Here is a 115343-nt window from a genome sequence, read left to right on the forward strand (position 1 = left end):
CACCTCGCTCGCGTTCGTGGCGCCGTCGAGCAGCAACTGGTCGAGCAGATCGGTGACAGCGGTCAGATCCGTTGCGGTGGTGGGAGATCCGCCGACGTCGACCGTGTCGGCTCCCTGTGCGTCCGCCTCGCGGAACGCCCACACCGCCAGTGCCGTCGCCTCGTCCTTGTTCACCGCGTCGGTGTGGACGTACGACAGGTCGCCGGGGACCAGGAACGTGACCGTGCAGGTGGGGAGTTCCGCCTGCGCGGTGTGGTCTTCCGCGGTCGGGCGGCGGAGCTTCGCGCGGTAACCGGCCTGGTGGGCCCTGCGGGCGCGGCGCAGGGTGCGTTCGCCCATCAACGCCACCAGGTCGGTGTCCGTCACGGCGCCTGGCGACCACAGCTCGGCCGGTGCGGTCGTCTCCTGAGTGCGTTGGTACGCCAGGACGACGGCGATGCGGTGCCGGCAGACGCCCGCCGCGCCGCAGCTGCACTGTGCCGCGTCGAGCGCGATGCCCGGCGGCAGCGTCGTCGTGGTGCCGTCCGGGAACTTGCCCTGGACGGCACCGGCCGGATCGGTGTCGAGCGCCGGGACGATGCCCGCGTCGAGCTCCTTGACGGCGCGTTTCACCAGACCGCGGTTGGCCAGCGCCGCGAGGGCGTCCGGGGTCAGTGCCATCAGGTCTGGTCTGGTCACCTGAGCTTCTCCGCAACGAATTCCGCGAGCTGTCCTGGGGTCATCGCGCCGACGTGCGCGCCGACGTTCGCGAGGCGCTGGCCCAGCGCCCGGTCGTAGTCCGGGTTCGCCTCGTCGTCCAGCGCCGCCAGGCACAGCACGTGGGTGCCCTGCTCGCACAGGTCCTTCACCGTGCGGACCAGGTGCGCCGCGCTGCCGCCCTCGTAGAAGTCGCTGATGATCGCCACGATCGACCGGCGCGGGCTGTCCACGAGGCCGGCGCCGTAAGCCACGGCCTTGGCGATGTCCGTGCCGCCGCCGAGCTGCACCTTCATCAGCAGCTCGACCGGGTCCGTCACGTCCGAGGTCAGGTCGACCACGTTGGTGTCGAAGGCGACCAGGTGCGTCCTGAGCCCAGGCAACCCCCACAGACAGGCCGCCGTGACGGCCGAGTGGATCACCGAACTGGTCATCGAGCCGGACTGGTCCACCAGCAGGATCACCTGCCACTGCTCCAGGTGCCGTTTGGTGCGGGAGACGAACTTCGGGTGCTCGATCGCGAGCTTGCGCTCTTCCGGTTGGTAGCGCTGGAGGTTCGCCCTGATCGTGGAGCGGAAGTCGAAGTTGCGCGAGTTCTTGTGAATGCTCGGCCGCCGCGACCTCGTGCCGCTGAACGCCGTGCGCACCTCCGTCTTCAGCTTCTCCATCAACTGCTTCACGACCGCTTCGACGATCTTGCGCGCCAGCGCGAGCACGGCCGGGTTCATCAGGTGCTTGGTCCGCAGCACCGCGCGCAGCAGCGCCGGGTTCGGCTCGATCCGTTGCAGCACTTCGGGATCGGTGACGACGTCGGTGATCTCGTACCGCTCGACCGCGTCGCGTTCCAGCCGTTCGATCGTCTCGCGCGGGAAGAGGGTGTGCACCTCGTCCAGCCAGTCGACGGTCTGCAGCACGGAGTCCTCGCTGCCGCCCTTGCGCACGCCGCGTTCGGCCAGTTCGGGATCGCGGCCGTAGAGCCATTCCAGCGCGGTGTCCCGGCGGGCCGCGTCGCCCTGCAACCCTCCAGTGCGGCGCGACGCGGGTTCGCCGAGGATCAGCCGCCAGCGTTCCAGGTCCGTCATGCCAGCCCGCCCTTCAGCAGCAACGCGTCCACGCGCTTCTCGATCGCCATCGCCTCCGCCACGACCATCGGGTCGACGGTGAGACGGGTGACGCCCTTGGCGCTGCCCTCGACGCCACGATGGTGCAGGACGGTGGCCGCGATGGTTTCCCTTTCCCTGGGCGGGAAGTAGCTGAAGGCGAGTCGCAACGCGGGCAGCGCCACCAGGAACTCGTCCTCGGTCATCGCGCTGACCAGCTCGTCGAGCACCCCGACCAGGTCAGGGCTCGCCAGCACCTCTTCCCGCGCGACCGCGAACAACCCGGCGAGCCAGTCGCCGAGCGCCTCGATGTTGCGCACCTTGCGCACGTCCGGCTGGGAGCCGAGCGTCCAGGCGAGCCCGAGTGCGGCGCCGCGCAGATCCGGTGGTGCCTCGACGTCGTTGCTCACTCGGGTCGCGACGCCGGTGACGTCCGCGATGTCCAGTGACAGTGCGGACTTCGCGTGCAGCACCGCGTCCCTGGTTGCCGCCATGGCCTTGAGGCGGTGCGGATCGGCCGGCGCCGGACCGCCGTGCAGGCCCTCGACCAGCCACAGCACCCGTGCCGTGCCCACGTCGATCACCGAGCCCAGCAGCGGATCCTTTCTCGTGCCGAACAACCTGTCGTGCCGCCACAGCCCGAGCACACCGCTGAGCACGGACCCGAGCGCCGCGAGATCGCCCGTCGCCCGGACACCCTCGTTGAGGGTCTGCTGGACCTTCCCGGACAACGCCGAGATCCCGCAGAGCACCGCGTCGAACAGGATGGTGGCCAGGTGTTCCAGCTGGGCGTCCCGGGAGCGGCGTTCCAGCACCGCCCCCGCCGCCTCCTCCAGTGTGGCGCCGTTCTCGGCGGCCTCGATCAGCGCCGCCAGCCGTTCCTCTGCCGGTCGCAGCGTCCACTGCTCGTCCAGCTGCGGCGCGGCACCCTCGGACGGGCCGCTCGTGCGTTCGAAGCCAGGAATCCGCAGCACCCGCAGGCGATGCAGGATCCTGCTGCGCTCCAACGCCTCCGCGTCCGTGAGGTCGAGCGCGACCTTGCCCTCCTGATCGAGGCCGTGCGTCCGCAGCAGCTCCTGCACCGCGTTGACCAGCGGCGGTGCCGGCGTGTCCGGGTGCAGCCTGCCGACCTTGCTGCCCCGCAACGCCCCGATCATCTCGATCAACGCCGGGTGCGCGCCGGGCTGCAGCGTGCCGCGCCGGGTCCACGGCGGCGGCTGCGTCAGGTCCTCGGAGATCAACGCGCTGGTCAGGCCGTCGAGCACGTCCGTGCGCGCCAGGTTCTCGTGACCGCGCAACCGGGCCAGCGCCCCGGCCTGCGTGCGCGCCGCGATGAGGTCGGCCGTCGACACCGGCTGCTGCCGGCCGCGCAGCCGCGTCGCCACCGACTCGACCAGCCAGTCCGCCGCGCGCTGCGCCCCCGCCTCCCAGACCTGCTGGTAGTAACCGGGCGACGGCATGCCCGACTGGTAGCCGGTGAACGCGTCCAGCCGTGCGTGCGAATACGGCACGAGATAGCTCGCGCCTCTATCACGTTCGGGAACCTCGGGCCACTCCGCGGAGCCGTCGAGCTTCGCCTTGAGCGCGGCCGTGTGGAAGCCGCCGGTGATCACGACGACGGGCCTGTCGCCCGCGTCCTTCACCGCCGCCCGCACCCAGCGCGCCATGTACTCCTCGCGGGCCGAGTCGCCCTCGTCCGCGGTCGCCGTGCCGCGCAGCAGGTCGAAGTACTCGGCCATGCCCTTCGGCTCGGTCTCGCACTCGAAGAGGTGGTCCCAGAGCGCGTCGACGTTGTCGACCGCGAACTCCCGGCACAGTCGCTCGACGACCTCGGCGTAGCGCAGTTCCGCGTCCGCGTACCTGTTGCTGACGTCGCGGAACGCCTCGTGCCACGCGGGCAGGTCGATGAACCTGACCTCGGCGCCGCACCGGCGGGCCTCGGTGATCGCCACCCACTCCGGCGAGTAGTCGCAGAACGGCGACCACGACGCGTGCTGGTCGGAGTAGCTGAACAACGCGACGGGCAGCTCGTGGCCGAGCAGCAGCTCGTCGATGCGCTCGTTGAAGTCGGCGGGACCTTCGACGAGCACGTACGCGGGCTGGTGCTCGGAGATGGTGGCGGCGACCAGCCGGGCACAGGCGGGACTGTGGTGCCGGACGCCGACGAACACGGCCCCCATCAGCCGGGCAGCAGGTGCCGGGCGCGGTGCAGCTCCTGCCACTGCTCGCCCTTGCGCCGTGCCGCGTGCTGCTCCAGGTACCGCCGCAGCCGCGCCAGGTCCTCCGCGTTGTCCTTCGCCGCCGTGCCCGCCAGGCACTCCACGACGTCCGCGGCCGACCCGACCTCGCCGCGCAGGAACCAGCCTCGCAGCCCCACCGCGTGCGCCACCGACACCGCCTCGGCCGTGCTCATCACGGTGGTGAGCCGGTCGCCGCCCTCGCGCAGGTCGCGGAACGTGCGAACCAGGACCTCCAGCACGTCACGCCTCGGCGCGAGCTCGACGCCGGACTTCTCCAGCAGCTTCGCCGCCTCCTGCTCGACCAGGGCGAGCTCGGTGTCGAAGTCGGCGATCGGGAACACCGTCTCGAAGTTGAACCGCCGCTTGAGCGCGGCGCTCATCTCGTTCACGCCCCTGTCCCGCGTGTTCGCCGTGGCGATCACGTTGAACCCGTCCTGCGCGAACACCATGCCGTCCGGGCCGTTCAGCTCGCCGATCGCCATCACGCGGTCGGACAGCATCGACAGCATGCAGTCCTGGACCTCCAGCGGGCAGCGGGTGATCTCCTCGAACCGCACGATCTTGCCCTCGGCCATGCCCCGCAGCATCGGTGCCGGCACGAGCGAGCGCGGCGACGGCCCCTCCGCGACGAGCAGCGCGTAGTTCCACGAGTACTTGATCTGGTCCTCGGTCGTGGCCGCGCCGCCCTGGATCGTCAGCGTCGACTCGCCGCACACCGCCGCCGCGATCAGCTCGGACAGCAACGACTTCGCCGTCCCCGGCTCACCGACCAGCATCAGACCGCGGCTCGTCGCCAGCGTGACCAGCGCTCTGTCCACAAGGGACGGATCGCCGACGAACTTCCTGCTGATGCCCCGCTTCTCGTCGCCCACCACGAACCGGCGCGCGGCTTCGAGGCTCAGCGCCCAGCCCGGTGGCCTCGGCGCGGTGTCGGTGTCGCGCAGCCGGGCGAGCTCGTCGGCGTAGCGGACCTCGGCGGGAGGACGCTGCATCGTCTGGGTGCTGGTCATGACTGCAAGGACTCCAGTTCGGAGAGGAGCTCGGAGACGGTAATCGGGTCGATCTCGTAGGTGGCGGGCGCGTCGGCCGGAGCGGACCACGCGCCGTGACCGTTGCGTGAGAACCACATGTCGCTGAAACCGACCTCGGGGAAGACGTCCATGGCGCCCACCGCGATGCCGGGTTCGAGCCTGGCGACGAGCGCGCCGCCGTCGGGGAACGGCCGGGTGATCCAGCACTCGACACCCGCGTCCTGCGGGGTGCCGCGCACCCAGCCCTTCTTGGTCAGGCCGAGGATCTTGCCGATCGGGTACGGGGTGTCGCAGTACTTCTTCGCACGGGGGAGAAGGTCGCCGGCCGCGGTGAGCAGGTGGATCGGTCGGCCGAGCTGCGGGAACGGCTGGAGGATCTCGTAGTCGGCGAAGACCTCGCCCCACGCCGCCGACGCCTCCCGCAGGCCGACCGCGTGCGCCACGCGGACCGTGGTGCTCTCGGCCAACGTGAACTCGTCGTCGTGCTCGTCGGCCAGCGTGCGGTCCTCGGCCAGGCGGAACGAGGTGCCCTCGTCGGTGATCCAGACCAGGCGGCGGACCAGGTGCCACAGCAGCGGATGCGCGGCGAGGACCGTCAGGAACTCCTCGGCGCTCCACCCGCGCTGGTCGACCATCGCGCGTTCGAGCCGCTGGATCTGGTCGGACGCGATGGTGCGGACGTCCTTCTTCAGCGCCATGAAGCGCTTGTGCTCCAGCGGAGCGAGGTCCTGGTCGTCCTTCGCGCCGGGCTTCGGCAGATCCTTGCGGCGTTTGCCGTCCGGGTCGAGCACGAACGGCTTGAGCTGCTCGTCGAAGCCCACGGTGAACTTCCGGGAGCCGTAGTCGATCACCAGGGTCGCGGCGTCGTCCAGGCCCAGGCGCGGAACCAGCCGGTCCGACAGCTGGTCGCGGGACAGACCGAGCTCGGCCGCGATCTGGGCGACCTTCTCCTGGGCCCTGGTCTTGAGGCCCTTGAACGACACCTTCTCCGCGATGCTGTTCAGGTGCGACAGCGCCACCTCGGTGCCGATGTCGGCGAGCACGTCAAGCCCGCTGACCGCCCTGGCGTGCTGGCTCTCGCCGGGCCAGTTGCGGATCAGCGGCGACAGCCTGCGCACGGTCTCGTCGTCGCCGAACCAGCCGAGCGCGTTCAGCGCCCAACTCTCCTTCGAGGGCGCGCCCGCCTGTTCCCACGCCTGGAAGACGGCCCATGCGAACTCCGCCAGCGAGCCGGGATCGAGTGCCTCACGGGCGATCGGCAGCCCCGCGTAGAGCTCGCCCGGCTTGGACAGCGCGGCCGTCATCAACAGATGACCGGCGACCTCGGCGGACAGGGCGTGCCTGCGGTCCGCCAGCAGCACCTGCGGCAGCAGCCTGGGGTCCGCCCACTCGCCGATCGCCGGCAGCTTCGCGGGCAGCACGTCGACCGGGTCGACCGCGAGCACGACGTCGATCGCGGCCTCCGCGCCGCACTCCTTGGCGATGGCCGCCACGTCGACACCAAGATTGTTCAGGTGCCGCAACGCCGCCTCGGCATTGCGACGAGGGACCCCCGCCTTGCCGGCCGCCGCCGGGAGGAGGAGACGGACGGCCTGCTCGCGGTGCCGGGCGAGCCAGTCGAGGCCCCAGCGCCGGGCCGCCTTGGTGCGGGCGAACCAGTCGGCCATCTGCGTGGCCACCTCGACGGTGGCGAACGGCAGCAGCACCATCCCGGTCCCCGCGGCCGCGGACTGGACGTGCCGGATGAGCGCCGGCGCGGCGTCGACACCGAACCGGGCGGCGATGTTCTTGCCCCACTCCTCGACGCCGTAGCTGTAGACCGGCTTCCAGTCCGCGAGCAGGTGCCGCACCTCGTCCTCGGGGGCGAGGAGGAACAGGTCGTTGTCGTAGTAGCCGATCAGGCCGGCGTTGTACTCCTTGAGCAGCGTGCGCCAGTCGTGGTGGGTCTGCACCCACTCCGAGCCGGACGCCAGCCACTGCTCGTGCTCGCCCGGCTCCCAGATCACCGCCGCCTCCGGCACCGGAAGATCCGCCAGCACCACGGGCTTCACCGGCTTCTTGCGACTGAGCCACGGCGGGGACGCGAGCAGTGCCGGCAACTGCTCCGCGGTCGCCTCCGGCATGATCGCCTCGGCGGACTCGGCGAGCAGCGTGGCGACCTCGTCGGGCACGGTCAGGTGCGGATTGCTCCGCAGGTGGATGTGCAGCAGCCGGCGCACGTGATCACTCGACGACGCGCGCTCGGCCAGCAGTCGCGCCGCCCGCACGGGGAACGCCCTCATCGCGGACACCACCGCTGGCCGCACGTACTTCCCGTCCAGCCGGTCGAGCAGGATCGTGAACGCCTCGTCCGTCGGTAACGCCGCCAGCACGGTCAACGCCTGCTTGCGGCCGCCCGTGCGCTGGTGGTAGCTGTCGGAGTCGAGCTCCTCCGCGAGCAGGGGCGCGACGGCCGGCCCCAGCACGTACACCGCGGTGTAGAGCAGGAACGCCGACGTCGTGACCGGCTCGCCGCCCTTCCTGAAGTCCTCGAGGCTGCGGGCGCTGCTCGGCAACATCCACCACCGGCTCCGCGTGTAGCCCTGCTTGCGGACCTGGGTGAACCAGTCCGCCCGCTCGGGCATCAGGAAGGAGCGGATCTCCTTCGCGGTCTTCGTCTTGCCGAACGTCTCCAGCACGCACTCGGCGGCCGCGCGGTCCTCGGGGCTCGCGACGGCGATCGCGTACCGGAGGGCGGTGAGCATCAGGCCTTCCGGTTCGCCGATCGACGTCTGGAAGCCGCCGCGGTCGTACTGCAGGCAGATGCCGGTCCATTTGGCGCGCTTGTCGTCCCACTCGTCGGAGAAGGTCAGGCCCGTGAGCTCGACGACCGCAGTGGTGGCGAAGGCCAGGCCGTGGTCGGCGATCCAGGCGTGCACGCCTGGCGCGCCCGGCTTGGTGATGGCCGCGATCGCCGCCGCGCCGACGGGGGTCGGCTGCCCGGCCAGGTGCTCGCGGGCCGCGCTCACCAGCTCCGGCTTCGATCCCTTGGCGGTCAGGGCGTTCTCGATCTTCTCCGCCTGCTCGGTGATCTGCTGCCGCGCCTGCTCCGCCTTGGCGGGGTCGACGGCGAAATCCAGAGCCGGGGCGAATCCGCGCTGCCGCACCGCGTCGCGCAGCCACGCCTTGGGGATCACCCAGGTGTCTTCGTCGATGGGGGCTGTGGGAGTGGCGGCGGGCTCGGTGGCGGGGAGCTGGGTGGAGGGTTTGGTGGCCGCTGGAGTTACGGCGGCGGGTGGAGAAGTCACTGGTTGCTGGGCGGCGGGTAACTGGGCCGCGTGCTGTTGGGCGGCAGGGTCGGTGGCCGCGTGCAGCCCGGCGGCGGGCTGCGGGGCGTCGGAGGTGGTGGTGGCGTGTTGCTGGGCGGCAGGGTCGGTGGGGCTCTGCTGCCGGGAGGCGGGCTCCTGGGCCGTTTGCCGCTGGGCGGCGGGCTCCTGGGCCGGGTGCTGCGGGGCGGTGCCCTGCTGCGGTGCGAGTCGGGCGGCGGGCTCGGTGGCCGTGGGCTGCTGTGGCTCGGCAGCGGTGGTGGCTTCTGGTCTGTAGCCCTTCTTCTCCTTCTCCGCCACCAGTTTCGCGACGTGCGCGTCGGCCGCCTCGGCGGAGGCCAGCTCCTTTGTCTGGGTCTGGCCGGTGGTGCCCAGCCGTCCGAAACGGACGGTCACCGTCGCGCCGTCCTGCCCGATCTCCCAGAACTTCGCGGAGCCGTTCGCGACGAGTTCCCACCTGCGCACTGCTGTACCTCCTGGGGCCACACAAGGGAGTTGTTGTGCACGGACGTTACTCAGGGGGTCTGACAATTCTTTACGGTGAGCTTAAAGAGCTGTTCAGACCCCCCGATTCACGGTGTCACGAGTGCAGTGACTCCAGTTCGGACAGGATTTCGGAGGCCGTGATGGCGTCGGCCTCCAAGGTTCCTGACCCGTTGCGCTGGGACGACCAGTAGCCGTGCCCGTCCGCGGAGAACCACAGTTCGGTGAACTTGATCTCGGGGAAGACGTCGATCGCGCCCACCGCGATGCCGGGGTCGAGCGACGCGACCAGGGAACCGCCGGACGGCAGTGGCCGGGTGATCCAGCACTCCACGCCGGCGTCCTGGGGCTCGCCGCGGATCCAGCCCTTCTTGGTGAGACTGAGGATCTTGCCGATCGGGAGGTCGACGTCGCAGTACTTCTTCAGCTGGGGCAGGAGGTTCTCGCCGGCCGGCACCAGGTGCAGGGGGCGGCCCAGCTGCGGGAACGGCTGGAGGATCTCGTAGTCGGCGAAGACCTCGCCCCACGCCTCCAGTTCGGCCTGGAGGTCCACGGGGTGCGCCACGCGGACGGTGGCGTCCTCGGGGAGCGTGAACTCGTCGTCGCTGGAGTCGGCGAGGGTGCGGTCCTCTGCCAGCCGGAAGGAGAGGCCGTCGGTGGTGATCCACACGAGCCGGCGGACGATGTGCCAGAGCAGCGGGTGGCCGGCGAGGACGGTGTGGAACTCCTCCGCGGTCCAGGTGCGCTGGTCGACCATCGCCCGTTCCAGCCGGTGGATCTGGTCGGACGCCACTGCGCGGACGTCCTTCTTCAGAGCCGCGAACCGCTTGTGCTCCAGCGGGGCCTGGTCCTGGTCGTCCTTCGCACCGGGCTTCGGGAGGTCCTTGCGGCGCTTGCCGTCCGGGTCGAGGACGTAGGGCTTGAGCTGTTCGTCGAAGCCGACCGTGAACCGGCGCGGGCCGTAGTCGATCACGAGGCTCGCGGCGTCGTCGAGACCCAGGCGCGGCACGAGACGGTCCGCCAGCTGGTCGCGGGACAGGCCCAGTTCGTCCGCGATCTGCGCGACCTTCTCCTGGGCCTTGGTCTTGAGGCCCTTGAACTTCACCTTCTCCGCGATGCTGTTCAGGTGCGACAGGGCGACCTCGGTGCCGATGTCGGCGAGCACGTCGAGACCCGTCACCGCCCTGGTGTGCTGGCTCTCGCCCGGCCACACCCGGATCAGCGGCGACAGCGCGCGGACCGTCGAGTCGTCGCCGAACCAGCCGAGCGCGGTCAGCGCCCAGCCCTCCTTCGACGGCGCGCCGACCTCCTGCCAGCGCTGGAAGACCGCCCACGCGAACGCCGCCAGCGAGCCGGAGTCGAGCGCCTCGCGGGCGATCGGCAGCCCGGCGTAGATGTCGCCAGGCTTGGACAGCGCGGCCGTCATCAGCAGATGACGTGCGGCCTCGGGGGACAGGGCCTGCTTGCGGTCCGCCAGCAGCACCTGGGGCAGCAGGCGGGTGTCCGCCCACTCGCCGATCACCGGCAGCTTGGCGGGCAGCACGTCGACCGGGTCGACGGACAGGAAGGCCCGCAGACCCTCGGCCGCCTCCGGGGTGGGAGCCAGCGCGACGACGTCGACCCCGAGGCCGTGCAGGTGGCGGATCGCGGTCTCGGCGTTGCGCCGCTCGGCACCGGGCTTGCCCAGTGCAGCGGGAATCAGGAAGCGCGCGGCCGTCTCGCGGTGCCGGGCGAGCCAGCCCATCGCGGTCTTGCGGACCTGCTTGAGCCGCACCAGCCAGTCCGCCATCAGCGCGGCGACCTCGGGCGTGGCGAACGGCAGCACGATCACCGCGGTGGACGAGTTCCTCTCCACGATGCGCAGCAGCGGAGGCAACGCGTCGAAGCCGAACTTCGCGGCCAGCCGCTTGCCCGCCGACTCGGCGCTCCACCCGAGATTGGGCTGCCAGTCCGCGAGCAGGTGCCGCACCTCGTCCTCGGGCGCACCGACGAGCAGGTCGGCCATGCGGTAACCGATGCGGCCGGCCTTGTACTCCGCCAGCCAGTGCTCCCAGGTCTTGTAGGCGTGGGTGTCCCAGTGACCGTCCTTCAGCCACTCCTCCCGCTCACCCGGCTGCCACGTGAGCGATGGGCCGGGCACCGGGAGATCCGGCACCACCACCGGCTTCACCGCGGGCTTGCGGTGCAGCCACGGCGGCGACGCCAGCAGCGACGGCAAGGCCTCGGCCGGTGCTTCCGGCACCCCCTCGGCGTCGACCTCGACGAAACCGTCAGGCGTGTCCAGGTGCGGATACGTCCGCAGGTGCACGCTGAGCAGACGGCGGAACTCCTCGTTGCGGGCGGAGCGTTCGCCGAGCAACCTGGCCGCCCGCGCCGGGTACGCCGTCATCATGGACAGCACGGTCGGGCGCACGTACTTCGTGTCGATCCGGTCGAGCAGTAGCGAGAACGCCTCGTCGGTGGGCAACGCGGCGAGCGTCTTCAACACCTGCTTGCGGGTGTCCGCGCGCTGGTACTGGTGGTCGAGCGCGTCGGCGAGCAACGGCGCGATCGCCGGACCCAGCACGTACAGCGCCGTGTGGAGGACGGTCGAGTTGCCGGCCACCGAGGAGGGCGTGTTCGCGAACTCCTCGAAAGTGGTGGCACTGCAGTGAAGGATCCACCAGCGGGTGCCGGTGTGCGGCGTCTGGCACGCCTCCTGGAACCAGTCGGGCCGTCCTGGCATCAGGAACGCCCGCACCAGCTTGGTGTTGGGCTCGTCGATCTCGTCCAGCCCGCTCAGCACGGCTTCCGCCGCGTCGCGCTCGGCGTCACCCGCGATCGCGAGCGCGTAGCGGATCGCCAGCAGCATCTTGCAGTCGACGCTGCCGATGGTGATGTGGGAGTACCCACCGCGGGACGCCAGCCGTTCGTGGCCGTAGGTGCGCTGCTGCGAAAGCCACTCGCGTGCGCACATGACCCTCATGTACTCGACGGTGGCCTCCGTCGCGAACACCAGGCCATGGTCGGCGATCCAGGCGTGCACGGACTGCTCGCCGCAGGCGACGACGGCCGCGATCGCCGCCGCCCCGGCGGGATTCGGCCGACCGGCGAGGTGCTCGCGCGCCGCCTGGACCAGAGCAGGGTCGGAGGCCGGCTCGGAGAGGATCCGCTCGATCGTGTCCGTCTGCTCGCCGACGCGCCGCCTGGCCTCCTCCGCCAGTTCGGTGTCGACGGAGAACTCCGGGGCGGGGTGGAAGCCCCGCTGCCGCACCACGTCGCGCAACCACGCCTTGGGCATCACCCAGGTGTCCTCGTCGAGGGCGGTGGGCTTCTCGGCGGGGGAGGTGGCCGCCGCGGGAGCGTCAGCGGGCTGTGCGGCGCCGGAGGTGGCGGCTGGCTCGTCGCCCTGCCGGGGCGCGGCCACCTCGGCGGAACCGACCGCGCGGTAGCCCTTCTTCTCCTTCTCCGCCACCAGCTTCGCGACGTGCGCCTGCGCCGCCTCCGCGGACGCCAGCTCCTTGGTCTGGGTCTGGCCGTGCGTGTCCAGTCGTCCGAACCGGACGGTGACCGCGGCACCGTCCCGACCGATCTCCCAGAACTTCGCCGCGCCGCCCGAGACGAGCTCCCACCTGCGCACTGACTGCTCCCCGCTTCCGATCCGAAGTGTGTTGGTGACCGTGCCGAGCCGGTCTGACGTTGGTCGACGACCAACCGTTCCCGCGTTCACGCGTGCAGTGATTCCAGTTCCGAGAGGAGCTCGGACGCGGTGACCGCGTCCACTTCGAACGTGGACGGACCACCGTCGCGGGGTGCGACCCAGTCGCCCTCTCCGCTGGTGGAGAACCAGAGTTCCGCGACCCTCATCTCGGGGAACAGGTCGATCGCGCCCACCGAGATGCCGGGATCCAGATTCGCCACCAGCGCGCCACCGGACGGCAGCGGGCGGAGCAGCCACGGCTCGTGGCCGTTGTCCTGGGGCTCGGCGCGCATCCAGCCCCGCTTGGTGAGGCCGAGGAACCTGCCCACCGGCACGTCCTTGCCCAGGTATTTGTGCAGCTGGGGGACCATGTCGCCCGGCGTGAAGGTGTGGACGGGGCGGCCGAGCTGCGGGAACGGCTGCAGGATCTCGTAGTCCGCGAACACCTCGCCCCAGGCCGGCAGCGTGTCCGCCAGGTCGACCGGATGAGCCACCCGGACGACGGCCTCCGCGGGCAGGGTCACCTCGTCGTCGGAGGCGTCCGCCAGGGTGCGGTCCTCGGCCAGGCGGAAGGTCAGGCCGCTGTCGGTGATCCACACCAACCGGCGGACCAGGTGCCACAGCAGCGGATGGCCGGCAAGGACCGTGTGGAACTCCTCCGCGGTCCAGGTGCGCTGGTCGACCATCGAGCGTTCCAGGCGGTGGATCTGGTCGGAAGCGATGGTGCGGACGTCCTTCTTCAACGTCGCGAAACGCTTGTGCTCCGCCGGTGCGAGCTCCTGGTCGTCGCGCGCTCCGGGCTTGGGAAGGTCTTTGCGGCGCTTGCCTTCCGCGTCCAGGACGTAGGGCTTGAGCTGCTCGTCGAAGCCCACGGTGAACCGGCGCGGGCCGTAGTCGATCACCAGCGTCGCCGCGTCGTCCAGGCCCAGCCTGGGCACCAGACGGTCGGACAGCTGGTCGCGGCTCAGGCCCAGTGCGGCGGCGATGTCCGACACCTTCTCCTGGGCCTTCGCCTTGAGGCCCTTGAACTTCACCCTCTCCGCGATGCTGTTCAGCTGGGTCAGCGCCACCTCGCTGCCGATCTGGGCGAGCACGTCGAGGCCCGCCACGGCGCGGGCGTGCTGGCTCTCACCCGGCCAGGAACGGATCAGCGGCGCCAGCCGGCGCACCGTCTCGTCGTCACCGAACCAGCCGAGGGCGGCCAGCACCCAGCCGTCCTTGGCCGGGGCGCCCACGTCCTGCCAGCGGCCGAAGACCGCCCAGGCGAACTCCGCCAGCGACGCTCGGTCACACGCCTCGACGGCCAGTGGCAGGCCGGGGTAGACGGCGTCCTGTTTGGACAGCGCGGCCGTCATCAGCAGGCTCTGCGCGGCCTCGGCGGACAACGCGCCGCTGCCGTCGGCCAGCAGCACCTGGGGCAGCAGTCGCTGGTCGGCCCAGTCGCCGATCCCCGGCAGCTTCACGGGAAGGACGTCGAGCGGGTCGATCTCGATCAGCGTGCGGATCGCCGCACCCGCCTCGGCGCTGTGCGACGTGGCGAGGGCGATGACGTCCACACCGGTTTCGAGGTGGAGGTACCGCAGGGCGATCTCAGCGTTGCGGCGGGCCGGTCCCGCCGCGCCGAGCCCGGCCGGAAGCAGCAGACGGGCAGCGGCCTCGCGATGGCGGGACAACCAGGAGACGGCGAACGCGCGGGCGGTCTTGAGGCGTGCCAGCCAGTCCGCCATCAGCCCAGCGACCTCGGCGGTGGCGTAGGGGAGCAGCACGACGCCGGACACGTGCGGATTGCTGGCCGCCAGGCGCAGCATCGCGGGGAGGGCGTCCATGCCGAACCGGGCCGCGATGCGCCTGCCCCAGCCCTCGCTGCCCCACGTGTCACCGGGAGTCCAGCCGGCGAGCAGCGGGAGGGCGAGCTCCTCCGGGCCGCTCTCGAACAGCCGGTGGTCGTGGTAGCGGCTGCTGTGGCCGGCGCGGATCGCCGCGGCGATCGCCTCCCAGTGCTCGCCGTGCCCCGTCCACCAGCCGGTGAGCTTCTCCCACTCCTCGCGCTCACCGGGCAGCCACGTGATGTGGGCGGCGGGCACCGGTAGATCCTTCAGCACCGCGGGTTTCGGTTGCGGGCGGCGGTGCGTCCACGGCGGTTCGGCCAGCACTCGCGGCAGCGCGTCTACCGGTGCGTCCGGAACGGGATCCGGCACGAGATCGGCGATGCCGGACGGCAGTGCGAGGCCGGGATGCGTCAGCAGGTGGGCGCGCAGCAGGTTGCGGACGTCCACGTCGGCGACCGCGCGGGGTGCCATCAGCCGCAGCGCCCGAGCAGGGAACGCCGCCATCGCGGACAGCAGCGCGGGTCGCACGTACCGCTCGTGCAAGCGGTTGAGCAGCATGAGGAACGCCTCGTCGGTCGGCAGCACCGACAGCACCTCGAGCGCGAGCTTGCGGCACTCCGCACCCCACTCGACCTTCGCCCGCAGCTCGGCGTCCAGCACCGGCGCGATGTCCGGGCCCAGCACGTGCAGCGCGGTGAACACGCTCATCGGCGACCAGATCAGGTGCCCGTGCTTCAGGCCGCCGAACTGCTCGGTCGTGGTCGCCGAGCAGTGGATCATCCAGGTCGGAGCGCCTGACTCGTTCGCCTCCTCGAACCAGTCCTGCCGCGTGGGCGCCAGGAAGGCACGCGCGGCCACGCCGAACCACGTGGTGCCGACCTTCTCCAGCTCCGCCACCGTCGCGGCGTAGGTCACGTCGTCCGCCACGGCCAGTGCGGTGCGGACGTCGATCAGCGCAAGACCATCCGCGTCGCGATCCGTGCTGTGGTGCGGCAGGTGCGTCTTCAACGTGCCGTAGCCGTCGATCACCGTCGCCATGTGCACGGCCGCCACGGCGGCGAACGGCAGCCCGAAGTCCTCGATCCACCAGTGCACCGGTGAGGTGCCGTACTCGTACTTGATCAGCGTCAGGAGCACCGCGACACCCAGCGGATCGGGCCGGCCCTCGTGGTGGTTGCGCAACGCCCGCACCAGATCCTGGTCGTGCTCCGATGCCGTCAGCGCCTCGTCGATCTTCTCGGCGTGCGCGGCGACGTGGTCGCGGAACCGCTGCGCCATCGCGGAGTCGACGGTGAACTCCGGCAACGGTCTGGCGTCGCGTCTGCGCATGGCCTGTGCCAGCCACTGCGCGGGCATCACCCACGTCTCCTCGTCGCGAGGAGGAGCCTCCACGACCGGTGCGGGCACAGCGTCACCGGCGCTGCGGTAGCCCTTCTTCTCCTTCTCCGCCACCAGCTTCGCGACGTGCGCGGTCGCGGCGGCCTCGGAGGTCAGCTCCTTGGCCTGGGACTGCCCGGCGGTGCCCAGCCGTCCGAACCGGACGGTCACCACGGCACCGGCCTGGCCGACCTCCCAGAACTTCGCCGAGCCGTCGGAGACGAGCTCCCACCTGCGCACCACAAGACCCCCTGAATCCGACCTGGAGCTGATGTCCACGGACCGTACTCAGGGGGTCTGACAGTTTTTGTTGATCAGATGAAATCGCTGGTCAGAGCTTCCACCAGACTGCGGTGTCCGGCGGCAGGAGCAGCAGCCCGTCGCGCACTCCGTAGTACGACGAAGCAAGCAGCACCGAACCGGGATCGGGCAGTTCCACGACCGCCCCGGACAGGTTCACCGCGCAGGCGACCCCGTCCCGTTGGAACTGCAGCACACCGTCCGGAGCGTCGACCCAGGTGAGGCCTGCACCCAGCGCCGGGTTCTCCCGGCGCACGCGCAAAGCGGTGCGGTAGAAGGACAACATCGAGTCCTGGTCGCCCGCCTGCGCCTCCACCGACAGCTTCGCCCAGTCCGCCGGCTGCGGCAGCCACGACCCGCCGGTGCCGAACCCGAGCGACGGCCCGGAAGACGCCCACGGCAGCGGCACGCGACACCCGTCACGCCCGCGTTCGGTGTGACCGGACCGCTCCCACATCGGGTCCTGCAGCACCTCGTCCGGCAGGTCCAGCACCTCGGGCAGCCCCAGCTCCTCGCCCTGGTACAGGTACACCGATCCCGGCAACGCCAGCATCAACGCCAACGCTGCGCGCGCACGCCGCACACCGGTCTCACCGCCGCCGTACCGCGTCACGTGCCGTTGCACGTCATGGTTCGACAGCACCCAGGTCGTAGGCGCCCCAACAGGTTCGACGGCGGCCAGCGACGAGTCGATGACCGACCGCAACGCCTCGCACGTCCATTCCGCGGTCAGGTAATGGAAGTTGAACGCCTGGTGCATCTCGTCGGCGCGCAGGTACATGGCCGTCCGTTCGGCAGAAGGCGTCCACGCCTCCGCCACGAGCACGCGCTCGCCCTCGTACGAGTCGATGACTTCACGCCACTCACGGTGGATCTCGTGCACGCCGTCCTGGTCGAAGAACGGCAACGGCTCCGTGCCCAGCAGCTTGAGCTGGTCCGCGTGGCCGATGTCGGGCAGCCCCGGCGCCTTGATCATCCCGTGCGCCACGTCCACCCGGAACCCGTCGACGCCCAGGTCCAGCCAGAACCGCAGCACGTCGCGGAACTCCGCGCGCACCTCGGGCAGTTCCCAGTTCAGGTCCGGCTGCTCCGGCGCGAACAGGTGCAGGTACCAGGACCCGTCGGCCACCCGCGTCCACGCCGGCCCGCCGAAGACGGACTCCCAGTCGTTCGGCGGCTGGTCCCCGGCGCCCTCGCGGAACAGGTAGCGCTCACGGCCACGTCCGGCCAGCGCCTCCTGGAACCACGCGTGCTGGTCGGAGCTGTGGTTCGGCACGATGTCGACGATCACCCGGATACCGAGCGTGTGCGCGTCGTCCACCAACGCGCGCACGTCGTCGAGTCCGCCGAACTGCGGGTCGACCGCGCGGTAATCCGCCACGTCGTAGCCGCCGTCGGCCATCGGCGACGCGTAGAACGGCGTGATCCAGACCGCGTCGACGCCCAGGTCGCGCAGGTAGGGCAGGCGTGAGCGGATGCCGGGCAGGTCACCGACGCCGTCGCCGTCCGAGTCGGCGAAGCTGCGCACGTAGACCTGGTAGATGACGGCGTGGCGCCACCAGTCCTGGGACATGTCCATGCCTTCCGATGGGGTGTGTCAGCGGTCCAGGAAAGACGTTGCAAAAGTTTTCCGCAAGTCGGCTTGAGGATTACTAAAGATGTTGGACATGATCTGCAAACTTTTGCAGCCTGGGATATTGCGTTGCAAGCCCGCCACGCCATCCGTCAGAGTGGATCCCGACAGACCGGAGAAAGGAGCCAGCCGTGATGCAGCAACACATGAACCATCAGCACGTCTGGTGCTCCTCGGCATGAGCTGACCTCATGTCTCCGGGGAGCCGTCCCGTCGCCATCGCGACGAGGCGGCTTTTTTGATGCCCGTTGGTCCAATTGGCACGGACGCCGCGCTCTGGACGCGGAGATCGAGGTTCGAGTCCTCGACGGGCAGCTGTGACCGAAGCCGAAGAAGTCGAGGCGCCAGGTTGTGGTCCTGGTCGAAGCCGGTGCGAGTCCGGTCGGTCACCCCACGCGCGGGATCCGGCGATCACCCAGGCCTCATAAGCCTGGGGTGCCTGGTTCGACACCAGGACGCGCGACCAGCAGGGCGAGGAAGGCGTCGTGCAGGACACCGTTGGTGGCCAGCACGACGTCCTCCTCGACCACCGTCACGCGGCCGCCCGCCTCCTCGACCAGCACCGGCAGGCAGGCCAGGTCGAACTCGTCCAGTCCGGCGCCCGCCGCGATCACCGCGTCCACCCGCCCGGTGATCAGGTCCAGCACCGACGTGGAACCGTCCACGACGACACACCGCTCCAGCACCGGTTTCCTCCTGCCGTGCAAGCACACGCGCGCGCCGTCGACAGTGTCGCGTGAGGACACACGAGCGATTTCCTCTTGCTTGCCGCGAAAGACCCGGCAGCCGATGCCCCGCCCGGCCGCCATCGTGATGTCCAGCGACGGCATCGCGGACACCGCGAGGGCACCTTCCAACGCCAGGTCCACCGAGTACGTCGGCCGTCCGGCCACGAAGTCGGCGGTGCCGCTGATCGGGTCGACCAGCCATCGCCGCCCTGAACTTCCCGGTCGCTCAGGACGTTCCTCGCCCACGACACCGTCTTCGGGCACCGCCTCCGCGAGCAACAGGCGCACCAGATCCTCGACTTCAAGATCAGTCGAGGTGACCTCGCTGCCGTCTTCCTTGAACCGCACGTCGAGGTCGCCCGCGGTGAACGCCCGTTCCGCCACCTCCGCTGCCTGGTAGGCGATTCGCAACGCCAGCCGCATGTCGTTCCACATGGTCGCGAAGCCTGACGCGGGTGCTGCGCGGGCGTAACTGATGTAGCGTCGTGCTACATGATCGAGTTCGTGCTCGGCGAGTCCGACCTGGTGGACGTGCGGTTCGCCGTGTCGCCGCTCAGCGAACTCACGCTCAGCCTGCGCGTGCTGAAAGACCCGGCCAAGTACCCGTTGCACGTGCCGTGGGTGCGCCGGATCCGTGACGTCGACACGGAGGTGCTGCTCGCCCTGTCCACCGGCCGCGGCTGGACGCCGGACTTCCTGAGCCCCCGCCCGCTGACGCCGTTCACCCGGATCGAGGACGAGTTCGCGGCGCTGCGCGAGATCCCCACCCGCACCCTGCGCCGCGACCTCCGCGCCGTGTTGGGTGACGTGCCGGCCGTCCTGCGCGACCGCGGCCGGATGCTGGACGCGCTGGAGAACTACTGGCACGCGGCCCTGGCCCGTCAGTGGGACCGGATGCGCGTGGTGCTCGAAGCCGACATCGCCCACCGGGGCCGTGAGATGGCCCAGCACGGCCTGGCGACGATGTTCGCGGGAATCTCCGACCGGATCACCTTCTCCAGTCCCGTGGTGCGGGTGCGGATCGCGGGCGCCGAACCGCGGCGGGTACAGGCCGGGGGACAGGGGCTCACCCTGATGCCCAGCGTGTTCGCGCGGCGCACGGCGGTGCCCGTCGACCCCGGTGCGCCGCCGCTGCTGATCTACGCCGCTCGTGGCGCCGGCACGGTGTGGGAGAAGGGGCTGGTCCGCGGGCCTCACGCGCTGGCCGGCGTCCTCGGTCAGGTGCGGGCGGATCTGCTGGCCGAGCTCGCGCAGCCGTGTTCGTCCACGGACATCGCACGACGCACGGGTGTCACGACCTCGGCGGTGAACCAGCACCTGCGAGCGTTGCGCGACGCCGGTCTGCTGGCCTCGCAACGGCACGGCCGCAGCGTCGTCTACGCCCGCACGGAACTCGGCGACGCTCTCGTTTCCCACTCAGTGGAACAGGGAAGCGACGCCGCGAGTCCGTCGTTGCCCAGGACATGAGCTTCGCTGAGGACTGGCAGACCTGGAAGACGGAGCGCGAGACCAACCTGGCCGACCCGTACGGGTGGCTGGCGCTGGTCTCGCTCGATTGGCTGGAGACGACCCCACGCACCTATGACGGCCTACCGGGCGAGTGGTGGCAGGACGACGACGCGGCCTGCTGGCGCAACGACGGCGAGACCAAGCGGTTCGAACTCGTCCAGAGCGGGGGCGGCGAGCGCGTCGCGGCGGGTGACGTCGAGATCGAGATCGCCCGGCGCGGCGGGTACCTGATCCGCGTGCACGACCCGAAAGCGCCGGTGCTGAACGACTTCAAGGGCGTACCGTCGTACGAACCGCAGGAGAAGTGGGTGCTGGAAGGCGAGTACGAGCCGTTCGACGCGCCCGTCCCCACGACCGTCGGCGCTGTCGTCGAGGGCCTCAGCCACGTCTACGAGGCACCGGGCCGTGTGCGGTTCAGCTTCAACGGCACCGAGCACACGCTGACGGCGTTCAACGGCCGTAACGGCGGACTGAGCATCCTGTTCACCGACGAGACCAGCGGCGTCACGACCTATGCGGCGAATCGGCAGATCGCCGCCACACCGCACGATGGCAGGGTCGTGCTCGACTTCAACCGCGCGACGAACCTGCCGTGCGCGTTCACCGACTTCGCCACCTGCCCGCTGCCGCCCGCGGGCAACCACCTGTCGTTCGGCGTCGAGGCGGGGGAGAAGACGCCGTACGAGCGGGGTTAGAAGAACTCGTCGAGCAACCGGTACCAGACGAGCATCTCCTGGCGGGGGGGTGAGGCCGTAGGCGCGGTCGAACGCGGCTACGGCCTCTTCGCCCGGTGCGCCAGCGCGATGTCGCGATGCCGGTCGGACACGCCCAGCCGTGCCACGTCGATCAGCACCGTCGAGCCGTCCGGGCGCAGCACCACGTTGGGCGGGCAGAAGTCCCCGTGTGCCACGACGAGGTCCTCGGCCGAGGGAGCCGTGGCGACCAGCCGGTGCAGCAACTCCTCCGGCGTGACGCCGAGGTTGTCGTCGTCGAAGTCATCCACCAGGCCCGCCTCGTCACCCGAGAGACCTTCGTGGTCAGCGGACCACACGGCGTCCGGGCCGACCGCGTGCAGGGCGTCGTCGGGGATCCTCACTCGCAGGCCGTGCCGTCCTTGTCGTTGTCCAGGCCGTAGATGTCCGTGCCGATGACCTGGATCGGGCCTCGCACGTACGCGGGGCCGTTTCCGGTGCCGCCTTCGCAGTCCACATCGGACGCGATCGGCACGCAGCCACTGTAGTTCTTGTCGCACGCGGGCTGCGGCGCGGGCTGAGGCTGTGGCTGGGGATTCGGCTGCGGATTGGGCTGCGGTTGCGGCTGGGGTTGCGGCTTCGGCTGCGCGACGGCCGCAGGAACGGTGGTCGTCGTAGTGGTCGTGGTGGTTGTTGTTGTGGTCGTCGTGGTGGTGCTGGTCGGCGGCGCAACGGTCGTGGTCGACGTCGTAGTGGGCGCTGCCGTCGTCGTGAGGCTGGACGCGTTGCTCTTGTTCGACGGATCACCACCGATGGCGGCTCCCACGATGCCGATCGCGAAGAAGAACGCGAGCAGACTGGCCGCGCTGATGGCCACCGGCGCCACCCACGACTTGCGCGCGGTCACGACCGGAACGACCGCACCACGGGGAATCTCACGCGGCATCCGCAGGAAGATCTGCAACAGCCCGTCGTCGCCGAGCTGGACGTACGCGGCGCATCCGGTCGCCCCGCCGCTGGACTCCACGTGCATCAGCACAGGCGCATACCGTTGTGACATCAGGAAAGTCAGCTCGCCCACACGGTATCCGTCGAGGCGCACCTCGATCCCGCGCTGACCCCGGTGCTTGCCGGTGGCGATCATGCACCACGTCAGGTTCACGGCGACGTGCCGCGTCACACCACCCGGAACGGCGTAGCGGGAGAGCACGTCCTGGTGGTGCTGCTCGCCGGTGACGGTCACCGTCACTTCGCCGGGGACCATCACCAGACCGGCGGCCGAGTTCTCGATCACTGTCGCAACTCCCTCGGGTGGGTTCGTACGGCCAGACCATCGAAGGCCCACTCCAGGTGTTACTGACCGTGCCGCAAAGTTGTGCCGAACGGGTGAAAATCGGCCGGATCCGTCACGGATGGTCGATCATCACCGATGTAAATCCTTTCCACGGCGCCCGGCTGAGACACGGGACTCCCGAGAGAGCGTTTCCACGCTACGTTGAGCCAAAGGGCGCAACACCTTCACCCATGGGAGGGCGAATGGCGCTGGACACGCCGTGGCGGGCGTAGCGCGAACTGCGCGACGGATTTCCGCGAGCACACGGCGGGACGGACTTCGTACGGTGTGCTCATGCTGCAGCCGGACCGCGAGACCAGGGCCGAGTGGACGAAGACCGTGACAGCCTTCGTCGAGGATTTCATCGAGGGACTGGAGGCCGCGCCCGCATCGTCGCCGGGCACGGCACTCCTTCCTCCTCCGCCGGCGGAAGCACCTGGCGAACTCGCTGACCTGCTCACCCGGTTCGGCGACGCGGCCGGCCAGGCGGTGGAGACCGCGGGCCCGCGCTACCTCGCCTACTTCCCGGCGGGCGGCCTCTACAGCTCGGTGCTCGCCGAGTTCCTGGCCCAGGCCACCAACCGCTACACCGGCGTCGCCTCCACCGCCCCCGCGCTGGTCGCACTGGAGCACAGCGTGATCCGCTGGCTGTGCATCGAGTTCGGCCTCCCGGAAGGCTCCGGCGGCATCTTCACCACCGGTGCGTCACTGGCCACTCTCTCGGCCGTGCACACGGCCCGACAAGACCGCCTCGGCGCCCACGACCCCAACGGCACCATCTACGTAACGCCACACACGCACCACTGCGTCGCGAAGGCCGCGCACATCACCGGCTTTCCACCCGAACGGATCCGCGTCGTTCCCACCGACACCGCGCTCCGAATGGACGTGGCACAGGCGAAAACCATGATCGCCGAAGACCGCGCGAACGGCCTGCGCCCGTTCCTGATCATCGGCACGGCGGGCGCGACCAGCACCGGCGTCGTCGACCCGCTCGACGACATCGCCGCGCTCGCCGAGCGGGAATCCCTGTGGTTCCACGTGGACGGCGCGTACGGCGGCGCGTTCCAGCTGACCGAACGCGGCCGCGCGATCCTCACCGGCATCGACCGCGCGGACTCGATCGCGTGGGACCCGCACAAGAGCCTCTTCCTCCCGTACGGCACGGGCGTCCTGCTCGTCCGCGACGAGGCCCGGCTCCGCGCCGCGCACGTGGCGGACGGCGACTACCTGCAGGACCTCGACCACGGCACCGGCCTGCCCGACTACGCCGATCTGGGCCCCGAGCTCACCCGCGAGTTCCGCGGCCTGCGCGTCTGGCTGCCGCTGCACCTGCACGGCGTCGCCGCGTTCCGCGAGGCGATCGACGAGAAGCACGACCTCGCCGACCATCTCCGCACCGAACTGAAGAAGATCGAGGGCATCGAGGTGCTCCCGTCCGACCTCACCGTCGTCGTGTTCCGCAGCGCCGACAGCGAGCAACTACTCAAGCGTCTCAACGAGTCCGGAAGGTTCTTCCTGTCCAGCACGAGGCTCGGCGGGAAGTTCACGCCGCGGATCTGCGTGCTCAGCCACCGCACGCACCGCGAGCACGTGGACGAGGTGATCGATCTGATCAGGCGCTGGACCGCTTGATCAGGGTGGTCGGCAGCAACAGCGACGGCGGCAGTCCGTCCTCGCCCGCGAGCTCCGCGAGCAGCCGCCACGTCATGGTGCGGCCCAGCTCCTCGACGTCCTGCCGGATCGTCGTCAGCGGCGGCGTCGCGGTCGCGGCGAACACCGAGTCGTCGAACCCGACCACCGCGACGTCCTCGGGAACGCGTTTGCCCTGCGCGTGCAGCACCTGCAGCGCGCCGAGGGCCATGATGTCCGCGGCGACGAACACCGCGTCGAGGTCGGGAGCCTTGCGCAGCAACACTTCCATGGCCCGTGCGCCGCTCTCCGGCGTGAAGTCGCCGTGCGCGACCAGGTCGCTGGAGAGCTTGGCCTCGCTCAGGGCGCGCTTGAACCCGCTGAGCCGGTCGGCGCCCACGGCCATGTCCTTCGGGCCGGCGACGGTGCCGATCCGCTTGCGTCCCAGCGACGCCAGGTGGCGCGCGGCTTCCAGGGCGCCGGTGAAGTTGTCGGCGTCCACGAACGGGACGGGGGTGCCGAGTGGACGGCCGCCGGAGACGACCGGCAGGCCGATCTCGGCCAGCATCGGCACCAGCGGGTCCTCGCCGTGCAGGCTGACCAGCAACGCGCCGTCGACGTGGCCGCTGCTCAGGTACGTCACGAGGTCGCTGGTGTCGGACGGCTGGCTCATCATCAGCAGCAACTGCATGTGGCGGCCGGCGAGTTCGGCGTGCACGCCGCGCAGCACACCCGCGAAGAACGGGTCGGACAGGACGCGGCCGGTCGGCTCCGAGACCACCAGGGCGATGGCGTTGGCCCGGTTGCCGGCGAGCGACCGCGCGGCCTGGTTGGGGGAGTAGCCCAACTCCGCGATGGCGGCGTGCACGGCCTCCCGGGCCTTGGCGCTGACGTACTGCTCGTCGTTGATCACGCGCGAGACGGTCGACTTGGACACTCCCGCGACCCGCGCGACCTCTTCGATCCGGGGGCCGGGACGTCGCTTCGCCGTCTCGGTCATGCGGTCATCCTAGGCTGCTTGGCCGGACCACGATCTGCTCAGGGCCATCTTCGTTCCCCCTCTTCACAGCGGCGTCGGCCCAGTTTTCAAGATCGCCCGCACAAATTCCGCACAGCACCCCCGAGTTCTGGCACCATGCCCCTCGAGGAGGGTCAGTGCGGTATCGGCTTCTTGGGCCGCTGCAGATCTGGCGTGGGGGCGTGGAACTGCGGCTGGGCGGGCCCCGGCAACGGGCACTGCTGGCAGCGTTGGCACTGCACGCCAACGAGACGGTCAGTTTTGAACATCTGAGCGAAGCGGTGTGGGAATCTCCACCCGCGGCTCCTGAATCGAACATCCGAACCTATGTCGCCGCCTTGCGCAAGCTCGTGCTGGACGACCTCGTCACCGTCCCCGGCGGATACCGGCTCAAGGTGCCGGACGGAGAGGTCGACGTCGCCGTCTTCGAGCGGTTGTGCGCGGCCGGCGACGAGGCGTTGAAGCAGGGTGATCACCGGGCGGCGGTCTCACCGTACGAGGAAGCGCTCGCGTTGTGGCGCGGCCCGGCGCTGGACGGCCTCACCGTGGGGCCACGGCTCGAAGCCGAGCTCACGCTGCTGCAGGAACGGCGGCTCACGGTCGCCGAGCAGCACGCGCGGCTGTCGATCGAACTGGGGCAGGGCGAGCGGCTGATCCCCGAACTGCGGCGGCTGACCAAGCAGTTCCCGCTCAGGGAACAGCTCTGGTTGCAGCTCATGCACGCGCTGCAGCGGGCCAACCGGCCTGCCGAGGCGTTGCAGGCGTTCGAGGACGTGCGGGTGCTGCTCGCCGCCGAACTGGGCGTCGATCCCGGCAACGAACTGCGGGAACTGCACGCGCGGCTGCTGCGCGGGGACGAGCCCCGGCCCGCCCTGAACACGTTACCGCGCGACGTCGCCGACTTCACCGGCCGAGCGTCCGAGATGGAGCGGCTGACCAGGGCCGTCACCGGAAAGTCGGCCGTCGTGATCTCCGCGATCGACGGCATGCCGGGCGTCGGCAAGACAACGCTCGCCGTGCACCTTGCGCACCGTCTGGAGTATCCGGGTGGTCAGCTGTTCATCGACCTGCACGCGCACACCGCGGGCCGTGCGCCCGTGGAACCGACAGACGCGCTCGACGTGCTGTTGCGCGCGCTCGGCCTGGACGAGATCCCGGTCGGTCTGGACGAACGGGCCGCGATGTGGCGGGGCGAGTTGTCGAAGCGCAGGTTGCTCGTCGTGCTCGACAACGCGGTGAGCGCCGAGCAGGTGCGCCCGCTGCTGCCGGGCGTGCCGGGCTCGTTGGTGCTGGTCACGTCGCGGGCACGGCTGGTCGAGCTGGAAGGCACGTCGACGCTCACGCTGGACGTGCTGTCCGAGGCTGAGGCGCTGCAGCTGTTCGCCACGATCGTCGGCGACGAACGCGGCACGGACCCGGCGGCCCGCGAGGTCGTCGAGCTGTGCGGCAGGCTGCCGCTGGCCGTGCGCCTGGCCGCCGGACGGCTCCGCAGCCGTCCGACCTGGAACGCCGCCCACCTCGCGACGCGGCTGCGCGAAGGACGATTATCCGAGCTGGACGCGGTCTTCGCGTTGTCGTTCGGCCAGCTCCCCACCGGTCACCAGCAGCTGTTCGGCCTGCTGGGCCTGCACCACGGCACGGACTTCGACGTCCACCAGGCCGCGGCGCTGGGCGAGCTCGACCTGCTGGAGTGCGACGGGATGCTCGAAGACCTCGTCGACGTCCACCTGCTGGAAGCGACCACGCCCGGCCGGTACCGGATGCACGACCTGCTCCGGCAGTACGCGCAGTCCAAGGTGCACGCCACCCGTGAGCCGCTCACCAGGCTGCTGGACCACTTCCTGGACACGGCGAACCAGGCGACGAGGCTGATGTCGCCCGCCGCGCGCAAGTACGAGGTCGACATCACCTACCGGCCGGAGTCGCGGCTCGTGCTGCGCGACTACGACCACGCGGTCGAGTGGCTGGAGACCGAACGCCAGACGCTCGTGGCCGCCGTGGCGTTGTCGCTCGACGGTGACTGGCGCACGCACACGTGGCAGCTCGCGCGCGCGTTGACGTTCTTCTGCATGGTGCGCGGCCACACGCGTGACTGGGCCACGATCAACGAACTGGCGTTGGAGGCGGCGAAGGACGAGCCGGTCGCCCTCGCGATCACGACCAAGAACTACGCGATGGTGTTCTGGCAGACCGCGCAGTACGCGAGGGCCATCCAGCACAACGAGCGCGCGATCGAGATGCTCCGCGAGCTGGGCGACCTGCAGGGCGTGGCGGGCACGCTGAACAACCAGTCGCTCGTCTACCGGTCCCTCGGCCGGCACGCCGAGGCCGCCGACCTGCTGGAACAGGCCATCACGGTGGCCCGTCAGCTCGGCGACCGGCACCTCGAGTCGCAGGCGATGAGCAACGTCAGCAACATCTACAGCGCGCTCGGCCGGTACGACGAGGCGCTGCAGGCGTGCACGTCCGCGCTCGCGTTGATGCGTGAGATGGGCAGCCGCCGCGACGAGGCCGACACCCAGAGCGCGCTGGGCATGATCCTGCACGCCATGGGCAGGCACTCCGAAGCGCTGGAGGCGTTGGAGTCGGCGCTGGCGGCCGTGCGCGCGATCGGTGACGTCACAACGGAAACCGTGGTGCTCAACTACCTCGGCGAAGTGCTGACGGCGGCCGGACGTCCCGCTGACGCCTTGGCGCCGTTGCACGAGGCGCTGGAACTGGCGGAACGGATCGACGACCGGCGTGAGGCCGCGAACGCGCACAAGCACCTCGCCCGCGCGGTCGCGGATCCCGCCGAGGCGGCCCGGCACCAGAAGGAGGCGGACGAGCGCTTCGCCGCGCTAGGCGCCGACTGAGCGGGGGCCCGGCCTCCCGCCGGGCAGCACCGCGCCGCGCGGCAGCCCGTCCCGCAGCAACGGCAACAGCCTGGGGTGCTTGCTCATGAGCACCGCGGCTGTGCCGTTGCGCTGCTGGATCCTGCGGCAGAAGTGGGGAGACAGCGCGACCCCGAGATAGGCCTCCGCGCGTGGCCCGTAGACGATGGCGTTGCCGAGCCCGCACCACGCGGCCGCGACCGCTCGGCCGTCCGCCCAGAGGTACCCCTCGACGTACACCCCGCCGTGGTGACGGCCCGCTTCGCTGAAGGCGTCGCTGAACGTCACCTGGGGCTGCAGGCGCGTCCGGTCGTCGGCGGACCACCAGCCGCCGACGTCGAGCACCAGCCCCTCGACGCTCGCGTGCGCCCACTGCGAGTCGTCGACGAGCGTGCGGAACGGCGCTTCCAGCTCCTGCAGCGCCGCCGTGAGCTCCTCCACCCGTTCATGGTGCGGTGCTCACGCCGATCGCGCTGTCCGAAGTGGACTCAGCCCTAGGACTGGGCGATCGTGATGGTGATGCTCACCTTCGCCGACCCCGCCACGCCGGTGATGACCCCGTCCCCGGCCTTCGGGCCCGCCTGCAGCCGGGCCCGGAACGTCAGCGTCTGGCCGGGGGCCAGCGGCTCCCCGCCCTCGCACGCCACGGTGCCCTTGCCGGCCGGGCACCCGACGAATCCCACCGACATCTTGCCCGCTCCGACCGTCTTGACCTTGTCGGGCATGGTCAAGGTCAACGTTGGCAACGTCGTGGGGGACGTGCCGTTGTTGGTGATGCTGATGTTCATCTCGTTCGGCGGGCCCTCGGTGGTCATGGCGATGGTGCCGGGTGCGGACGCCGACAGGTTGGCCGACGCGGGCGAGATCGTCTTCTCGTCCTCCGGCACCTCGGGTTCCTCGGCCTCGGTCGTCACGGTGCCCGGCGCCGAACCGGCGGCGGTGCCCTTCGTCGGCGTGCTGCCGGCGCTCTGCGTGGTGCCGGGCTGTGAGGTCTGCCCGGATTCCGCTGAGGCGCTCGTGCTGGTCGCCGGGGCGGCGCCGATCGTGGTGGAGGGGCTGTCGGAGGTGACGACGCCGCTGGCGGTGACCACGACGACCGCCGCGGCCGAGGCGGCGACGCCCAGCCACGTGGAGGCGCTCAGGGTCACCACGGCGCCCTTGGTCGCCGCGGCCGCGGCGGCGAGGTAGCCGGTGGTGCCCGTGCCGAGCACGATGGGGGCGACCAGCCCGCGCAACGCGCCGTTGACGTCGGACAGTTCTCGCGCGAGCTTGCGGCATTCCGCGCAGTTGTCCATGTGTTCGTCGAGGTGCACGGCGTCGCGGCCCTTGAGCCCGCCGCGTGTCCAGGCGCCGAGCTTCGTCACCGTGGCGCGGCACTTCTCCGCCGGCTCCTGGTTGACGTGCGCCTGCAGGAACGCCTTGCGCAGACCCTCGCGCGCACGGAACGCCATCGCGGACACGCCGTTCGCGGTCAAGCCGAGCAACGGCGCGATCTCGCCGGGCGACTGCCCCTCGATCGCCGTGTGCCACAGGACCGTCTGCCACCGCTCGGGCAGCGTCGCGAACGCCGTCGCCGCCATGGCCTGGTCGAGATCCTCGACCGCCTTGTCGCGGAACGGCACGCTGGTCGCCTTGGCGGCGCCGGGAACCTCTTCGATGTCACCGGCCAGTTCGATCCGCTTTTCCTTGCGGGTGCGGTCATACGCCGCGTGCCGCACGGCCGTCAGCAGGTACGGCCGGAACGAGGCTCCGGGACCGCCACCGCCGCGCAGTGCGGCCAGAACCTTCGCGAACGCTTCCGCCACAAGGTCATCGGCGTCCGAGGACGACGAGGACAGTTGCAGCGCAAGCATGTTCGCCGAGCGCACGTGACGTTCGTAGAGCTTGCCGTACTCCTCGACCCTGCCATCTCTGACGGCATCGATGAGATCGGCATCCGACGGCGGTCGTCCACGCTGCCCGATCAAAGAAAGCCGCCCTTAACGTGATGCCCTGTGCTGATACGCGGACCCTATCGAGATGTCTCAACACGAACAATCCACGCATACGAAACTGATGCAATAAAAGAGGTTCCGGAACTGGACGGTCCAGGCCAACAGAGGCCGGAAGGCCCTAGCGGTGGCAACTTCGCCGTGGCGGTTCACCGCTTTGTTCGCAAAACTAAGCGGTAGTGGATGTCCATTTCCCTGACCATTCGCAAAAGGAGCAGCTTTCGTTAGGGCGAATGCACGCACACTCATGCGGATGATCTCGAGTTGAGTAGCCGTACTCATGACAGCTCCGGTATCACCCAGGAATCTCGGATCATGACGTCCACCGCGCCCTCGCACACCCCGACGACCGGTGCCTTCTACGTGCAGGCGGTCCTCTCCTTCGGGCTCTCGCTGACCGCCGTCGGCATCGGAGTCGTGTTCCTGCCCGTCGACGGATGGGTCCGCGCGTTCCTGGGAATCGCGATGCTCTACACGGTCACCTCGGCGTTCACCCTGGCCAAGGTCCTCAGGGATCGGCAGGAGGACACCTACATCACCAGCCGGGTCGACAGAGCCCGGCTCGACAAGCTGCTGACCGATCACGACCCGTTTCAAGCTGGACGTGCCGTGAGAGACGAAGACCGGTTGCCGCCCCCGTCGCGGCAACCGGTCCTCCCGGAAGGTGGCCGTCCCCCGGATCCCGTACCGGCCACCTGAACTGGCACTCATTCTTTAGCCCGAACGGCGGTGGCAACAGCGACAACCCGCACAACCCACCGATACAGTCGGCGTAGGGGAGGGCTGTGTGGACGGGTCGTTCGGCGCGTTGCTGCGCCACCACCGGCTGGCGGCGGCGCTGACTCAGGAAGCGCTCGCCGAGCAGGCCGGAATCAGTGCTCAGGCCATCGGCGCGCTCGAACGCGGAGCCCGCCGGTACCCCCACCGCGAGACCGTCACGCGGCTGGCCAGAGCGTTGCGCCTGAGCTCCGAGCAGCAGTCGGGCCTGGTCACCGCCGCGTCGCGCCCGTCAGTGCCCCGTGCCGAACTCGAACCGTCCGGTCAGGTCGTGGCCGCGCAGTTGCCCGCGAGCGTGCAGGGGTTCACCGGACGCGAGGGCGTTCTGCTGACCATGGACGCGTTGCTCGCGCACGAGTCGAACGCCGTGGTCGTGTCCGCCATCGCGGGCATGGCCGGCATCGGCAAGACGACGCTCGCCGTCCACTGGGCTCATCGCGCCCGGTCGCGGTTCCCGGACGGGCAGCTGTTCCTGAACCTGCGCGGGCACGGCGGCGGCGCCCCGGTGACGCCGCTCGAAGCGCTGACCCACCTGCTGGCCGGCCTCGGTCTCGAACGCGCCAAGGTCCCCGCCGACGCCGAGACCGCCGCCGCCACCTACCGGACGTTGCTGGCGGATCGGCGCGTGCTGGTCGTGCTGGACGACGCGGTCGACGCCCGTCAGGTCCGGCCGCTGCTGCCGGGATCGCCGGGCTGTCTCGTCCTCGTGACCAGCCGGTACCGCCTGGACGGCCTGGTCGCGCGCGACGGCGCCCGGCGGATCCAGCTGGAGCAACTGGGCCCCGACGCGGCGCGGGACCTGCTCGCCCACGTGCTGGGGGAGCAGCGGATCGCGGCCGAGCCCGACGCCGTCACCGACCTCGTGGGGTTGTGCGCGGGGTTACCACTGGCGTTGCGCATCGCCGCCGCCCACCTGCTCAGCGGCCGGACGATCGGCGGGTACGTGACCGCGTTGCGCTCCGGCGACCGGCTCGCCTCGCTGGCGGCGCCCGGCGACCCCGACACCGCGGTCGGCGCGGCGTTCGACCTGTCGTACGAGGCGCTCGAACCCGCCGCGCGCAGGGTGTTCCGGCTGATGGGGCACATGCCGGGCCGGGACCTGACCGCGGACGCCATCGCGGCGCTGACCGCGCAGGACCCGGCGGAGACCGAGCGCTGCCTGCGCCTGCTCACCGCCGCGCACCTGGTCGACGAGCACAGGCCCGGCCGGTACACGTTCCACGACCTGCTGCGCCTGCACGCCGCCCAACTCGCCGACACCGAACGAGAAGCCGCCGCGGAACGCCTGTGGGGCCACTTCGCGCTGACGTTGCTCAAGGCCGGCGAACGGGTCGACCCGCGCACATATCGGCACGTGCTGGCCGAGGACTACCGCCACACCACGTTCATCGACGACATCATCGCGAACACGTGGATCGACGTGGAGACCGAGAACCTCGTCGCCACCACGCACGCCGCCGCGAAAGCGGGTCACACCCGGCTCGCGGTGCAGCTGCTGATCGCGCTGCACTCGCAGTTCGAACGCCACCGCATGGAGGTGGTGTGGCTCGACACCGGCACGGCGGTCCTGGAGGCCGCCCGGCGCAGCGGCGACCTCCTCGCCGAGGCGCACGCGTTGCGGATCATCGGCGACGCGCACTGGTGCGGGTGCGACTACGAGCAGTCGCTGACGTTCCTCGGCAAAGCCCTCACAGCTGCCGAAGAGCTGGGGCACAAGGAGTTCTACCGCGTCGTGCTCTGCGCGTTGGGCCGGACGTCGATCTCGATGGGACGGCCGCGCGACTGCGCCGACTACTACCAGCGGGCGCGTGAGCTCTGGCGGCAGGACGGACGGCCGGCCGCCGGCTCGCTGGTCCTCGGCGACGCGTACTGGGAGCTCGGCGAACTGGACCGGGCCTACGAGCTGCACACCGAGGCCGTCGAAGTCTCGCGGGACAAGGGAATCCGCTTCGGCGTGCTGCTCGGCGAGACGCACGCGGGCCGTTCCTGCCAGGCGCTCGGCCGGCTGGAGCGGGCGATCGAGCACTACGAGGCCGGTCTGGCGTTGTGCCGCGAGTTCGCCGAACCGGCCGAGGAGGCCGGCAACCTCGCGAACCTCTCCGGCGCCTACCGCGACCTGGAGAAGTACGACCTCGCCCTCGACACGGCACGGGAGGCGCTGGAGATCGCGACGCGCCTGGGCATGCGGCGCACCCAGATCAGCGCGTGGCACGTGCTCGGCAGCACCCACCTCCTGCTCGGCTACGACGACGCCGCGCGGACCGAACTGCGCACCGCGCTGGACCTGGCCGTCGCCACGTCCCATCAACGCGGCCGGTGCGACGCGCTGATCTCGTTGGCGGCACTGCACCTGCGACACGAGGAGCACGACGCCGCCCGCACGTTGGCACAGGAGGCACTGGAGATCAGCCGGGGCACCGGGCACCGGCTGATCGAGGGGGAGAGCCTGCGCCTGCTCGCCGAAGCAGACCTCGCTCAGGATCGGACGGACGCGCGGCGCCTCGCGGAGGAGGCGGCGGCGTTGCACGCGAGATCCGGCTATCGCCTTGGTGCGGAACGGGTCGCGGACGTCCTGCGCCGCATCACGTGAGCAGCTGGTCGCGGCGCCGGATCAGGTAGGCGACTTCGGCGGTGTTGCCGGCGAGGCCGATGGCCCTGTCGTAGGCGGCGCGCGAATCCTGGCCGCGACCCAGGCGGCGCAACAGGTCGGCGCGGGTGACGTGGAAGGCGTGGTAGCCCGCCAGCCTGTCCTCCAGGCGGTCGACGGCCGCCAGCGCCACCTCCGCGCCGTCGAGCTCGGCGACCGCGATGGCCCGGTTGAGGACGACGACCGGCGAGGGGTCGACGCGGACGAGCTGGTCGTAGAGGGCGAGGATCTGCGACCAGTCGGTGTCGCGCATGTCGCGGGCGGACGTGTGCACGGCGTTGATCGCGGCGAGGATCTGGTAGCGACCCGGCGCCGATCCGGTCGCCAGACGTTCTCGCACGAGTCCGTGGCCTTCGGCGATCATCGCGGTGTCCCAGGCGCCGCGGTCCTGTTCGGTGAGGGCGACCAGTTCGCCGCCGGGCGAGACGCGGGCGGACCGGCGTGCCTCGGTGAGGAGCATCAACGCGAGCAGCCCGGCCACCTCGCCGTCGTCCGGGAGCAGGGCGCGGATCAGGCGGGTGAGCCGGATCGCCTCGGAGGTCAGGTCGTGCCGCAGGGGATCGGTGCCGGGACCGGTGGCCAGGTAACCCTCGTTGAACACGAGGAACAGCACGGTGAGCACTCCGGACACGCGGGCAGGGAGATCTTCGGCGGACGGCACGCGGTACGGAACGCGGGCTGCCTTGATCTTGGCCTTCGCGCGGGTGATCCGCTGCCCCACGGCGCTTTCGGCCACCAGCAGGGCGCGGGCGATCTCGGGCACGGTCAGACCCCCGACCATGCGCAGCGTCAACGCCACGCGCGCTTCGGCCGCCAGCGCCGGGTGGCAGCAGGTGAAGACCAGCCGGAGCCGGTCGTCGTCGATGGCGCCGAGAGGCTCGTGCGGGGTGTCGTCGTGCATCATCCGAGCCTCCTCGTGCTTGTCGTCGCGCTTGCTCTCCCGGCGGATCCGGTCGATGGCCCTGCGGTTCGCGGTGGTGGTCAGCCACGCGCCGGGGTTGGGCGGCACACCGTCGGCGCGCCACCGTTCGACGGCGGTCGCGAACGCCTCGGCTGCCGCCTCCTCCGCGATGTCGAGGTCACCGAAGCGCCTGGTCAGGGCGGCGACCACCCGTGCCCACTCGTCGCGGTGGGCTCGGCTGACCGCCGCTTCGGCGTCGCTCACTGAAATGGCCGCACCTCGATCTTGCGATCGCAGACCCTCGACGCCTCGGTGGCGAGCTTGAGCGCCTCGTCCAGATCGGCGGCCTCCCACACCCAGACGCCGGCGAGGTACTCCTTCGACTCCACGAAGGGCCCGTCGCTGAACAGCGCCTCCGCGCCCCGGTTGTCGACGACCGTGGCCGTGTCGGTGTCCGCGAGCCCGCCCGCGAACACCCAGTGGCCGTCGGCGATCAGCCGCTCGTTGAACGCGCTGATGGCGGGCCCCCGGTCGGTGCTGCCGGGATTGCTCTTGTCGTCGATCACGGAAACCAGGTACCGCATCGGATGCTCCTCTCCTGTGGGGTGATTCAGTTCGGCCAGTACGAGGGGCGTCCGGCGGTCCGGTAGACCTGGACCGCGACGCCCTTCGAGTCCACTCGCGACTCGACCAGGCCGAGCGCGAGGTCGGGGCCGTTCTCCGGGAACAGCCGCAGGCCCTGTCCGACCACCACCGGGACCACGATCAGCGTCATCTCGTCGACCAGGTCGTTCGCCAGCAGCCACCTGATCAGCGTGCCACTGCCGTGCACCTGCAGTTCACCGCCGGGCTTGGCCTTCAGGTCCGCGACGGCGGCCGCGAGGTCACCGGACAGCACGGTGGTGCCCGACCACGCCGGATCGGCGAGCGTCGTCGACGCCACGTACTTGGGTCGCGCGTTCAACGCCCGCATGACGGGCTCCGAGCCCGGGACGTCCGCTTCCGTCAGGGACCCCCACGAGCCGGCGAACAGGTCGTAGGTGCGCCGGCCGAACAGGAACGCGTCGGCGCGCTCGTAGGTCTCGTTGATGAACGCCCTGGTCCCGTCGTCACCCTTGCCACGGGCCCAGCCACCGCGCTCGAACCCGTTGCCGCGGTCCTCCTCCGACGCGCCGCCGTTGCCCTGCACCACTCCGTCGAGCGTGATCTGGGACATGGTCGTCAGCTTCATGATCGTGGTTCCTTCGCTTCGGTGCCGCTCCCTCGCGGGCGGCCTCACCTCTGCTACGAACGCCCCGACCCCGATCCGACAACTTCTCCAGAATTTTTTCGAAGAGTCACTTCTCGACGTACGGCGGCGCCTCGCCCCAGCCCCACTTCGGCACGGGCGCCCCGTGGAAGGGCTTGGCGTCCGGCGCGGAGTTCTGCACCGCCAGCCGCGTGCCCCACTCCAGGTAGGACACGAACGCGGCGCGGAACTCGGGGTCGTCCGGCAGCTCCACCTCGTCCGCCGCGTCCATGATCAGGTTCAGCCACCGCCGGCGTTGCTCCTCGGTGATGGCTCGCCCGAGGTGCTTGGCCAGCATGACCTCGTAGCCGCCCCGCTCGGCGGTGTAGGCGGCGGGCCCGCCGAACACCTCGCCCAGCCACAGCGCCACATGACGGGCATGGCCCGGATCCATCCCGGCGAACACGGGCGCGAGCACCGCGTCGTCGGCGACGCGCCGGTAGAACGCCTCGGTCAGCTTCAGCAACGCCGCCGAACCACCGGCCCAGGTGTAGAGAGAAGGTGTTGACTGTTCGTTGATCACGACGCCCACTCCAGCACCAGGCGAAAAGCCCGGCAAGTACGCACCTTTTGGTGAGGAGCGCCCATGTACCACTGTCCGGTCGAGCTCGCCCTCGACGTCATCGGCGGCAAGTGGCGCGCGGTCGTCCTCGCCCACCTCAAGGAAGGCCCGCACCACTACGGCGAGCTGCGCCGCAAGGTGACCGGCATCAGCGAGAAGATGTTCGTGCAACGGCTCCGCGAGCTGCAGGACGCGGGCCTGGTGGCACGGGTCGAGCGGCCTCCGCACGTCGAGTACTCGCTCACCGAGGAGGGCCGGACCCTGGGACCCGCTCTGCAGGCGCTCTACGACTGGGGCGTGCTGCGTGCCGCCCGCACCGGTGTGATCATCGCGTCGTGACCTTCGACAACGGGGCGACGCTGGGTGCGGCCGCGGCGGACTTCCTCAGACGGCACCTGATCAGACCCGGCGTGCGCGACGGCGTCGCGTTGGAGCCCGGCCTGACCGACGCGGAGTTCGCTGAGGTGGAGGAGGGCCTCGGGTTCGAGTTCGCCGACGACCACCGCGCGCTGCTCGCCGAGGTGCTCCCGACCGGAGGTTCCTGGCCGGACTGGCGCTCCGAGACCCTCGGCACCCTGCGCGGGCAGTGCGACTGGCCGGTCGACGGTGTCCTGTTCGACGTGGAGGAGAACGAGTTCTGGCACGAGAGCTGGGGTGTACGGCCATCTGACGATGGCGAGGCCGTCGAGTGCGCGAAGGAGCATCTCGCGACCGTGCCGCGGATGATTCCCGTGTTCTCGCACCGTTGCCTGCCTGCTGGACGTGGCACGTTCGGCAACCCCGTGCTGTCCATGTACCAGACGGACATCATCTACTACGGGTTCGACCTCCTCGACTACGTCGCCGCGGAGTTCTACGTCCGCGACCCGCAACGGCCGTGGCGCACTCCCAAGCCCATCGCGTTCTGGGACGACCTGCTCTAGTCCCGCGCTGACCAGCGCGCTCATGCGCTGCCAACGAACTGCCCGTGCGCCGGTGGCAAGGCTGTGCCCGTCACACAGCCCTTGCCTCTTGGAGGACGGATGAGAATCGGGTTACGGAAGGCGTTGGCGCTCGCGATGACCGCGGCGGCGGCGCTGTTCCTGACGCCGGCCGCGGCGGTTGCGGTGGAGCAACAGCAACCGGCGGTGCAGGGCATCACTCCGGGCACGTACCAGAACCTGATCAACAACTACCACCGCAAGTGTCTCGCGGTGAACTCGGCGGACAACCGCAACGGCAAGCCGTTGATCCACTACGACTGCTACTCGTCGTTCACCGACCAGTACTGGCTCTTCGAGCCCATCGCGGCCGCGCCGGGGTACTACCGGCTCCGCAACCAGAACACCGGTCGTTGCGTCGCGGCGGCCAACCCCAACAACGGCGCGAAGGTCGTGCAGTACGACTGCGTCGACGGTTATTACGACCAGTGGTGGTTGCCCGAGCTCATGCCGGACAACGTCCACTACCGGCTGCGCAACTACAAGAGCGGGCGTTGCCTCGCCGTTCCGTCGAACCAGGGCCAGAACGGCGGAAACGCCGTGAGCTACAACTGCATCCTCGGCTACAACGATCAGTGGTGGCAGATCTGGCCGTGACGTGACTTCCTCCCCGTTTCCCCGGTATGCATGGAACATGGTGCTGGGGGCTCGGGGAGGGCACACCGGATGACTGTGCGGTTCCGCCTGCTCGGTGACGTCGAGGCGCGGGTTCACGGTAGTCCGATCGCGATCGGCTACGCGCAACTTCGTGCTGTGCTGGCAGTGCTTCTGGTCGAGGCGAACCAGGTGGTGTCGGTCGACCAGTTGGTGGACCGGGTCTGGAGCGATCGGCCCCTTCCCCGCAAACCGCGTGCGGCCGTGCAGCACAGCGTGACCATGTTGCGCGGCGCGTTGACGCCCGCAGGCGTGACGATCACCCGCAGGTCGACCGGCTACCAGCTCTCCGTGGACCCGGAAAGCGTTGACCTGCACCGGTTTCGTCGTCTCGTCGAGGACGGTCGTGCCGCCGGTGACGACGGCAGGGCCGCCGCCCTGCTCGAGGAGGCGCTGAAGTTGTGGGCAGGAGAGCCGTTCGCGGGTCTGGACACAGCCTGGCTCGACTCCCTGCGCGCCACGCTGATCCAGCACCGGCACGCGGTCCGTCTCGAGCTCGTCGACATCCAGCTCCGCCTCGGTCTGCACGCGGCACTGCTGCCCGACCTGTCGGCGTGGGCGGCCGGCAACCCGTTGGACGAACGCCTGGCCGGTCAGCTCATGCTGGCGCTGTACAACTGCGGTCGCCCCGCCGACGCACTCGAGCACTACCAGGAGGTGCGCAGGCGGCTGGCCGACGAGCTCGGCACCGATCCCAGCCCGCCGCTGCGGCAGTTGCACGAGCGGATCCTCGCCACCGACCCCGCGCTGACGGCGTTCGCCAGGCCGCACACCACCGTTGTGCCGCAACAGCTTCCGGCCCGGCCGCGCCTGTTCAGCGGCAGAAGCCGCGAACTGGCCGACCTCGACGCCGCGCTCGGCGAGGACGACGCCGTGGTGATCTCGGCGGTCGGCGGGCTCGGTGGCATGGGCAAGACCTGGCTGGCGGCGCAGTGGGCGCACCTGCACCTCGACCGGTTTCCCGACGGCCAGCTGTACGTCAACCTGCGCGGCTTCGACCCCGGCGGGCAGCCGATGTCCCCGGCGACCGCGATTCGCGGTTTCCTCGACGCCCTCGGCGTCGCCCCCTCCGCCGTGCCCGTCGACGTGGACGCGCAGGCGGGGCTGTACCGCAGCCTGGTCGCGGACCGGAAGATGCTGGTGTTCCTGGACAACGCGGCCGACAGCGCCCAGGTGGTACCGCTGCTGCCCGGCAGCCCGGCCTGCGTCGTGCTGGTCACCAGTCGCCGTCAGCTCAACGGTCTCGTCGCCGCGCACGGTGCGCGTGCGCTGAACCTGGACCGGCTCGGCGACGACGAGGCACGCCGGCTGCTGGCGAGGCACCTCGGCGAGGACCGGCTCGCCGACGAACCCGGTGTCACAGCGGAACTCCTGACCTGCTGCGGAGGCCTGCCACTGGCGATCAGCATCGTGGCCGCGCGTGCTCGCACGCACCCCGGCTTCCCGCTGTCCGTGCTGGCGGACGAACTGCGCGAGCAGAACGACCTGCTCGACGCACTGGACGCCGGCGAGGATCTCGTGAGCCTTCGCGCTGTGTTCTCCTGCTCCTACAACGCTCTGCCCGCCGAGGCGGCCACCGTGTTCGCCGCTCTCGGTCTCGCTCCCGGCACGGACATCGGCCTGTCCGCCGCCGCGAGCCTCACCGCGTTGCCCGTCGCCCGTGTCCGCACCGCTCTGCGTGAACTGGAGCAGGCGAACCTGGTCGGTCAGCACGCTCCCGGCCGCTACCGGATGCACGACCTCGTCCGGTTGTACGCGGGTGAACGCGCCCATCACGACCCCGCCGCGGTGCGACGAGTGGTCGACTTCTACGTGCACACCGCGTTCGCCGCCGAGCGAGTGCTGGACCCGCTGTGCGAACCGCTCGCGATCGGGGTGCCCGCACCGGGGTGCGTCCCGCTCGGGTTCGAGGACGAGACAGCGGCGACCGAGTGGCTGGCCACCGAGTTCGCCAACATCCTGGCCGTGCAGGAACTCGCCGCCGGGCAAGGCCTGCACGACCAGGTGTGGCACGTGGGCTGGACCTTGAACACGTTCTTCCGAAGACGGGGCGACTACCACGACGCCGTCGCCGTGTGGCGGGCCGGTGTGGCCGCCGCGGACCACACCGGCGACAGGATCGCCCAGGCCCAGACCAGAAGACTCCTCGGGGACGCCTGCAGCGGACTGGGACTCCAGTCCGAAGCCCTGCGGCACCTCGGCGACGCGCTGCGGATCAGTGAGCAGGCAGGCGACGTCCCCGGCCAGGCCCACGCCCATCACCTCACGGCCTCCATCTGGGAGGACCTGGGGGACGACCGCCGGGCGCTGGAGCACGCGACTCCGGCCCTGCGCCTGTTCCAGGACCTCGGCATGGCGGTCTGGGAGGCGTGGGGATACACCCAGGTGGGCTGGCACCAGGCCCGCCTGGGGCTCTACGAGCAGGCACGCGTCCACTGCGAGGCAGCCCTGGTCATGGCTCGCCGGCACCGCGAGCGTGAACTCGAAGCGACCACAGTGGACAGTCTCGGCTACATCGCCCACCAGACCGGCCACCACGCCGAGGCCCTCGACCTCTACGGACTGGCACTCGGCCTGCTCCGCGATCTCGGGTACGACCACCACGAGGTCGCGACCCTGGAACGCATCGGCCACACCCATCGCGCGTTAGGTCACCACGACAGGGCTGAAGCGGTGTGGCGGCAAGCTCTTGAGCTGTGCCAGGCGCAACATCGAGCCGAGGACGCCGGGCGAATCCGGCAACTGCTGACATCGGGCCCGCACGGTTGAAGAAGCGGCACGTCGTGCACATGCGCGTCACGCTGACCACGCCCGCGCGTTGCAGGTCCGCGATCACCCGCAGGAGGGTGTGCAACGTGGTCGCGCGGTCGGCCTCCGCGATCCCGGCGAGTGCGTCCGTCAGTTGATCGTCCCAACAGGACAGACATCGCGCCACCTCCTGGCCGGCGTCGGTCAGCGTCAACGACCGGCGGCGGCCGTCCGCGCCGGGTGAGCGCGTCACGAGTTCCTTGCGCTCCAACGCGGCCACGGCGTCGGACATGGTCGGTGTGGTGACGTCGAACTCGGCGGCGAGCGCGGCCACCTCGCGACGCGTCTGCGGGTCCGCGAGGGCACTGAGGACGCGTTCAGTATCGTCCCTCCGATGATCCGAGCATGGGTGCGACGCTGTGCCGTGGCCGCCTGCATCGCTGTTCCGCCGGTGCTGCTTCTCCTCGGCTGGGGCCCCTTGACCAGCGGACATCCGGCCCATCCCGTGTTGCTCGCCGTGGTGGAGGCGGCCGGGATCTCGATGGCCCTGTGGCGGCGCGGTCCGGCGTGGCTCGTTGCCGTGCTCGCCGTGCTGCTCATCGCTCCCACGGTGTACTTGCAGCCGTTCGGCGCGACGACGGTCGTCACGGCGGAGAACACCGCCACCACGGCCGTGCTGCGCCCTGACGGTCCTGTGCGCGCCGGGCTGGTCTTCCACCCCGGCGCGAGGGTCGACCACCGCGCGTACTTCCCGCTCCTGCGGCGCGTTGCGGCAGAAGGGTTTCTCGTCGTGGTGGTGAAGGAGCCGCTGGGAATCGCCCTGCTCGGCGGTGACACCGCGGAAGTGCGGCGGAGTCATCCCGACGTGCCGGTGTGGGCGGTCGGTGGCCACTCACTCGGTGGCGTCGCGGCCGCACGGGACGTACTCGCCGACGGATCAGTGCGCGGGCTGGTGTTGTGGGCGTCCTATCCGGTCGACGACCTCTCCACCCGCGACGGCCTCACCGCCTGGTCCATCTCGGGTGAACGCGATGGCTTCACCACACCGCAGGACGTCGCCGAGTCACGGAAGCTGTTGCCTGCGGGCACCCGCTTCGAGGTCGTCTCCGGTGCCGTCCACGCGTATTTCGGCGACTACGGCGACCAGCCAGGCGACGGTGTGCCGACCCGGTCCCGTGCCGAGGCACAGGACCGGATCGTGGAGCACACCGTCGCGGCGTTGAACGACGTGACCTAAATGCGGTCGCCCACCTGGTCGACGAACCCGGCCGCGTCCTGCGGCCTGTTCTTCGTGCCGAGGTACTCGTAGGTGTCCTTGTCGAACACCATCACCACCGGCTGGGCCGACGGCAGCGACCCCTCCGGCACTGGCCAGCTGATCCCGATCCCCGGCCGTCCGGACGAGACGTTCTGCACGACCGTCAGCCCCGGCACGCGGGTCGCCGCCTCGAACAACGCGGCGCGCTGCGGGCCCGGCAGGTACGAGTCGAAGACCAGGGACAGCACGTCCTTGCCGTACGAGTTGACCGGCCGGTCCTTGTCGTCGCCCTGCAGGACCTTCAGCATCTCGTCGGCCGTGGTGGGCAGGTCGTCCCGGTACGAGCGGTCCGGCGTGCACTCCTCGGTGCCGCCCGTCGGCTGGTCGTACTTGTCGAGCACCTTCCTGCGGCCGTCGACGCAGCCGGGCACGGGGATCGGCGGCGCGTTCCCGGAGAGGATCATCTGGCCGTCACGTGTGCCGTCGACGGAGAACCAGTCTTCCCGTTCGCCGGTGCGCACGTAGTAGAACTGGTCGGGCCGTGGCACCACATCGGGCTTCGAACGGGCCGCCGCGGCGGCGTGGTTCAGCAGTTGCACGGCGGACTCCACCGCCGGGGCCGCGGTGTCGTGGTGGGCCGGGTCCGGGGAGCCGGACGGCAGCACCAGCGCCACACCGGCGGCCGCTGCCGCCACGGAGAGCGTGGCGATGGCGATGACCCCGGCACGACCGCGCCTGGGCGGTTTCATGCCCGCCACGAACTGGGCGCGGGCGGCTGAGAGCTGGTCTGCGGACTTGAGCGGGGTCTCGTCCAGTTCCCGGACGAGCTGAAGGTCATCCATTGTTGAGCAGCTCCTCGACCTCGGTGTGGTTGTCGGTTCCCAACGCCTCCCGGACCTTGCGGCGGGCGCGGTTCAGCCGGGACCGCACCGTTCCCACCGGGATCGCCAGCGCCTCGGCGATCTCGAGATAGCTGAGCTGCTCCCACGCGACCAGCAGCAGCACGTCCCTGTCCTCGGCGGACAACGCCCCCAGCGCGCCGGTCAGCATCGACCGCATGGCCTGCGCGGTGACGTCCGCGGCCACCCGGTCGGCGTGGTCGTCCACGTCGGGAACGGCCGAGGGCATCCGGTACCGGCGCACCTCCTCCCGCCGGTGCTGGCCGACCAGGTTGGTGGCGATGCCGTACAACCACGGCCGGGCGTCCGGGCGGGAGGGGTCGTAGCGCCCCCGTTTCGAGAACGCCACGAGGAACGTCTCGGCGAGCAGGTCGTCCGCGGCCTGCTGACCGAGGCGCCGGGCGAGGTAGCGCTGGATGTGCGGTGCGTGCCGGTCGAAGATGACCGCGAACTTCTCCGTCACGCGCAGCGACGCCTCGATGAGCTCCGCGTCGGTTGCTGTCATGGTGGCCTTTCGGGCGAAGGGTCTTCGCCCTGTTATCGGCAGAACGCCCCGACCGGGTTCACGGCCGAGGCGTTCAGCAGATCAAACCACAGGTCACGGGGACTTCGGGGCGTCTCCCAGAAGCGTCAGGAACTCCGCTCGCGTGCTGTCGATGCGGGCACCCAGCTCCAGCACCGGCTTGCTCGTGCCCGACGACAACTCCGCGCGGGCCACGGTGCGCGCCTCCTCGAACTGCGTGCGCAGCAACGCCGTCAACTGCTGGTCGAAGGCGGCTCCCTCGGCGAACCCGACGGCGGTCAGTTCGGCGGCCGTGATCATGCCGGGCATGTCGTGGCCGTCGTGCTGGTCGCTCTCCTGCCTGCCGGTCCGCGCCAGCAACTCCCGGACCTGCGCCAGTTCGTCCCGGTAGCGGTCCTGCACCCGAGCGGCCACCGGGCGCAGCGCGGAGCCGGGCCGGTTCGCCGCCAATGCGAGTGCGGCGAGCGCGGACTCGTTCTGCGGGATCACCAGATCCACGAACGCAAGATCGGTGGCACTGAGGTCGGCCGGCGCGGCGGGCGGTGGGGTGCCACAGCCCGCCGCCAGCAGGAGCGCCGCGATGAGGAGGACCCGCACTAGGGGCGGCCGTCCGGTCCGCACTTGACGATCCGGTTGATGCAGTCGCGCACTCGCTGCGCCATCTCGGCTTCCGGCCAGACGTTGAAGAAGTCGCCGTGCATCGTGAATCCCGGACCGGACGACAGCTTGAACCGCGCGGGGTCGCCGCTCACCGGGTACCGCAGCACCTGGCGCAGCTTCGGCACGGGCACCGGGTGCGTGGCCGGGCAGTCGCCGGCGACGGGGTAGGACATGTGGCTCTTGTGGTCCGCGGAGTCGAGGTCCTTGCCGTTCCAGCACTGCGGGAAGTCCAAATAGGACTCGATCATGGTGCCGGCCGGGCAGTTCACGAAGTCCTTGGACGCGCCGACGTGCCCGGCGTGCAGACACGACCAGCGCGACATCGTGGTGTTGTCCGGCGCGGTGGCCTTGGCGTTGCCCGCGACGATGCGCAGTCCGTGCGGCAACGGCTGGATGCGCGCGGTCACGTCGTCGCGCACACCTTCACCGAGGTAGTAGAACGTCGTGCCGGTCGGCTCGACGGGCTGGCCGTCGACCAGCAGCGTCGGCACCCAGTACGACGAGAGGTCGACCTTCGGATTGCACGTGCTGGCGGCCTTGCCCAGGCTCGTGACGTCCGAACGGGCGTTGGTGGAGTCGTTGCCGAAGAAGCTGTGCATGTGCGACGCGCCGGGCAGGTTCGGCAGGACGATCGGGTCGTCCGGCAGCCGGTGCGTGAACGGGCACTCGGCGACGAACTCCGCGACGCGCACCGCGTTCGGCGGGATCGGTTCCTGCGGCTTCACCGGAGCGACCACGGCGGCCTTCGTCGTTTCGGCCGTCTGCGTGGGCGTGCCGGCCTGCGTCGTGGTGCCCGCGGCCTGAGGTGGTGTGGTCACGGTCGTGGCCGTGGAGGTCGGACTCGCCTTCGGCGGCGCGGGCGGGGTGAAGAACATCGCGTTCGCGGTGACCGCGGACGCCGCGACGCCCGCCACGGCGAGAGCGGCGATCCACACGCGCCGCCGCAGTCGTGAGGTGAGGACGTGGGGCATTGAAGGTCCTTTCGGGTGCAGGGGGCTTCTGACCAGGAGATGCCCCCCGCACCCGGCGATAACAGAAAAAGTTGCGGCGTTCTCAGGAGCTCCCGCGCCAACGCCTCGCCCCACCACTGCTCCACGGCGTCCGGGTGCCGTTCTCGTTCGCTGGTCAGCGTCGTGCAGACGTCGATGTTGCACACGGAGATCTCGAAGCCGGCGGACAGGAAGATCGAGAAGTCCCAGTGGATCAGGCCATCTCCAGGCGGCGGATCCGGATGTTGAGATAACGCTGCTCGGGCAGGCTCGTGGTGAGCCGGGCGGCCTGCCGGTAGCTGTCGAGCGCTCCCGCCGGGTCGCCGGCCAGTTCCAGCAAGTGGGCGCGTACGGCATGGGTGCGGTGGTGCCGCCGCATCGCCGGGTCGTCGAGCAGCGGGTCGACGAGAGCCAGGCCGTCCTCGGGGCCGAACGCCATCCCGACCGCGACCGCCTGGTTGAGCGTCACGATCGGGCTGGGCGCCACCCTGGTGAGCATGGCGTAGAGCAGGCTGATCTGCCGCCAGTCGGTGCTCTCCCAGGTGGCGGCCTCCGCGTGCACGGCGGCGACCGCGGCCTGGAGCTGGAATCTGCCGACGTGCCCGCGGGGCAGCACGCTCCAGGATGCGCACTCCTTCCGCGATGCGCACCTGGTCCCACCGCGAACGGTCCTGTTCGGCCAGCGGCACCAGGTCGCCGCCGGAGGTCCGGGCGGTCGCGCGGGCGTGGGTGAGCAGCATCAGGGCCAGGGCGCCCGCGACCTCGTCGTGGTCGGGGATCGCCGCGTGCAGATGCCGGGTGAGGCGGATGGCCTCCTCCGCCAGGGTCGAGTCCACCAGCGCGTCCCCGGTGGAACGGGTGTGCCCTTCGGTGAACATGAGGTGGCAGACGTCGAGCACCGCGGCGATCCGTGCGGGCACGTCCGCCTCGGCCGGCCGCCCGAACACCGCACCCGCCGCCCGCAACGTGGACCGCGCCCTGGTCAGGCGCTGCGTCATCGTGCGCTCCGGCACCAGGTAGGCGGCGGCGATCTGGGCCGTGCTCAGGCCGGCGACGGCGTGCAGGGTCAGGGCGACCTGCGAGGAACGGCTCAGGCTGGGGTGGCAGCACAGGAGGAACAGCTGCAACGTGTCGTCTCCGTGCTGCCCGTGGTCAGCCGACGGTGCGAGGTCGGCGTCGCCAGGCCGTGCGGCGGCCACGGCCTGTTCCCGCCCGGCCCGAGCGCTGTCGGCGCGCACCCGGTCGATCATCCGCCGGGAGGCGACCCGGATGAGCCAGCCGCGGGGATTGTCGGGCACACCGTCGCGTTCCCACTGCGATGCCGCCGCCTCGGCCGCCTCCTGCGCCGCGTCCTCGCAGTCACCCAGGTCGCCGTATCTGCGCAGCAGGGCGGCGAGGACGTGGGACGACTCGCGCCGCCACACGTCCTCCACCACCCGCGAGTCCATCAGTCGTCACCGCCGGGCCACATGGCCGGCCGCAGCTCGACGGTCTCGCCGGGGCCGGCGAAGCGCGCGGTGATCTCCTCCGCGCGGGCCTGGCTGTCCACGTCGATCAGGAAGAACCCGGCCAGGTGCTCCTTGGCCTCCGAGTAGGGGCCATCGGTGACCAGCGGCTTCCCGTCGTCCCACCGGTAGAGCCGGGACGACTCGGGCGCTCCCAGCGCCTCACCCGTGATCAGTTCGCCGCTCTCGTGCAACTCGCCGAGCATCTGCTCGAACTCGGAATTGATCCGATCCCGTTGCTCCCGCGGCATGTCCTGGTAGTCGGGCAGGTACTCCGGGGTCGGGTGTCCCCACGGCTGCGGGTTCGAGTGAATCATGATCACGTACTTCACCATCGGCTCCTGGTGCGATGTCGTGGACGCGTCCGGACGACCCATCCTCACCCGAGACGTCGGAGCCGCGCCCGCCAGGTCGACATGCCCTCACAGATCAGTTCGGCGCGGCCTCGTCGGCCGATCGTCGGCGGACTGTCGACCGACTGTCGACGGCCCCTGGCACCGTCCTCGGTGTTGTCCGAACCAGAGGAGGAACCATGCAGAAGATGTCGATTCGCAAGGCCGGGACGATCCGCCTGACCAGCCCGAGCTACTACTGCCCGTGCTCGGCCAGCTGATCCCGTGACATGGGCCGGGGCTGGCCTGCGGATGGCGCGTCCAGCCCCGGCCCTATCCACTTCTTCGTCAGAAAGGTGTGCCGCATGTCCGTTCGCCTGCACCGGCTCACGATGGTGGCGGAACGCGACGGTGTCATGGTCGGCCGCCCGGACACCGGTTCGTACGCGATGTTCCCGGAAGAGGGAGCGGAGACGCTGCGGCTGCTGGGGGCCGGGAAGCCGGTCGACGAGGTCGCCGCCTGGTACGAACGCGAGTGCGGCACGCCGCTCGACTTCGACGACTTCTTCGAGGTGCTCGACGAACTGGGCTTCCTGGTGGCCGAGGACGCGGAGGCACCGGTCGCGAAACCGGTGCGGTGGCAACGCGCGGGACGGTGGGCGTTCTCGTGGCCGGCCTGGTGCCTGTACGTCGCGCTGATGGTGGGCGCGGTCGTGGCGATGTTCCGCGTCCCGTCGCTGCGGCCGTCCTACGAGGTCTTCTTCTTCACCGACCACATTTCGCTGATCCCGATCGTGCTGACCTTCACGCAGATTCCGCTGGTGCTGCTGCACGAGTGGTTCCACGTGCTGGCGGGACGCCGGCTCGGGCTGCCGTCGACGCTGGGCATCGGGCGCCGCCTGTACTACCTGGTCGCGGAGACCCGGCTGGACGCCTTGCTGAGCGTGCCGCGCCGGCAGCGCTATCTGCCGTTCCTGGCGGGGATGCTGCTGGACGCGATTCTGGTGTCCGTGCTGACGTTGACGGCCGGTTGGCTGATGGGTGAGGCCGTGCCCGCGTGGCTGCCGGGGATGCTGCTCGCGATCTCGTTCAGCACGTTGCTGCGCCTGGTGTGGCAGTTCATGTTCTACCTGGAAACCGATCTGTACCACGTGATCGCGACGGCGTTGCGCTGCGCGGACCTCCAGAACGCCACCCGGTTCCTCATCCGCTCGCGGGTGCGGCGGTGGTTGCGGCGGCCCGCCCCCGTGCCGGACGCCGAGTGGACGGACCGGGACCTCGTGGTGGCCCGCTGGTACGCGCCGCTGCTGGTGCTCGGGTACGGGTTCTCGCTGGGCAGCCTCGCCTGGGCCGGAATCCCGACGGTGTGGCGGTTCTGGTCGACGGTGTTCGAACGGGTCACCGCGCCGGACACGCCGACCTCGGAAGTGATCGACACGTTGGTCTTCCTCAGCATGGCCGTCGCACAGCTGGGTCTGCTGATCTACGTCACCGTGCGGGACCGGCGCGCCCGGAACCGCACCAGAGTCGAGCAAGGAGCGCTCGCATGACTTCACCGCAGGCCTGGCACAGCTGGGCGGTCACCTCGGACACGCTGCCCCCGGCGCCCGCGCCGCACGTCGAGACGATGTGCCACCGCCGATCGCGGGGGCCGTACACCGGGGCGGGCGCGCTGCTGCGGCAGATCGTGCCGGAGCTGTTGGCGCACAACGCTGATCTGGTGCTCCCGCGCACCACGAACGTCGTGGCGATCGCACCGGAGCTCGCCGCCGTGCTGCCGTTGCCGGAGAAGACGCTCACCGAGGCGGCCGAACCGAGGGAACGCACCCGGTTCTACTCCGCCGGCCGCACCGAACGCCTGGTGCACGGCGTCGCGGAACTGCTGATGGACTGGGCGCGAGTGCTGCACCCGGAAGGCGTGGTCGTCGCGTTCACCGACGTCGCGCACGCCGACGACACCGACCGCGAACTGCTGCGGGTCCTCTTGCGCCGTTGCGATCCCCGGCAGCTGACCGTCGTCGTCGAGCTCGACGATCCCGGTGACGACACGGCGCTCGCCGACGCCTTGGCCAAGTACGCCCGAACCGGCGCCCGCCGCGCCCGCACACCCGTCCTGGGAGACGACCTGGCGCAGCTGTACATCGACTCGGACGGCGTCCTCGACGACGAGGCCGCCCTCCGCGCGTACGACGAGCTGGCGCCGGACGAGCGCGCCCGCCGGCACACCGAACGGGCGGAAGTGCTTGTGGCATGGGGAGAACCGAGCTTCGAGCTGGGTGCTCTCCCGTTCCACCTGGAGCGCGGGACGGACCCGGCCGTCGCGGGCGGCGAGGCACTGCTGAAGGCCACGACCCGCTGCCTGGAACTGGGGTACTACCACGCCTCGATGGACCTGGCGCTGCGCGGACGGGAGCTGGTCTCGGCCGAGAAGCAGCCCAACCTGTACTGGAACCTCACCACCAAGGTCGCGGCGTGCCTGTCCTATCTCGGACCGGGGGAGGAGGCCGCGCGGTATCTCGGGGAACTGCGGCACACCACCGACGCCGAGATGCACATGCGGTCCAGCTACATGACCGCGATGCTGCACACCCGCTACCTGCCGAAGGACACCCTGGACCACGACCTCGCGCTGGAGTGGTCCAACATCTCGATCGTCCTCGCCGACAACTACCCGAAGCCCGAACGGCGCACCTTCAACGGAGCGTTCATGCGCAACGGCAAGGCGTTGGTCGAACTGCACCGGGGTGACCTCAAGGCCGCGCTGGACCTGGTGAACGAGGCGATCGGGATGACCGACTCGCACCTCGGGCACGAGGAGCAGTTGCTGCACCGCTCGGTGCTCACGCACAACCGGGCCCAGGTGCTGGCGGCGATGGGCGAGCACGCCGCAGCGCTGCTCGACTACGACGACGTGATCGGGCGGGATCCGAACTACGGCGAGTACTACTTCGACCGGGCCACCGTCCGGCGTGCGGCGGGCCGTGCCGCGGAGGCGCTGGAGGACTACGCCGCGGCGATCCGGCTGAGCCCGCCGTTCCACGAGGCGCACTACAACCGCGCGGACCTGCTGCGCGAACTCGGTGACGACGAGGGCGCGTTGCGGGACCTGGACTACGCGCTGGAGCTCGAACCGGACCACGTCGACTCGCTCGTCAACCGGGCAGATCTCTTGCTGTCGAACGGGGACATGGCACGGGCGTCCGCCGACGTCGACCACGGCCTGACACTGGATCCGCACAACGCGCGGCTGCTCTCGGCGCGCGGCAGCCTGCTCGCCGACGTCGGCGAGCACGACGCGGCCTGGGCGGACTACAGCGCCGCACTGGCCGCGGACCCGGCGCTGGTGGCGGCGTGGGCGAACCGCGCGGTCCTGGCGTTCACGACGGGGCGGCCGCGCCAGGCGGTCGAGGACCTCACCGAGGCGATCCGCCTCGCCGACGACGGCATGCTCCGCGTGAACCGCGCGATCGCCTTGCAGGAACTGGGAAACCACCGCCAGGCCGTCCGGGACCTCGACGCGGCGCTGGCCGCAGGGGCCGACGATCCGGACGTGCTGTACTTCCGGGGCGTGAGCCGGCTGGCCGTCGGCGACGACGCCGGAGCCCGTGCGGACTGGGAGGCGCACCTCGCGGCGTACGGCGAGGAGACCTCGCCTCACGCGGTGCAGATCGCGGAGCGTGTGGCGTGACCACCACGGTCCCGGAAGGGCTTTCCGTGGCGCTGCACCAGCACGCCAAAGGAGTCGCCGTCGTCACCGCCGGGCTGGCCACGCCGGTGGGGTTCTGCGCCACGTCGCTCGCGCCCGTGTCCATCGACCCGCCCGTGCTGTCGTTCGCGATCAGCACGCGGTCGGCGTCGTGGGCGGTCATCGAGACCGCCGAGCACGTCTCGGTGAACCTGCTGGCGGACGACCAGGAGGACGTCGCCCGCGCGTTCAGCAGGCCGGGAGCGGACAAGTTCGGCCAGGAGACGCGCTGGTACCGCGACAGCGCGGGGCTGCCCGCGCTGCACGGGGTTCTCTCGCGCTGGCGGATCGCGCCGGTGGAACGGGTCCGGGTGGGCCGCAGCGCTCTCGTCGTCGGCCTGGTGGTGGACGTCGAACGCGGATCGCCCGGCCGGCTGCCACTGGTGCACTACGACGGCGGATATGGCCGTTTGGCGCGCGCCTGACCGATTTCGCGGTGATGGGCGGTGTTGTCCCATCACGACGGATGCGGCTGGTCTGCCTCGGACACGACGGTATCCCGGCCGCCGCGACCACCTCCTTGACTTGCGTGGGAGCGGACTCCGTCGCACTGCAGCCGCAGTTCCAGGTGCTGGGGCCGTTCGAGGTGCGCGTGCACGACGAGGTGCTCGACCTGGGTGGTCCGCGGATCCGGACGCTGCTCGCGTTGCTGACGGCGAACGCGGGCAGGGTGACGACCGTCGGCACGATGGTGGAAGCGTTGTGGGGACCGGAATCCCCGCCGGACGCGCACCGCACCGTGCGCAGCTACGTCTCGCGGTTGCGCCGCGCGCTCGCCGTCGACCGGCTGATCGTCACGCACCCGGCGGGATACGTGCTGCGGCTCGAACCGCACGTCGTCGACGCCCGCCGGTTCGAACGGCTCGTCGAGACCGGCCGGGACGCCCTGGCCGCGGGCAGGCCCGCGGACGCCGCCGAACAGCTGTCGCTCGCGTTGAGGTTGTGGCGGGGTGAGGCGTACGGCGAGTTCACCGTGACGCCGGTGTTGCGCGCCGAGGCCGCACGGCTGGAAGGCCTGCGCCTCGGCGCCGTCGAGGACCGCGTCGACGCCGACCTCGCGACCGGCGCGGGGGTGACGCTGGTCGAGGAGCTCACGGCGCTGACCGGCCAGCACCCCGGCCGGGAACGCCTGTGGGGGCAGCTGATGACCGCGTTGTACCGGGCGGGCAGGCAGGCCGAGGCGCTCGACGCGTACCTGCGGGCCCGCACCGCGCTCATCGAGCGGTTCGGTCTCGACCCCTCGCCACGGCTGTCCGAGATCCACCAGCAGGTGCTGGACAACGACGCGCGGCTGTTCGGCGTGCCCGCCCTCGCACCGAGCGAACCGGCCAGGGACGACCTTCCCGGCGACATCGCGGACTTCGCGGGCCGCGACGCCGAACTCGCCACGCTGGCGACCGCCCGCGCCGCCGGCAGACAGGCCGTGGTGATCCAGGCGATCGACGGCATGGCCGGTGTCGGCAAGACGACACTGGTCGTCCACGCGGCACACCGGTTCGCGGAGCACTACCGCGACCGGCTGTTCATCGACCTGCACGGCCACGCGTCCAGTCATCGCCCCGTAACCGCGATGGCGGCGCTGGACGCACTCCTGCGCGCACTGGGCGTGCCACCCGACCGGATTCCGCAGGACCCGGACGCGCGGGCGGCGTTGTGGCGAGCCGAACTGGCCACCCGTTCGGTGCTCGTCGTGCTGGACAACGCCGCCGACGCCGCACAGGTGCGCCCGCTGCTGCCCGGCACGTCCCGCAGCCTGACGCTGATCACGAGCCGTCGCCGCCTGGTCGACCTCGACGCCACCCAGGTCGTGTCGCTGGACGTGCTGCCGGAAGCGGACGCCGTCGCCCTGTTCGTCAGCGTCGCGGGTGGCCGCGCCGAAGGCTCGGTGCACGAGGTCGTCGCGTTGTGCGGTCACCTGCCGCTGGCGATCCGCATCGCCGCCGCACGGCTGCGCGCCCGTCCCGCGTGGACGGTGGCCTATCTGGCGAACCGGTTGCGCCAGGGGCACTCCCCGCTCACCGAGTTCGAGGCGGGGGACCGCAGCGTCGCCGCCGCGTTCGCCCTGTCCTACCAGCACCTCCACGAACCGCAGCGGCGCCTGTTCCGGCTGCTCGGCATCCACCCGGGACCGGACTTCGACGCCTATGCCGCCGCGGCGCTCGCGGCCGTCGACCTCCCAGAAGCCGAACGACTACTGGAAAGCCTCGTCGACGACCACCTGCTCCAGGAACCCGCGCCCGGCCGGTACCGCTTCCACGACCTGGTCCGTCAGCACGCCCACGCCGTCGCGGTGACGGACGAGCCAGAACCGTTGCGGCACAAAGCACTACGCCGAGTCGTCGACTACTACCTGCACACCGCGCACAACGGCAGCAGAGTGCTCGACCGGCAACACCCGCCCATCGCCGTGGAGAAGACCGACTGCGTCCCACACCCGATGCCCGACAGCGCGGCCGCCATGGCGTGGTTCGACGCCAACCACCTCTGCGTCCTGGCCGCACGAACCGCCGCCGAGGACGCGGGCTGGGACACGGTCGTGTGGCAACTCGCCTGGTCACTGGACAACTTCCACTACCGCCGCGGGCACCTGCACGACAACATCGCCTCCTGGCAGGTGGGACTCGCCGCCGCGGAACGACTGGGCGACCTCGCCGTGCAGGCCCGCGCCCACCGCCGACTCGGCCTGGTGTACGCGCCGCTGGGCAGGGACGAGGAGGCGTCGCTCCACTTGAGACGGTCGCTCGCACTGTCCGGCCAGGTCGGCGACACGGTCGGCCAAGCGGGCGCGCACGTCGTGCTGGCGCTGGCACTGACGTGGAAGAAGGACGACCACGGCGTGCTGGCCCACCTCACCGAGGCGAGGAACCTGTACCGGCGCAGCGGCAACACGCAGTGGGAGATCCGCGTCCTGAGCATGATGGGCGCCGCGTACACCCGGCTCGGCCATCACGTCCGGGCCCGCGCCTTCTGCGAGTCCGCGCTGGCGTTGTGCGTGCGGCACAACGACTCGTACGGCCAGGCCGACACGTTGGACAGCCTCGGCGCGATCACGGGAAACACCGGCGACCACCGCCAGGCCCTGCACCACTACGAGCGCGCGCTGGCGTTGTGGCGAGACCTCGACAACACCTATCGGCAGGCGGGAACCTTTGCCGCGCTGGGCGACACGCACCGCGAACTCGGCCAGGCCGATCAGGCGAAGCAGTGCTGGCAGGAGGCCATCGACCTCTACCGCGGGCAGAACCTGCACCACGCGGCGGACCGCATCGCCCAGCGTTCGGGATGAGGATCGTTGGTCGGCGTGGCCGGCCGCGGCAGAGCACGGTGAGGAAGTCGCGCCGTCATCGCACCGGCACCAGTGGGAGAACTCGTTTGATCTGGACTTCGCTCGCCGGTGGAATAGTCCGTCCAGGCCCGGCTACGTGTAACCCGCGCAGCTTTGGTCGCGTGTGGACTTACACTAGATGTAACGACTGAGGGGCGATGTTGACCGACGAGCAGTTCACCAAGGGCCACGTGATCACGCTGATGATCACGTCGTTGATCGGCGTGGGGTTCGGTGCCGGATGGTGGTTCTCCGGTACGGCCGCGGTTTCCGGCGGTGGGATTGTGCTGATGGCCCTGGGCTTGGTGATCGCCGTGGGCCTCGTGGGTTGGGTGTTTCGCTTCGGGCGGTCCGCGAGGCAGCTGCCTGCAGGCGGTGGGCGCGGTGCCAGCCCGTTCGGCAAGACGTACGGCATCGCGGTGCTGCTCATGGTGGTCGCGATCTTCGCTGGGTCGCGGCTGCTGACGGTTCTCGACCTGCCGCAGGCGGTACCGGTCTGGGTGCTGTTCGTCGTCGGTGCGCACTTCGCGCCGTTCGCGAAGCTCTTCGGCTCCAACCGGTTCCTGCTGCTGGCGGCGTTGCTCTGCGGTGTGAGCGTGCTCGCGGCAGGCCTCGGCGCGGCCGGGCTGGAGTGGGCCTGGCGACTGGTGCCCGGGTTCGGTGGAGCGGCGGTGCTGTGGGGCACGGTCGTGGCGGGCCTGCTCGACGGGCAGAAGCTCGCTGCGCAGACCTACCGATCCGTCGTCTGACGCGCCGAGAACACCTTTCGCCAGTGGTCGGTCGCCTTGACCAGGTCCTCACCGACGTGCCCGAGGAACTGGCGCTGTGAACGGACACTGGAACGATCAGCCGGCAGCGTTCATCAGGTCCAGCGCGCTGTGTTGCCGGGCGGCGTCACTGCGCTGGAACGGGCCCGCCCATGGCTGGTCGTACGAGTCGGCGCTGGAGCGGTCCCGCGCATGGGCGGTGTCTGCTTGGCGGCGTAGGTAGGTGGTGTACGGGTGGTCTGCCAGTGCTCGGTTCAGCGCGGAGAGGCCTCGGACGTAGATTCCCTTGAAGGACGGGACATCCCCACCACCGCCGTCGTCGAACAGGATGCCGCCGGGGTTGAGGAAGGTGCTGCTGGTCGAGGCGTCGGCGAGGATGCGTGCCTGGGCGAGCAGGCTCGTGTCTCCGGTGGCCCGGTACAGCTCGGTCAGCGCGGCCAGCGGAACGCCCTGGTTGTAACTCCACGGCGTCAGGTTGTTGTTGGCACAGGTGGCTGTGGTCAGTCCGTCGTTGACCAGGTTGGCGCTGTTGATCATCTTGCTGGTGAGGAACCAGGTCCAGCCGGTCCTGGCGCGCTGCAGGTAGGCGGTGTCGCCGGGGATCCTGTTGTGCAGTGCGGCATTGAGCTGGACGTACAGCGAGTTGGTGATCGCGTTCTTGTAGTTCCTGCTCGAGCTCCACCACACTCCGCCACCACAGACCGAGTCCCAGTACCGGAAGACGTGGTCCGCGCCGGTCCTGGCGGTGTTCAGGGATCGGCTGTCCCCGGTCAGGTCGTAGGCGGCCAGCCACGCCAGGCCCCACCAGGCGACGTCGTCGTTGTAGTCGTTGATGAAATTGCCCTGCCAGGCCTGGAGATTGAGGTCGTAGGTCCGGGCGATCGCGTGGCGGTAGCTGTTCATGCCGGTGACCCGGATGTTGTCGATGATCGCGGTGAGCGCGTTGGCGGAGTTCCACCAGCCGGTTGTGTCGAACAGGCCGTTGCCGAGGTTGTAGCGCTCCATCAACGCCGTCGCCGCGGCCGTACGACGTTCACCGGCGTTCCAGGTCGTGCGATACCAGCTGGTGCATGCGATCGTGGGCGAACCAGCCGGCCGTCCACAAGCTCGCAGCAGGCCGACCCCGAGGTCGGCCCAATCGTCCACGTTGAACATCATGGTGCGCCAGTCGCCGAAGCCAGCCGGGACCGAGGTGCTACCGAGCCTGGACCCGGAGCCCCAACTGACCCCGGCGTCGAAAGACCGGTCCAGCCACACCTCGTCGCCTTGCCCGGCAGCGGAGATCGCCGCCCAGCCCATCGCGTCCGTGTCGTCGAAGTGCAGGGAGATCCGACGTCCGCCGACGGGAACGGTCTGGGCCAGCCGGTCCGCAGGCGCGAGGGCGGGATCACGGATGTCGCAGTACTTGTTGCAAATGGCAGCAGCTGCATTCGGTGCTGCGTTTCCCGTTGACGGCGGTCCACCGGCTGGCGGCGATGTGCTGGTGCCGGGCCGGTAGGTGGAGCGTTGTGCACTGGGTGGCAGGGCGGAGTCGCGGTTGTCGCAGTAGTTGTCGCAGTCCACGGCAGATTGATTGATCTTCGGCGCCGCGGCCATCGGCGCGGACGGCACGGCAGCGATGACTGCCGACATCATCAGGGACGCGAGAAGAGCAGCTCTCAACATGAGACCTCCCGGTGCAGGGTGGGCGGCCGAATGAAGTATGTGAGAGCGCTCTCAAGCTCAGGCTAGGTTCGAACGATCCTGACGTCAACGCCTCTGATCGGTCAGTTTGATGCTCGAGCAACGGCGAACCGCCAGGCCTCGTGCCGGTGCGGGCAACGTGCTCGCTCGTTCGTCGGACAGGTCGTCTTCGCCCATCGTGTGGCAGATGGCCTCCTGGCGGCTGACCGGGTCAGCCGGGGCCTGCACGGGACCGGGACGACGGCGGTGGAGCAGGCCGTCATCTCCGCTCGATCGAGGGGCCTGCGTCTCCAATCCTGCGCCTCGTGGCCCAAGAACACAGAAGTGATCTGGCATCGTTGGGTGAGCCGGACGCGCCCGCGCACGGCTCACCCAACGGTCGCAGGAGGATCGGTTGGCGCCGCAGCCGACTTCGGACGAAGAGCTCACCCGTGCCGCTCAGGCCGGTGACGTCACCGCGCTGGGCGTCCTGCTGGCGCGGCACGAGGCCGGCATGAGGGCGGTGGCGCTGAGCGTCGCCGGGCACGGTCCGGATGCCGAGGACGCCGTCCAGGACGCGATGCTGGTCGCGCTCAGCCGCATCGGCGACGTTCGGGAACCGGCGGCTGTCGGTGCGTGGCTGCGGATGATCGTGCGCAACGGGTGCCGCACGAGGCTGCGGTCGGCTGGTCTCGCGCGTCCTGTGGCTGATCTGGAACTGGTCAGTGACGAGAGTCCGGAGCGGATCGTCGAGCGGCACGCCATGCGGGACTGGCTCTGGCACGCGATCGGGGACCTCGCGCCGGCGTTGCGCATGACCGTTCTGTTGCGGCACTTCAGCAGGGCGAGCACCTACGAGCAGATCGCGGCCGTCTGCGGTGTGCCCGTGGGCACGGTGCGCAGCCGTCTGAGTCAGGCTCGCACCAAACTCGGTGCGGCGCTGGCGGCCACCGCGGCCGGCGCGCACGACGACGTCGCGGCACTGGCCGTGGCCAGCCGTGCGGAGGGGGTGGAGGCCCTGGACGCGATGCACAGGGGAGAGTTCGGCAGGGTGATGTCCGAGCGGTGGGCGCCCGAGGCCATGTTGTTCGACGGCCGCGAGCCCGTGGGAGGACGTGACTTCCTGGTCCGCGGTGCGGCCGGTGATCTGGAGGCCGGAGTCCGCCAGCGCTTCGTCGACGCGGTCGTCGGCCGGGACATCACGATCTGGGAGATGGACATCCTCAACCCCGCCGACGACCCGCGGCACTGTCCTCCCGCCGTGACCTGGGTGTTGTCCCTGGAGGACGGCCGCGTGAGCCAGTTGCGGCTGTTCCACCCGGCCGTCTCGTCGTAGTGGCGGCTGTCACACCCGACGGATCGAACTTTCGCCCGCTCTCGTGGTCTTGCCGGTGTCGTTGACACCACCTGATCGGAGAGCACCGTGAATCCCCAAGCACGCGACCCGCTGGCCCCCGGCACCCACACGACCGAGATCGGCGGAGTGGTCCAGCGCTACCACGTGCACGGCGACGGCCCGGTCTGCCTGGCACACCCCGGCGGCCCGGGAGTGTTCTGGGAGTACCTGCGCACGCCCGCCCTGGAAAGCCACCTCACGATGGTCTACGTGGAGCCGCTCGGCACGGGTGGCTCTGGCCGCCTCGACTCGCACCCCCACGGCTACACCCGCGACCGGTACACCGAGGCCGTCATCGGGCTGCTCGACCACCTCGGACTGCCGGCGGCGTACCTGCTCGGACACTCCCACGGAGGGTTCGTCGCGCAACGCTGCGCCCTGCGGCACCCCGACCGCTTCGCGGGCATCATTCTGTACGAGAGTGCGCCGCTGACCGGCCCTGAGCACGTCGCCGAGGCGATGGCCAAGGTGGAGATCTTCGCCGGCAGGAACGCGGACAATCCCGAACTGCCCGCGGTGCTCGCCGCGTTACAGGCGACCGGTGGCATCTCCGACGACGAGGAGATGACCCAGGTCCTCCGTGGACTGCTGCCTGCCTACCTCGCCGACTACTGGGGCAGGGAACCGGAGTTCGCCCCGCTCCGGGCGGCCATCACCGGTTCACACCTCTCCGGCCTCGACGAGCACCTCGTTCCCGACGTCATCGACGACCGGCAGGCGCTGGGCTCCCTCGCGGTGCCGGCCCTGGTGATCGTCGGCCGGCACGACGTCGTGTGCGGTGTTCGCTGGGCGGAGGAGCTCGACGAGCTGATCCCGGACTCCCGGCTCGTCGTCCTGGAGAACAGCGGGCACCTCGGCAACGTCGAGGAACCCGACGCGTTCGCGGAGGCGGTCCTCGCCTTCGTCGGCGAGCGGTAGCTCCAGAACGTCCGTCCGGCGCGGCGAAATGATCCATGTTCCACTCTGCCGCGTGGACGGGCGAACGCGGCTGGGCGCGGTGCTGTGGGTGTTGGTGGCGCAGTACTTCGTGCTGCTGTTCGTGGTGGAGGCGCGCTGGGAGGTCCCGTACAGCTGGCTGCGCAACGCCATCAGCGACCTGGGCGCGGCCACCTGCTTCCAGTCGGACCAGGTCGACCGCTGGGTGTGTTCGCCGTGGCACGTCGTCTCCGGTGTGTCCTGGACGCTCGCGGGTCTGTGCCTGGCCGCGGGAGCTCTGCTGGTCCGGCCGCTGTTCCCGGACGTGCGGACGGCCCGCGCCGGCCTGCTGCTCCTCGTCGTCACCGGTCTGGCCCTGGCCGTCGTCGGCCTGAACCCCGAGGACACCAGCCGCGCGCTGCACATCGCCGGAGCGGTCGTCGCCATCCCGGTGGGCGAGGTCGCGATGCTGCTGACCGGCCTCGCACTGGCACGCACCGCCCGGTGGCGGCTCCTGGGCCGCATCGGCGCCGGTGGTGCGATCGTCGCGGCGGTGGCCTTGGCGCTGATGGCGGCCCAGGTCGGCGGTCCGGCGCTGTTCGGCCTGTGGGAACGCATCGCGGCGTTCCCGGTGCTGCTGTGGGCGGTCGTCTGCGGCGTGGCGTTGCCGGCCCGGCCTACCGTCTAGGACCAGTCCCAGCCCATGCCGAGCACGCCGGGCCGCACGTCCTTCGCCGTCACGTGCAGCACTCGCCCCGGCGTGAGCGCGAGTTCGTCGCCGTGCACCAGCGTCGCGTCCACGCCGGGCTGTGCGAGGGCGTAGCAGCGGACCGGGAGGCGCGGTTCGGTGAACTGCACACTCGCCACGTACGTGCCCACGGGATAGCGGAACGCGCGGCGGTAGTCGTGTGACTGCGCGCCGGTCTCGGCGATGGTGAAGCGGTACTCCAGCAGGTGCGTCTGGCCCGCGCGCAGGCTTTGGTCGAACAGCAGCTCCACGGCGATCACCGGTGCTCCAGGGTGCCGTCGCACGCGTCCCAGCCGGCAGTCGCGCACGGCCTCCACGCCCAACGCGTCCGGTGGCGTGCCGTCGTCCGCGCAGTACACGGCCAGGTAGCGGTCGGGCTGGCCGGCCACCGCGCGCAGCACCTGTCTGGTGTGGATCGTGCGGAGCGCGCCGTGCTCGTCCACTGTGGCCGCGTCGTCCTGTGACCACAGGCGCAGGTCACCATCGGACGGGCCGACCAGCGCCCGCACGATCTCCGCGAGCGACTGCGCGGGTTCCAGCATCCGTCCGTAGTCGCGGGTCTGCTGCTGCTTCGACACCCACCTGCCACGCGGGCGCGGCGGCCCGAGCAGGGCTTCGAGGGAATGCCGGGGCAGGCCGAGGATGGTCTCGATGGCCTGCACCGCGCGCAGCGAGTCGGCACGTTCAGGACGGCTGCGGCCCAGTCGCCAGTAGCTCAGCGTGGACAGGCTGACGTGGATGCCCCGGCGGTCGAGACGGTCGCGCAGGCGTTCCAGGGTGAGGCCGCTGCGCTCGACGGCGGCCCGCAACGCCGCGTGGAACGGACCGGCGCGCAGCAACACGTCGACCTCGTCGCCGACGTCGGGAGGAACAGCCACCGCACACCCCTCGACTGTGGAGAAAACAGTTTAGAAGGCCGATCACGCCCGATATGACCGACAAAGGTAGGTATCCCTCCACAGTTTTGGAGGGCGTTCCACAGTGGTGGGTCACCTGCCGGAGGTGACCTTGACCGCGTCGGACCACCGGTATGTCATCGGCGCGGCGGCCCCTGCAAGAGCCGCCGAATCCCTGCCCTGTGCCGATTTCCCCCTGGAGGGCACATGTCCCGTTCGTTGTCCGCGCGGCGATTCGCCGCGCTGTTCTCCGCACTCGCGGCCGGTGCCGCGGTGCTGGTCGCGCCGTCCGCGACGGCCGCCGCACCCGACCTCGCCACGACTGTCCGCGCCACCATGCTCCAGCAGCACGGCGACGCGGTGAAACGTCAGTGGGACACGCAGACGTTGCGTGAACCGCTGTTCGAGCCGACTCGCACGTCTGGTGCGTGGGTGTTCGGCAGCACCACCATCCCGATGGCTCACGGTCAGGAGCACGGGGCGCCGCACATGGCGCTGTTCCTGGCCCGCAGGGAACGGTCCGCGTGGCGGGTCGAGCTCGACGGCACCGCCGGGTTCGCCGCTCTGGCCGCGCAGGCGCCGTCCGGCGTGCTCAGCGACGGCGAGAAGCGGACGTTCGCGGCCAACCAGAGCAACCAAGCGCTCGCGCCCACCGGACTCGGCCTGCCGTGGCCGGTGAACGTGGCGTGGTGGATGGGCGGCGGTCCGCACGGCAACAGCGGCAACAGCAGGCCGTTCAGCTCCATCGACTTCAACGGCGGTGACGGCCGCGTCCTGTCCGCGGGCAACGGCCGTGTGTACAAGAGTTGCATCGTGGGCCGCAGCGCGCTGGTGAAGGTCGTGCACGACAACGGTTACAGCACCACCTACTACCACATGTACAACCTGACGACGCTCGCCGACGGCAGCGCCGTGCGCACCGGCACGTACCTCGGCAACATCGGCAACGAGCTGCCGTGCGGCGGTTCGAGCACCGGGGCGCACGTGCACTTCTCGTTGCTGCGCGGCAACACCCACGTGAGCGTCAACGGGATGACGATCGGCGGCTGGACCTTCTACGAGGGCTCCCAGGCGTACGACGGCTACGCGCAGCGCGGCAGCACGCGCGTGTCCGTCGGCGGCAGGGTCACGAACTACGGCGGTGGCGGTACGACACTGCCCACCGGCACGGTCGACGCGGGTCCGAACACCACGGTGAACCTGCGGTCCGGCCCCGGTCTGAGCTACTCGGTCGCGGGCTCGGTCGCGGACGGCGCGGTGGTGTCCATCGCGTGCACCAGCCGCGGCGAGGCCGTCGAGGGAGTCTGGGGCCGCACGGATCTGTGGAACCGGCTCGAGGACGGCAAGTGGATCAGCGACGGTTTCGTCGACACCGGCTCGAACGAACCGGTGGCCTCGGCCTGCTGACCTGGCGGGTGCCGGTCCTGCCCCGGGCGGGACCGGCACTCATCTCAACGCCGCCACCAGTTTCGTCGCCGTGACGCGTACCGCGGGGGTGTCGTAGCGGTCGCACTCGGCCAGCGCCCGCACCCGGTACTCGCGGGCCTGCGCCGAATCTCCCGCGGCGTCGGCGAGTTCGGCGAGCCGGGCGAGGATCTCGACCCGGTGGTCGGAGAGCCGCGCCTCGCTCAGCGCCGCCAGCAGTTGTTCCCGTGCCTCGCCGAACCGGCCCTCGTCCATCAGCACCAGGCCGCGATTGTGCTGCACACGAGCCGTTCCCGCGGTGTTGGAGTGCCTGCGGAACAACGACTCCGCCTCGTCGAGGAGGTCCATCGAGGCGATCACCTGGCCCGCGTCCGCCAGGGTGGTCGCCAGGCGGATCAGCAGCATCGACAGCAGTTCGTCGTCGCCGTCCGCCTTGCGGTGCTGGTCCACGCTGCGTTGCTGCACCTCGGCGGCTTCGGTGAGGTTGCCGGAGGTGTGCAGCATCAGGCCCAGCAGGGAGAGCGCGAGGTTCTCGCCGATCAGGTAGCCGGCTCGCTGGAACTCCTCGACGGACCGGCGGCCCAGCGACACCGCTTTCTCCAGTTCGCCGAGCCGCCGCCGGATCGCCGAGCCGTAGTAGCAGTTCCACGCTTCGGTGAGGGTGTCGCCGATCGGCTCCGCCGCGGCCTCCTCGTGCACGGCCAGGGCCTCGTGCGGTTGTCCGCACAACGCGTACAGCGCCCACGAGAGGTAGTTCAGCTGTTCGGCGGCGTCCTTGGCGTTGCCCAGTTGCCGGGCCGCGTGAGCGCCCGCGGCGAAGACCTCGCGCCACAGTTCGCCGACGCCGTGCATGTCCGAGTACCAGTGCATCGCCTGCGCCAGAGCGAGAACGCGGTCGTGCTCGCCTCCAGCCGCGGCCGAACGCAGTGCGCCGCGCCAGTTCTCCAGCTCCAGTTCGAGCCACCGGGCCGCGGAGTCCCTGTCATGCACCGGTCCCGCACGGCCGGCGGGCATGTCGTGGTCGAAGAACAGGGCCGCTCCGGTGGCGGTGTCGAGGAGCCAGTGCCGCAAACGTGTGCGCGCCTTCAGCACGGTGGCCGGGTCGTCGTCGAGTTCGAGCCGTTCGGCGGCGAAGACGTGCAGCAGGTCGTGACGCGTGTAGCGGCCGGGCGTCTCGCTGATGCCGAGCAGGCTCGCGTCGGCCAGTTCCTCCAGCGACTCCTCGGCGTCGTCGACCAGAACGGCGGCCAGGGCCACGCTCACCTCGGGACTGGTGACCAGAGCCAGCCTGCGGAACAGAGTGGCGGCGGCGGGACCGAGCTGGTGGTAGGAGATCTCGAACGCCGCCCGCACCTGCAGGTCGCCCGCCCGCAGCACGGACAGCCGCCGCCGTTCGTCCTCCAGTTGACCGGCCAGGTGTCCGATCGTCCACTGTGGTCTGCTCGTCAGCCGGTTCCCCGCGATGAGCAACGCGAGCGGCAGGCCTCCGCACAGTTCGGCGACCCGTTCGGCCGCCTCCGGTTCGGCGTCGAGCCGTTCCGGGCCGGTGACGGCGCGCAGCAGTTCGACGGAGCGGTTCAGCGGCAACAACTCCAGCGGGAGCCGGTGCCGGGCGTCCAGGCCGGTCATGGTTCGGCGGCTGGTCAGCAGCACCAGCGTGCCGGGGCTGGAGGCGAGCAACGGCCGCACCTGCGCCTCGTTCTCCGCGTTGTCGAGCACCAGCAACACGGCCCGGTCGCGCAGCTGCGACCGGTACAGCGACAGCTTGTCGTCCGGGTCCGCGGGAATCTGTCGTTCGTCCACTCCGAACGAGCGCAGCAGCCGGTGCGCGGCCTTGTCCGGGGTCAGCGGCTCGTCGGTGCCGCGCAGGTCGAGGAACACGCAGCCGTCGGCGAACCGCGCGCCCAGGCGATGTCCCGCGTCGACGGCGAGCGCGGTCTTGCCGGCTCCGGGCGCGCCGTGGACCACGGCGATCTGCAGCCGTGACGACGACGCGGCGTCCGCGGCGAACCCGTCCAGGAGTTCCTTCTCGCTCTCCCTGCCGGTGAGCTCGATCAGCACCGGCGGCAGCGAACAGGACGTCACAGCGAACGGCGCGTCCGGGCGTTCCTCGGCTCCGGCCACCCGGCCGGTGCGGGCGAGCGAGGCGAACTCCGCTGCCTCTTCACCGACCAGCCCGAGCCCGCCCACCAGCAGTTGCACGGTGCGGAACTGCGGACTGAGCGTGCGCCCGCGTTCCATGTCGCTGATCGCGCGCGTGCTCAGGCCCGTGCGTTCGGCGAGCTCTTCCTGCGTCAACGGAACACGCGATCGATAGAAGCGGAGAAAATCCCCGAACGCGGTCGTGCTCACTGCGCTACCCCCCGACGTCTTCAGCGCATGGTGCTGACAGGTAGACGCCTGACACCAGGGTAGCGCTGCTTCCGAACCACATTTCTGCCGGAACTTCTGCTGGTTGTTCAGCAAGGTGAACCTTCCCGGCCGAAATTAGCTTCGAGGTGTGTCCCTCGCGTACCCAGTGCGGCTCGGTGCTGCGCTCTGGCCGGCCGCCCTGGCGTGGCTGCTGTTCACCTGGTCCGATCACTACCCGATCGACCTCGACGTGTACCGGCTCGGCGGCCTCGCGTGGCTGGAGGGCCGCCCGCTCTACGTCGGCTTCACCGGCCCGCCGCTCGATCCCCAGCTGCCCTTCACGTACCCGCCCATCGCGGCGGTGCTGTTCAGCGGCCTGAGCCTCGTGCCGGGCGGATGGCACAACCTGCTGGTGGTCGCGGCCGGCTTCGTCGCGCTCACCGCGGTGTGCGTGGCGGTGGCGGGCAAGGTCCGTCCTGATCTCAAGTGGACGGTCGGCCCGCCGGCCGCGATCGGCGCGCTGGCGCTGGACCCGGTCTGGACGACCTACGGCTACGGCCAGATCAACCTGTTCCTGCTGGCGCTGGTCGTGGTCGACGTCCTGCTGGTGACCGGCAAGCGCCGGCGTGGCGTGCTGATCGGCGTCGCTGCGGCGATCAAGCTGACGCCCGCGATCTTCGTGCTGTACTTCATCGTCAAGCGCGACTGGCGGGCCGCCATCACGTCGATGGCCACGTTCGCCGGCCTGGTCGTCGCGGGATTCCTCATCGCACCAACGGATTCGTCGCAGTACTGGCTGCATTCGCTGCTGGACCCGGATCGCATCGGCGACATGTCGTTGTCCACGAACCAGTCGATCCGCGGTCTGCTGCGCGGATTCGGCCTCGCGCCCGGCGTGGAGACGCTGCTGTGGGTGGTGCTCGCCGCCGCTGTGGTGGCCACCGCGGTCTTCGTGGCCCGGCGGACCCGCGACGACCTCGTCGCACTGTTCGTCATCGCGGCCGCCGGACTGCTGGCCTCGCCGGTCTCCTGGCTGCACCACTGGGTGTGGTGCGTGCCGGTGCTGATGTTCCTCGTCCTGCGCGGCCACTGGTATGCCTTCGCCGCCGTGTTGCTGGTGTTCGTGACGCGGCTGCACGAGTTCGACACCTACGTGTGGCTGACCGTCATCGCGTTGGGGCTGCTGGCTTTCAGGCAGGCGACACGGACGTCAGCTCCACCGACGATCCCCGCGACAGTTGGCCACTCGGCCGGCTGACAGTGGTCGTGTGACCGCCCTCGGCCTGCGCGGGCGTGCCGTTCGATCGTCAGAGGTCGTCCGCGCTCACGTACAACGCCCGCACGGCGTCGGTGAGCTTCGCCGCGCTCAGGTCCGTCGTGACCAGGTCGCCGTTCATCGTGCCCCGGCTGGTCACCCCGAAGATCGTGCCCCGGCCCGTGATCGGGTCGAACCCGCGCAACCACGGCCCGCCACTGGACCCGCCCGCGAGGTCGCAGTCCGTCTCCCACGCCGACATGACCGAGTTGACCTTCAACGTCGCCGGCCGCACGCACGACAGCAGCGCCTCGCCGCGGTCGAGCGCCGACACCGGATAGCCCAGCGTCGTCTGGCCGACCGGCGATCCCACCTCGTCGAACGAGATGTCCTGCGCGCCGGCCACGTCCTGCACGTGCCGGCCGTCCACCGGGTCGAGCGCGATCACCGCGTCGTCGTCCAGGCCGCTCATGGGGCCGCTGTAGGTGTCCGACCAGGCGAAAGCACGCGCCACGAACACCCCGTGCGGACGCGAGCCGTGGTCGTAGCCGGGCACGAACACGACGTTCAGGATCTTGATCGGGTCGTCCCAGCGGTCCAGGCCGCCGTTGACGCAGTGCCCGGCCGTCAGCACGACGTCCCTGGTCGCGCTCGGCACCACCGTGGCCGTGCAGGAGTGGTCCTCGCCCGTCGAGGTGGACGTGAACAGCCGGCCGACGCCCGGCGCTGTCCCCTCGTACGGCTTCGAGATCTGCTCGGCAGGGGGGAGATCGCCGTCGCCGACGGCCTTCATCCGTTCCGGCGTCCAGTGAGCCAGTGCGGCGGCGCGGTCCGGTTCGGACACCTTCGTCACCACCTGGCCCGCCGCGGCCTGGGCCGGGGACGCCACCAGGGCCGCCGCGAGGATCACTCCGGACGTGCTCAGCGCTTTCCAGATCATGATCGGGTGACGTTCCACAACGGATCTGAGTTGCGTGGGCTGCGAGGATTCAGCCCGTGGAGGAAGAACCCTGGTCGAAGGCCACGCTCCGGCTGTGGGCGGGTGAGATGACCGTCGCGGAGATCGGCGCGCCTTGAAGATCGATGGTGCCGAGCAGATCGACGGGCTCTGGTGTGTCGACGCTGACGGTGACGACCTGCATCTGGGCGACCTGCTGAAGCTCGTCGAGGCGTTGCTCGCGGAGCACCGGGAAGCGCTGGTCCAGGTCGCGGCCGGGTGTGACGTGGACCTGTTCGTCTCGTGGTCGCCGAAGGACGGGCAGGACTCGGTCTGCCTCGGCCCGGACCTGATCAAGCTGCTCGGCGAACTCGGCGCCCACGTCGTGATGGACACGCACACCGGCTAGCGGAACCTCCCGAAGAACCTGATCTTCCAGCCCGTCTTCGTGGCTCGCGTCGCCCTTGCGATCACCTCGTGGCAAGAGACGTCAAGAGGGTGTGGAAACGGTGAGACGCGCCGCGATCGCGTTGCTCGCCGCGTCACTGCTCGCGCCTTCGGTGCTGCCGTGGTACTTCACGTGGGCGCTCGCGTTGGGAGCGACGTTCGCGTGGAAGGACCGCCGGATCGCCGTGCCGGCGGGTGTTTCGGTGTGGATGGTGCTGGTCACCCTGCCGGACGGCACGATCGTCGCGCGCTGGACTTACGACTCCATGAACCCCTGGGTGTGGTGGCCGTACCTGGCTGCCACTGTTGTGGCAGGGATGTGGGTCGGGCGGGCGCTGCTGCACCCGGTGCGCCAGCCTGCCCCGGTGGCTGGAGGAACCGGTGAGTGAGCAGCGTGTGCTGAGGTTCGCGCCGTTGGTGTTGTGCCTGTCGTTGGGCGTCTACGCCGCGACGGCGAACTGGGGGATGATCGACCTCAAGGTGTACTGGAGCCTCGCTCCGAACGTGCTCACCGACGAGCTCTACTCGATCACCATGCCGTTCACGGCGGACTTCCCGCTGCCGTTCACCTATCCGCCCTTCGCGGCGCTGGTGTTCCTTCCGCTGTCGGCGTTGCCGTGGCTCGCGGCGAAGATCGTCTGGCAGGTGCTGTCGCTGGTCTGCCTGTGGTGGCTGGTGCGCACGGCGCTGAAGCTGCTGGCGGACGAGGCCGAGCAGCCGTTCGACGGGACGTGGCGGCGCCGCGCTCTGTTGTGGACGGCCATCGCGCTGTGGTTCGAGCCGGTGCGCAAGACCCTCGACTTCGGACAGATCAACCTCGCCCTGATCGCCGGGACGTTCGCGGCGATGGTCGCGACCCGGCAGGCCGTCGCGGGACTCGGCGTCGGTGTCGCGGCCGGGATGAAGCTGACGCCGGCGATCTCCGGCCTGTACTTCCTGGTCACCCGCCGGTGGAAGGCCGCGCTGTGGTCGCTGGCCGGCTTCGCGATCACCGTCGCGCTGGGCTTCCTGGTGTCGGCCGGGGACTCGTGGCGCTACTGGTTCGAGCTGCTCGGCGCGGCCGACCGGGTCGGGCCGGTGGGCTCGGTGATCAACCAGTCGTTGCGCGGCGCGTTGTCGCGTTCACTCGGCTACGACGTCGAGATGTCCTGGCCGTGGCTGCTCGCGGTGGCGGTGTCCGTCGTGCTCACCGGCTTCGCGTTGCGGGCCGCGGTGAAGGCCGGGGACACGCTGGCGGCCGTGATCGTCGTGCAGCTCTTCGGGCTGCTGGTCTCGCCGATCTCCTGGAGCCACCACTGGTTGTGGGTGATCCCGCTGGTCCTCTGGCTCGTGCACGGGCGACGGAATCCGGTGCTCGCCGGAGTGTGGGTGGTCGCGGTCGCTTCGGACGTCATCACGATCCTGATCAACCTGCAGCCGTCCATCTGGGAGATCCCGAGACCCTGGCCGCTCGCGGCGCTCGGCTGGGTCTATCCGGCGCTCGCACTGCTCACCCTGGCGTTGACGCCGAAGCTGCTCGACCCGATCCCGAAGGCAGAACGTGTTGCGACCTGAGCCCCTCGCGAAGATGGAACGGCGGCTGCTCGCCGTCGCCCCGTTGCTGCTGGCGATCTCGATACTCGCGCGCACGTGGATCATCGTCACCGGTTTCGGCACCGAGTCGATCGACCTGTACGTGTACTGGTCGCTGGCCCCGCACGTGCTCGAAGGCGACCTCTACCAGATGGTGTCGCCACACTCGCCGCCCGACTTCCCGCTGCCGTTCACCTACCCGCCGTTCGGCGCGCTGGTGTTCCTGCCGATGACGTGGCTGTTCTGGGGCGCCGCGCAGTGGGGCTTCCGCCTGCTGACCGTGCTGTGCCTGTACTGGCTGGTGCGCGTGGCGCTGCGGCTCGTCGCGGGGGAGTCGTGGACGGCCGGCGCTCGGGTGTGGCGGCAGCGGGCGCTGCTGTGGACCGCCGTGCTGCTGTGGATGATGCCGGTCTTCCACACCTTCGAGTTCGGCCAGATCAACCTGCTGCTGGCCGCGGTCGTGCTGGCCGCGCTGGTGGCCCGCGACTCGCGCGTCGCGGGAGCGGCGATCGGCCTGACCGCCGGGGTGAAGCTCGTGCCCGCGATCTCCGGCCTGTACTTCCTCGCGACCCGCCGGTGGAAGGCCGCGGTGTGGTCGGTGGCGGCGTTCGCGGCGAGCGTCGGCCTCGGGTTCCTGGTGAACTTCGAGCAGGCCAGGCAGTACTGGTTCGTGCTGTTCGGCGATCCGGACCGGGTCGGGCCGATCGCGACCGCGCACAACCAGTCGTTGCGCGGCGCGTTGTCCCGCAGCCTCGGTCACGACGTCGGCGTGTCCTGGCCGTGGATCACCGCCGCCCTGGTGTCGATCGTGATCGCGTTGCTCGCGCTGAGGGCGTCGGTCCGGGCGAACGACGCGCTGATCGGCGTGCTTTCGGTGCAGTTCCTCGGGTTGCTGCTCTCGCCGATCTCCTGGGACCACCACTGGGTGTGGGTGGCGCCGCTGCTGATCTGGCTGGTGCACAAGAAGATCGCGCCGTGGGTGCGCAACACCCTGCTGGCGCTGTGGGTCCCGGTGATGTTCCTGGACGTGATCGCGTTCCAGCTGGACCGGCAGCCGACGATCTGGACGATCAGCCGGCCCGGCCGGCTGTCGCTGGCCGGCTGGGCCTACCCGGCGTTCGCGCTGGTGACGCTGGTCGTCATCGCGTGGTCGTGCAGGTCGCTGAAGTCCCACTCCGGCAACGGATCGGCGAACGTCCGCCACACCTCCGGCCCTGCCGCGAGCTCGGAGTCGGTGAGCAGCGCGGGATCCAGGCGCTGAGCGGGCTCCGTCACGTCGAGGTCCACCCCGATGAACACCAACTCCTGGCGTGCGCTGGGTGCGTCGAGCAGCTGACCGGGTTCGATGACGAGGTTGGGACCGGCCTGCGACCACACGGCCAGCACGTCCGGCCTGGACGCGATGTGGCAGAAACCCTTGCTGCGCAACACGCCTTCCCAGTCCGCCAGCGCCTCCACGAGCCGGGCGGGGTGGAACGGCCGTGACGCGCGGTAGGTGACGGACCTGATCCCGTACTCCTCGGTCTCCGGGGTGTGCCCGCCGGCCAGCTCCTGAGCCCAGCCCGGTGCCTGCGCGGCGGTGATCGGGTCGTACGAGCCGGTGCCGAGCACGTCGGCCAGTTCCACGACGCCGTTGCGCGTGTGCAGCAGGCGGGCGGACGGGTTGAGGCGTCGCAGCACGGCGTCGAGCGTCGCGAGCCGATCCGCGGTGACGAGGTCGGTCTTGTTCACCACCAGCACGTTCGCGAACTCCACCTGGTCCACCAGCAGGTCCGAGACCTCACCGGCGGCCAGTCCGCGCAGGAACCCCTCCGCGTCCACCAGCGTCACCATCGTGTCGAGCCGCGCGTGATCGGACAGGCTAGTGCCGTCCTCGAAGGTCCAGTCGAACGTCGCCGCCACCGGCATCGGCTCGGAGACGCCCGTCGACTCGACCAGGATCGTGTCGAACCGGCCCGAGCGCGCCAGCTCGCCGACGCTGTCGAGCAGGTCCTCCCGCAACGTGCAGCAGATGCAGCCGTTCGTGAGCTCGACGAGGCGTTCGACGGTGCGGTCGATCAGCGCCGCGTCGATGTTGACCTCGCTCATGTCGTTCACGATCACCGCCACCCGCCTGCCCTCGCGGTTGGTGAGCACGTGGTTGAGCAGCGTCGTCTTGCCGGAGCCCAGAAAACCGGACAGCACGGTCACGGGGGTGCGCATCAGAGTTCCAGCTCCTCGTGCCACTCGGCGAACGGGTCGGCGAAGTCGAGTTCGGTGATCAGTCCCAGTTCCTCGTCGGTGACCAGGGCGGACCGCAGCTTCGCGGCGATCTGAGCGGCGTCCGCGGAGGTGGTGATCACGACGAGCTCCTGATCGCGGTCGCCCTCCCACGGCCCCAGGTTGCCCACGCGCAACCCGCCGCCCGCGGACTCCAGCCACAGCGCCGCGTCGGGCTGGCTCGCCACCCACACCCGGCCGCGCACCCGCACCACGCCGTCGAGCAGCACGTCGATGCAGTTGTGCAGTCGCATCGGGTGGAACGGGCGCCGGTCGGTGAAGTGGACGACGGACACGCCGTGCGCCGGTTCCAGCGACGGCCGCCCGTACAGCAGCGACCCGAAACCGTCGTCGATCTCGCCGCGCCGTGCGTCGACGGGAATCGCGGCGAGCAAGGAGACGACGTCGAGTTCGGACAGCTGCTGACGCGGGGCGTCGGGGGAGAGCCGGTCGAGCACGGCGGTGAGCACCGGGTCGCCCGGACCGGTCAGCACCAGCGCGTCCGCGAACTCCGCCTGTCCGACCACGACCTGCGCGACCATCCGCTCGTCGCCCTCGGCCGCGCGCATGCCCCGGTCGGCGAGCGAGTCGGCGCCGGTCGCGTCGTCGAGCCAGGTGGCGGTGTCGACGACCGTCACGACGGCCTCGATCTCCACCTCGGTCCCACTCAGCGCGAAGCAGACGGCCTCCGGTTCGAGCATCGGGTCCAACTGCACGATCACGCGCCCGTCCAGCCCTTCGAGCAACGGAACGAGGTCCAGCCGCAACGTGCACGAGACGCACCCGTGCGCGAGCTCCAGGACGGTGAGCCGGCCGTCCGCCCACCGCCGCACCACCCCCTCGGCCAGGCTGCTCAGATCATGCCTGACCAGCGACGACTCCGGTGACGCCCGCCAGAGTTCGTCGGCCACGTCGTGGTGGGTGAACCCCGCTACCAATACGACTCGTGCTGCCATGGTCCGCAGCCTACATGACAACGATTATCGTTTCTGAAGGGACGGCGCGGGCGGGGCATGACATGATCGAACGATGCAGGTCGAGTTCTGGGCTGACGTCATTTGTCCGTGGTGCTACATCGGCAGGGCGCGCTTCGAGAAAGCGCTGGCCGGTTTCGAGCACCGTGCGGAGATCACCGTGGTGCACCGCGCGTTCGAGCTGGATCCCGCCAAGACCGGCGTCGAGTCCGTGCAGGACATGCTCGCCGCCAAGTTCGGCCCGCGTGCCGCCGAGATGGAGGAGTCCGTCGCCCAGCTCGCGCGCGACGAGGGCCTCGAGTACCGGCTCGACCGCGAGGTCGGCAACACGTTCGACGTGCACCGGCTGCTGCACCTGGCGGGGGAGAAGGGCATCGGGCACGAGGTCCTCGACGCCGTGCTGCGCGCCAACTTCGCGCAGGCGCGTTCGCTGTTCACGCCGGAGTCGCTGACCGAGATCGCCACCGAGGCCGGGCTCGACGCCGCCGACGTCAAGACCGTCCTCGAAGACCCCGCCGCCTATGCCGACGAGGTGCGCGCCGACGAGCAGCGCGCTCGTGACATCGGCGTCTCGGGCGTGCCGTTCGTGGTCGTCGGCGAACGTGTGGCCGTGTCCGGCGCCCAGCCCGTCGAGCTGTTCGGGCGCGCACTGACGCAGGCTTGGGAGGCGTGAGATGGACGAGGCACTGTTGAAGGTCGAGTCGGAGCAGCTCCCGAACGCCGTCGTGCTGCGCGCCGAGGGCGAGGTCGACTCGTACACCGCGGATCTGTTGCGCGCCAAGCTGACCGAGGCGTTCGGCGTGGGTCTCCCCGTCGTGCTGGACCTCAGCGACGTCGAGTTCTTCGCGTCCATCGGACTCTCCGCGCTCGTGGAGTTCCACCAGCGCGGCGAGGACAGCGGCATCCCGTTGCGCCTGGTGTCGCCGAGGGGAAGCGTGCTGCGGGCGCTCAAGGCCACCACCCTGAACGAGACGCTGGACCTGTACCTGGATCTGGACGCGGCCTTGCATGGCTGACCTGCCGTCCCGCCCGATGCCGGACGGTGTCGTGCTGGATCGCACCAAGATCGTGGTCGCGGTGGCGGCAGGTCTCGTCAGCGGCCTCGCCGTCACGGTCACCGGCCACGGCGAGTTCGGCCTGCTGGTCGGCTGGGACGTCGCAACGCTCGTGTACCTCGTGCGGGCGTGGATGGTCATCTGGCCGATGGACGCCGAGAAGACCGCCCAGCACGCCGTCCGCAACGACCCGACCCGCCGCGTCGCCGAGGTGGTGCTGCTCGTAGCCGCGTTGGCGAGCCTCGTGTCCGTGGGCTTCGTACTAGCCCGTGCGGCACACACGACCGGCGCGTCCGAACTGCTGCGCGTCGGCCTCGGCGTGCTGTCCGTGGTGCTGTCATGGGCTGTGGTGCACACGATCTTCACGTTGCGCTACGCCCGGCTCTACTACTACGGCGCGGACGGCGGCATCGACTTCAACCAGTCCGAACCGCCGGACTACGGCGACTTCGCGTACGTCGCGTTCAGCATCGGCATGACGTTCCAGGTGTCCGACACGAGCCTGTCCGGCCGCGAGATGCGCCGCACGGCCCTGAAGCACGCCTTGCTGTCGTACCTGTTCGGCACCGGTGTGCTGGCCACGACGATCAACCTGGTGGCGAGCATCAGCAGCCAGTGATCAGAACGCCCCATGTGACGTTCTTATGCTGTCGGTACTACTACCTTGGGGGTAGCGGTGCTCGAAGCACTCAAGATCAGAGATTTCCGGTTGCTGTGGACCGGGCGAGCGGTGAGCCTGCTGGGCTCGTGGCTGCTGGTGATCGCCATCCCGGCGCACGTTTACGCGCTCACCGGTTCGCTGCTCGCGACCGGCCTGACGCTCGTCGCCGAGTACCTGCCGCCGTTGCTGCTCGGCCCGATCGCGGGCGTGCTGACCGACCGCTGGGACCGCAGGCGGGTGATGATCGCCGCGGACCTGTTCCGCTCGCTGGCGGTCACGCTGATGTTGTTCGCCACGGCCGGGCACTCGCTCTGGCTGGTCTACGCCGCGCTGATCGCCGAGAGCACCGGCGCCGTGCTGTTCCGCCCGGCCGCGCAAGCGCACATCCCGGTCGTCGTCGGCACGGGCAGCGGGCTGAGCAGCGCGAACTCGCTCAACGCGTTCACCGACGGCACGGTCCGTCTCGTCGCGCCACCGCTCGGCGCCGCGATCATGACGCTCACGAGCTTCCAGGCGCTCATCTGGATCGACATCGCGAGCTACCTCGTCTCGGCGGCCGCGATCGCGCTGACGACCCGCCGCCGGGGTTCGGTGGGGAAGCGGGCTCCGGTCGATCTCGCCGACGGGTGGAAGGTGCTGCGGAGCTTGCCGATCGCGGTGGTGCTGCTGCCGTTGACGGCGATCTTCCTGGCGGCCAACGCCGCGCTGAGCGCGCTGCTCGTGCCGTTCGGGATCCAGGAACTCGGTGGCACCGAACAGATCGGGCTCGTCGTGTCCGCGCTCGGCGTCGGGTTCCTGCTCGGCGCGGTGGCGATCCGCAGGCTGGTCGACCGGGTTCAGCCCCGGTATCTGCTCGCGGCGACCCAGCTGGCGACCGCTGTGGCGTTCTTCGTGCTCTTCAGCTCGACCTCGTTGGTCGTCGCGTTGCCCGCCGCCGTCGCGATCGGCGTGTTCGGCTCGATGACCCTGGTGACCCCGCAGACGGCTTTGCAGCGGGTGGTGCCGAACGAGGCACTCGGGCGGATCAGCGCGGTCTTCCTGTCGGCGGAGGCGTTGGCGACGTTGATCGGCGCGCTGGCCGGACCTCTGCTCGCGCAAACGTTGTCGCTGCACGCTGCCGTGGTGGTCGCCTGCGCCGTCACCGCGGGCGGGGCGCTGGCGGGACTGGCGTTGTGGGACCGCTGCGGCAGAATGAACGGCGTGCCGGACAAGCTGACCGTCGACCTGCACCCGATCTTCCGCAGCGACCAGGACATCGCCCAGACCGTCCGCGCCGTGCTGTTCCGGGCGGCCGGGCAGAAGGTGCCGCTGGTCGAGATCATCACGGGCAAGGGGTCGGGCAAGCTCAAGGCCCGCGTGCTAGCGATGCTGAAGCAGCCGCACGTCAAGAAGCTCTACCGGCGGGTCGAGGTCGCGCCCGGCAACGACGGCATGGTGCTCGTGCACCTCAAGTAGCTCAGCGTTCGCTGGTCCGCCGCATGACGCGGGCGAGCAGCTCGGCCTCCTCGCTGCCTTCCTCGTCGTTGGACGTGAGGGCGAGCAGGAAGATGATGATCACGCTGACACCGGCGCCGCCGATGATCAGCGACGTGATCAGCTCCTGCGAGTTGCCGACGACGATCGACGCGCTGTGGTCGTGCGCCATGCTCATCGCGTACATGCCGGTGTAGTGCATGCCGGTGACGGCCACGCCCATCACCAGGGCGGCGCCGATGACGGCGGCGAAGCCACTGACCTTCCGCGTGAACCACAGCGCGACGGTCGAGGCGACCACGGCGATCACGATGGAGACCGCCACGAGGCCGATGTTGTAGGAGACGTCGGCGTTGATCACGATCGCGGCCATGCCGGTGTAGTGCATCGCGGCGACGCCGAGGCCGGTGACGAGCCCGCCGGCGGCGAGCGGCCAGAAGCGCGTGTCGCCGTCCACGCCGTAGCGCCGCACCAGGAACAGGCCGGCGGCCACCACCACGATGGCGACGACCATGCTCAGCAACGTGATCGGGATGTCGTAGGAGACGTTCGCGCCCATCCAGGTGCCGAGCATCGCGGTGAAGTGCATGCCCCAGATGCCGAGCCCGCCGATCGACACCGCGGCCACGGCGATCCACCAGTTCCGTGTCGTCCTGTTCGCGTTTCGCGCGCGTTCAGCGGACAGGAGACCGAGCACCGAGCCGAGGACCGCGACGACGTAGGCAGCGATCGGTGTGAGCGTCCCCATGTCCATGGCGGAGATGAAAACATTTCGAATCTATGCGACACAAGACCGCAGTGGACACTGGTACCAGGGAAAACGTTGTGCGATCAGGCGAACACACCGAGTGTGCGTTGTCCGTCCACAAAGGAATCACACGGGCAGTGACCGATCGGGTGCAGCGAGCATCCGCTGGGCGCGTGGAAAGTCCCGAAGTTGTACTGAGAGTAGGTCCAGTGCGGGTTCCAGCACCTGCGCCGGCACCCCGCGGGCGTTGAGCACCTCGCCGGTCCAGGAGAGGAAGTCGCGGAACAACGAGTCGTCGTCCACGTACAGCGCGGTCGCCAGGTACTCCACGATGTGCGCGAGATCCTCGGCCGTGTGCTGCCGCTGTTCGTCGGTGTAGGACCCCATGGCGGGCACTCGTTCCTCAAGGCCGCGGTACACCGACCGCACGAGGTCGCGGGCGCTGCGGGTCACCAGCGTGTACTCCTGGTCCGCGAGGTGCGGCAGGTCGTCGACGGGCTGGTGCGGCGCGGACGGCGGCCGAATCGTTTGGGACAGCAGCATGTCCGCGGCGGACCGGGCGTCGGCGGCCCACGCGTTCGCACCGAACCGCCGCGCGTACACGCCGTCCACACCGAACGCGGCGCCGCCCACCATCACCGGCACACCCGTCGCCTGGCACGCCGTCATCGTCGCGTGCGCCACCGGCAGCCGGGTCGCGATCGAACTGGACAGCGCCACCACGTCCGGACTCGTGCGGTGCAGGTACGTGATGAGGTGCGGCGCCGGAACCTGCGCGCCCAGGTAGTCGACGGCGAAACCGCGCAACGCCAACACTTCCGCCAGCAACCGCGCGGGCAACGCGTGCCACTCGCCGTCCACGCACGCCACCGTCACGCGCCCGTGGGTCGCTTCCCGGCGGGGCCTGGTGATCGACAACGCGGAGACCGCGCGGTCGTTGATCGCCGTGATCGCGTGCTCCTGCGCCACGCTGATCCGGTTCGCGGCCCACTCGCGGCCGACCCGGTGCTGCACCGCGCCGACCACGTCGAGCAGCACGACCTCGTGGCCGTGCTCGGCGGCCGCTTCGAGCACCACGTCGGTCGCGCGGTGCTCGTCGCCGTCGAGCGCGGCCTCCCACAGGGCGTCGACCGCCTTCACGAGGACCTCCTGCGGGGCGCGGTGATCGCGAGAACCGCCATGTCGTCGTGCGTGCCGCAGCCGACCCATTGCGCGGCGAGCATGTGCACGTGTTCGACCAGTGCCTCGGCAGGCATGCCGCCGCAGGCCGTGAGAGCGCGGCGCAGGCGGTCCTCGCCGAACTCCTCGTCGCCCAGCGGGCCGCCGTTGGCCTCGGTGATGCCGTCGGTGTAGAGCAGGCACGAGTCGCCGGGCGCCAGCAGGACCTCGTCGGTCGCCGTCACGATCCGCGGCAGGATGCCGACGAGCGTGCCCTTGGTCCTGGCCGCCTCGACCGTGCCGTTCGCCCGCACGATCAACGGCGGCAGGTGCCCGCCCGAGGTCAGCGTCACCCGCAGACCTTCGTCGACGGGCCGCACGGTGCCCACGACCGTCGTGATGAAGCGGGACTGGTCCGTCGTGAGCAGCGCCTGGTTGAGGGCGTGCAGCACCTTGTCGTGGTCGGTCACCACCTGCAGAAGCGCGTGCACGGCCGTGCGGACCTTGCCGGTCTGCGCCGCCGCGTCGAGTCCCTTGCCGCACACGTCGCCGAGCACGACGAACAGCTCGTCGTCCGGCAGTTCGTGCACGTCGTAGAAGTCGCCGCCGACGCGTTCGGTCTCGCCCGCCGCACGGTAGCGCCCGGCCAGCTCGACCTTCTCGTAGCGGCGCAGCACGGGCGGCAGCAGGTCACGCGTGAGCCGATCGGTGATCACGGCCTGCTGGGTGAACAGGCTCGCCGCCGAGATGGCCACGCCCGCCCGCGAGGCGAACAGCCGCGCGAACGTCTCCTCGTCGTCGGTGAAGTGCTTGTCCCGCCGGATGAGTATCAACGCGCCGGCCGGCACGCCGTGGCCCGGCAGGGGAGTGACGACGATCGACACCACGTCCTGCGCCAGCCAGCCCGGCGCCGCGGTCGGGTCGATCCAGCGCGACGGCACCGGCGGGAAACCGCGCAGCGCCTCGCTGAGCCCGACGACCTCCTCGACGTCGACGTGCTGCAGCTCGTACGTCGGCGACTCGCCGCGCAGGCAGCGCGTGACGGGGTGGCCGTGGTCGGACTGGGGGGCGATCACCAGCGCCTCGTCCGCGAGGTGCGCGGCGGCGAGTTCGGCGACGACGGTCATGCACCGCTCGGGGTTGAGCGACGTCATCAGGGCGCTGGACATCCGCGACAGCAGCGCGGCCCGTTCCCGTTCCAGCAGCAGGTCGGTCTCGTCGAGCAACCACCAGGTGACCGAGCCGTCCTCGTTGTCGACCCGGTGCGCGGCATAGCTGCGTTCTGCGACGTGCACGGACTCGCCGTGCCGCCACTGAGGCGGTACGACCTGTTCCGGGAAGAGAGACTTGGCTGCGTCGTTCATGCCGTGCACCGCACCGACGGCGTCAACGACCAGCGCGGGACACGGCGAACGCAACCAGCTCGAAACCGTGACCACGACCCGAGTGTCTCACCAGAAGCCGATCAGGAACAACGTTTGACACGCCCGCGAAGTGGGTACGGATCCTCAAAGGACGATCACAGCGCCACCTGTCCTGTGACGCCGACCACGGTGTTCCCGCCGACCCAGATCTCGCCGCCGGCCTGCGAGAGGTGGACTCGCCCGCGGCGCCCGAGCACGGTGCCCTGGGCCGCGACATAAGTCTGCGGTGCGATCCCCGCCGGAATCAACCACTGGGCGATCGAGGCGTTGAGGCTGCCCGTCACCGGATCCTCCTCGAACCGGCCGCCCTCGTCGACGAACGCCCGCACCTCGAACGCCACGTCGGCACCATCGGGGTGCGGTCCGACCACCCCGATGCCCGTGAACTCGCCGAACCGCTGGTGGTCGGGCCGCACCGCCAGCACGTCGGCCGCGGAACGCAGCAGCACCGCGACCCAGCCCGGCCCGTTGTCGGCCCACTGCGCGTCCACGATCTCCTCCGGCTCGATCGCCAGCGCCGCCGCCAGGTCGCCCACGTTCTCCACCGGTCCGCCGCGCAGGAGCGGGGGAGCGGCGAACGCCAGCCGGGCACCGTCGCGGCGCACCTCGACCAGCCCGGCGCCGCACTCCTGCACCAGCCGATCGGGGTCGCGCGGGGTGTTCCCGGCGGTCAGCCACGCGTGGGCGGATCCGAGCGTCGGATGGCCCGCGAACGGCAACTCGCGGCTCACCGTGAAGATCCGCACCCGGTAGTCGGCGGCGGGGTCGGTCGCAGGCAGCAGGAACGTGGTCTCGGCGAGGTTCGTCCAGTTCGCGAACGCCGCCATCTCCGCCGTGGACAGCCCCTCGGCGTCGTGCACGACCGCGAGCGCGTTGCCCTTCGTGAACTCGTCGGTGAACACGTCGACCTGACTGAACGTCCGCATGAGGTCAACCTACTGTCAATGGGGTCGTTCGACGTCTGACCGCTCGGCAAGGTGGCGGTGGCACACGTGGTGCGGTCCATTTATCGGCTCTTAACCTCAAATGCCTGTCCTGCCTGCAATGACGGAGGCGAACACATGCGATTGAGGAACGCTCTCGTGGCACTCGCGGCGGCCACCGGCCTGGCCGCGGCTTCCCTGTCGATCTCGCTCGCGGCGGTCCCGCCACCGCAGCCCGGCGCGCTCACCAAGTACGACGTCACCGGCACCTACGTCAGCGGTGTGTCCTCCGGCGGCTACCTGGCCAACCAGCTGCACGTCGCGTACTCCAGCGTGTTCCAGGGCGCGGGCATCTTCTCCGCCGGCGCCTACGACTGCGCGCAGAACAACGTGAACACCGCGCTTCTCGCGTGCATGGACACCTTCCAGCCGCGCAAAACGCCGGCCGAGCTGGAACAGCTGACCCGCACCCGTGCGGCGGCGGGCACGGTCGACTCTCCGGGGAATCTTTCCGGCGACCCGGTGTGGCTGTTCCACGGCAGCGCCGACGACACGGTCGACCGCGTGGTGAACGACGATCTGGCCACCTACTACCGCGACTTCGGCGCGCGGGTCGCCTACAACAACACCACCGCGGCCGGGCACGCGTGGGTCAGCCCGATCGGCCCGAACGCCTGCGGTGTCACGACGTCGCCGTACGTCAACAAGTGCGGGACGACCGACCCGGTCAAGGAGATGCTGGGCCACCTGTTCGGTCCGGTGAACGCGGCCGCCTCGACGTTGTCCGGCAAGCTCGTCCAGTTCGACCAGAACGCCTACGCGCCCGGCGGCAACGCGGCGTCGATCAGCATGGGACGCGAGGGTTTCGCTTACGTGCCAAGGGCGTGCGACACCGGACCCTGCAAGTTGATGGTGACGCTGCACGGTTGCTACCAGTACTACGGTCTGGTGGGCAACGCGTTGATGGACAAGGCCTATCTCAACGAGTACGCCGACACCAACAACATGATCGTGCTCTATCCGCAGGCCACCACGATGACCGGGAACCCGCGCGGCTGCTGGGACTGGTGGGGCTACCAGTCGGCGCAGTACGCGCTCAAGACCGGTCCGCAGATGGCCGCCGTGGTGAACATGGTCAAGGCGCTGAGCACCAGCGGACCACCGCCCACCACGACCACGACCACCACGACCACCACGCCGCCGACCTCGCAGTGCGTCACCGCGAGCAACTACGCCCACACCGTCGCCGGCCGCGCCTACGCCAATCTGGGCCAGACCTACGCGCTGGGCTCCAACCAGCCTCTCGGGCTGTGGAACACCTTCACCACCAGCACGATCCGGCAGTCCGCGCCGAACTACTGGGTGAAGTGCTGATCGGATGAACTCCGGGGTGGCGGCGCGCACCGCCACCCCGGTCCTGTCAGCAGTGGTCGAACGCGTACCCGGACTGGCCGGGCCCGACGAGGTAGCGGTCGCGCAACGTCGTGGTGGCAGGGGTGTCCGGGTCGTTGCACACGTCCGCGAACGTGCCGCGCAGGTCATCGGTGTACTCGATGTCCATCACGTGCTCGTTGTACACGTCGGAGTAGGACGAGCACTCTTCCCAGCGGTGGCATTCCTCGGAGACCGCGAAGTCGAAACCGACCTCGGAGCGTCCGCGGGCGGCCTGCTCGGCCGAGTTCTTCTGACCGATGGCGAGGCCGCGGTTGTGCGAGCGGTCGGCGAGCAGCTTCGCGTAGGCGAGGTTGTTGCTCACGCTCAGCTTGCCCTTGGACCGCAGGTAGGAGTCGAGGTTGTCCACCTCGACGGCCTTGAAGCCCTTGGTCGCGCACTGGTCGATGGTGCCGCCGATGATGCCGGCGAGCTCGGTGCGCTTGGCCGACGTCGACGTGTCGAGCAGGAACTCGTCCGGCCAGTTCGGGTCGATGATCGGCTTGCCCGACGAGTCCTTGAGGATCAGGTGACCGCGCTGGTTCAGCCAGACGTCGCGGTCCCCGGGTTGTGTCTGGAAACCGTTGACGTAACAGATGTTGTAGATGCCGGGCGCGGTCGTGGCCGTGCTGTCGCGGGTCACGAGGTTCACGCCCCGGGGTGGCGTGTACGCGGCACCGAGCTGGTAGTCGAGCACGGCGTTGACAGGGGGTAGCTCGACCGCGGCGGCCGCCTGGCCGGCCGAGGTCAGGGGGCCGGCCACGCAGGCAGCCAGCGCGACTGCGGCCAACGCGGTAACGGTGAGGGCGCGGGCAGGGGAGGTCATAGGCGCCAAACTCCTTGATCGCTCACAAGTGGTGATTGAGTGTGAGCGACTCTAGCGAGAACCGGCGTAACGGGCCAGTAAGCAATCTCAATCGGTCACAACTCTTGCTTGTTTGAGCGATTCGCGCTTAGTGTTCGCGACCACACAGCCGCATCCACGAAGCGAGGGAGTCGACATGGCGGACGGCAGAGGGCTCAGTCGCCGCACGGTGCTCATGATGGGTGCCGCGCTCGTCATGACGGCCGCGTGCGGAACGGGCTCCGGCGGGAACGGCAAGGTGAAGGTGTGGCACGGCTACACCGACAAGGAGGCCGCCGCGTTCGACAAGCTCGCGGCGCGCTGGAACACCACGCATCCCGAGCAGCAGGTGGAGCTGGTGTTCAACGGCGGCAACGACAACGCGCTGCAGAAGACGCTGGCGTCGTTCGCGTCCGGCAACCCGCCGGAGGTCGCCTACCAGTACGGCTCCTCGATCACCGGGCTCACCGGACGTCCGCAGACCCAGGACCTGACCGAGGACCTGCGGCGCGACGCCGGGTTCGGCTGGGACGACCTGTTCCCGGCCGGGCGGGAGGCCGCGACGGTGGACGGGAAGATCTACGGCGTCCCCGCGCTCGTCGACAACCTCTCGCTCGTCTACAACAAGAAGCTGTTCGACGAGGCCAAGATCGAGCACCCGACCGAGTCCTGGACGTGGGACGACTTCCGTTCCGCCGCGCAGAAGCTCACCTCCGACGGCAGGTTCGGCTGGGCGTACGTCAACGACGGCACCGAGGACACCGTCTGGCGGTTCCTCGCCCTGCTCTGGCAGGCGGGCGGCGACCTGCTCTCCCCGGACGGCAAGAAGGCCGCGTTCGCCTCCGACGCCGGCAAGCAGGCCATGCAGTTGTTGCGCGACATGGCCGTCACGGACAAGTCGGTGTACCTGGACGCGGGCGACCAGCAGTACCTCAACCTCTTCAACTCCGGCCGCATCGGCATGCTGTGGACCGGCCCGTGGGACCTCGGCTCCATCAACGAGGACGTGTCCTACGGCGTGCAGATCCTGCCCGGCAACCTCACCCACGCGACGATCGCCGGACCGGACACGTTCGTCGTGTTCGGTGAGAACGGCCGCAAGAACGCGCTGCCGTTCCTGAAGTGGTTGCTCTCGGCGGAGATCCACCTGGAGTTCGCGCTGGAGACCGGCCACCTGCCGATCCGGCAGTCCGAAGTGGACCTCGCGGGCTACGCCGAGTTCGAGGCGAAGTACCCCGGCACCAAGGTGTTCGTCGACAACCTCGCGAAGAACGTGACGAAGTCGCGGCCGAACATCCCGCAGTACCCGAAGATCTCGCAGGTCCTCGGCACCGCCGTGCAGTCGGTGCTGCTCGGCCAGGCCGAACCCCAGGCCGCGCTCGACCAGGCGCGGACCGAGGTCGACCAGGCGCTGGCGGGCTCATGACGCTCGACCGGCGCCGGCTCGCCGACCACACCGCCGGGTGGGGGTTCGCCGCGCCCGCGGTGATCCTGATCGGCGTGTTCGGCCTCGTGCCGGTGGTGTGGTCGATCGTGCTGTCCTTCCAGCACACCGATCTCACCTCGCCGGGGACGTTCGCGGGCGGCGACAACTACGCCAAGCTCGTCGCCGACCCGCTGTTCTGGGACGCGGCCCGGCGCACGCTCGTCTACGTCGTGCTGTTCGTGCCGATCACGCTCGCGCTCGCGTTGCCGATCGCGGTGATGCTCAACCAGAAGATCCGCGGCGTCGTGTTCTACCGGCTCGCCGTGTCCGTGCCGCTGGTGACCTCGACGGTCGCGACCGGCATCATGTTCAGCTGGCTGGCGAACCCGCAGTTCGGGCTGGTCAACGCCGCGCTCGACGCGGTGGGACTGCCGAAACAGGGGTTCTTCTCCGATCCCGGCCAGGCGCTGTTCGCCGTCGTGGCGATGACGGTGTGGGGCTGGCTCGGGTTCGCGGTCATCATCTACCTGGCGGCGCTGCAGAACGTGCCGAAGGACCTGCTCGAAGCGTCCTCGTTGGACGGCTGCGGGCGGGCCCGGTCGTTCTGGCACGTCGAACTGCCGCTGGTGGCGCCCGCCACGGGCTTTCTCCTGGTGTGGCTCACGATCAACGGCCTGCAGCTCTTCGACGCGGTCTACGTGACGACCAAGGGCGGACCGCTGCGCGCGACCACCGTGCTCGTCTACCACCTCTACAACGAGGCGTTCGTCAGCTTCGACGGCGGGTACGCGGCGGCGATCGGCTGCGCGGTGTTCCTGATCATCGGCGTGTTCACCCTGGCCCAGCTGCGGTTCAACCGCCGCACGTCGCACTACGAGGTTCGATGAGAAGGCCCAGCGCACTGCACCTGATCCTGTTCCCGCTCTCCGTCGTCATGGTGACGCCGCTGGTGTGGATGCTGCTGGTGTCGGTGTCCACCCAGGCGGAGTCGCGGCGCTTCCCGCCCGGCCTGCCGAGCGGGATCGAGTGGGAGAACTACCTCGCGGCGATGCGGGACGCGCCGCTGGGATCGTGGCTGGTCAACAGCTTCGTGGTGTCCGTCGTCTGCGTCGCCGGCAACCTGCTGCTCTGCTCGCTGGCGGGCTATGCGTTCGCACGCATCCCGTTCTTCGGCAACAGGGTCGCGTTCGTCCTCATGCTCGCGACGCTGATGGTGCCGTTCCAGATCGTCATGCTGCCGCTGCTGATCATGATGCGGTCGCTCGGACTGATCGACACCCTCGGTGCGCTGATCGCGCCGAACCTGGCGACCGCGTTCGGGGTGTTCCTGATGCGACAGTTCTTCACGACCCTGCCCAGGGAACTGGAGGAGGCCGCGCGGATCGACGGCGCGAGCAGGCTGCGGACGTTGCTCCAGGTACTGCTGCCGCTGATGCGACCCACCCTCGCGACCCTCGCCGTGCTCACGTTCCTGCAGACCTGGAACGACTTCCTGTGGCCGCTCATCGCGGTGCAGAGCCCGGAGGTCATGACCGTCCAACTGGGACTGCAGAGCTTCCAGGGCGCGCACACCACCAACTGGCCGAAGCTCATGGCCGGCACGGTGCTGAGCCAGCTGCCCGTCCTGCTCGTCTTCTTCTTCGCCCAGCGGTTCTTCGTGCGGTCGGTGGCCGCAGCGGGCATCAAGTGACTGAACAACCAAAGGAATCCGCCATGCACACCAGTTCCGCCGCGCAGCTGCACACCACCGCCGAGATCGCCTCCCAACCCGCCTGCTGGCGTCGCGCGATCGCGCTCGCCACCGACCCCGCCGTCGTCGCCGCCCTGCCCGCACCCGGTGAACGCGTCGCGGTGGTCGGCTGTGGCACGTCGTTCTTCATGGCCCAGGCCTACGCCCGGCTGCGGGAGGACGAGGGACTGGGCGAGACCGACGCGTTCGCCGCCTCGGAGTTCCCGTTCGGCCGCACCTACGACCGCGTCGTGGCGCTGTCCCGGTCCGGCACCACCACGGAGGTGATCGACGTGCTGCGGCGGCTTCGGGTGCCCACGACCGCCATCGTCGGTACCCCCGGCACCCCGGTCACCGAACTCGCCGACCAGGTGGTCGCGCTGGAGTTCGCCGATGAACGCTCCGTCGTCCAGACGCGGTTCGCGACGACCGCGCTCGTTCTGCTGCGCGCCCACCTCGGTGAACACCTGGAGCGCGCGGTCCTCGACGCCGAACAGGCTCTCGCCGACCCGCTCACCTCGGACCTGGTGGAGCGCAACCAGTTCACCTTCCTCGGTGGCGCGCCCTGGACCACGGGCCTTGCCGCCGAGGCCGCGCTGAAGATGCGCGAGGCGTCACTGAGCTGGGCCGAGTCCTACCCGGCCGCCGAGTACCGGCACGGCCCGATCGCGATCACCGACGAGGGCTCGCTGGTCTGGGTGTTCGGCACCGCGCCGGAAGGCCTCGAACTCGCCGTCGCCGGCGTCGGCGGCCGGTGGATCGCCCGCGACCGCGACCCGCTCGCCGAACTCGTCGCGGTGCACCGGCTCGCCGTGGAGGTGGCGCTGCTGCGGGGACTGCACCCCGACACCCCGCGCAACCTGACCCGGTCGGTGATCCTCGACGGCACGCCATGAGAGCGTTGACCGTCACGCTCAACGCGGCACTCGACGTCACCTACCGGGTCGGCGCGCTGCGGCCGGGCGCCACCCACCGCGTCACCGACGCCGCCGTCCGCGCGGGCGGCAAGGGCGTCAACGTGGCGCGAGTGCTGCACGCGCTCGGTGTGTCCGTGCTCGCCACGGGACTGGCGGGTGGTGGCGCGGGTGCGGCGCTGCGCGACGACCTGGTGCTTTCCGGTGTGCCGCAAGCCATGTTCCCGATCGAGGGAGAGACCCGGCGCACGGTCACCGTGGTCGCCGAGTCGGGGCAGGCCACGCTCTTCGCCGAGCCCGGCCCGTCGGTCACGTCCGGGGAGTGGTCGGAGTTCCTCGGCCACTACCGCGAGCTCGCCGCCGTCGCCGACGTCGTGGTGCTGTCCGGGTCGCTGCCGAAAGGACTGCCGCTCGACGCCTACGCGACGCTCGTGCGCACGACGTCCGTACCGGTGGTGCTGGACGCGGACGGGCCCGCGCTGGCGGCGGGAGCCTCCGCGGGGCCCGCCGTCATCACCCCGAACCGCGGCGAGCTCACCGCCGCGTCCGAAAAGGACGATCCGCTCGCACTCGGCGCGGTCGCCGCACTCGTGTCCGATGGCGCACAGGGGATGACCGCGTACACCACCGAAGGCGTGTGGACGGCGGCTCCGCCCGAGGTGATCACGGGCAACCCGACGGGCGCCGGTGACGCCGCCGTCGCCGCGCTGGTCGCCGCCTGGCAACTGCCGTGGCCGCGACGCCTCGCCGAAGCGGTCGCGTTGTCGGCCGCGGCCGTCCGCGCCCCGCTCGCCGGCGACTTCGACCGCGCCTTCTACGACCAGCACCGGGCGGACATCACGCCCAGAGAAGTTCACGAGGACTAGAAAATGCCGTTGGTCCAGCTTCGAGAGATGATCGGCGGGCCCGCACCGGTGCCCGCGTTCAACGTGATCCAGGTCGAGCACGCCGAGGCGATCGCCGCCGCGGCGCAGGAGACAGGTGCTTCCGTGGTGCTGCAGATCAGCGAGAACGCCGTGCGCTACCACGGATCTCTGCGCCCGATCGGTGCCGCCGCGCTGTCCGTCGCCGCTTCCGCGTCCACCCCGATCGCCGTGCACCTCGACCACGCGACGTCCGAGGACCTCGTGCACGAGGCCGTGCGGATCGGGTTCGGGTCGGTGATGTTCGACGCCTCCGCGTGCTCGCACGACGAGAACGTCGCCCGCACCGCCGAAGTCGTGCGCCGGTGCCACGAGGCCGGTGTCGGCGTCGAGGCGGAACTCGGCGAGATCGGCGGGAAGGACGGGGTGCACGCACCGGGCGTGCGCACCGACCCGGACGACGCCGCCGCGTACGTCGCGGCGACCGGGGTGGACTTCCTCGCCGTCGCGGTCGGCTCGTCGCACGCGATGCTGACCCGCGACGCCGAGCTCGACTTCGAGCTGATCGCGTTGCTGCGCGAGGCCGTGCCGGTCCCGCTGGTGCTGCACGGGTCGTCCGGTGTCGCCGACGAGAGCCTCGCCGCCGCCGTGCGCTCCGGGATGTGGAAGATCAACATCGCCACGCAGCTCAACAAGCACTTCACCGCGAGCGTGCGGACCGTGCTCGACGACCACCCGACGCTCGTCGACCCCCGGCGCTACCTCGGTGCCGGACGTGAGGCCATGTCCACCGAGGTCGCTCGGCTCATCCGGGTACTGGAAGGCTGATCAATGTTCACCATCGCGTTCGTGGGCGCGGGTTCCGTCGAGTTCACCCGCCAGCTCCTCCGCGACGTCCTGACGTTCCCGGAGCTCGCCGGCTGCACGATCTCGCTGCACGACATCGACCCGGAACGGCTGGAGGTCGCGGCGGCACTGGCCCGGCTGGCCGGCGGAGCGCACATCCGCACCTCGCTGTCGCGCCGCGAGGCGTTGGAGGGCGCGGACGTCGTCGTCAACATGGTCGCGATCGGCGGCCACGCGGCGACGTTGCGGGACTTCGACGTGCCGGAGTCGTTCGGTCTGCGGCAGACCATCGGCGACACGCTCGGCATCGGCGGGATCTTCCGCGGGCTGCGCACCTTCCCGTTCCTGGACGGGCTCGCCGCCGACATGCTCGCGGTGTGCCCGGACGCGTGGTTGCTGAACTACACCAACCCGATGGCGATGAACATCCAGTACCTCGCGACCGTCGCGCCGCGGCTGAAGGCGGTCGGCCTGTGTCACTCGGTGTACTGGACGGTCCACGACCTGAGCGCACTCGTCGGCGTTCCGCACGAGGAGGTCGACTTCCTGTCCGCGGGCGTGAACCACCAGGCATGGATCCTGCGGTGGGAGCACCAGGGTCGTGACCTCTACCCGGCGCTCGACGCCGCCATCGCGGCCGACCCGGAACTGGCCCGCCGGGTGCGCGTCGACCTGTACCGCAGGCTCGGCCGCTACCCGACGGAGACCAGCGAGCACTCCTCCGAGTACGTGCCGTGGTACCTGCGGCACCAGTCCGAAGTGGAGCGACTGCGCATCCCGGTTCGCGACTACGCGACGATCAGCGCCGAGAACGTTGCGACGTATGAGAAGACCCGGGACGCACTGGCCGCGGGGGAGCCGTTGCCTCCGCTGGCCGACGACGCGGTCGAGTACGCGCCGCAGGTGATCCACAGCCTGGTCACCGGCCGGCAGCGCACGATCCAGGTGAACGTCGCGAACCACGGCCTGATCTCCAACCTGCCGCAGGGCGCCGCGGTGGAGGTGCCCGCCACCCTCGACCGGCTCGGCGTGCATCCGCACCGCGTCGGCGACCTGCCCCGCCAGCTGGCCGCCGTGAACCGGAGCTTCCTCAACGTGGTCGACCTGACCGTGGCCGCGGCCGTTGAGGGCAACCCCGACCACGTCCGGCACGCCGCGTTGTGCGACCCGGCGACCGCCGCGGCCCTCACCGTCGACCAGATCAGCGATCTCGTCACCGCGATGACGGCCGCGCACGGAGACCTGCTGCCCGCTGCCCTGCGAGGCGCCTGATGCTGGACCTGCTGGTCGTGGGTGACGCGAACCCGGACGTGCTCGTCTTCGGTGCTCCGGGCACTCCGGCGTACGGCCAGGCGGAAACGCTGGTGGAACAAGGGGTTCTCGCGCTCGGAGGGTCGGCGGCCATCGTCGCGCACGGCGCCGCCCGGCTGGGACTGGCCGTCGGTCTCGCGGCGATGGTCGGCAGGGACGCGGCGGGCGACTTCGTGCTGGACGAGCTGAAGTCCGCGGGCGTCGACATCAGCGCGTGCGTCCGCCACCCGGACCTGCCGACGGCGTTGACCGTCTGCCTCAACCGGGCGGGCGGGGACCGCGCGATCCTGACGGCGCAGGGATGTCTGGCGGCGTTCGGGCCCGAGCACGTTCCCGAGGTCGTGGCCCGGCACGTGCACTCGGCGTCGTACTTCCTGCAACCCCGTCTCGCCGCCGGTCTGTCCGAGGTGTTCCGCGCGGCTCGCGGTTGCGGTGCCACCACCTCGCTCGACACGAACGACGACCCGTCGGGCGGCTGGGCGTTGCACCCGGACCTGTTGGCGCAGTGCACCTTCGTGCTGCCCAACCAGGCCGAGGCGGTCGCGCTGACCGGTGCTGCCGACCCGCTGCCGGTGCTCGCGGCCGCCGGACCCGTACCGGTCGTCAAGGCGGGCGCGGACGGTTGTGTCGCTTTGGAAGGGCCGGAACGGATCAGCGTGCGTCTACCTGCCGTGGAGCCGGTGGACACGGTCGGCGCCGGCGACTCGTTCGACGCGGGCTTCCTCGCGGGATGGCTGAACGAGCGGGATCTCCGCGCCGCCATGGCACTCGGCGCCGCCGCGGGCGCGTTGTCGACCCGCGGGGCCGGGGGAGTCGCTGCGCAACCCACCCTCGCCGAAGCAGCGGCACTCGCGCGGAACGCCGAGATAACGAGCACGCAAGGTGCGTGAATAAGCCGCAATATGTGCTAAATCGAGCACGATTCATGCGTTATAGTGATCGGATGCGTCAAGAGCAGCGTCTTGCTGCGATCCTGGGCAAGCTGGCGGACGCGGGCTCGGTGAGCGTGACCGGGCTCGCGGAGGACCTGGACACGTCCGTCGCCTCGATCCGCCGCGACCTCCAGTCGCTGGAAGAGCAGAAGCTGCTCAAACGCACCCACGGCGGCGCGGTCGCGGTCGAGGTCATCTACGAGCTGCCGCTGCGCTACCGGGTGGGCCGTCGCGAGGAGAAGCGCCAGATCGCCGAGGCGGCCGCGCGGTTCGTCACCGAGTCCGTCCACTCGGTCGGCCTCAACGGCGGCACGACGACCACCGAACTCGCACGCCTGCTCGCGGTCTCCAGGCCGTTGAAGGTCGTGACGAACGCGCTCAACATCGCCTCGGACCTGTGCCCGCGCCCGTCGATCGACCTCGTGGTCACCGGCGGCGGCGTGCGCCCGGAGAGCTACGAGCTGGTGGGCCCGCTCGCCGACCGAGCCCTCGCCGGCATCAGCCTGGACCTGGTCTTCCTCGGCGTCGACGGCATCGACGCCCGCACCGGCATCGCGACACACGACGAGGTCGAGGCGCAGACCGACAACTGCCTGCTGCGCACCGCGGACAAGGTGGTCGTGCTCGCGGACGGGTCGAAGGTCGGCAAGCGCGCGTTCTCCCGCATCGCCGCCATCTCCGACGTGCACGTGCTGATCACCGACTCCTCCGCGCCCGCGGAGGAGCTGGACCGGTTGCGGGCGGCGGGAGTCGAGGTCGTCGTCGCTTAGGAGCTCGAACCCGAGAAGTCCTGTGCTCCCAGCACGTTCAGCAACGCCAAAGCCTCGGCGTCGCGAGATCCGGGCGGCGCGCTGTAGAGCACCAGGTGCTGGTCGCTGTCCGTGAGCGCGAGCGAGTCGCAGTCGACGGTGATCTCCCCGACGAGCGGGTGCCGGAAGGTCTTCGTGAGCACCGTCTCCCCTTGCACGTCGTGCCGCTCCCACAGCCGCGCGAACTCCGGACTGCCCTCGCGCAGTTCGTCCACGAGCCCGGACACCACGGGATCGGTCGGATAGCGCGCGAGAGTCGTCCGGAGCTGCATGACGACGTGATGCCGGAACTCGGCGGCGTCCGAAACCCCGTACAGCCCTAGCGGCCCCAGGAACGCGCGGTGCGCGAGGTTGCGGTCCTGCGGCGCGAGTTCGCGGAAGTCCTCCATCAACGCGGCCATCAGGTCGTTGCACGCGAGCACCTCGAACGCCGCCGAGACGACGAACCCGGCCGTCTGCGGAAGCCGGTCCAGCAACGCGAGAATGCTGGGCCGGACATCACGCCGGTGCCTCCCGGTACGACTCGGCGCCGTGCCCGCGAGCACGTGGAGGTGGTCGGACTCGGCGTCCGTGAGCCGCAGCGCGCCCGCCAGCCCGGCGAGCACCTCGGCCGACGGACGCGGCGCCCGGCCCTGTTCGAGGCGGACGTAGTACTCGGTCGAGATGTGCGCGAGAACGGCCACTTCCTCGCGGCGCAGTCCGGACGTCCGGCGGCGCGGCCCCGCGGGCAGGCCGACGTCCTCCGGCCGGAGACGCTCTCGCCGGCTTCGCAGGAACGCACCGAGTTGCTGCTTGTCCATACTCCGAGTATCCGCGCCGGGTGGTGGCTCAGCCTGGTACAGCCTGTGCCTGTCTCCGCCTCCTGGCGGGGGCGACGCTGGTGTCATGAACAACAACGGACTTCTCACCGGCAAGGTCGTGCTCGTCACCGGCGCCAGCCGAGGCATCGGCGAGGCCGCGGCCAGGCTCTTCTCCCGGGAGGGCGCGGCCGTCGTGCTGGCCGCCCGCGGCACCGACGCCCTGACCCGCGTCGTCACCGAGATCCGCGCGGAAGGCGGCACCGCCGACGCGATCACGATGGACCTCGCCGACCGCGCGAGCATCCGTTCCGCCGTCGACGAGGTCGAGAAGCTGCACGGGCGACTCGACGGCGCCTTCAACAACGGCGCGGTCGTCCAGCAGCCCGGCCCGCTCGACGCGACCACCGACGACGAGATCGACGAGCAGTTCGCGGTGAACTTCCGCGGCCACTGGACCGCCATGACCGCCGAGGCCGCTCTCATGCGGCGCAACGGCGGAGGCGCGATCGTGAACACCTCCAGCATCGGCAGCCGCCGCGCGAACCCGGTGCTCCCCGCGTACGGCGCCATGAAGCGCGCACTCAACAGCCTCACCGAGAGCGCCGCCGTGACGTGGGGCAAGGAGGGCATCCGGGTCAACGGCATCACCCCCGGCGGCACCGCGACGGCGATGATCGACGAGTGGGAGGCGGCCACCCCCGGCGTCACCGCGCACATCACCGCGACGAGCCCCGTCGGTCGCATGGCCGAACCGCACGAGGTCGCCGAGGTGGCGGCCTGGCTGCTCAGTGACCGGGCGTCGATGGTCAACGGTGCGATCGTGCCGGTCGACGGCGGCGCGGGCGCCTGACCGCCACGAGATCGGGCGGCACCGGTTTCGCCGGTACCGCCCGATCTCGCTCTACCCGGTCGATCAGGTGCTGGTGTCGATGACGAACCACTGCTCGGCGTGCACGGCCGCGTGGCCGTCGGCCTCGGCGTACACGTCGATCGTCTCCTGCGTCCAGGTGCTGAAGGCCCTGGTCTCCACCGTCAGCTTCGGCCAGGCATGCCGGTCCGCGACCGCCTGGTCCTGCGTGCAGCGGATGCCTTCGGCGCCAACACCTTCGTTGACGTCCCAGCAGTTCCAGCCGTCGCCCACGTAGCCCGTGACGTCGAGCCGGTCGGTCGGGAACGAGATGAACAGGTCCAGGCCCTGCTCGCCGTGACCCGCGACGTTCCTGATGCCGACGTCGAACTTCTGCCGCGCGTTCGGCATGCCGCCCCTGGTGCTCCAGAAGCCACCCTCCGGGCCGGTCCAGCCGGACACCTTCGTGAGCTCGATCGTGGCGAAGTCAGGCTCCGCCGAAGCTGCCGGAGCAGCCATCAGTGACAGCGCCAAGGCAGCCGTCGTTCCCAGCACGTACTTCATGTGACCCCCAGGTCTTTGATCTAGTGCGCGACGACTGTATGTCGTGATCGGACTCCGGGGACAGGGCAGCAGCAGGAATGCCGGACCTCGAACGCCCCTCCTGGGACACCCGGCAACCGAAGCATCGACGTAGATCGATGGTTGCGTCAATCGATCCCGGTCGATACAGTCCGGCGTGTTGATTCGAAATCTGTCGATACAAGAGGTGTTCAGTGAACGAGTTGCCAGTCGTCGTGGTGGGTGCTGGACCTGCGGGTTTGTCCGCGGCGGCGCATCTGGTCGAGCGGGGTGAGCGGGTGCTCGTGCTGGAGGCAGGCGATCGGGCCGGTGCGGCGGTGTCGCAGTGGAACTACGTCCGGTTGTTCTCGCGGTGGAGCGAGCTCGTCGACCCGGCGGCCGAACGACTGCTGCGTCCGACCGGGTGGGTGCGCCCGGACGGGGACGCCTATCCGAGTGGCGGGGAGTGGGCGGAGCGGTACCTGCGGCCGCTGGCCGAGGTGCTGGGGGACCGGGTGCGGTTGGGTGCGCGGGTGGTGGGGGTGGCGCGGCGGGGGCGGGACCGGATCGTGGACGCCGGTCGTGAGGACGAGCCGCTGACCGTGCACGTGCGGACCGCGGACGGGGAGGAGCGGATCGCGGCGCGTGCGGTGATCGACGCTTCCGGTACGTGGGGCACGCCGAACCCGTTGGGCGGAGACGGACTTCCGGCGGTGGGGGAGCGGGTGGCTGCCGAGAAGATCACCTACCGTGTGCCGGACGTCGCGGCTGAACGTGCTCGGTACGCGGGCAGGCGGATCGCGGTCGCCGGCAGTGGTCACTCCGCTCTCACGGCGTTGGTGGTTTTGACGGAGCTTGCCGAGCAGGAGCCTGGCACGAAGATCGTGTGGTTGTTGCGGCGCGGCGCGGTGGGCACCGCGTTCGGTGGTGGCGAGGCAGATCAGCTTCCGGCGCGTGGTGCGTTGGGGCTGCGGGCGAGGAAGGCGGTCGAGGCCGGGCGCGTCGAGATGGCGACCGGGTTTCGCACGGCGGTGGTCGAGCGCGTGGCGGACGGTAGCCTCACGCTGGAGTCGTTCGACGGTCATCGGGTCGATGGCGTTGACGAAGTCGTTGTGCTGACGGGGTTCCGGCCGGACCTGTCGTGGTTGTCGGAGGTGCGGCTCGACCTGGACCCGGTGTTGCAGGCGCCGTCCAGGCTGGCGCCGTTGATCGATCCGAACGTCCACTCGTGCGGCACCGTCTATCCACATGGTGAAAACGAGCTGCGGCACCCTGAGCCGGGTGTTTATCTGGTGGGCATGAAGAGCTATGGCCGTGCGCCGACGTTCCTGTCGCTGACGGGCTATGAGCAGGCGCGGTCCGTCGTGGCCGCGATCGCCGGCGATCACGAGGCGGCCGGGCGTGTCGAGCTCGTGCTGCCCGAGACCGGGGTGTGTGGTGGGGCTGGGGTGTTCGACGCTCCCGAGGAGCAGAAGAACGACGGTGGGGGCTGCTGCGGCTCGCCGGAGCACGGGGAACTGACGATCGGACTCGCGCCCAGTGCACGCTGACACGACGGCGCGGCCCGGCATCGACGCCGGGCTGCGCCGCGTGCTGATCGTGTTGTGCACCACCGAGATCATCAGCTGGGGCGTGCTCTACTACGCCTTCCCGGTACTGCTGCCGACGATCAGCTCCAGCACGGGATGGTCGCTGGCGGCGATCACAGCGGGGTTCTCCGCGAGCCAGATCGTCGCGGGCCTGGTGGGAATCCCGGTGGGCAGACTGCTCGACCGGCACGGCCCGCGCGCCATCATGACCACCGGCTCGGTCGTCGCCGTGCTCGCGCTCGTGGCGCTGGCGACGGCGGACTCGCTGGCGTGGTTCACCGCGGCGTGGCTGCTGGCCGGCGTCGCCATGGCCGGGATCTTCTACGCACCCGCGTTCGCCGCGCTGACCCGCTGGTACGGGCCACGCCGGGTGTCCGCGCTGACCGCGCTGACGCTGGTCGCCGGGCTGGCCAGCACCGTGTTCGCGCCGCTGACCGCCGTGCTGAACGAACACGTGGACTGGCGCGGTACCTACCTCGTCCTCGCCGGATTCCTTGCCGTCACTACGATTCCGCTGCATCTGTGGGGTCTGCGGTTGCCGTGGCCGGCGGTCGAGCACGAGACCGCCCACGCTCCGTCGGCGGTGGCGCGCAGCAGGCCGTTCCTGGTGCTCGTGGTCGCGATGAGCCTGGCCGCGTTCAGCGTGTACGCCGTCGTGATCAACCTCGTTCCGCTGCTGACCGAACGGGGCATGACGACCTCGGCCGCCGCGATCGCCCTCGGTCTCGGCGGGATCGGCCAGGTGCTCGGCCGGCTCGGCTACGGCAGGCTGGTGGCGAGGACGTCGGTGCGCACTCGCACCTCGCTGATTCTCCTGGTGAGCGCGGTGGTGACCGCTCTGCTCGGTGTGGTGCCGGGTCCGGCGCTGCTGTTGATCGCGGGTTCGGTGCTCGCCGGTGTCACGCGCGGGATCTTCACGCTGGTGCAGGCGACCGCGATCACCGACCGATGGGGAGCAGTCCACTACGGACAGCTCAACGGTCTGCTCACCGCGCCGGTCATGCTCACTGCCGCGATCGCGCCGTGGGCGGGCAGCGCGCTGGCGGCCTGGCTGGGCGGTTATCCGGCGGTGTTCGTGGTACTGGGCGTGGTCGGGGTGCTGGCGGCCGTGCTGTCGACCGCCAGCGTGCCGCGCTAGTCGAGCAGTTCGGCGACTAGGCCTCGGACGCGGCGGTCGATGTCGTCGCGGATCGGCCGCACGGCGTCAATCCCCTGCCCGGCGGGGTCTTCGAGCTGCCAGTCCAGGTAGCGCTTGCCGGGGAACACCGGGCAGGTGTCACCGCAGCCCATCGTGATCACCACGTCGGCCGCCGGCTTCGAGCTCGCCGGGCGACACGGCACCCGTACCGCGCGGTGAGCTCTCAGTCGGTCGGCGGAGTCGCGGTCTCCAGCACCTTCTCCCTGACCAGGCCGGCGATGTGCGGCCAGTGGTCCACCAGGTAGAAGTGACCGCCCGGCAGCACGTGCAGCTCCGTCGTTCCGGCAGTGTGCAGCTGCCACGCGCGTGCTTCGTCGAGCGTCACCAACGAGTCGTCGTCGCCCAGGAACACGGATGTGGGCGCGGTGACGCCGGGTCCGTCGGCGTAGCGGTACGTTTCGGCGGCTCGGTAGTCCGCGCGCACCGCGGGGAGCACCATGCGGAGGATCTTCTTGTCGTGGAGCAACGCGGAGCTCGTTCCGTTCAGCTCCTGCATCGCGGCGATCAGGCCGTCGTCGTCTCGCTGGTGGACCCGTTCGTCACGCCAGCACGACGGCGCACGTCTGCCGGACACGAAGAGGTGTGCCGTGGGCACGCGTCGTGCCAGTTCGAACGCGAGCATCGCCCCCATGCTGTGTCCGAAGAGGACGATCTGGCGGTCTGTCAGCGGTGCCAGCACTTCGGCGATCAGGTCCGCCAGCGTGACGAGGTCGTCGACGCAGGGCTCGTGCCTGCGGTCCTGCCGCCCGGGGTACTGCACGGCCAGCACGTCGGCCATCGGGGACAACTCCTCGACGAACGGCAGGTAGAAGCTCGCCGAACCCCCGGCGTGGGGCAGGCACACGACCTGGGTCTCACGGTCCTGGCGCGGCCGGAAGCTCCGCAGCCAGGCGTCGTGGTCGAACCGGGTCATCGTCCGGCACCGGCGCCGCGGAGATCGCCGGCAGGCGAGGTGACGCGGCCGGCCGCCATGCGCCGTTTCAGGACGGTGATCAGCGGTGCCGCCATGAAGGTGGTGACCAGGGCCATCAGGACCATGATCGTGAACAGGGCCGGGGAGACCACGCCCAGCTGCACGCCGACGGTCAGGATCACCACCTCGGTCAGTCCGCGCGTGTTCATCAGAACGCCGATCAGCAGTGACTCCGTCCACCGGTCGCCGGTCAGACGTGCGGCGACCGTGGCCCCGCCCAGCTTGCCGGCGGTGGCGACCACGACGACCAGCAGTGCGGTCAGCCAGAGTGCGGCGGTGGTGAGCTGGTCGATCCGGGTGGACAGCCCTACCAGGCCGAAGAACATCGGCAGCAGCAACACGGAGATGATGCTCTCCAGCTTCGCCTCCACGTCGCGCTGCCACTCGGGGTCACGCGGCATCACGGCGCCGGCCAGAAAGCCTCCGAAGATCGCGTGGATGCCGATCTGGTCGGTCGTCCAGGCACTCAGGATCGCCACGGCGACCATCACCCAGATCGACGGATGGCCGAGCTTGCGCAACAGGGGGCGGACAACGGCGAGCATCACGACGACGTAGACGATCGACAGGACGAGCGTCCGCACCACGTCCTCGGAGCCGGCCGACTTGGCCACGGCGACCACGACCGCCAGCATGATCCACGCGTAGATGTCGTTGATCGCCGCGCACACCAGGCTGACCACGCCCACACGGGTGGACAGCAGATCGGATTCCCGCAGAAGCCGGGAGAGCACCGGGAACGCGGTGATCGCCATGGCCGCCGCGAAGAACAGGACGAACGCCAGCTCGTCGGTCCGCTGCCCGAACCGGGGGTACAGCCACACGGCCAGGGGCACCGCGAGGGCGATCGGGACGAGCAGCGACGCGTGACTGATCACCGTGACCTTGCGTCCCTGCCCGCGCAACGACTTCACGTCGATCTCCAGGCCGACCAGGAACATGAACATCACCAGGCCGGTCTGAGCCAGGACGTTCAGTCCCGTGATCACCTGAGGCGGGAACAGGTGGGCCATCAGCCCTGGCCACACCAGGCCCAGCACACTGGGGCCCAGCAGGATCCCGGCGACGATCTCCCCGAGCACCCTCGGCTGGCCGATCTTGCTCACCAGCCAGCCGACGACCCGCACGGCGACGGTGAGCACGGCCATGGCGAGCAGGATGCGGCCGCTGACCGTTGCGGCGTCCAGGTTTCCCACGTGTTCAACTCCTCATCGGCCAGATTCGAAGATCAGGTCACGCACCAGCTCACTCGCGCCCGCCGCGATGGTCCCCGCGATGGCGTCGCGGTGGAGACGGGCCGGCACGGAGTCGTCGAGGTATCCCCGTGCTCCGTGGTACTGCACGCAGACCTGCGCGGCCGTGACCGCCAGCTCAGTCGCGGTCAGCTTGAGCACGGCGGCGGCTTTGGTGTCGAGCCGTCCGGCGCAGTGCTCGTTCGCCAGGTGGTAGGCGTACGTCCGCACCAGTTCGAACTGGGCGTCCAGGTCGGCCAGGCGGTGCCGGACCGCCTGGTTGGCGCTCAACGCGGCGCCGCGCACCTGATGGGACCGGACGAACGACCGCAGCAGGTCGAGGCAGTGCCGGACGCCGCCGACCGCCAGGAGGCCCGCGACCAGCCGCTCGAAGTCCAGCGCCGGCATCAGGTACATCAGCGCCCGGTCGGGCTTGCCGATCACTCCGGCGGCGGGCACGTCGTCGAACGACACCCGGCACGCGTCCGCCGCACGCCAGCCGAGCGTCTCGTGCCGGTGCCGGGTGATACCGGGGGAGCGGCCGTCGACGACGAGCAGGCTCGCGCCGGACAACACCGGAGCGGTACCGCCGTCGCGGGTCCTGGCCAGCACGATGAGGTAGTCCGCGGCGGAACCGTTGGCCACGTACAGCTTCTCGCCGGTCAGCCGATAGGTGCCGCCGTCCGGTTTCGCCACTGTGGACAGTCGGGACAGGTCCGTGCCGGCGTTCTGCTCGGTGATGGCGAGCGCGGCGATCCTTCCGGGAGAGAGCCAGGTGGCCCGCTGCGACTCGGTGCCGTACATGTGCAGGTACGCGGGTGCCATGTAGGCGCTGACACCGATCGACGCACGGATGCCGGCGTAACCGGTGCCGCCCAGCTCGTCCAGGAAGACGGCGCTGCGCAGGAAGCCGGGACCGTTGTGCGGCAGGGAGAGCAGGCCGGACTCGGCCAGTGCGCGCCACCCGTCGGCCGACACGTGCCCCTGCTGCTCCCACTGGTCGGCACGGGGCAGCACGACCTCGTCCAGGACGGACCGGATCTCCTGGCGGAAGTCGTCGGTCATGACACCGGCCGCAGGGAGGACAGGAGTGCCTGGCGGTCCACTTTTCCGTGCGTGGACAGGGGAAGCGACTCGCGGATCTCGATCACGGCGGGAATCATGTACGGCGGCAACCGGTGCGCCAGGTGGTTCCGCACCGTCTCGCTCGTGCCGTCCGACACGACGAACGCCATGAGCACCCGTTCGCCGGTGCCGGTGACGTGCACGGTGACGAACGCCTGGCGGACGTCCGGGTGCCCGGCCAGGACGTGCCGGACCTCGCCGAGCTCGATCCGATGGCCGTTGATCTTGACCTGGTCGTCGTCGCGGCCCTGGAACACGAGTACGCCGTCGGTTTGGAAGTACACCAGGTCACCGGTGTGGTAGAGCCGTTCGGGAACGCCGTCGACCACGTAGTCCACGAAACGTCGCGCGGTCGCCTCCGGCATCCCGGCGTATCCCGGGGACAGGCCGGGGCCGGACAGGCACAGTTCGCCCGTCTCGCCGGGTTCGCACAGCCTGTCGTCGCGGACGACGTGCACCCGCGTGTTCTGGATCGGCCGTCCGATGGGCAGCGGCCTGTCCGCCGGCTGCGGCCCGGTCAACGGGTAGTAGGTGGCGAACGTGGTGCACTCGGTCGGGCCGTACACGCTGACGAGCCGTCCCGGGCCGTAGTGGGCCAGTGCTTTCTCGATGTGGGGCAGCGAATGTGCCTCACCGCCGGTCAGGATGGTGTCCACGCTGCTGAGAGCGTCGATGTCCTCGTCGACCATCGTGTTGAACAACGCCGTGGTCAGGAAGACCGTGCTGACCACGTGCCGCCGGACCACCCGGCCCAGTTCGGACAGCCGGACGAAACCGCCGGGGTAGAGCACGCAGGTGCCGCCGTTGAGCAGTGCGCCCCAGATCTCGAACGTGGCCGCGTCGAAGGTGACCGGGGCGAGCAACAGGGTGACGGTCCGCTCGTCGAGGCGGGCGTAGCGGGCGTCGTGGACCAGCCGGACGACCGACCTGTGCTGGATCGGCACTCCCTTGGGCCGCCCGGTCGATCCCGACGTGAAGTTGATGTACGCGATGTCCGCGGGAAGCACCGTGAGTGCCGGGTTCACGGCGCCGTCACCGTCCGATGAGGACGTTTCGACGACCTGGCACCGCGGTAGCCGCGCGGTGAGGACGTCCGGCTGGTCGGTGACCACCCGCGCGCAGCCGGCGATGTCGAACATCGTGTGCAGGCGCGCGTCCGGCCACGACGGGTCGAACGGCAGGTACACCGCGCCGCACTTGATGATCGCGAGCAGGGTGACGACGAGCTCGCAGGATCGCCGCACGCACACGCCGACCACCTCGCCGGGCTGAACTCCTCGGTGGAGAAGGTGCTCCGCCAGCCGGTTGGCGGAGGTGTTCAGCTGCGCGTAGGTCATCCGCCGCTCGCCGTGCACGAGCGCGGTCGCCGCACCGTTCTGCCTGACGCGGTGCTCGAACAGCTCCTTCACGCTGCTGTCCGACGGAAAGGGGACCGAAGTGTCCACATTGGCCAAAGCGTGTACCGCGCGCGCCCCGGGCCCGGCCGTGAGCCGCTTCATGCGCCTCCCTTGAGATCTGCTTCCTGCCTGCGGGTGCAACAGCGCCGAAGGACGAACCCGGGAAACGCGCCGCAGGCCGCGGGCACTACGCCTGTGGTGCGTCGACCTGCTGCCGGTTGCGGACGATGCTCTCCGCGATCTCCCGGATGCCGCTGTTGCCGAACAGGTCCTCAGGCGGGAGCGAGTCCTCGCCGAAGGTCTCCTCGGCCCTGGCGATCAGCTTCACGGCGGTCAGCGACGACCCTCCGGCCCGGAAGAAGTCGGAGTCGGCGTCCACGTTCAGCCCGAGGTCCTGACAGGCGGCCAGGACCCAGGCCTGAACGGTGTCGGTGCCGGTCTCGAATTCGGTGTCGTCGTTCGCCATCAGGCCGGCGCCCCTTCGCGGACGGGGAAGCGGTAACCGTTCACAGTGGACTCGACGAACTTGTTGTGGCCGAAGTGGTCCTGGCCGGAGGTCAGCACGTTGCCGAACCTGTCCAGGCTCGCCGCGCCGCCGAACTCGGCGAGCGAGTCCGAGTGCGGGTAGACCTGCACGGAGGTCGGCAGGTAGCGGCCGGCGAACCCGAGCCGCATCTGGTCGGTCTTGCCCGCGTGCGGATGCGAGGCGTGCATCAGCGTGGACCAGAAGATGATGAACTGACCCTGGCGCATCACCTGCGAGACGGCCTTGGCCTCGTCGGGAGACCAGTTGGGGTCCTTCTGCAGCTGCCGGTAGTCGTAGCCGAAGAACCCGCGCCGCACCCCGGACTTCTCCAAGTTGTTGACCAGATCGGGGTTGTAGTCCATGACCTTGGACTCGTCGTAGTTCATCGACCTGTGGGAGCCGGGGATGAACTGCAGGCATCCCATGTCCACCGACGCCTCGGTGAACGCCGTCCACACCGTGATGGTGCCGCCGAAGTCGGCGTCCTCCGGCCACACGATCTGGGGGTGCTTCGAGCCGGCCACGTTGGAGAAGTTGTCGGCCTGGTGCCAGTCCGTGCCCTCGTCACCGGGGTACTTGGGGAAGAACTCCGAGCGCCAGCACAGCGTGTCCGGGCCGAGGATGCTGGACACCCTGTCCACGATCTCCGGACGGGTGATGTGCTCGGCCAGGAAGTCGACGTCCAGGTGCCGGTCGTAGTTCGACAGGTTCGTCACGCCGGAGATGGTCTTGCCGCCGCCGTAGACGGCTTTTTTCGTGTTGATGAGTTTCGGTCGCAAGGCCTGCAGATTCGCGGCCATCTCCTCGGGCTCGTAGAGATCGAACGGCCCGATGTATCCGTTGGTGTGGAACTGCGTGAGTTCCGATTCGCTCAATGCGAACGCGTTGCCCTCGGATGTCATGATTACCCCTGCTTTTCGGAAATGTGCACGCCAAATTCGCACGGCGGGCGTGCCGTGCTGGGAGGTTGACAATTAAATGTAGAAAGCTCAACCGAGCCGACGGACAGGCTCGGCTTCGGTGACCTTGTCAATGTGAATCCGGTGCCGCGCGCTACGTTGTCAGCGCTTGCCGGCTCTCGCAGTCACACCGCTGTGACCTGGGAGTTTATGTGATCCATTTCGACTTAGCGACAACGTCCACCCCAATTTGGTCCCCAGTGCAATTCGCCCCTGGTGGCGCCCCCTGCGCGGTTGAAGCTGGAGCGACCGTAACCAAATCGCCGCTGGCATGTCAAGGTTTTGCCGGACTGGCGGTCTATTTGGTTCAGGCTTGCCCTCGGTGTGCTGTCAAGGTAATACTGACGGCGGTACTGGGGTCTATTCGTGTGGTTCATGCATGCACATGTGTGCGGAATGTGCGCATGGGTGTATGACCACCGGCGTACGTCCGTTAGGCGTACATCCACGGGTATACGTCCATGGGTGTATGCCACTGCGGGGGAGGGAGCCTTCGATGTTCGGGGGCGGGCTCGGCACGCCCGGAGAGTCGTCCGGGCAGCCACCCTTACGGGGTAGGACGCGGGAGCTGGAGTTCTTCGACCACCTGCTGGGGACTCTCGGCAGGAGTTCCGTTCGCGTGGTGGAACTGGCGGGTGAGCCCGGCATGGGCAAGACCCGTCTGCTGGCCGCGTGGCGGGAACGGGCGGAACGCGCCGGCGCGAGAGTGGCGCACGGTGAGGTCGTGGCCAAGCCGCTGATGACGGAGTTCGCGGTGTTCGTCGACGCCCTCGATGATCTGCTGGCCTCGTGCGGCGCGGATCTTTTGTCCGAAATGGACCCGCGTGCCGCATTGCGGCTGCCGGAGATCTTCCCGGCCCTGCACACGTCCGGTGCGGCCCGGGTACAGCCACAGGAACGGCATTACTGGGCCAGTCAGGGGATTCGCGCGCTGCTCGGCAAGCTGAGCGAGGACGAACCGCTCGTGCTGCTGCTGGACGACGTGCACAACGCGCACCAGAGCTCCATCGAGATGATCCTCAACCTGGTGCGCCGCCCGCCGGCCGCACCGGTGCTGCTCGTGCTGACCCATCGGCCGCGGCAGACGCCGGTGGACCTGCTCAGTGCGCTGGGCACGGCGGCCGAGACCGGCGTGGTGCGGCGGATCGAGCTCGGGCCGCTGGACGAGGCCGACGCGGTGCGGCTGCTCCCCGTCACCACGAGGCCGGGTCGTCGCAGGGTGCTGTACCGGCTCAGCGGTGGGCAACCCGGTCTGCTCAACGCGTTGGCCGCCGGGCCGCACGACGACACGGCGATCGTCGACGACGTGCCGTCGCCCCATCCGGTCGCGGCGGCGGTGGGCATGGACCTGCGGGCGCTCGGGCCGGCGGGACGGCTGTTCGCCCAGGCCGCCGCCGTCGTCGGCGACGCGTTCGACCCGGCGCTCGTGGCCGAGGTCGCGGAGCTCGAACACGACAGCGCGCTGGCGGGCCTGGACGAGCTGATCGCACAGGACCTGGTGCGCACCAGGAACAATCGGCTCTGCTTCCGCGACGGTGTGGTCCGTTCGATCTGCTACCACCACTCGGGTGGCGGATGGCGGATCGGCGCGCACGCCCGAGCGTACGAGGCGCTGTGGAAGCGCGGTGCACCGCTCGCCGACCAGGCACATCATCTGGAGAGAGCCGGAAACTCGGAGACCGGGCGGGACGCGGAGACGCTTCTGGCCGCGGCCAGAAGCACCGGTGACCGCATGCCCGGCACGGTGTCGCGCTGGCTGCGGCGGTTGCTGGAGCAGCATGATCTGGTGCGCGGGGAGGTGATCACCCGGCTCGCGAGGGCGACCGCGTTGTCCGGACGGCTCGCCGCCAGCCTTCCCGACCACCAGCTGGCGTGGAAGCACCACGCCGAGCTGGATCCGGCGACGCTCGCCGGCCTGGCGGAGTCGCACGTCAGGGTGTTGCGCCTGCTCGGCAGGTTCGACGATGCGACGGAACTGATGCGCACCGCGGCCAGGCAGGTCGATCTGCCCCTCGCTCTCGCCGAGATCGCGCTGGACAGCGGCGGTGACGTGGCCGGTCTGCTGGCACCGGTGGGAGCGCTGGCCGAAGGCGATCCTCGTGCGTCGGCTGTGCACAGCGCGATGCTGGCCACGCTCGGACGTGGCACGGAGGCGGTGGCGGTGGCCGACCGCACCGCCGAGGCGTTCGAGGAGCCTGGCGGGGACGTCGCTTCGACGTGCGAGGTTCTCGACTGGCTGGGCTGGGCCAACATCTGGTCCGGACGCAGTGCGGAGGCGCTGTGCCAGTTCACGCGCGGGCTGGTGCTCGCCGAGCGGTACCAGCAGACCCACGTTCTCGGCAGACTCCACCTCGGGCTGGCCACCGCGTACCTGCGGGACGGCGCGCTGGGGCTGGCGGTGGACCATGCCGCGGACGCGAGCGCGCTGGCGTCCGCGACCGGGTCGGCCGCGCTGGAGGTTCGGGCGAAGCGGCTGTGCGCCGAGATCGGGCATGTGATCACGAGCGGTGGCACGGCGTTGTCGGGTTCGCTGTGGGCGGTGCTGGCCGGGCTGAGTGCGACGGCGGGCAGGAGCGAGAACGCGCGGTTCTGGCACGCGCTGGAGGACGAGCTGTCCTCCAGGCGAGGCCCGGCCGATCAGCTGGGGCTGATGCTGCTGGCCACGGCGTGCCTGGAGTGGGCGACCGACCAGAACCGGGCGCGGCAGATGCTTCGGGTCGCCGTGGTCGTGTTGTCCGCACCTTCGCACCGGATGTTGCTCGCCGTGCTCCGGCTGGAGGGCGCGCCCGCGCGAGATGCCGGGGAAACCGAGGCCGAGGATCTCGAGAAAGTCGTCGTGGCGCGGCTGAGCCTGTTGAGCGTGCGGGAGAACCAGGTGGCGGAACTCGTGGCGCGCGGACGGACCAACCAGCAAATCGCTCGGGCGCTGACGTTGAGCCACAAGACGGTGGAGACCTATTTGCGCCGGATCTTCGACAAGCTGGAGGTCTCGTCCCGATCTGAGGTAGCGGCCATGACCGGCACAATGCGTCGAATCGCGTAGCTTCTCGTCCGGTTGATGAACGCCGGCGTTCATCAACCGGACGAGAACAACGGCACAGGTGCCGTTCTCCGGACGCGGAAACAATCTTCGACGCTCAGGCCTGCTCGGCCGGGTCGAGGACGACCCGTGTGCCGGCGCCGTCGAGCGCCCGGCTCACCGGCGACTCCGCTCTGCCGTCGGAGATCACCACCGTCCGCACGCCGCCCCGCAGGGCCTCACGTGCTCCGATCAGCTTCACCGACATGCCACCGGTCACGGCGGACGCGCTGGCCTCGGTGAGGGTGTGGGCGTTCATCAGCGACGAGGGGTCGGCCGGATCGCTGAGCAGACCCGGAGCGGCGGTGAGGAACACCAGCGTGTCCGCCTTGAGCTCGGCGGCCACGGCGGCGGCCACCCGGTCGGCGTTGACGTTGACCGGCCGGCCGTCCCCGGCGATCGCCGGCGGCGAGATGACCGGGGTGAACCCGTTGTCCAGCAACAGTTCCAGCAACGATCCGGCCACGGACGTGATCCGTCCACTGTGGTCGTCGCGAACCAGGACGCGCTTGCCGTCCACCACTGCCCTGATCGCGGCACGGCGTTCGGCCCGCAGGAGTCCGGCGTCCAGACCGGACAGTCCGATCGCGCGGACGCCACCGTCGCCCAACGCGCCCAGCACGGCCGGGCGGACCTGGCCGAGCAGCGCCAGTTGCAGCACCTCGAGGGTGGCCGCGTCGGTGTGGCGGGTGGTGACGCCGCTCGCGGACGTGAGATGACGTTGTGGCACGCCGAGCCGGTCCGCCAGGGAGTCGACGGTCGCCGAGCCGCCGTGCACGAGCACGACCCGGCGGCCACCGTGGACCAGGGCCGCCACGTCCGCGCAGATCCCGGTGGGGTCTATCCCGGCCGCGCCGCCGACCTTGACCACCAGCACGCCGTCCATGCCTCTCCTGCCTGTGTTCGGGGCCGTGGCCCTGGAGCCTGTTCCTGGGATCCGTGTTCGCGAACGAGATCCAGGAAACAGGCCCTAGACCGGGTGCAGCCCGATGAAGTCCAGGCCGGCTCGCTCCGGCCAGCCCATCCGGATGTTCAAGCACTGCACGGCGTTGCCCGCGCCGCCCTTGCCGAGGTTGTCCAGCGCCGCCACGGCCAGCACGCGGTCACCGTCCACGGCGAACCCGATGTCGCAGAAGTTGGTGCCCGCCAGGATCTTCGGTTCGGGCAGCCGGTAGAGCCCCCGGCGCTGCGCCACGATCCGCACGAACGGTTCGTCCTGATAGGCGGCCCGGTACGCACGGCGCAGGTCGTTCTCGGTGACACCGCGCGCCGTGGCGTGGCACAGGACCTGGGCCCCGCGCACGGCCTCGACACCGGTCGCGGTCATGCGCACCCGCAGGCCGGTCTCCTGGGCGACCTCGGCCTCGTGCCGGTGGCGGACCGGCGCGAAGACCCGCATCGCGCCGCTGCGCTCGGAATGCAGGTTCATGCCGGTCGCGGTCGCGCCGGAACCGCTGGAGCCGATCTTGGCGTCGATGGTGACGTCCGGGTCGATCAGGCCGGCCAGCGGTGCCAGTGCCAGGGTCGCGGCGTTGGCCATGCATCCCGGCACGCTGATCCGGGACGCCGTCCGCAGCGCGTCCCGGTGTCGTTCCGGCAGTCCGGGGGTGAACCCGGCCAGCAGTTCCGCGGCCGGGTGCGCGGAGTCGTAGTACGTCTCGTAGACCGCGGGGTCCCTGAGCCGGAAGTCCGCGGTGAGGTCGACGACCAGCGGTGCGGCCGAACCGATGCGCTGCACCAGTTCGGCGGCTTTGCCGTGCGACACGGCGACGAACAGCACGTCGTGGGAGCCGAGGTCGTCCGGGTGCGTGAACGTGAGAGAGGTGTGGCCACGCAGGTTGGGGTGCGCGCTGTCGGCCCGCTTGCCCTGCTGGCTCGTGGAGTACACCCGCGTGACCTCGACCTCGGGGTGACCGGTGAGCAGCCGGAGCAGCTCACCGCCGATGTACCCGGCCGCGCCGACGATTCCGGCGGAGATCGAGGCCACCTACTCGCCCCAGTCCTCGTCCATCTCGGGGGCCAGTGCCAGCACCAGCGGCTCGGCGGTGACCACCTCCAGCTCGCTCATGCAGTCAGGGCACTCCACGATCTCGTTCTGCGTCAGCGAGTTCGTGATCTCGATCGCGCCTTCACACTCGGGGCACGCCGTCGCGGTGGTCATGGCTTCTCCTCTGGTGTCCAGCCGAGCATGTGGTCCGGGCACAGTCCGAAGTAGTCCGGAGAGTCCCCTACAGCAGGTCCTTCGCCGCCGCGACGACGGCGTCCGGGCTCACCCCCGCCGCGGTCAGCAGTTCCAGCTCGTCGCCGACCAGGTCGAAGAACGAGATCGGGACGCCGATCCGCCGCACCCGGCACGGCACGGTCTCGGCGAGCACCTCGCAGACCGCGCTGCTCATCCCGCCTTCCAGCACGTGGTCCTCGACCGTGACGATGCCGCCGGTCTGCTCGGCCGCCGCGACGATCGCGGCCCGGTCGATGGGCTTGACGGTGTGCATGTCCAGCACCCGCGCGCGGATCCCCGCCGCGGCGAGCACGTCGTGCGCCTGCAGGGCCATCACGACCGGGTAGGGCCCGGTGGCGATGATCGTCACGTCGTCGCCGTCGCGCAGCCGGGCGGCCTCGCCGAGGACGAAGCCGGCGGACGACTCGTGCACCAGCGGAGTGGCGGCCCGGCCGAGCCGCAGGAACAGCGGACCGGGGAGGTCCGCGGTGGCCCGCACCGCCGCCTCGGTCTCCACCGAGTCGGCCGGCACGACGACGGTCATGTTGGGCATGGTGCGGGCGATGGCGATGTCCTCCAGCGCGTGGTGCGTGGGCCCGTAGTGCCCGGCGGAGAACCCGGCGTGCGTGACCACGATCCGCACCGGCAGGTTGTTGCCCGCGATGTCGACCTTCATCTGCTCGCACGCGCGGCACGTGGCGAACGTGCTGATGGTGTTGGCGTACGGGAGAAAGCCCGCGGAGGCCAGTCCCGCGCTGACGCCCATCATGTTCGCCTCGGCGATGCCGACGTTGGTGTACCGCTCGGGGAACTGTTCGCCGAAACCCGTTTCCAGGCCGCCCATGTCGGAGTCCACGCAGAACACCCGCCGGTCCCGCTCGGCCAGCTCGCCGAGGACCCGGCGGTAGACCTCGCGGGTGGGCACCAGGACGCCCGGTGCGGTCTCGACGCTCATGACGTCCTCCTCGCCCTCGCCCGCAGGCCCGCCTGTGCCCTGGTGAGCAGGGCGGGCGTCAACGTGACGTGGTGGCTCTTCTTCTTGTCCTCGAACAGCGGCACGCCTTTTCCTTTGACCGTCCTCGCGATGACCGCCGTGGGCCGGCCCGGCTCCAGCGACGTGAAGAGCTCGCGAAGCGCGTCCAGGTCGTGGCCGTCGACCTCGGCGGTGGCCCAGCCGAAGCTGCGCCACCGGTCGGCCAGCGGCTCCAGTCCCAGCTCCTCGGTGCGGCCGGTGATCTGCCAGCCGTTGCGGTCCACGACGGCCACCAGGTTGTCCAGGCCCGCCGCGGGGGCGAACTGGGCCGCCTCCCACACCGAGCCCTCCTGCAGTTCGCCGTCGCCCATCAGGACGAACGTCCGGTACGCGTGGCCCAGACGTCGGGCGGCCAGTGCGACTCCCGCGCCGAGGGACAGCCCGTGCCCCAGTGAGCCGCTGGGGAACTCGACTCCCGGGAGGCGGCGCAACGGGTGGCCCGCGAGCCGGCCGCCGGTGGCCGCGTAAGTGTCCACTTCGGACTCCGGGATGAACCCGGCTGAGGCCAGCACGGCGTAGAGGGCCGCGCTCGCGTGGCCCTTGCTGAGGATGAACCTGTCGCGCAACGGCCAGTCGGGCTCGTCCGGCCGCACGTTCAGGATTTCGTCGTACAGCACGGTGAGCACGTCGACGCAGGACAGGCTGCCACCGATGTGCGTACCGGACGGCGAGGATCCCATCCGCAGGATCTGCTCGCGGTTGTGCAGTGCCCTGGCGGCAAGTGAGGTGCTCATACGGCCACCTTCGCCGGGTGGTCCAGGCTGCGGGCGATCGGGATCAGGGTGTCCAGGTTGTCCCACACCTTGCGGATCGCCTCGGCGCACCGCAGCAGCACCGGGCCGCTGTGCGGGTTGAGGTGCCAGCGTTGCAGCGTCAGTGACGACTCGATGACCGCCGTGGTCTGCGGGTACGAGTCCTGGCGGTCGGCGTCACCACCCAGCTTCCACGGGTACCCGCCGAACCCGGCACGGGTCCGGAAGGCTTCCTGCATCGGCAGCGGAACCAGCTGGTACGGCTGGACCGGGACGCCTTCGGCGCGCAGTGCCCGGTGCACGATCGACCGCAACGCGCCGGGGTGGACGTCCGGGTGTCCCATGGCCGTGGGATCGAAGCGGAACCGCAGGATGTGCCAGGCGTGGGTCCGGTCAGGGGGCACCACTGGTAACACCAGGCCTGGCAGTCCGGCCAGTGCGGCCAGCATGGTCTCGATGTTGTGCTTCCTGGCCGCGTCGTACTCCGGCAGCCTGGTGAGCTGAGCGCGGGCGAACGCCGCCTGGATCGCACTGAGCTTGGCGTTTCCGGCCAGCACTCGGGAAACGTAGTCCCGATCCCGGCCCCCGCGCAGGTCCTCGCCGAACTGCCGGTGCAGCACGACCTTCCGGTGCAGCTCGGGGTCGGCCGTCGTGATCAGGCCGCCTTCGCCGCACGTGGGCAGGTTCTTCACCACGTTGAGGCTGAACGTGGCGATGTCACCGAGCGTGCCCGTGCGCCTGCCCTGGTAGGTGGCCCCGTGCGACTGGGCGGCGTCCTCGATCAGCAGCAGGTCGTGCCGATCGGCCAGCGCCCGCAACTCGGCCATGTCCGCGGGCAGACCGTGCAGGTGCACCACGAGGACCGCGCGGGTCCGTGACGTGATCGCCGCCGCCGCAGCCTCGGGTGACATGTTGTAGGTGACCGGATCGATGTCGACGAACACGGGCACGAGCATCCGTTGCACGGCACCCACCGCACTGGCGATGAAGCTCAGCGCGGGCACCAGGATCTCCGCACCCGGCTCGATCCCGGCCGCGGCGATGGCCAGTTCGATGGCCGCGGTGCCGTTGACCACCGCGGCGCAGTGCGGGGCACCGACGAACTCGGCCCATTCCGCCTCCAGCGCGGCCACCTCGCCGCCGCCGGTGCTGTTGGACGTGAACTGCCCGCTGTCCAGCACGCGCCGGGTGGCCTCGTGCTCGGCGTCGGTGATCACCGGCCACCGGATCTGCTCGGGTGGGACGCTGCCCTTCCCGATCACCCTGGTGCCACCGAACATCGCCAGCTTGTCGCTCATGCCGCACCGATGCCGAGCTTGCGGGTCGCGAAGTCCACGTAGGCCCCGACCAGGTCCACCGACAGCACCTCGAGAGCGCCGTGGAACTCCGGCGTGTGGTTGACCTCGTTGACCAGGTAGCCGCCGTCGGGGGACTCCATCACGTCGATGCCGAGGATGCCGTCACCCACCACGTCGGCGGTCGCGCGCAGGAGCTTGGTGAGTTCCTCGTCCGGGTCGCAGCGCGCCGTCGTCCCGCCCCTCGCGGTGTTCGTGCGCCACTCGTCGGAGATCTTGTAGATCACGCCGATGATCTCGCCACCCATCACGTAGGCCTTGATGTCGCGGCCGGGCTTGTCGACGTACTCCTGCACGTACACGACCTGGTACTGCGGGCTGGGCAGCGCGCGGCGGTGTTCGAGCATGATCTCCGCGGAGTTGCGGTCGGTGGGCCTCGCGGCCAGATGGCCCCACGACCCGTTCACCGGCTTGGACACCAGGGGGAACCCGAAGTTCTCCAGGTGCTCCAGCGCGTGCTCCGGCGAGAGGCTCACGGCCGCCCTCGGCACCGGCAGACCGGCGGCGTGCAGAGCGAGGGTGGTGAGCAGCTTGTCACCGCACAGCGCGATGACGTCGGCGCTGTTGACCACGGTCAGGCCCGCGTGCTCCAGCAGCCGGGCCGCGTACATGTTGCGGGTGTGCGAGATCTCGCGGCTGATGACGCCCGCGTACCGCGGCTTGGGTGCTTGCAGCTCGAACAGCGCCCGGCGGGGGTCGATCACCTCCACCGGCACCCCGCGCCTGGCGAGCTCGGCGAGGATGAGTTTCTCCTCGAGGCGGACACGCGATGCCAGAACGGCGACAGGCAGATCCATCAAGTCATCCCCGGGGTCGGCTCGGTGACATCAGTTCGGTGGCGAGCCGGTCGACGGCGTCGGTCAGGATCGCCACCGCCAGCAGGTACTCGGGCAGGTCGATGTGTTCGGTGGGGGTGTGGTCCTGGTGCGGATCGCCGGGGCCGTAGGTGGCGATCGGCACCTTCCACGCCGGGCCCAGGACGTTCATGTCGGAGGTGCCGAGCTTCACCTTGAACTCGGCGTTCCCGGTGTGCGCCCGGACCGCGCCGGCCAGGGCGCGGGCCACCGGATCGGCACGGGAACTGCGGATCGCCGGCGTCACCTCGAGCACCGTGAGCTCCGCGTCCCCGGCGAGACCGCGCACCTCGGCCAGGAAGGCGTCGGTGTCGAAGTGCAGCGGTGTCCGGCAGGAGATGACGAGCTCGGCCCGGACGAGATCGGCCGTCATGCTGACCAGGGTGGGGGACAACCGGTCGAAGACCCGGCCTCCGTCCACCGCGTACCGCGAACGCAGCGACTCCCAGAAGGCCGCGGCGACCTCGGCCGCGTTGGGTTCCGGCGTGCTGGTGTGCGCCTGTGGCCGGTGCATGGTGCACGTGAAGCGCAGGACACCCTTGTAGCCCACGACAACCGTGCCCACGCCACTCGGTTCGCCGATCACCACGGCGTCCGCGCGCTGGGTGGCCACGACGTGGTGTGCGCCGATGGAGTCGCGTTCCTCGTCCACCGCACCGACGACGACGATCCGTGCGCCCGCCGCCCTCGCCTGCACGGCGGCGACGATCATCGTCGCGAGCGGGCCCTTCGCGTCCACGGAACCACGGCCGTGCAGGCGGTCGCCGTCGAGCCGGACCGGTGGCCCGCCGGGAACCGTGTCCAGGTGACCGAGCAGCATGATCGTGGGGCCGTCGGTCTCGCCGATCACGCCGATGGCGTTGCCGACTTCGTCGACGTGCGCCTCGAAACCCAGCTCGGTCATGGCGCCGACGACGAACTCGGCCACGGCGCGCTCGTCGCCGGACACCGAAGGGATGGCGACCATCCGGTGCAGCAGGTCGATCGCCTCGCGGTGGGACACCGTGCGTCCCGTCGCGGCGGGGGAGGTGCGTGTCATCAGCCGCGCCCGTCCTCGGTCTGCTCGGCGAGTTCCTCGATGGTGTGCCTGCCCAGCAGGACCTGGAGCGGGAGCTCCAGGCCGACCTCACGGGTGCGCTGCAACACGTTCACCGCGCGCAGCGAGTCGCCCCCGAGCTCGTAGAAGTCGTCCCGGACGCCGACGTTCGACACACCCAGCACCTCGGCCCACAGCTTCACCAGCAGCGTCTCCACGGGTGTCCTCGGTGGCACGCGGGCCGACTCCTCCAGGTCCGCCGCCGGCAGGGGCAGCGCGGCCCGGTCGATCTTTCCGTTGGCGGTCACCGGGAACTCCGGCATGGTCACGAACTGGCCGGGCACCATGGCGGCGGGCAGCCGGTCGGCGAGATGGCGCCGGAGCTCGTCCAGCGCCACGTCGCCGTCCGCCACGAGATAGCCGATGACGCGCGGGTTGCCCTGGCTGTCCGGCCGGACGACCACGACCGCGTCGGTGACCGCGGGGTGCGAGCGCATGGTGGTCGCGATCTCCGCCGGTTCGACGCGCTGGCCGCGGATCTTGACCTGGTGGTCGGTGCGGCCGAGGAAGGTCAGCTGGCCCTGGGGGTTCCAGTACGCGCGATCGCCGGTCTTGTAGACGCGCGTGCCGTTCTCGTGCGGGAGGAAGGCGGCCGCGGTCGCCCCCGGTTGACCGATGTAGGCACGCGCGTTCTGCACGCCCGCGAGGTACAGCTCACCGGGAACGCCAACGGGCACAGGCTGTCCGTGCGCGTCGAGCAGCAGCAGCTGAACGCCGGGCAGCGGGTCGCCGATCGGGATCCGGTGGCCGGTCATCGACGGCTCGACCTTGCAGTGCGTCACCTCGACCGCGGCTTCGGCAGGTCCGTACATGTTGTGCAGCTCGACGCCGGGGAACGCGGCGAAGAAGTCCGCGGCCAGCTTGGCCGACACCTCCTCGCCGCTGCACTGCACCCGCCTCAGCCGCGGCACGTCGGCGCTCGTGACGCCGGAGTCGATGAACAGGCGCAGCATGGAAGGCACGAAGTGCGTGTGGGTGACGCCGTGGCGGACGAAGAACTCCTTGAGGTACAAGGGATCACGATGACCGCCCGGTGCGGCGAACACCGCCCTGGCACCCGCGAGCAACGGGCCGAGGAGCTCGGGCACGGCCACGTCGAACCCGATCGGCGTCTTCTGCGCGACGACGTCCTGAGCGCCGAGCGGCATCCTCGCCGCCACCGCGCGCAACCGGTTGGCCAGGCCGTCGACCGTGTTGACGGCCCCCTTGGGCACGCCGGTCGAACCGGACGTGAACACCACGTACGACCCGCTGCCGCCCGGAACCTCCGCTGGTGCCAACGGGTTTCCGGTCGCCTCGCCGATGTCGGCGACACGTGCGCCGCCGGTCACCCGCGCACGTGTCGTGGCCGAGGTGAGCACGATGCCCGGCCGGCCGGCGGACAACACGGCCGCGAGCCTTCCGTCGGGGTAGTCGGGATCCAGCGGCAGGTGCGCCCCGCCCGCCTTCAGCACGCCCAGCACGGCCACAGCCAGGTCCACACCGCGTTCCAGGCACACGCCGACGCAGTCGCCCACCCGGACACCGTTGGCCCGCAACCACGACGCCACGCCCGAAGCGCGGGCGTCCAGTTCGCGGTACGTCAGTGAATCGCCGGTGGCATCCGCGACGACCGCCACCGCGTCCGGTGTGCGTTCGACGGCCTGCACGAACGACCCGGCGAGCGAGGTCAGCGGTTCGGCGAGCTCTGTCGATCCGGTCATCGCCACGACCTGGTCCCGCTCGGCCGCGGACAGCACCGGGGTGGTCCACAGTGGAGAGTCGAGGTGATCGGCGAACTCGGTCAGCACGGTCACGAAGGCGTCCAGCACGCGCTGCGCGGAAGCCTGTTCGAACAGACCGGTGGAAAACGCCAGCTCGGCGGCGAGACCGCCGTCGGCGGGCGCGAGGTACAGACCGAGGTCGAACTGCGCCCCTCCGCTGGGCACGCCGACCTGCTCCACCTGCACGCCTGGGAGACCGAGGCTGCCGCTCGGGGTGTTCTGCAGGGCCAGCATGGTCTGCGGGATCTTCACGCCGTCGCCCAGCGCCTGCTTGATCCACTCGAACGGCACGTCCTGGTTGGCCAGCGCGGCCAGGCAGACCGCACGGCACCGGGCCAGCGTCTGCCGGAGCGTCTCGTGCGGGTCGAGCCGCACGCGCAACGGCAGGGTGTTGACGAAGAATCCGACCACACCGTCGAGCTCGTCGCTGGGCCGGCCGGCGACCGGGGTGCCGATGACGAGGTCGTGCTGACCGCTCCACCGCGACAGCACCACCGACCACGCGGTCACGAACACCATGAACTCGGTGGCGTTCTCGGTCTGCGCCGCCGTGGCGAGCCGCTTCACCAGAACGTCCGGCAGGACCGTGCGGACCACGTCACCCCGGTAGCCCGTGGCCGCCGTACGGGGGTGGTCGGTCACCAGGTCGAGCGCGGTCGCCCCGGACAGGGTGGTCCGCCAGAACTCGCGCTGCCCGGCGATCTCGTCGCCGGCCAGGAAATCCCGTTGCCACAGCGCGAAATCCGCGTACTGCATCTCGGGCTCCGGCCACTGCGGCGGTGTCCCGCCCACCAGCGACGTGTACGCGGCACCGAGCTCCGCCACGAGGATGCCCAGCGACCAGCCGTCGACCACGATGTGGTGCACGCACAACACGAGCACCCACTGCGCTTCGCCGGCGTCGGTGACCCGCAACAGTCGCGCCCGCAGCAGTGGGGGAGAGGACAGGGTGAACGGCTCCTCGACGACGGCGCGGATCGCGTCGCCGAGCTCGGTTTCCACTGTGTCGCCGGTGGTGAACGGGACGGTCAGCGCGGAGATCGCGACCTGCGTGACCGCACCGCCTTCCCCGATCTCGACACCGGTGCGCAGCGCCTCGTGCCGGTCGACGAGCAGTTGCAACGCCTGCCGCAGGCAGTCCGCGTCCAGGTCGCCCGTCAGCCGCAGCGCGCCGCTGACGTGGTAGGCGCTGCCCGCGCCCATCTCGTGCAGCATCCACAGCCGTTCCTGGCCGAAGGACGCCGGGAAGACGTACGTGTCGGTCACCGGGTCCTCACCTCCCATTCCTGATCTGCAGACGTTGCCGGTCGCGCGGTGCCCGGGACAGTCGGTGATCTCCCTGGCTCACCGCTGGACCTCGTCAGGCGACGTCGCGGCGGCCTCCTGGGCGAGTCCGGCCATGGCCAGCGAGGGTGCGGGCAGCGCGGCCCTGTCGAGCTTTCCGCTGGGCAGCAGGGGAAGCCGGTCGAGCACCACGTACACCGACGGCACCATGTGGTCGGGGAGCAGCGCGGCCAGATACGCGCGCAGCTCGGCGGTGGACGGGCGTTGCCTGCCGCGCGGCAGCACGTAGGCGGCCAGCCGGCGTTCGCCCAGGTTGTCGTCGAACGCGATCACCACCGGGTCGATCACCGCCGGGTGCGTCGCCAGCTCCGCCTCGATCTCGCCGGGTTCGACCAGGAACCCGCGGATCTTGATCTGCTGGTCCAGCCTGCCGAGGAACTCGACGTCCCCTCCTGCCAGGAACCGCGCGTGGTCGCCGGTGGCGTACATCCGGCCGCCGGGCTCCGTGCTGTACGGGTCGGGCAGGAACCTGTCCGCCGTCAGCCCCGGCCTGCCCCAGTAACCGCGGCCGGGCCCCGATCCGCCGATGAACAGCTCACCCGGCACGCCGACAGGTGCGGGCCGGCCGTGCTGGTCGAGGATGTAGACGCGGTGGTTGGCGAACGGCCTGCCCCACGGCACGCCTCCCGCGTAGGTGCGGCGCGTCAGGCGGTGGGCGAGGCTGCAGTACGACGCCTCGGTCATGCCGGCCAGGTTCAGCAGCCGGACGCCGGGGACCACCTCCGCGAGCCGGCCGGGCAGCGCGGGTGGCATCCGGTCGCCGCCCAGCCCTGCCACGCGGAGTCGGGCGCCGGGCAGGCCGCCTCGCCGGCAGATGTGCCGGACCAGGGCGTCCAGCAGCGCCGGTGCCGAGCTCCACGCCGTGACCTCCTGGCGCACCAGCAGTTCCAGCAGCTGGTCGAGGTCCGTGGTCTCGGCGTCGCTCGGCACGACGACCGTCGCGCCGGTCGCGAGCGCGCCGAAGATCTCGTGGACCGACATGTCGTAACTCAGCGACGAGACCGCCAGCATGCGGTCCTGCGGCGCGAGGTCGTAGACGTTGTTGACTCCGTGGAGCGTGTTCACGACGCGGGCGTGCTCGTTGGCCGATCCCTTGGGCAGGCCGGTGGAACCCGATGTGTAGATCACGTAGGCGAGGCCGGCCTCGTGCACGTGGACGTCGGGCCGGGTGACGGGCTGATCTTCCGGCCAGTCGGTGTCCAGGCGCACGAACCGGATCGAGTCGCCGAAGTCCTCGATCTTGAC

The 115343-nt window shown here is 70.2% G+C and carries 95 protein-coding genes, 2 tRNA genes and 3 pseudogenes (2 of these 100 only partly in view); 45 read left to right on the forward strand and 55 right to left on the reverse strand.

Annotated features, from left to right (window positions below; genetic code table 11):
* From ACIRG5_RS09790 to ACIRG5_RS09825, 8 genes are all read right to left on the reverse strand, one after another.
* On the reverse strand, positions 1–678 hold the 5' portion of the coding sequence (locus tag ACIRG5_RS09790) for an SWIM zinc finger family protein (protein ID WP_402902706.1). It extends 1128 nt beyond the left edge of the window; the window shows 678 of its 1806 coding nt (coding positions 1–678); the start codon lies at positions 676–678; its stop codon lies off the left edge, out of view.
* Positions 675–1778, reverse strand: a complete 1104-nt coding sequence (locus ACIRG5_RS09795) for a VWA domain-containing protein (RefSeq protein WP_402902709.1) — start codon at positions 1776–1778, stop codon at positions 675–677. The genes ACIRG5_RS09790 and ACIRG5_RS09795 overlap by 4 nt, the downstream gene beginning before the upstream one ends.
* On the reverse strand, positions 1775–4018 hold the full coding sequence (locus ACIRG5_RS09800; protein ID WP_402902712.1) for a DUF5682 family protein: 2244 nt from the start codon (positions 4016–4018) through the stop codon (positions 1775–1777). The genes ACIRG5_RS09795 and ACIRG5_RS09800 overlap by 4 nt, the downstream gene beginning before the upstream one ends.
* Entirely contained in the window at positions 3976–5046 is a 1071-nt protein-coding gene (locus tag ACIRG5_RS09805) for an AAA family ATPase (protein ID WP_402902715.1), read from the reverse strand. Before ACIRG5_RS09805 ends, ACIRG5_RS09800 begins: the two co-directional genes overlap by 43 nt.
* Positions 5043–8837, reverse strand: coding sequence for a DUF4132 domain-containing protein (locus tag ACIRG5_RS09810; RefSeq protein ID WP_402902717.1), 3795 nt, complete (start codon positions 8835–8837; stop codon positions 5043–5045). Before ACIRG5_RS09810 ends, ACIRG5_RS09805 begins: the two co-directional genes overlap by 4 nt.
* Before the next feature lie 115 nt (positions 8838–8952).
* Positions 8953–12474: a DUF4132 domain-containing protein gene (locus tag ACIRG5_RS09815; protein WP_402902720.1), complete on the reverse strand. Its 3522-nt coding sequence runs from the start codon at positions 12472–12474 to the stop codon at positions 8953–8955.
* A gap of 86 nt (positions 12475–12560) precedes the next feature.
* On the reverse strand, positions 12561–15980 hold the full coding sequence (locus tag ACIRG5_RS09820; protein ID WP_402902722.1) for a WGR and DUF4132 domain-containing protein: 3420 nt from the start codon (positions 15978–15980) through the stop codon (positions 12561–12563).
* A gap of 91 nt (positions 15981–16071) precedes the next feature.
* A complete protein-coding gene (locus ACIRG5_RS09825; protein ID WP_402903132.1) occupies positions 16072–17613 on the reverse strand; it encodes a glycoside hydrolase family 13 protein in 1542 nt (513 codons plus the stop codon).
* Positions 17614–17915: 302 nt separating this feature from the next.
* Between ACIRG5_RS09825 and ACIRG5_RS09830 the strand changes: the two genes are divergently transcribed.
* A tRNA-Gln gene (locus tag ACIRG5_RS09830) sits at positions 17916–17988 on the forward strand.
* A gap of 79 nt (positions 17989–18067) precedes the next feature.
* A tRNA-Ile gene (locus ACIRG5_RS09835) sits at positions 18068–18139 on the forward strand.
* Here the strand turns inward: ACIRG5_RS09835 and ACIRG5_RS09840 are convergent.
* Complete coding sequence (locus ACIRG5_RS09840; protein ID WP_402903135.1) at positions 18096–18836, reverse strand: inositol monophosphatase family protein; 741 nt, start codon at positions 18834–18836, stop codon at positions 18096–18098. The two genes, ACIRG5_RS09835 and ACIRG5_RS09840, sit on opposite strands and share 44 nt — an antisense overlap.
* 57 nt (positions 18837–18893) lie before the next feature.
* Here ACIRG5_RS09840 and ACIRG5_RS09845 point away from each other — a divergent pair, with 57 nt between their 5' ends.
* Positions 18894–19868 (forward strand): DUF5937 family protein, encoded by a 975-nt coding sequence (locus ACIRG5_RS09845; protein WP_402902724.1) that lies wholly within the window; start codon positions 18894–18896, stop codon positions 19866–19868.
* Positions 19865–20605 (forward strand): DUF1684 domain-containing protein, encoded by a 741-nt coding sequence (locus tag ACIRG5_RS09850; protein ID WP_402902727.1) that lies wholly within the window; start codon positions 19865–19867, stop codon positions 20603–20605. The genes ACIRG5_RS09845 and ACIRG5_RS09850 overlap by 4 nt, the downstream gene beginning before the upstream one ends.
* A 77-nt stretch (positions 20606–20682) precedes the next feature.
* Here the strand turns inward: ACIRG5_RS09850 and ACIRG5_RS09855 are convergent, their stop codons facing one another.
* Together ACIRG5_RS09855 and ACIRG5_RS09860 are read right to left on the reverse strand one after the other, a co-directional pair.
* On the reverse strand, positions 20683–21006 hold the full coding sequence (locus ACIRG5_RS09855; RefSeq protein ID WP_402902730.1) for a phosphotransferase: 324 nt from the start codon (positions 21004–21006) through the stop codon (positions 20683–20685).
* Positions 21003–21896, reverse strand: a complete 894-nt coding sequence (locus tag ACIRG5_RS09860; RefSeq protein ID WP_402902732.1) for a hypothetical protein — start codon at positions 21894–21896, stop codon at positions 21003–21005. Before ACIRG5_RS09860 ends, ACIRG5_RS09855 begins: the two co-directional genes overlap by 4 nt.
* 333 nt (positions 21897–22229) lie before the next feature.
* On the opposite strand from ACIRG5_RS09860, the gene ACIRG5_RS09865 reads away from it, so the two are divergent.
* A complete protein-coding gene (locus tag ACIRG5_RS09865; protein WP_402902734.1) occupies positions 22230–23570 on the forward strand; it encodes a pyridoxal phosphate-dependent decarboxylase family protein in 1341 nt (446 codons plus the stop codon).
* On the opposite strand, the gene ACIRG5_RS09870 is transcribed toward ACIRG5_RS09865, so the two are convergent.
* The gene (locus ACIRG5_RS09870; RefSeq protein ID WP_402902737.1) at positions 23551–24567 is read right to left on the reverse strand and encodes a LacI family DNA-binding transcriptional regulator; all 1017 of its coding nucleotides are present in this window, start codon (positions 24565–24567) and stop codon (positions 23551–23553) included. The two genes, ACIRG5_RS09865 and ACIRG5_RS09870, sit on opposite strands and share 20 nt — an antisense overlap.
* A gap of 155 nt (positions 24568–24722) precedes the next feature.
* Between ACIRG5_RS09870 and ACIRG5_RS09875 the strand changes: the two genes are divergently transcribed.
* Positions 24723–27440: a BTAD domain-containing putative transcriptional regulator gene (locus ACIRG5_RS09875; RefSeq protein WP_402902740.1), complete on the forward strand. Its 2718-nt coding sequence runs from the start codon at positions 24723–24725 to the stop codon at positions 27438–27440.
* Here the strand turns inward: ACIRG5_RS09875 and ACIRG5_RS09880 are convergent.
* Positions 27426–27899, reverse strand: coding sequence for a hypothetical protein (locus ACIRG5_RS09880; RefSeq protein ID WP_402902743.1), 474 nt, complete (start codon positions 27897–27899; stop codon positions 27426–27428). The genes ACIRG5_RS09875 and ACIRG5_RS09880 overlap by 15 nt on opposite strands.
* A gap of 53 nt (positions 27900–27952) precedes the next feature.
* Positions 27953–29425 carry a sigma-70 family RNA polymerase sigma factor gene (locus ACIRG5_RS09885; protein ID WP_402902745.1) on the reverse strand — a complete coding sequence of 491 codons (1473 nt, stop codon included), beginning with the start codon at positions 29423–29425 and terminating at the stop codon, positions 27953–27955.
* Positions 29426–29764: 339 nt separating this feature from the next.
* Between ACIRG5_RS09885 and ACIRG5_RS09890 the strand changes: the two genes are divergently transcribed.
* Both ACIRG5_RS09890 and ACIRG5_RS09895 read left to right on the forward strand, forming a co-directional pair.
* A complete protein-coding gene (locus tag ACIRG5_RS09890) occupies positions 29765–30148 on the forward strand; it encodes a YiaA/YiaB family inner membrane protein (RefSeq protein WP_402902747.1) in 384 nt (127 codons plus the stop codon).
* A gap of 88 nt (positions 30149–30236) precedes the next feature.
* Complete coding sequence (locus ACIRG5_RS09895) at positions 30237–32816, forward strand: ATP-binding protein (RefSeq protein WP_402902749.1); 2580 nt, start codon at positions 30237–30239, stop codon at positions 32814–32816.
* Here ACIRG5_RS09895 and ACIRG5_RS09900 read toward each other — a convergent pair.
* From ACIRG5_RS09900 to ACIRG5_RS09915, 4 genes are all read right to left on the reverse strand, one after another.
* Positions 32809–34038 (reverse strand): RNA polymerase sigma factor, encoded by a 1230-nt coding sequence (locus tag ACIRG5_RS09900; RefSeq protein WP_402902752.1) that lies wholly within the window; start codon positions 34036–34038, stop codon positions 32809–32811. The genes ACIRG5_RS09895 and ACIRG5_RS09900 overlap by 8 nt on opposite strands.
* Positions 34035–34358: a YciI family protein gene (locus tag ACIRG5_RS09905; RefSeq protein ID WP_330277086.1), complete on the reverse strand. Its 324-nt coding sequence runs from the start codon at positions 34356–34358 to the stop codon at positions 34035–34037. The genes ACIRG5_RS09900 and ACIRG5_RS09905 overlap by 4 nt, the downstream gene beginning before the upstream one ends.
* 26 nt (positions 34359–34384) lie before the next feature.
* Positions 34385–35005: a dihydrofolate reductase family protein gene (locus ACIRG5_RS09910; protein WP_402902755.1), complete on the reverse strand. Its 621-nt coding sequence runs from the start codon at positions 35003–35005 to the stop codon at positions 34385–34387.
* Between the two features lie 106 nt (positions 35006–35111).
* The gene (locus tag ACIRG5_RS09915; protein WP_402902758.1) at positions 35112–35585 is read right to left on the reverse strand and encodes a group II truncated hemoglobin; all 474 of its coding nucleotides are present in this window, start codon (positions 35583–35585) and stop codon (positions 35112–35114) included.
* Positions 35586–35648: 63 nt separating this feature from the next.
* Between ACIRG5_RS09915 and ACIRG5_RS09920 the strand changes: the two genes are divergently transcribed.
* The 5 genes from ACIRG5_RS09920 to ACIRG5_RS09940 all read left to right on the forward strand — a co-directional run bounded on the left by ACIRG5_RS09920 (position 35649) and on the right by ACIRG5_RS09940 (position 41243).
* Positions 35649–35963: a helix-turn-helix domain-containing protein gene (locus ACIRG5_RS09920; RefSeq protein WP_319973012.1), complete on the forward strand. Its 315-nt coding sequence runs from the start codon at positions 35649–35651 to the stop codon at positions 35961–35963.
* Complete coding sequence (locus ACIRG5_RS09925; RefSeq protein ID WP_402902762.1) at positions 35960–36547, forward strand: hypothetical protein; 588 nt, start codon at positions 35960–35962, stop codon at positions 36545–36547. Before ACIRG5_RS09920 ends, ACIRG5_RS09925 begins: the two co-directional genes overlap by 4 nt.
* Before the next feature lie 99 nt (positions 36548–36646).
* Complete coding sequence (locus ACIRG5_RS09930) at positions 36647–37201, forward strand: RICIN domain-containing protein (protein WP_402902765.1); 555 nt, start codon at positions 36647–36649, stop codon at positions 37199–37201.
* Positions 37202–37270: 69 nt separating this feature from the next.
* Positions 37271–40027 carry an AfsR/SARP family transcriptional regulator gene (locus ACIRG5_RS09935; protein WP_402902768.1) on the forward strand — a complete coding sequence of 919 codons (2757 nt, stop codon included), beginning with the start codon at positions 37271–37273 and terminating at the stop codon, positions 40025–40027.
* Between the two features lie 373 nt (positions 40028–40400).
* Positions 40401–41243, forward strand: coding sequence for an alpha/beta hydrolase (locus ACIRG5_RS09940; protein WP_402902771.1), 843 nt, complete (start codon positions 40401–40403; stop codon positions 41241–41243).
* Here ACIRG5_RS09940 and ACIRG5_RS09945 read toward each other — a convergent pair.
* The 7 genes and pseudogenes from ACIRG5_RS09945 to ACIRG5_RS09975 all read right to left on the reverse strand — a co-directional run bounded on the left by ACIRG5_RS09945 (position 41240) and on the right by ACIRG5_RS09975 (position 46157).
* Positions 41240–42106 carry a CU044_5270 family protein gene (locus ACIRG5_RS09945; protein WP_402902774.1) on the reverse strand — a complete coding sequence of 289 codons (867 nt, stop codon included), beginning with the start codon at positions 42104–42106 and terminating at the stop codon, positions 41240–41242. The genes ACIRG5_RS09940 and ACIRG5_RS09945 overlap by 4 nt on opposite strands.
* A complete protein-coding gene (locus ACIRG5_RS09950; protein WP_402902777.1) occupies positions 42099–42668 on the reverse strand; it encodes an RNA polymerase sigma factor in 570 nt (189 codons plus the stop codon). Before ACIRG5_RS09950 ends, ACIRG5_RS09945 begins: the two co-directional genes overlap by 8 nt.
* 93 nt (positions 42669–42761) lie before the next feature.
* Positions 42762–43283, reverse strand: a complete 522-nt coding sequence (locus ACIRG5_RS09955) for a DUF305 domain-containing protein (RefSeq protein ID WP_402902780.1) — start codon at positions 43281–43283, stop codon at positions 42762–42764.
* Complete coding sequence (locus ACIRG5_RS09960) at positions 43283–44317, reverse strand: DUF1996 domain-containing protein (protein WP_402902782.1); 1035 nt, start codon at positions 44315–44317, stop codon at positions 43283–43285. Before ACIRG5_RS09960 ends, ACIRG5_RS09955 begins: the two co-directional genes overlap by 1 nt.
* Before the next feature lie 232 nt (positions 44318–44549).
* Positions 44550–44951, reverse strand: a complete 402-nt coding sequence (locus tag ACIRG5_RS09965) for a hypothetical protein (protein WP_402903143.1) — start codon at positions 44949–44951, stop codon at positions 44550–44552.
* A 52-nt stretch (positions 44952–45003) separates the two neighbouring features.
* A pseudogene (locus ACIRG5_RS09970) lies at positions 45004–45783 on the reverse strand (RNA polymerase sigma factor); the annotation flags it as partial.
* Positions 45783–46157 (reverse strand): YciI family protein, encoded by a 375-nt coding sequence (locus ACIRG5_RS09975; protein ID WP_402903138.1) that lies wholly within the window; start codon positions 46155–46157, stop codon positions 45783–45785. The gene ACIRG5_RS09975 and the pseudogene ACIRG5_RS09970, both read right to left, overlap by 1 nt.
* A 380-nt stretch (positions 46158–46537) precedes the next feature.
* Between ACIRG5_RS09975 and ACIRG5_RS09980 the strand changes: the two genes are divergently transcribed.
* The 5 genes from ACIRG5_RS09980 (at position 46538) to ACIRG5_RS10000 (ending at position 53991) form a co-directional block, all read left to right on the forward strand.
* Complete coding sequence (locus ACIRG5_RS09980) at positions 46538–47722, forward strand: hypothetical protein (protein WP_402902785.1); 1185 nt, start codon at positions 46538–46540, stop codon at positions 47720–47722.
* Complete coding sequence (locus tag ACIRG5_RS09985; RefSeq protein ID WP_402902788.1) at positions 47719–49860, forward strand: tetratricopeptide repeat protein; 2142 nt, start codon at positions 47719–47721, stop codon at positions 49858–49860. Before ACIRG5_RS09980 ends, ACIRG5_RS09985 begins: the two co-directional genes overlap by 4 nt.
* Positions 49857–50342 (forward strand): flavin reductase family protein, encoded by a 486-nt coding sequence (locus tag ACIRG5_RS09990; protein ID WP_402902790.1) that lies wholly within the window; start codon positions 49857–49859, stop codon positions 50340–50342. The genes ACIRG5_RS09985 and ACIRG5_RS09990 overlap by 4 nt, the downstream gene beginning before the upstream one ends.
* Before the next feature lie 104 nt (positions 50343–50446).
* Positions 50447–53203 (forward strand): BTAD domain-containing putative transcriptional regulator, encoded by a 2757-nt coding sequence (locus ACIRG5_RS09995; protein ID WP_402902793.1) that lies wholly within the window; start codon positions 50447–50449, stop codon positions 53201–53203.
* Between the two features lie 197 nt (positions 53204–53400).
* Positions 53401–53991, forward strand: a complete 591-nt coding sequence (locus tag ACIRG5_RS10000) for a hypothetical protein (protein WP_402902796.1) — start codon at positions 53401–53403, stop codon at positions 53989–53991.
* A 96-nt stretch (positions 53992–54087) separates the two neighbouring features.
* Here the strand turns inward: ACIRG5_RS10000 and ACIRG5_RS10005 are convergent, their stop codons facing one another.
* A complete protein-coding gene (locus tag ACIRG5_RS10005; protein ID WP_402902799.1) occupies positions 54088–55674 on the reverse strand; it encodes a glycoside hydrolase family 76 protein in 1587 nt (528 codons plus the stop codon).
* Between the two features lie 412 nt (positions 55675–56086).
* Here ACIRG5_RS10005 and ACIRG5_RS10010 point away from each other — a divergent pair, with 412 nt between their 5' ends.
* The 3 genes from ACIRG5_RS10010 to ACIRG5_RS10020 all read left to right on the forward strand — a co-directional run bounded on the left by ACIRG5_RS10010 (position 56087) and on the right by ACIRG5_RS10020 (position 58670).
* Positions 56087–57007: an RNA polymerase sigma factor gene (locus ACIRG5_RS10010; RefSeq protein ID WP_402902802.1), complete on the forward strand. Its 921-nt coding sequence runs from the start codon at positions 56087–56089 to the stop codon at positions 57005–57007.
* Positions 57008–57094: 87 nt separating this feature from the next.
* On the forward strand, positions 57095–57985 hold the full coding sequence (locus tag ACIRG5_RS10015; protein WP_402902805.1) for an alpha/beta fold hydrolase: 891 nt from the start codon (positions 57095–57097) through the stop codon (positions 57983–57985).
* Between the two features lie 52 nt (positions 57986–58037).
* Positions 58038–58670 (forward strand): DUF998 domain-containing protein, encoded by a 633-nt coding sequence (locus ACIRG5_RS10020; RefSeq protein ID WP_402902808.1) that lies wholly within the window; start codon positions 58038–58040, stop codon positions 58668–58670.
* On the opposite strand, the gene ACIRG5_RS10025 is transcribed toward ACIRG5_RS10020, so the two are convergent.
* Entirely contained in the window at positions 58667–59608 is a 942-nt protein-coding gene (locus ACIRG5_RS10025; RefSeq protein ID WP_402902810.1) for a hypothetical protein, read from the reverse strand. The genes ACIRG5_RS10020 and ACIRG5_RS10025 overlap by 4 nt on opposite strands.
* Before the next feature lie 225 nt (positions 59609–59833).
* On the opposite strand from ACIRG5_RS10025, the gene ACIRG5_RS10030 reads away from it, so the two are divergent.
* A complete protein-coding gene (locus tag ACIRG5_RS10030) occupies positions 59834–61033 on the forward strand; it encodes a peptidoglycan DD-metalloendopeptidase family protein (RefSeq protein ID WP_402902813.1) in 1200 nt (399 codons plus the stop codon).
* A 39-nt stretch (positions 61034–61072) separates the two neighbouring features.
* Here ACIRG5_RS10030 and ACIRG5_RS10035 read toward each other — a convergent pair whose 3' ends face one another.
* Complete coding sequence (locus tag ACIRG5_RS10035) at positions 61073–63403, reverse strand: ATP-binding protein (RefSeq protein ID WP_402902816.1); 2331 nt, start codon at positions 63401–63403, stop codon at positions 61073–61075.
* Positions 63404–63551: 148 nt separating this feature from the next.
* Here ACIRG5_RS10035 and ACIRG5_RS10040 point away from each other — a divergent pair, with 148 nt between their 5' ends.
* Positions 63552–64661, forward strand: a complete 1110-nt coding sequence (locus ACIRG5_RS10040) for a glycosyltransferase 87 family protein (protein WP_402902818.1) — start codon at positions 63552–63554, stop codon at positions 64659–64661.
* Between the two features lie 49 nt (positions 64662–64710).
* On the opposite strand, the gene ACIRG5_RS10045 is transcribed toward ACIRG5_RS10040, so the two are convergent.
* Positions 64711–65598, reverse strand: a complete 888-nt coding sequence (locus ACIRG5_RS10045) for a trypsin-like serine peptidase (protein WP_402902820.1) — start codon at positions 65596–65598, stop codon at positions 64711–64713.
* Between the two features lie 133 nt (positions 65599–65731).
* Here ACIRG5_RS10045 and ACIRG5_RS10050 point away from each other — a divergent pair, with 133 nt between their 5' ends.
* From ACIRG5_RS10050 to ACIRG5_RS10065, 4 genes and pseudogenes are all read left to right on the forward strand, one after another.
* On the forward strand, positions 65732–66004 hold the full coding sequence (locus ACIRG5_RS10050; RefSeq protein WP_402902822.1) for a hypothetical protein: 273 nt from the start codon (positions 65732–65734) through the stop codon (positions 66002–66004).
* A gap of 100 nt (positions 66005–66104) precedes the next feature.
* Positions 66105–66431, forward strand: coding sequence for a hypothetical protein (locus ACIRG5_RS10055; RefSeq protein WP_402902825.1), 327 nt, complete (start codon positions 66105–66107; stop codon positions 66429–66431).
* The gene (locus ACIRG5_RS10060) at positions 66424–67596 is read left to right on the forward strand and encodes a mannosyltransferase (protein ID WP_402902828.1); all 1173 of its coding nucleotides are present in this window, start codon (positions 66424–66426) and stop codon (positions 67594–67596) included. The genes ACIRG5_RS10055 and ACIRG5_RS10060 overlap by 8 nt, the downstream gene beginning before the upstream one ends.
* A 169-nt stretch (positions 67597–67765) precedes the next feature.
* Positions 67766–68506: pseudogene (locus ACIRG5_RS10065) on the forward strand (glycosyltransferase 87 family protein); the annotation flags it as partial.
* A gap of 215 nt (positions 68507–68721) precedes the next feature.
* Here the strand turns inward: ACIRG5_RS10065 and ACIRG5_RS10070 are convergent.
* Together ACIRG5_RS10070 and ACIRG5_RS10075 are read right to left on the reverse strand one after the other, a co-directional pair.
* Positions 68722–69816 carry a GTP-binding protein gene (locus ACIRG5_RS10070; RefSeq protein WP_402902831.1) on the reverse strand — a complete coding sequence of 365 codons (1095 nt, stop codon included), beginning with the start codon at positions 69814–69816 and terminating at the stop codon, positions 68722–68724.
* Positions 69816–70829, reverse strand: a complete 1014-nt coding sequence (locus tag ACIRG5_RS10075) for a GTP-binding protein (protein WP_402902833.1) — start codon at positions 70827–70829, stop codon at positions 69816–69818. Before ACIRG5_RS10075 ends, ACIRG5_RS10070 begins: the two co-directional genes overlap by 1 nt.
* A gap of 73 nt (positions 70830–70902) precedes the next feature.
* On the opposite strand from ACIRG5_RS10075, the gene ACIRG5_RS10080 reads away from it, so the two are divergent.
* From ACIRG5_RS10080 to ACIRG5_RS10095, 4 genes are read left to right on the forward strand one after another with little or no spacing between them, the layout of a single operon-like run.
* On the forward strand, positions 70903–71520 hold the full coding sequence (locus tag ACIRG5_RS10080; RefSeq protein WP_402902836.1) for a DsbA family oxidoreductase: 618 nt from the start codon (positions 70903–70905) through the stop codon (positions 71518–71520).
* 1 nt (position 71521) lies between these two features.
* Positions 71522–71863 carry an STAS domain-containing protein gene (locus ACIRG5_RS10085; protein WP_402902839.1) on the forward strand — a complete coding sequence of 114 codons (342 nt, stop codon included), beginning with the start codon at positions 71522–71524 and terminating at the stop codon, positions 71861–71863.
* On the forward strand, positions 71856–72521 hold the full coding sequence (locus tag ACIRG5_RS10090; RefSeq protein WP_402902842.1) for a DUF1345 domain-containing protein: 666 nt from the start codon (positions 71856–71858) through the stop codon (positions 72519–72521). Before ACIRG5_RS10085 ends, ACIRG5_RS10090 begins: the two co-directional genes overlap by 8 nt.
* 57 nt (positions 72522–72578) lie before the next feature.
* Positions 72579–74018 carry an MFS transporter gene (locus ACIRG5_RS10095; RefSeq protein WP_402902844.1) on the forward strand — a complete coding sequence of 480 codons (1440 nt, stop codon included), beginning with the start codon at positions 72579–72581 and terminating at the stop codon, positions 74016–74018.
* A 1-nt stretch (position 74019) separates the two neighbouring features.
* Here the strand turns inward: ACIRG5_RS10095 and ACIRG5_RS10100 are convergent, their stop codons facing one another.
* From ACIRG5_RS10100 to ACIRG5_RS10115, 4 genes are all read right to left on the reverse strand, one after another.
* Complete coding sequence (locus ACIRG5_RS10100; protein ID WP_402902847.1) at positions 74020–74790, reverse strand: MHYT domain-containing protein; 771 nt, start codon at positions 74788–74790, stop codon at positions 74020–74022.
* A 120-nt stretch (positions 74791–74910) separates the two neighbouring features.
* Positions 74911–75924 carry a B12-binding domain-containing protein gene (locus ACIRG5_RS10105; protein ID WP_402902850.1) on the reverse strand — a complete coding sequence of 338 codons (1014 nt, stop codon included), beginning with the start codon at positions 75922–75924 and terminating at the stop codon, positions 74911–74913.
* A complete protein-coding gene (locus tag ACIRG5_RS10110; RefSeq protein WP_402902853.1) occupies positions 75921–77381 on the reverse strand; it encodes a PP2C family protein-serine/threonine phosphatase in 1461 nt (486 codons plus the stop codon). Before ACIRG5_RS10110 ends, ACIRG5_RS10105 begins: the two co-directional genes overlap by 4 nt.
* Before the next feature lie 80 nt (positions 77382–77461).
* The gene (locus tag ACIRG5_RS10115) at positions 77462–78292 is read right to left on the reverse strand and encodes a PhzF family phenazine biosynthesis protein (RefSeq protein WP_402902855.1); all 831 of its coding nucleotides are present in this window, start codon (positions 78290–78292) and stop codon (positions 77462–77464) included.
* Positions 78293–78427: 135 nt separating this feature from the next.
* Here ACIRG5_RS10115 and ACIRG5_RS10120 point away from each other — a divergent pair, with 135 nt between their 5' ends.
* Complete coding sequence (locus ACIRG5_RS10120) at positions 78428–79663, forward strand: hypothetical protein (RefSeq protein WP_402902858.1); 1236 nt, start codon at positions 78428–78430, stop codon at positions 79661–79663.
* Between the two features lie 46 nt (positions 79664–79709).
* Here ACIRG5_RS10120 and ACIRG5_RS10125 read toward each other — a convergent pair whose 3' ends face one another.
* Positions 79710–80546 carry an endo alpha-1,4 polygalactosaminidase gene (locus tag ACIRG5_RS10125; protein ID WP_402902861.1) on the reverse strand — a complete coding sequence of 279 codons (837 nt, stop codon included), beginning with the start codon at positions 80544–80546 and terminating at the stop codon, positions 79710–79712.
* A gap of 175 nt (positions 80547–80721) precedes the next feature.
* Between ACIRG5_RS10125 and ACIRG5_RS10130 the strand changes: the two genes are divergently transcribed.
* Genes ACIRG5_RS10130 through ACIRG5_RS10170 form a run of 9 tightly spaced genes read left to right on the forward strand, consistent with a single transcriptional unit; the run spans position 80722 to position 89355 of the window.
* The gene (locus ACIRG5_RS10130) at positions 80722–81990 is read left to right on the forward strand and encodes an ABC transporter substrate-binding protein (RefSeq protein ID WP_402902864.1); all 1269 of its coding nucleotides are present in this window, start codon (positions 80722–80724) and stop codon (positions 81988–81990) included.
* Positions 81987–82877: a sugar ABC transporter permease gene (locus ACIRG5_RS10135; RefSeq protein WP_319972966.1), complete on the forward strand. Its 891-nt coding sequence runs from the start codon at positions 81987–81989 to the stop codon at positions 82875–82877. Before ACIRG5_RS10130 ends, ACIRG5_RS10135 begins: the two co-directional genes overlap by 4 nt.
* Entirely contained in the window at positions 82874–83680 is an 807-nt protein-coding gene (locus ACIRG5_RS10140) for a carbohydrate ABC transporter permease (protein WP_360033560.1), read from the forward strand. The genes ACIRG5_RS10135 and ACIRG5_RS10140 overlap by 4 nt, the downstream gene beginning before the upstream one ends.
* A 23-nt stretch (positions 83681–83703) precedes the next feature.
* Positions 83704–84615 (forward strand): SIS domain-containing protein, encoded by a 912-nt coding sequence (locus ACIRG5_RS10145; RefSeq protein ID WP_402902869.1) that lies wholly within the window; start codon positions 83704–83706, stop codon positions 84613–84615.
* Positions 84612–85499 (forward strand): 1-phosphofructokinase family hexose kinase, encoded by an 888-nt coding sequence (locus ACIRG5_RS10150; RefSeq protein WP_402902872.1) that lies wholly within the window; start codon positions 84612–84614, stop codon positions 85497–85499. Before ACIRG5_RS10145 ends, ACIRG5_RS10150 begins: the two co-directional genes overlap by 4 nt.
* A gap of 3 nt (positions 85500–85502) precedes the next feature.
* On the forward strand, positions 85503–86324 hold the full coding sequence (locus tag ACIRG5_RS10155; RefSeq protein ID WP_402902875.1) for a ketose-bisphosphate aldolase: 822 nt from the start codon (positions 85503–85505) through the stop codon (positions 86322–86324).
* 3 nt (positions 86325–86327) lie between these two features.
* Entirely contained in the window at positions 86328–87614 is a 1287-nt protein-coding gene (locus ACIRG5_RS10160) for an alpha-glucosidase/alpha-galactosidase (protein WP_402902877.1), read from the forward strand.
* On the forward strand, positions 87614–88543 hold the full coding sequence (locus ACIRG5_RS10165) for a carbohydrate kinase family protein (RefSeq protein ID WP_402902880.1): 930 nt from the start codon (positions 87614–87616) through the stop codon (positions 88541–88543). The genes ACIRG5_RS10160 and ACIRG5_RS10165 overlap by 1 nt, the downstream gene beginning before the upstream one ends.
* A gap of 53 nt (positions 88544–88596) precedes the next feature.
* On the forward strand, positions 88597–89355 hold the full coding sequence (locus ACIRG5_RS10170; RefSeq protein ID WP_402902883.1) for a DeoR/GlpR family DNA-binding transcription regulator: 759 nt from the start codon (positions 88597–88599) through the stop codon (positions 89353–89355).
* On the opposite strand, the gene ACIRG5_RS10175 is transcribed toward ACIRG5_RS10170, so the two are convergent.
* The gene (locus ACIRG5_RS10175; RefSeq protein ID WP_402902886.1) at positions 89352–90194 is read right to left on the reverse strand and encodes a helix-turn-helix transcriptional regulator; all 843 of its coding nucleotides are present in this window, start codon (positions 90192–90194) and stop codon (positions 89352–89354) included. The genes ACIRG5_RS10170 and ACIRG5_RS10175 overlap by 4 nt on opposite strands.
* Positions 90195–90279: 85 nt before the next feature.
* Between ACIRG5_RS10175 and ACIRG5_RS10180 the strand changes: the two genes are divergently transcribed.
* Complete coding sequence (locus tag ACIRG5_RS10180; RefSeq protein WP_402902889.1) at positions 90280–91044, forward strand: SDR family NAD(P)-dependent oxidoreductase; 765 nt, start codon at positions 90280–90282, stop codon at positions 91042–91044.
* Between the two features lie 63 nt (positions 91045–91107).
* On the opposite strand, the gene ACIRG5_RS10185 is transcribed toward ACIRG5_RS10180, so the two are convergent.
* Positions 91108–91605 (reverse strand): hypothetical protein, encoded by a 498-nt coding sequence (locus ACIRG5_RS10185; RefSeq protein ID WP_402902892.1) that lies wholly within the window; start codon positions 91603–91605, stop codon positions 91108–91110.
* Positions 91606–91817: 212 nt separating this feature from the next.
* On the opposite strand from ACIRG5_RS10185, the gene ACIRG5_RS10190 reads away from it, so the two are divergent.
* Positions 91818–93152, forward strand: a complete 1335-nt coding sequence (locus tag ACIRG5_RS10190; protein WP_402902895.1) for an FAD-dependent oxidoreductase — start codon at positions 91818–91820, stop codon at positions 93150–93152.
* Positions 93142–94329 (forward strand): MFS transporter, encoded by a 1188-nt coding sequence (locus tag ACIRG5_RS10195; RefSeq protein WP_402902898.1) that lies wholly within the window; start codon positions 93142–93144, stop codon positions 94327–94329. Before ACIRG5_RS10190 ends, ACIRG5_RS10195 begins: the two co-directional genes overlap by 11 nt.
* Here ACIRG5_RS10195 and ACIRG5_RS10200 read toward each other — a convergent pair.
* From ACIRG5_RS10200 to ACIRG5_RS10230, 7 genes and pseudogenes are all read right to left on the reverse strand, one after another.
* Positions 94326–94502: pseudogene (locus ACIRG5_RS10200) on the reverse strand (arsenate reductase ArsC); the annotation flags it as partial. The gene ACIRG5_RS10195 and the pseudogene ACIRG5_RS10200 sit on opposite strands and share 4 nt — an antisense overlap.
* A gap of 50 nt (positions 94503–94552) precedes the next feature.
* Positions 94553–95302, reverse strand: coding sequence for a thioesterase II family protein (locus ACIRG5_RS10205; protein WP_402902901.1), 750 nt, complete (start codon positions 95300–95302; stop codon positions 94553–94555).
* Positions 95299–96558 (reverse strand): cation:proton antiporter, encoded by a 1260-nt coding sequence (locus ACIRG5_RS10210; RefSeq protein ID WP_402902903.1) that lies wholly within the window; start codon positions 96556–96558, stop codon positions 95299–95301. The genes ACIRG5_RS10205 and ACIRG5_RS10210 overlap by 4 nt, the downstream gene beginning before the upstream one ends.
* 12 nt (positions 96559–96570) lie before the next feature.
* Positions 96571–97659 (reverse strand): acyl-CoA dehydrogenase family protein, encoded by a 1089-nt coding sequence (locus tag ACIRG5_RS10215; protein ID WP_402902910.1) that lies wholly within the window; start codon positions 97657–97659, stop codon positions 96571–96573.
* On the reverse strand, positions 97656–99128 hold the full coding sequence (locus ACIRG5_RS10220) for an amino acid adenylation domain-containing protein (RefSeq protein ID WP_402902913.1): 1473 nt from the start codon (positions 99126–99128) through the stop codon (positions 97656–97658). The genes ACIRG5_RS10215 and ACIRG5_RS10220 overlap by 4 nt, the downstream gene beginning before the upstream one ends.
* A gap of 175 nt (positions 99129–99303) precedes the next feature.
* A complete protein-coding gene (locus ACIRG5_RS10225; RefSeq protein ID WP_402902916.1) occupies positions 99304–99582 on the reverse strand; it encodes an acyl carrier protein in 279 nt (92 codons plus the stop codon).
* Positions 99582–100544 (reverse strand): chlorinating enzyme, encoded by a 963-nt coding sequence (locus ACIRG5_RS10230; protein ID WP_402902918.1) that lies wholly within the window; start codon positions 100542–100544, stop codon positions 99582–99584. The genes ACIRG5_RS10225 and ACIRG5_RS10230 overlap by 1 nt, the downstream gene beginning before the upstream one ends.
* A gap of 553 nt (positions 100545–101097) precedes the next feature.
* On the opposite strand from ACIRG5_RS10230, the gene ACIRG5_RS10235 reads away from it, so the two are divergent.
* Positions 101098–103644 carry an ATP-binding protein gene (locus ACIRG5_RS10235; protein WP_402902921.1) on the forward strand — a complete coding sequence of 849 codons (2547 nt, stop codon included), beginning with the start codon at positions 101098–101100 and terminating at the stop codon, positions 103642–103644.
* Positions 103645–103738: 94 nt separating this feature from the next.
* On the opposite strand, the gene ACIRG5_RS10240 is transcribed toward ACIRG5_RS10235, so the two are convergent.
* From ACIRG5_RS10240 to ACIRG5_RS10285, 10 genes are all read right to left on the reverse strand, one after another.
* Positions 103739–104566: a [LysW]-aminoadipate kinase gene (locus ACIRG5_RS10240; RefSeq protein ID WP_402902923.1), complete on the reverse strand. Its 828-nt coding sequence runs from the start codon at positions 104564–104566 to the stop codon at positions 103739–103741.
* Between the two features lie 84 nt (positions 104567–104650).
* On the reverse strand, positions 104651–105667 hold the full coding sequence (gene argC / locus ACIRG5_RS10245; protein ID WP_402902926.1) for an N-acetyl-gamma-glutamyl-phosphate reductase: 1017 nt from the start codon (positions 105665–105667) through the stop codon (positions 104651–104653).
* On the reverse strand, positions 105668–105841 hold the full coding sequence (lysW, locus tag ACIRG5_RS10250) for a lysine biosynthesis protein LysW (protein ID WP_360033666.1): 174 nt from the start codon (positions 105839–105841) through the stop codon (positions 105668–105670).
* 67 nt (positions 105842–105908) lie between these two features.
* On the reverse strand, positions 105909–106856 hold the full coding sequence (locus ACIRG5_RS10255; protein ID WP_402902929.1) for a transketolase family protein: 948 nt from the start codon (positions 106854–106856) through the stop codon (positions 105909–105911).
* Entirely contained in the window at positions 106853–107668 is an 816-nt protein-coding gene (locus ACIRG5_RS10260; protein WP_402902932.1) for a transketolase, read from the reverse strand. The genes ACIRG5_RS10255 and ACIRG5_RS10260 overlap by 4 nt, the downstream gene beginning before the upstream one ends.
* Entirely contained in the window at positions 107665–108984 is a 1320-nt protein-coding gene (locus ACIRG5_RS10265; RefSeq protein ID WP_402902934.1) for a DegT/DnrJ/EryC1/StrS family aminotransferase, read from the reverse strand. Before ACIRG5_RS10265 ends, ACIRG5_RS10260 begins: the two co-directional genes overlap by 4 nt.
* Complete coding sequence (lysX, locus tag ACIRG5_RS10270; RefSeq protein WP_402902936.1) at positions 108981–109838, reverse strand: lysine biosynthesis protein LysX; 858 nt, start codon at positions 109836–109838, stop codon at positions 108981–108983. The genes ACIRG5_RS10265 and lysX overlap by 4 nt, the downstream gene beginning before the upstream one ends.
* 4 nt (positions 109839–109842) lie before the next feature.
* On the reverse strand, positions 109843–110934 hold the full coding sequence (locus tag ACIRG5_RS10275; protein WP_402902939.1) for a [LysW]-lysine hydrolase: 1092 nt from the start codon (positions 110932–110934) through the stop codon (positions 109843–109845).
* Complete coding sequence (locus ACIRG5_RS10280; RefSeq protein ID WP_402902941.1) at positions 110934–114020, reverse strand: amino acid adenylation domain-containing protein; 3087 nt, start codon at positions 114018–114020, stop codon at positions 110934–110936. The genes ACIRG5_RS10275 and ACIRG5_RS10280 overlap by 1 nt, the downstream gene beginning before the upstream one ends.
* 78 nt (positions 114021–114098) lie before the next feature.
* Positions 114099–115343, reverse strand: the end of a protein-coding gene (locus tag ACIRG5_RS10285; RefSeq protein WP_402902944.1) for an amino acid adenylation domain-containing protein. Its footprint extends 1719 nt past the window's final position; the window shows 1245 of its 2964 coding nt (coding positions 1720–2964); the start codon falls outside the window, past its right edge — the gene reads right to left on this strand; its stop codon occupies positions 114099–114101.

This window comes from Lentzea sp. NPDC102401 (genome assembly GCF_044765805.1).
GTDB classification, from domain to species: domain Bacteria; phylum Actinomycetota; class Actinomycetes; order Mycobacteriales; family Pseudonocardiaceae; genus Lentzea; species Lentzea sokolovensis.

What these genes read in the sequence shown, in the direction of transcription:
- ACIRG5_RS10085 (WP_402902839.1), top strand. Translation starts at nt 71,522, where the DNA reads ATGGACGAGGCACTGTTGAAGGTCGAGTCGGAGCAGCTCCCGAACGCC.
- ACIRG5_RS09930 (WP_402902765.1), top strand. Translation starts at nt 36,647, where the DNA reads ATGAGAATCGGGTTACGGAAGGCGTTGGCGCTCGCGATGACCGCGGCG.
- ACIRG5_RS09950 (WP_402902777.1), bottom strand. Translation starts at nt 42,668, where the DNA reads ATGACAGCAACCGACGCGGAGCTCATCGAGGCGTCGCTGCGCGTGACG.
- ACIRG5_RS09940 (WP_402902771.1), top strand. Translation starts at nt 40,401, where the DNA reads ATGATCCGAGCATGGGTGCGACGCTGTGCCGTGGCCGCCTGCATCGCT.
- ACIRG5_RS10165 (WP_402902880.1), top strand. Translation starts at nt 87,614, where the DNA reads ATGCTGGACCTGCTGGTCGTGGGTGACGCGAACCCGGACGTGCTCGTC.
- ACIRG5_RS10120 (WP_402902858.1), top strand. Translation starts at nt 78,428, where the DNA reads ATGCGATTGAGGAACGCTCTCGTGGCACTCGCGGCGGCCACCGGCCTG.
- ACIRG5_RS09850 (WP_402902727.1), top strand. Translation starts at nt 19,865, where the DNA reads ATGAGCTTCGCTGAGGACTGGCAGACCTGGAAGACGGAGCGCGAGACC.
- ACIRG5_RS10125 (WP_402902861.1), bottom strand. Translation starts at nt 80,546, where the DNA reads ATGACCTCCCCTGCCCGCGCCCTCACCGTTACCGCGTTGGCCGCAGTC.
- ACIRG5_RS09825 (WP_402903132.1), bottom strand. Translation starts at nt 17,613, where the DNA reads ATGTCCCAGGACTGGTGGCGCCACGCCGTCATCTACCAGGTCTACGTG.
- ACIRG5_RS10140 (WP_360033560.1), top strand. Translation starts at nt 82,874, where the DNA reads ATGAGAAGGCCCAGCGCACTGCACCTGATCCTGTTCCCGCTCTCCGTC.
- ACIRG5_RS09840 (WP_402903135.1), bottom strand. Translation starts at nt 18,836, where the DNA reads ATGTGGAACGACATGCGGCTGGCGTTGCGAATCGCCTACCAGGCAGCG.
- ACIRG5_RS09865 (WP_402902734.1), top strand. Translation starts at nt 22,230, where the DNA reads ATGCTGCAGCCGGACCGCGAGACCAGGGCCGAGTGGACGAAGACCGTG.
- ACIRG5_RS10090 (WP_402902842.1), top strand. Translation starts at nt 71,856, where the DNA reads ATGGCTGACCTGCCGTCCCGCCCGATGCCGGACGGTGTCGTGCTGGAT.
- ACIRG5_RS09890 (WP_402902747.1), top strand. Translation starts at nt 29,765, where the DNA reads ATGACGTCCACCGCGCCCTCGCACACCCCGACGACCGGTGCCTTCTAC.
- ACIRG5_RS10175 (WP_402902886.1), bottom strand. Translation starts at nt 90,194, where the DNA reads ATGGACAAGCAGCAACTCGGTGCGTTCCTGCGAAGCCGGCGAGAGCGT.
- ACIRG5_RS10265 (WP_402902934.1), bottom strand. Translation starts at nt 108,984, where the DNA reads ATGAGCGACAAGCTGGCGATGTTCGGTGGCACCAGGGTGATCGGGAAG.
- ACIRG5_RS09985 (WP_402902788.1), top strand. Translation starts at nt 47,719, where the DNA reads ATGACTTCACCGCAGGCCTGGCACAGCTGGGCGGTCACCTCGGACACG.
- ACIRG5_RS10080 (WP_402902836.1), top strand. Translation starts at nt 70,903, where the DNA reads ATGCAGGTCGAGTTCTGGGCTGACGTCATTTGTCCGTGGTGCTACATC.
- lysW (WP_360033666.1), bottom strand. Translation starts at nt 105,841, where the DNA reads ATGACCACCGCGACGGCGTGCCCCGAGTGTGAAGGCGCGATCGAGATC.
- ACIRG5_RS10260 (WP_402902932.1), bottom strand. Translation starts at nt 107,668, where the DNA reads ATGAGCACCTCACTTGCCGCCAGGGCACTGCACAACCGCGAGCAGATC.
- ACIRG5_RS10240 (WP_402902923.1), bottom strand. Translation starts at nt 104,566, where the DNA reads ATGGACGGCGTGCTGGTGGTCAAGGTCGGCGGCGCGGCCGGGATAGAC.
- ACIRG5_RS09975 (WP_402903138.1), bottom strand. Translation starts at nt 46,157, where the DNA reads ATGATTCACTCGAACCCGCAGCCGTGGGGACACCCGACCCCGGAGTAC.
- ACIRG5_RS10005 (WP_402902799.1), bottom strand. Translation starts at nt 55,674, where the DNA reads ATGTTGAGAGCTGCTCTTCTCGCGTCCCTGATGATGTCGGCAGTCATC.
- ACIRG5_RS10070 (WP_402902831.1), bottom strand. Translation starts at nt 69,816, where the DNA reads ATGCGCACCCCCGTGACCGTGCTGTCCGGTTTTCTGGGCTCCGGCAAG.
- ACIRG5_RS09870 (WP_402902737.1), bottom strand. Translation starts at nt 24,567, where the DNA reads ATGACCGAGACGGCGAAGCGACGTCCCGGCCCCCGGATCGAAGAGGTC.
- ACIRG5_RS09845 (WP_402902724.1), top strand. Translation starts at nt 18,894, where the DNA reads ATGATCGAGTTCGTGCTCGGCGAGTCCGACCTGGTGGACGTGCGGTTC.
- ACIRG5_RS10170 (WP_402902883.1), top strand. Translation starts at nt 88,597, where the DNA reads ATGCGTCAAGAGCAGCGTCTTGCTGCGATCCTGGGCAAGCTGGCGGAC.
- ACIRG5_RS10075 (WP_402902833.1), bottom strand. Translation starts at nt 70,829, where the DNA reads ATGGCAGCACGAGTCGTATTGGTAGCGGGGTTCACCCACCACGACGTG.
- ACIRG5_RS10215 (WP_402902910.1), bottom strand. Translation starts at nt 97,659, where the DNA reads ATGACCGACGACTTCCGCCAGGAGATCCGGTCCGTCCTGGACGAGGTC.
- ACIRG5_RS10160 (WP_402902877.1), top strand. Translation starts at nt 86,328, where the DNA reads ATGTTCACCATCGCGTTCGTGGGCGCGGGTTCCGTCGAGTTCACCCGC.
- ACIRG5_RS10100 (WP_402902847.1), bottom strand. Translation starts at nt 74,790, where the DNA reads ATGGACATGGGGACGCTCACACCGATCGCTGCCTACGTCGTCGCGGTC.
- ACIRG5_RS10275 (WP_402902939.1), bottom strand. Translation starts at nt 110,934, where the DNA reads ATGACACGCACCTCCCCCGCCGCGACGGGACGCACGGTGTCCCACCGC.
- ACIRG5_RS10225 (WP_402902916.1), bottom strand. Translation starts at nt 99,582, where the DNA reads ATGGCGAACGACGACACCGAATTCGAGACCGGCACCGACACCGTTCAG.
- ACIRG5_RS10135 (WP_319972966.1), top strand. Translation starts at nt 81,987, where the DNA reads ATGACGCTCGACCGGCGCCGGCTCGCCGACCACACCGCCGGGTGGGGG.
- ACIRG5_RS10045 (WP_402902820.1), bottom strand. Translation starts at nt 65,598, where the DNA reads ATGATCTGGAAAGCGCTGAGCACGTCCGGAGTGATCCTCGCGGCGGCC.
- ACIRG5_RS09920 (WP_319973012.1), top strand. Translation starts at nt 35,649, where the DNA reads ATGTACCACTGTCCGGTCGAGCTCGCCCTCGACGTCATCGGCGGCAAG.
- ACIRG5_RS10115 (WP_402902855.1), bottom strand. Translation starts at nt 78,292, where the DNA reads ATGCGGACGTTCAGTCAGGTCGACGTGTTCACCGACGAGTTCACGAAG.
- ACIRG5_RS10130 (WP_402902864.1), top strand. Translation starts at nt 80,722, where the DNA reads ATGGCGGACGGCAGAGGGCTCAGTCGCCGCACGGTGCTCATGATGGGT.
- ACIRG5_RS10235 (WP_402902921.1), top strand. Translation starts at nt 101,098, where the DNA reads ATGTTCGGGGGCGGGCTCGGCACGCCCGGAGAGTCGTCCGGGCAGCCA.
- ACIRG5_RS09945 (WP_402902774.1), bottom strand. Translation starts at nt 42,106, where the DNA reads ATGGATGACCTTCAGCTCGTCCGGGAACTGGACGAGACCCCGCTCAAG.
- ACIRG5_RS09960 (WP_402902782.1), bottom strand. Translation starts at nt 44,317, where the DNA reads ATGCCCCACGTCCTCACCTCACGACTGCGGCGGCGCGTGTGGATCGCC.
- lysX (WP_402902936.1), bottom strand. Translation starts at nt 109,838, where the DNA reads ATGGATCTGCCTGTCGCCGTTCTGGCATCGCGTGTCCGCCTCGAGGAG.
- ACIRG5_RS09805 (WP_402902715.1), bottom strand. Translation starts at nt 5,046, where the DNA reads ATGACCAGCACCCAGACGATGCAGCGTCCTCCCGCCGAGGTCCGCTAC.
- ACIRG5_RS10230 (WP_402902918.1), bottom strand. Translation starts at nt 100,544, where the DNA reads ATGACATCCGAGGGCAACGCGTTCGCATTGAGCGAATCGGAACTCACG.
- ACIRG5_RS09910 (WP_402902755.1), bottom strand. Translation starts at nt 35,005, where the DNA reads ATGAAGCTGACGACCATGTCCCAGATCACGCTCGACGGAGTGGTGCAG.
- ACIRG5_RS09980 (WP_402902785.1), top strand. Translation starts at nt 46,538, where the DNA reads ATGTCCGTTCGCCTGCACCGGCTCACGATGGTGGCGGAACGCGACGGT.
- ACIRG5_RS10180 (WP_402902889.1), top strand. Translation starts at nt 90,280, where the DNA reads ATGAACAACAACGGACTTCTCACCGGCAAGGTCGTGCTCGTCACCGGC.
- ACIRG5_RS09795 (WP_402902709.1), bottom strand. Translation starts at nt 1,778, where the DNA reads ATGACGGACCTGGAACGCTGGCGGCTGATCCTCGGCGAACCCGCGTCG.
- ACIRG5_RS10255 (WP_402902929.1), bottom strand. Translation starts at nt 106,856, where the DNA reads ATGAGCGTCGAGACCGCACCGGGCGTCCTGGTGCCCACCCGCGAGGTC.
- ACIRG5_RS10150 (WP_402902872.1), top strand. Translation starts at nt 84,612, where the DNA reads ATGAGAGCGTTGACCGTCACGCTCAACGCGGCACTCGACGTCACCTAC.
- ACIRG5_RS10000 (WP_402902796.1), top strand. Translation starts at nt 53,401, where the DNA reads ATGTTGACCGACGAGCAGTTCACCAAGGGCCACGTGATCACGCTGATG.
- ACIRG5_RS10185 (WP_402902892.1), bottom strand. Translation starts at nt 91,605, where the DNA reads ATGAAGTACGTGCTGGGAACGACGGCTGCCTTGGCGCTGTCACTGATG.
- ACIRG5_RS10030 (WP_402902813.1), top strand. Translation starts at nt 59,834, where the DNA reads ATGTCCCGTTCGTTGTCCGCGCGGCGATTCGCCGCGCTGTTCTCCGCA.
- ACIRG5_RS10205 (WP_402902901.1), bottom strand. Translation starts at nt 95,302, where the DNA reads ATGACCCGGTTCGACCACGACGCCTGGCTGCGGAGCTTCCGGCCGCGC.
- ACIRG5_RS09935 (WP_402902768.1), top strand. Translation starts at nt 37,271, where the DNA reads ATGACTGTGCGGTTCCGCCTGCTCGGTGACGTCGAGGCGCGGGTTCAC.
- ACIRG5_RS10145 (WP_402902869.1), top strand. Translation starts at nt 83,704, where the DNA reads ATGCACACCAGTTCCGCCGCGCAGCTGCACACCACCGCCGAGATCGCC.
- ACIRG5_RS10155 (WP_402902875.1), top strand. Translation starts at nt 85,503, where the DNA reads ATGCCGTTGGTCCAGCTTCGAGAGATGATCGGCGGGCCCGCACCGGTG.
- ACIRG5_RS09905 (WP_330277086.1), bottom strand. Translation starts at nt 34,358, where the DNA reads ATGCGGTACCTGGTTTCCGTGATCGACGACAAGAGCAATCCCGGCAGC.